The organism is Streptomyces sp. NPDC008001, assembly GCF_042958085.1.
GTDB lineage: Bacteria > Actinomycetota > Actinomycetes > Streptomycetales > Streptomycetaceae > Streptomyces.
Map to the genome: position 1 here is coordinate 1 of NZ_JBIBIZ010000013.1, position 110,409 is coordinate 110,409.

At 72.5% G+C, this 110,409-nt stretch carries 101 protein-coding genes and 1 pseudogene; 70 read left to right on the top strand and 32 right to left on the bottom strand.

Annotated elements, in window-relative coordinates; all coding sequences use genetic code 11:
- Positions 1–439: pseudogene (locus tag ACFZCD_RS30905) on the top strand (4-hydroxy-3-methylbut-2-enyl diphosphate reductase); the annotation flags it as partial.
- A 97-nt stretch (positions 440–536) separates the two neighbouring features.
- The gene (ppgK, locus tag ACFZCD_RS30910) at positions 537–1,307 is read left to right on the top strand and encodes a polyphosphate--glucose phosphotransferase (protein WP_391836363.1); all 771 of its coding nucleotides are present in this window, start codon (positions 537–539) and stop codon (positions 1,305–1,307) included.
- Here ppgK and ACFZCD_RS30915 read toward each other — a convergent pair.
- Complete coding sequence (locus ACFZCD_RS30915) at positions 1,198–1,818, bottom strand: DUF6542 domain-containing protein (protein WP_391836364.1); 621 nt, start codon at positions 1,816–1,818, stop codon at positions 1,198–1,200. The genes ppgK and ACFZCD_RS30915 overlap by 110 nt on opposite strands.
- A 201-nt stretch (positions 1,819–2,019) precedes the next feature.
- Here ACFZCD_RS30915 and ychF point away from each other — a divergent pair, with 201 nt between their 5' ends.
- The 10 genes from ychF to ACFZCD_RS30965 all read left to right on the top strand — a co-directional run bounded on the left by ychF (position 2,020) and on the right by ACFZCD_RS30965 (position 11,991).
- Positions 2,020–3,108 (top strand): redox-regulated ATPase YchF, encoded by a 1,089-nt coding sequence (ychF, locus tag ACFZCD_RS30920; protein ID WP_391836365.1) that lies wholly within the window; start codon positions 2,020–2,022, stop codon positions 3,106–3,108.
- Between the two features lie 291 nt (positions 3,109–3,399).
- Positions 3,400–4,152: a GntR family transcriptional regulator gene (locus tag ACFZCD_RS30925; RefSeq protein ID WP_391836366.1), complete on the top strand. Its 753-nt coding sequence runs from the start codon at positions 3,400–3,402 to the stop codon at positions 4,150–4,152.
- A gap of 271 nt (positions 4,153–4,423) precedes the next feature.
- On the top strand, positions 4,424–6,091 hold the full coding sequence (locus ACFZCD_RS30930) for an APC family permease (protein WP_391836367.1): 1,668 nt from the start codon (positions 4,424–4,426) through the stop codon (positions 6,089–6,091).
- A gap of 234 nt (positions 6,092–6,325) precedes the next feature.
- On the top strand, positions 6,326–6,508 hold the full coding sequence (locus tag ACFZCD_RS30935; RefSeq protein ID WP_391836368.1) for an SPOR domain-containing protein: 183 nt from the start codon (positions 6,326–6,328) through the stop codon (positions 6,506–6,508).
- Between the two features lie 161 nt (positions 6,509–6,669).
- Complete coding sequence (locus tag ACFZCD_RS30940; RefSeq protein WP_391836369.1) at positions 6,670–7,077, top strand: (deoxy)nucleoside triphosphate pyrophosphohydrolase; 408 nt, start codon at positions 6,670–6,672, stop codon at positions 7,075–7,077.
- Positions 7,078–7,323: 246 nt separating this feature from the next.
- The gene (locus tag ACFZCD_RS30945; protein WP_391836370.1) at positions 7,324–7,746 is read left to right on the top strand and encodes an ATP-binding protein; all 423 of its coding nucleotides are present in this window, start codon (positions 7,324–7,326) and stop codon (positions 7,744–7,746) included.
- Positions 7,747–7,934: 188 nt separating this feature from the next.
- Entirely contained in the window at positions 7,935–10,571 is a 2,637-nt protein-coding gene (locus ACFZCD_RS30950) for a SpoIIE family protein phosphatase (RefSeq protein WP_391836450.1), read from the top strand.
- A 90-nt stretch (positions 10,572–10,661) separates the two neighbouring features.
- Positions 10,662–11,087, top strand: coding sequence for an ester cyclase (locus ACFZCD_RS30955; RefSeq protein WP_391836371.1), 426 nt, complete (start codon positions 10,662–10,664; stop codon positions 11,085–11,087).
- A gap of 70 nt (positions 11,088–11,157) precedes the next feature.
- Positions 11,158–11,532 carry a helix-turn-helix domain-containing protein gene (locus tag ACFZCD_RS30960; protein WP_391836451.1) on the top strand — a complete coding sequence of 125 codons (375 nt, stop codon included), beginning with the start codon at positions 11,158–11,160 and terminating at the stop codon, positions 11,530–11,532.
- 48 nt (positions 11,533–11,580) lie between these two features.
- Entirely contained in the window at positions 11,581–11,991 is a 411-nt protein-coding gene (locus ACFZCD_RS30965) for a VOC family protein (protein ID WP_391836372.1), read from the top strand.
- 982 nt (positions 11,992–12,973) lie between these two features.
- Here the strand turns inward: ACFZCD_RS30965 and ACFZCD_RS30970 are convergent.
- Both ACFZCD_RS30970 and ACFZCD_RS30975 read right to left on the bottom strand, forming a co-directional pair.
- The gene (locus tag ACFZCD_RS30970) at positions 12,974–13,387 is read right to left on the bottom strand and encodes a cytidine deaminase (protein WP_391836373.1); all 414 of its coding nucleotides are present in this window, start codon (positions 13,385–13,387) and stop codon (positions 12,974–12,976) included.
- A gap of 121 nt (positions 13,388–13,508) precedes the next feature.
- Entirely contained in the window at positions 13,509–15,527 is a 2,019-nt protein-coding gene (locus ACFZCD_RS30975) for an ABC transporter substrate-binding protein (protein WP_391836374.1), read from the bottom strand.
- A 335-nt stretch (positions 15,528–15,862) separates the two neighbouring features.
- Between ACFZCD_RS30975 and ACFZCD_RS30980 the strand changes: the two genes are divergently transcribed.
- From ACFZCD_RS30980 to ACFZCD_RS31055, 16 genes are all read left to right on the top strand, one after another.
- Complete coding sequence (locus ACFZCD_RS30980) at positions 15,863–16,147, top strand: hypothetical protein (protein ID WP_391836375.1); 285 nt, start codon at positions 15,863–15,865, stop codon at positions 16,145–16,147.
- Positions 16,148–16,301: 154 nt separating this feature from the next.
- Positions 16,302–17,144 (top strand): hypothetical protein, encoded by an 843-nt coding sequence (locus ACFZCD_RS30985; RefSeq protein ID WP_391836376.1) that lies wholly within the window; start codon positions 16,302–16,304, stop codon positions 17,142–17,144.
- Positions 17,145–17,198: 54 nt separating this feature from the next.
- Complete coding sequence (locus ACFZCD_RS30990; protein ID WP_391836377.1) at positions 17,199–19,163, top strand: fumarate reductase/succinate dehydrogenase flavoprotein subunit; 1,965 nt, start codon at positions 17,199–17,201, stop codon at positions 19,161–19,163.
- Complete coding sequence (locus tag ACFZCD_RS30995) at positions 19,160–19,924, top strand: succinate dehydrogenase/fumarate reductase iron-sulfur subunit (RefSeq protein WP_391836378.1); 765 nt, start codon at positions 19,160–19,162, stop codon at positions 19,922–19,924. Before ACFZCD_RS30990 ends, ACFZCD_RS30995 begins: the two co-directional genes overlap by 4 nt.
- Positions 19,925–20,032: 108 nt before the next feature.
- Positions 20,033–22,000, top strand: a complete 1,968-nt coding sequence (locus ACFZCD_RS31000) for a TPM domain-containing protein (RefSeq protein ID WP_391836379.1) — start codon at positions 20,033–20,035, stop codon at positions 21,998–22,000.
- A 589-nt stretch (positions 22,001–22,589) separates the two neighbouring features.
- The gene (gene typA, locus ACFZCD_RS31005) at positions 22,590–24,494 is read left to right on the top strand and encodes a translational GTPase TypA (protein WP_391836380.1); all 1,905 of its coding nucleotides are present in this window, start codon (positions 22,590–22,592) and stop codon (positions 24,492–24,494) included.
- A gap of 439 nt (positions 24,495–24,933) precedes the next feature.
- Positions 24,934–26,577 (top strand): ABC transporter substrate-binding protein, encoded by a 1,644-nt coding sequence (locus ACFZCD_RS31010; RefSeq protein WP_391836381.1) that lies wholly within the window; start codon positions 24,934–24,936, stop codon positions 26,575–26,577.
- A 176-nt stretch (positions 26,578–26,753) separates the two neighbouring features.
- Positions 26,754–27,677 carry an ABC transporter permease gene (locus ACFZCD_RS31015; protein WP_391836382.1) on the top strand — a complete coding sequence of 308 codons (924 nt, stop codon included), beginning with the start codon at positions 26,754–26,756 and terminating at the stop codon, positions 27,675–27,677.
- Positions 27,678–27,710: 33 nt separating this feature from the next.
- Positions 27,711–28,634 (top strand): ABC transporter permease, encoded by a 924-nt coding sequence (locus tag ACFZCD_RS31020; protein ID WP_391836383.1) that lies wholly within the window; start codon positions 27,711–27,713, stop codon positions 28,632–28,634.
- 13 nt (positions 28,635–28,647) lie between these two features.
- On the top strand, positions 28,648–29,709 hold the full coding sequence (locus ACFZCD_RS31025; protein WP_391836384.1) for an ABC transporter ATP-binding protein: 1,062 nt from the start codon (positions 28,648–28,650) through the stop codon (positions 29,707–29,709).
- The gene (locus tag ACFZCD_RS31030) at positions 29,702–30,769 is read left to right on the top strand and encodes an ABC transporter ATP-binding protein (RefSeq protein WP_391836385.1); all 1,068 of its coding nucleotides are present in this window, start codon (positions 29,702–29,704) and stop codon (positions 30,767–30,769) included. Before ACFZCD_RS31025 ends, ACFZCD_RS31030 begins: the two co-directional genes overlap by 8 nt.
- A 147-nt stretch (positions 30,770–30,916) precedes the next feature.
- The gene (locus tag ACFZCD_RS31035) at positions 30,917–32,539 is read left to right on the top strand and encodes an ABC transporter substrate-binding protein (protein ID WP_391836386.1); all 1,623 of its coding nucleotides are present in this window, start codon (positions 30,917–30,919) and stop codon (positions 32,537–32,539) included.
- Between the two features lie 7 nt (positions 32,540–32,546).
- Positions 32,547–33,470 (top strand): ABC transporter permease, encoded by a 924-nt coding sequence (locus ACFZCD_RS31040; protein ID WP_391836387.1) that lies wholly within the window; start codon positions 32,547–32,549, stop codon positions 33,468–33,470.
- A complete protein-coding gene (locus ACFZCD_RS31045) occupies positions 33,463–34,437 on the top strand; it encodes an ABC transporter permease (protein WP_391836388.1) in 975 nt (324 codons plus the stop codon). Before ACFZCD_RS31040 ends, ACFZCD_RS31045 begins: the two co-directional genes overlap by 8 nt.
- Before the next feature lie 11 nt (positions 34,438–34,448).
- Complete coding sequence (locus ACFZCD_RS31050; protein ID WP_391836389.1) at positions 34,449–35,465, top strand: ABC transporter ATP-binding protein; 1,017 nt, start codon at positions 34,449–34,451, stop codon at positions 35,463–35,465.
- Positions 35,455–36,486 carry an ABC transporter ATP-binding protein gene (locus tag ACFZCD_RS31055; protein WP_391836390.1) on the top strand — a complete coding sequence of 344 codons (1,032 nt, stop codon included), beginning with the start codon at positions 35,455–35,457 and terminating at the stop codon, positions 36,484–36,486. Before ACFZCD_RS31050 ends, ACFZCD_RS31055 begins: the two co-directional genes overlap by 11 nt.
- A gap of 175 nt (positions 36,487–36,661) precedes the next feature.
- On the opposite strand, the gene ACFZCD_RS31060 is transcribed toward ACFZCD_RS31055, so the two are convergent.
- The 6 genes from ACFZCD_RS31060 to ACFZCD_RS31085 all read right to left on the bottom strand — a co-directional run bounded on the left by ACFZCD_RS31060 (position 36,662) and on the right by ACFZCD_RS31085 (position 44,997).
- Entirely contained in the window at positions 36,662–37,705 is a 1,044-nt protein-coding gene (locus ACFZCD_RS31060) for an ABC transporter ATP-binding protein (RefSeq protein WP_391836391.1), read from the bottom strand.
- 11 nt (positions 37,706–37,716) lie between these two features.
- On the bottom strand, positions 37,717–38,733 hold the full coding sequence (locus ACFZCD_RS31065) for an ABC transporter ATP-binding protein (RefSeq protein WP_391836392.1): 1,017 nt from the start codon (positions 38,731–38,733) through the stop codon (positions 37,717–37,719).
- Between the two features lie 10 nt (positions 38,734–38,743).
- Positions 38,744–39,721: an ABC transporter permease gene (locus tag ACFZCD_RS31070; RefSeq protein ID WP_391836393.1), complete on the bottom strand. Its 978-nt coding sequence runs from the start codon at positions 39,719–39,721 to the stop codon at positions 38,744–38,746.
- A gap of 6 nt (positions 39,722–39,727) precedes the next feature.
- Positions 39,728–41,545: an ABC transporter substrate-binding protein gene (locus ACFZCD_RS31075; protein WP_391836394.1), complete on the bottom strand. Its 1,818-nt coding sequence runs from the start codon at positions 41,543–41,545 to the stop codon at positions 39,728–39,730.
- 51 nt (positions 41,546–41,596) lie between these two features.
- Positions 41,597–42,574 carry an ABC transporter permease gene (locus tag ACFZCD_RS31080; RefSeq protein ID WP_391836395.1) on the bottom strand — a complete coding sequence of 326 codons (978 nt, stop codon included), beginning with the start codon at positions 42,572–42,574 and terminating at the stop codon, positions 41,597–41,599.
- Positions 42,575–42,849: 275 nt separating this feature from the next.
- Positions 42,850–44,997, bottom strand: a complete 2,148-nt coding sequence (locus ACFZCD_RS31085) for a prolyl oligopeptidase family serine peptidase (RefSeq protein ID WP_391836396.1) — start codon at positions 44,995–44,997, stop codon at positions 42,850–42,852.
- A gap of 174 nt (positions 44,998–45,171) precedes the next feature.
- On the opposite strand from ACFZCD_RS31085, the gene ACFZCD_RS31090 reads away from it, so the two are divergent.
- The 8 genes from ACFZCD_RS31090 to ACFZCD_RS31125 all read left to right on the top strand — a co-directional run bounded on the left by ACFZCD_RS31090 (position 45,172) and on the right by ACFZCD_RS31125 (position 53,408).
- A complete protein-coding gene (locus ACFZCD_RS31090; protein ID WP_030366139.1) occupies positions 45,172–45,366 on the top strand; it encodes a hypothetical protein in 195 nt (64 codons plus the stop codon).
- Between the two features lie 63 nt (positions 45,367–45,429).
- Positions 45,430–46,323 (top strand): N-acetyl-1-D-myo-inositol-2-amino-2-deoxy-alpha-D-glucopyranoside deacetylase, encoded by an 894-nt coding sequence (gene mshB / locus ACFZCD_RS31095; protein WP_391836397.1) that lies wholly within the window; start codon positions 45,430–45,432, stop codon positions 46,321–46,323.
- On the top strand, positions 46,320–46,709 hold the full coding sequence (locus ACFZCD_RS31100; protein WP_391836398.1) for a DUF6113 family protein: 390 nt from the start codon (positions 46,320–46,322) through the stop codon (positions 46,707–46,709). Before mshB ends, ACFZCD_RS31100 begins: the two co-directional genes overlap by 4 nt.
- A 231-nt stretch (positions 46,710–46,940) precedes the next feature.
- Entirely contained in the window at positions 46,941–49,538 is a 2,598-nt protein-coding gene (locus ACFZCD_RS31105; protein WP_391836399.1) for a hypothetical protein, read from the top strand.
- A 238-nt stretch (positions 49,539–49,776) separates the two neighbouring features.
- Positions 49,777–50,727, top strand: a complete 951-nt coding sequence (locus tag ACFZCD_RS31110) for an ABC transporter ATP-binding protein (RefSeq protein WP_391836400.1) — start codon at positions 49,777–49,779, stop codon at positions 50,725–50,727.
- Complete coding sequence (locus tag ACFZCD_RS31115; RefSeq protein ID WP_391836401.1) at positions 50,724–51,467, top strand: ABC transporter permease; 744 nt, start codon at positions 50,724–50,726, stop codon at positions 51,465–51,467. Before ACFZCD_RS31110 ends, ACFZCD_RS31115 begins: the two co-directional genes overlap by 4 nt.
- Before the next feature lie 112 nt (positions 51,468–51,579).
- Positions 51,580–52,764 (top strand): sensor histidine kinase, encoded by a 1,185-nt coding sequence (locus ACFZCD_RS31120; RefSeq protein ID WP_391836452.1) that lies wholly within the window; start codon positions 51,580–51,582, stop codon positions 52,762–52,764.
- The gene (locus ACFZCD_RS31125) at positions 52,761–53,408 is read left to right on the top strand and encodes a response regulator transcription factor (protein WP_391836402.1); all 648 of its coding nucleotides are present in this window, start codon (positions 52,761–52,763) and stop codon (positions 53,406–53,408) included. Before ACFZCD_RS31120 ends, ACFZCD_RS31125 begins: the two co-directional genes overlap by 4 nt.
- Positions 53,409–53,439: 31 nt before the next feature.
- Here ACFZCD_RS31125 and ACFZCD_RS31130 read toward each other — a convergent pair whose 3' ends face one another.
- Both ACFZCD_RS31130 and ACFZCD_RS31135 read right to left on the bottom strand, forming a co-directional pair.
- A complete protein-coding gene (locus ACFZCD_RS31130) occupies positions 53,440–54,276 on the bottom strand; it encodes a tetratricopeptide repeat protein (RefSeq protein WP_391836403.1) in 837 nt (278 codons plus the stop codon).
- A gap of 69 nt (positions 54,277–54,345) precedes the next feature.
- Positions 54,346–55,365: a GNAT family N-acetyltransferase gene (locus ACFZCD_RS31135; protein ID WP_391836404.1), complete on the bottom strand. Its 1,020-nt coding sequence runs from the start codon at positions 55,363–55,365 to the stop codon at positions 54,346–54,348.
- A gap of 114 nt (positions 55,366–55,479) precedes the next feature.
- Between ACFZCD_RS31135 and fdxA the strand changes: the two genes are divergently transcribed.
- Both fdxA and dapC read left to right on the top strand, forming a co-directional pair.
- Positions 55,480–55,809, top strand: coding sequence for a ferredoxin (gene fdxA, locus ACFZCD_RS31140; protein WP_030366150.1), 330 nt, complete (start codon positions 55,480–55,482; stop codon positions 55,807–55,809).
- Between the two features lie 89 nt (positions 55,810–55,898).
- Positions 55,899–57,002 carry a succinyldiaminopimelate transaminase gene (gene dapC / locus ACFZCD_RS31145; RefSeq protein WP_391836405.1) on the top strand — a complete coding sequence of 368 codons (1,104 nt, stop codon included), beginning with the start codon at positions 55,899–55,901 and terminating at the stop codon, positions 57,000–57,002.
- Between the two features lie 102 nt (positions 57,003–57,104).
- Here the strand turns inward: dapC and ACFZCD_RS31150 are convergent, their stop codons facing one another.
- Both ACFZCD_RS31150 and ACFZCD_RS31155 read right to left on the bottom strand, forming a co-directional pair.
- Positions 57,105–57,518, bottom strand: coding sequence for an ATP-binding protein (locus ACFZCD_RS31150; RefSeq protein WP_391836406.1), 414 nt, complete (start codon positions 57,516–57,518; stop codon positions 57,105–57,107).
- A 300-nt stretch (positions 57,519–57,818) separates the two neighbouring features.
- The gene (locus tag ACFZCD_RS31155; RefSeq protein ID WP_391836407.1) at positions 57,819–58,805 is read right to left on the bottom strand and encodes a hypothetical protein; all 987 of its coding nucleotides are present in this window, start codon (positions 58,803–58,805) and stop codon (positions 57,819–57,821) included.
- 90 nt (positions 58,806–58,895) lie between these two features.
- Between ACFZCD_RS31155 and dapE the strand changes: the two genes are divergently transcribed.
- Together dapE and ACFZCD_RS31165 are read left to right on the top strand one after the other, a co-directional pair.
- Positions 58,896–59,975 (top strand): succinyl-diaminopimelate desuccinylase, encoded by a 1,080-nt coding sequence (gene dapE / locus ACFZCD_RS31160; protein WP_391836408.1) that lies wholly within the window; start codon positions 58,896–58,898, stop codon positions 59,973–59,975.
- Positions 59,976–60,042: 67 nt separating this feature from the next.
- Positions 60,043–60,792: a TIGR00730 family Rossman fold protein gene (locus tag ACFZCD_RS31165; protein ID WP_391836409.1), complete on the top strand. Its 750-nt coding sequence runs from the start codon at positions 60,043–60,045 to the stop codon at positions 60,790–60,792.
- Positions 60,793–60,865: 73 nt separating this feature from the next.
- On the opposite strand, the gene folP is transcribed toward ACFZCD_RS31165, so the two are convergent.
- Complete coding sequence (folP, locus tag ACFZCD_RS31170) at positions 60,866–61,726, bottom strand: dihydropteroate synthase (protein ID WP_391836410.1); 861 nt, start codon at positions 61,724–61,726, stop codon at positions 60,866–60,868.
- Positions 61,727–61,824: 98 nt separating this feature from the next.
- Between folP and ACFZCD_RS31175 the strand changes: the two genes are divergently transcribed.
- Positions 61,825–62,211 carry a DivIVA domain-containing protein gene (locus ACFZCD_RS31175; protein WP_391836453.1) on the top strand — a complete coding sequence of 129 codons (387 nt, stop codon included), beginning with the start codon at positions 61,825–61,827 and terminating at the stop codon, positions 62,209–62,211.
- Positions 62,208–62,792 (top strand): DNA-3-methyladenine glycosylase I, encoded by a 585-nt coding sequence (locus ACFZCD_RS31180; protein WP_391836411.1) that lies wholly within the window; start codon positions 62,208–62,210, stop codon positions 62,790–62,792. The genes ACFZCD_RS31175 and ACFZCD_RS31180 overlap by 4 nt, the downstream gene beginning before the upstream one ends.
- Before the next feature lie 37 nt (positions 62,793–62,829).
- Here the strand turns inward: ACFZCD_RS31180 and ACFZCD_RS31185 are convergent, their stop codons facing one another.
- Positions 62,830–63,630: an enoyl-CoA hydratase/isomerase family protein gene (locus ACFZCD_RS31185; protein WP_391836412.1), complete on the bottom strand. Its 801-nt coding sequence runs from the start codon at positions 63,628–63,630 to the stop codon at positions 62,830–62,832.
- Positions 63,631–63,951: 321 nt separating this feature from the next.
- On the opposite strand from ACFZCD_RS31185, the gene ACFZCD_RS31190 reads away from it, so the two are divergent.
- Positions 63,952–64,119: a DUF3117 domain-containing protein gene (locus tag ACFZCD_RS31190; RefSeq protein ID WP_009997451.1), complete on the top strand. Its 168-nt coding sequence runs from the start codon at positions 63,952–63,954 to the stop codon at positions 64,117–64,119.
- A 152-nt stretch (positions 64,120–64,271) separates the two neighbouring features.
- Here the strand turns inward: ACFZCD_RS31190 and ACFZCD_RS31195 are convergent, their stop codons facing one another.
- Positions 64,272–64,937 carry an O-methyltransferase gene (locus ACFZCD_RS31195; RefSeq protein WP_391836413.1) on the bottom strand — a complete coding sequence of 222 codons (666 nt, stop codon included), beginning with the start codon at positions 64,935–64,937 and terminating at the stop codon, positions 64,272–64,274.
- A gap of 175 nt (positions 64,938–65,112) precedes the next feature.
- Here ACFZCD_RS31195 and sigE point away from each other — a divergent pair, with 175 nt between their 5' ends.
- The 6 genes from sigE to ACFZCD_RS31225 all read left to right on the top strand — a co-directional run bounded on the left by sigE (position 65,113) and on the right by ACFZCD_RS31225 (position 70,550).
- Positions 65,113–65,886: an RNA polymerase sigma factor SigE gene (gene sigE, locus ACFZCD_RS31200; protein ID WP_391836414.1), complete on the top strand. Its 774-nt coding sequence runs from the start codon at positions 65,113–65,115 to the stop codon at positions 65,884–65,886.
- Complete coding sequence (locus ACFZCD_RS31205; protein WP_391836415.1) at positions 65,883–66,704, top strand: anti-sigma factor family protein; 822 nt, start codon at positions 65,883–65,885, stop codon at positions 66,702–66,704. The genes sigE and ACFZCD_RS31205 overlap by 4 nt, the downstream gene beginning before the upstream one ends.
- Before the next feature lie 107 nt (positions 66,705–66,811).
- The gene (locus ACFZCD_RS31210; protein WP_391836416.1) at positions 66,812–68,716 is read left to right on the top strand and encodes a trypsin-like peptidase domain-containing protein; all 1,905 of its coding nucleotides are present in this window, start codon (positions 66,812–66,814) and stop codon (positions 68,714–68,716) included.
- Between the two features lie 171 nt (positions 68,717–68,887).
- Positions 68,888–69,343 carry a sec-independent translocase gene (locus ACFZCD_RS31215; RefSeq protein WP_391836417.1) on the top strand — a complete coding sequence of 152 codons (456 nt, stop codon included), beginning with the start codon at positions 68,888–68,890 and terminating at the stop codon, positions 69,341–69,343.
- Between the two features lie 118 nt (positions 69,344–69,461).
- Positions 69,462–70,238 carry a hypothetical protein gene (locus ACFZCD_RS31220; RefSeq protein ID WP_391836418.1) on the top strand — a complete coding sequence of 259 codons (777 nt, stop codon included), beginning with the start codon at positions 69,462–69,464 and terminating at the stop codon, positions 70,236–70,238.
- A gap of 120 nt (positions 70,239–70,358) precedes the next feature.
- The gene (locus tag ACFZCD_RS31225; RefSeq protein ID WP_391836419.1) at positions 70,359–70,550 is read left to right on the top strand and encodes a YegP family protein; all 192 of its coding nucleotides are present in this window, start codon (positions 70,359–70,361) and stop codon (positions 70,548–70,550) included.
- Positions 70,551–70,594: 44 nt separating this feature from the next.
- Here the strand turns inward: ACFZCD_RS31225 and ACFZCD_RS31230 are convergent, their stop codons facing one another.
- From ACFZCD_RS31230 to ACFZCD_RS31240, 3 genes are read right to left on the bottom strand one after another with little or no spacing between them, the layout of a single operon-like run.
- On the bottom strand, positions 70,595–71,752 hold the full coding sequence (locus ACFZCD_RS31230) for an Mrp/NBP35 family ATP-binding protein (protein ID WP_391836420.1): 1,158 nt from the start codon (positions 71,750–71,752) through the stop codon (positions 70,595–70,597).
- Positions 71,753–71,795: 43 nt separating this feature from the next.
- Positions 71,796–72,401 (bottom strand): DUF1003 domain-containing protein, encoded by a 606-nt coding sequence (locus ACFZCD_RS31235; RefSeq protein WP_391836421.1) that lies wholly within the window; start codon positions 72,399–72,401, stop codon positions 71,796–71,798.
- On the bottom strand, positions 72,388–73,686 hold the full coding sequence (locus ACFZCD_RS31240) for a magnesium transporter MgtE N-terminal domain-containing protein (RefSeq protein ID WP_391836422.1): 1,299 nt from the start codon (positions 73,684–73,686) through the stop codon (positions 72,388–72,390). Before ACFZCD_RS31240 ends, ACFZCD_RS31235 begins: the two co-directional genes overlap by 14 nt.
- 174 nt (positions 73,687–73,860) lie before the next feature.
- Here ACFZCD_RS31240 and ACFZCD_RS31245 point away from each other — a divergent pair, with 174 nt between their 5' ends.
- Positions 73,861–74,616 carry a hypothetical protein gene (locus ACFZCD_RS31245; RefSeq protein WP_391836423.1) on the top strand — a complete coding sequence of 252 codons (756 nt, stop codon included), beginning with the start codon at positions 73,861–73,863 and terminating at the stop codon, positions 74,614–74,616.
- A gap of 74 nt (positions 74,617–74,690) precedes the next feature.
- Here ACFZCD_RS31245 and ACFZCD_RS31250 read toward each other — a convergent pair whose 3' ends face one another.
- Positions 74,691–75,215 carry a hypothetical protein gene (locus ACFZCD_RS31250; protein WP_391836424.1) on the bottom strand — a complete coding sequence of 175 codons (525 nt, stop codon included), beginning with the start codon at positions 75,213–75,215 and terminating at the stop codon, positions 74,691–74,693.
- 82 nt (positions 75,216–75,297) lie between these two features.
- Here ACFZCD_RS31250 and ACFZCD_RS31255 point away from each other — a divergent pair, with 82 nt between their 5' ends.
- A complete protein-coding gene (locus ACFZCD_RS31255; RefSeq protein ID WP_391836454.1) occupies positions 75,298–76,209 on the top strand; it encodes a DMT family transporter in 912 nt (303 codons plus the stop codon).
- A gap of 22 nt (positions 76,210–76,231) precedes the next feature.
- Here ACFZCD_RS31255 and ACFZCD_RS31260 read toward each other — a convergent pair whose 3' ends face one another.
- The gene (locus tag ACFZCD_RS31260) at positions 76,232–77,338 is read right to left on the bottom strand and encodes a magnesium and cobalt transport protein CorA (RefSeq protein WP_391836425.1); all 1,107 of its coding nucleotides are present in this window, start codon (positions 77,336–77,338) and stop codon (positions 76,232–76,234) included.
- Positions 77,339–77,846: 508 nt separating this feature from the next.
- Here ACFZCD_RS31260 and ACFZCD_RS31265 point away from each other — a divergent pair.
- The 4 genes from ACFZCD_RS31265 to ACFZCD_RS31280 all read left to right on the top strand — a co-directional run bounded on the left by ACFZCD_RS31265 (position 77,847) and on the right by ACFZCD_RS31280 (position 81,017).
- Positions 77,847–78,485 (top strand): suppressor of fused domain protein, encoded by a 639-nt coding sequence (locus ACFZCD_RS31265; RefSeq protein ID WP_391836426.1) that lies wholly within the window; start codon positions 77,847–77,849, stop codon positions 78,483–78,485.
- Positions 78,486–78,559: 74 nt separating this feature from the next.
- Positions 78,560–79,210, top strand: a complete 651-nt coding sequence (locus ACFZCD_RS31270; RefSeq protein ID WP_391836427.1) for a DUF6758 family protein — start codon at positions 78,560–78,562, stop codon at positions 79,208–79,210.
- Positions 79,211–79,378: 168 nt separating this feature from the next.
- The gene (locus ACFZCD_RS31275; RefSeq protein ID WP_391836428.1) at positions 79,379–80,242 is read left to right on the top strand and encodes a PHP domain-containing protein; all 864 of its coding nucleotides are present in this window, start codon (positions 79,379–79,381) and stop codon (positions 80,240–80,242) included.
- Positions 80,243–80,411: 169 nt separating this feature from the next.
- Positions 80,412–81,017: a MarC family protein gene (locus ACFZCD_RS31280; protein WP_391836429.1), complete on the top strand. Its 606-nt coding sequence runs from the start codon at positions 80,412–80,414 to the stop codon at positions 81,015–81,017.
- A gap of 110 nt (positions 81,018–81,127) precedes the next feature.
- Here ACFZCD_RS31280 and ACFZCD_RS31285 read toward each other — a convergent pair whose 3' ends face one another.
- Positions 81,128–81,280 carry a hypothetical protein gene (locus ACFZCD_RS31285; RefSeq protein WP_169748814.1) on the bottom strand — a complete coding sequence of 51 codons (153 nt, stop codon included), beginning with the start codon at positions 81,278–81,280 and terminating at the stop codon, positions 81,128–81,130.
- Positions 81,281–81,493: 213 nt separating this feature from the next.
- On the opposite strand from ACFZCD_RS31285, the gene ACFZCD_RS31290 reads away from it, so the two are divergent.
- Both ACFZCD_RS31290 and ACFZCD_RS31295 read left to right on the top strand, forming a co-directional pair.
- Positions 81,494–82,441 carry an NYN domain-containing protein gene (locus ACFZCD_RS31290; RefSeq protein ID WP_391836430.1) on the top strand — a complete coding sequence of 316 codons (948 nt, stop codon included), beginning with the start codon at positions 81,494–81,496 and terminating at the stop codon, positions 82,439–82,441.
- A gap of 179 nt (positions 82,442–82,620) precedes the next feature.
- Entirely contained in the window at positions 82,621–83,403 is a 783-nt protein-coding gene (locus ACFZCD_RS31295) for a VOC family protein (protein ID WP_391836431.1), read from the top strand.
- A gap of 3 nt (positions 83,404–83,406) precedes the next feature.
- Here ACFZCD_RS31295 and ACFZCD_RS31300 read toward each other — a convergent pair whose 3' ends face one another.
- Positions 83,407–84,267: an alpha/beta fold hydrolase gene (locus ACFZCD_RS31300; protein WP_391836432.1), complete on the bottom strand. Its 861-nt coding sequence runs from the start codon at positions 84,265–84,267 to the stop codon at positions 83,407–83,409.
- Between the two features lie 276 nt (positions 84,268–84,543).
- Complete coding sequence (locus tag ACFZCD_RS31305; protein ID WP_391836455.1) at positions 84,544–87,036, bottom strand: DEAD/DEAH box helicase; 2,493 nt, start codon at positions 87,034–87,036, stop codon at positions 84,544–84,546.
- Positions 87,037–87,592: 556 nt separating this feature from the next.
- Here ACFZCD_RS31305 and ACFZCD_RS31310 point away from each other — a divergent pair.
- On the top strand, positions 87,593–88,339 hold the full coding sequence (locus ACFZCD_RS31310; RefSeq protein WP_391836433.1) for a ferritin-like fold-containing protein: 747 nt from the start codon (positions 87,593–87,595) through the stop codon (positions 88,337–88,339).
- 30 nt (positions 88,340–88,369) lie between these two features.
- Here the strand turns inward: ACFZCD_RS31310 and ACFZCD_RS31315 are convergent, their stop codons facing one another.
- From ACFZCD_RS31315 to ACFZCD_RS31330, 4 genes are all read right to left on the bottom strand, one after another.
- Positions 88,370–88,651 carry a hypothetical protein gene (locus ACFZCD_RS31315; protein WP_391836434.1) on the bottom strand — a complete coding sequence of 94 codons (282 nt, stop codon included), beginning with the start codon at positions 88,649–88,651 and terminating at the stop codon, positions 88,370–88,372.
- A gap of 190 nt (positions 88,652–88,841) precedes the next feature.
- Positions 88,842–89,069 carry a DUF3107 domain-containing protein gene (locus tag ACFZCD_RS31320; RefSeq protein WP_391836435.1) on the bottom strand — a complete coding sequence of 76 codons (228 nt, stop codon included), beginning with the start codon at positions 89,067–89,069 and terminating at the stop codon, positions 88,842–88,844.
- Between the two features lie 131 nt (positions 89,070–89,200).
- Positions 89,201–89,839 carry a TetR/AcrR family transcriptional regulator gene (locus tag ACFZCD_RS31325; RefSeq protein ID WP_030366183.1) on the bottom strand — a complete coding sequence of 213 codons (639 nt, stop codon included), beginning with the start codon at positions 89,837–89,839 and terminating at the stop codon, positions 89,201–89,203.
- A 173-nt stretch (positions 89,840–90,012) separates the two neighbouring features.
- Entirely contained in the window at positions 90,013–90,243 is a 231-nt protein-coding gene (locus ACFZCD_RS31330) for a hypothetical protein (protein WP_391836436.1), read from the bottom strand.
- 139 nt (positions 90,244–90,382) lie between these two features.
- Between ACFZCD_RS31330 and ACFZCD_RS31335 the strand changes: the two genes are divergently transcribed.
- From ACFZCD_RS31335 to moeZ, 12 genes are all read left to right on the top strand, one after another.
- Positions 90,383–91,366 carry an alpha/beta fold hydrolase gene (locus tag ACFZCD_RS31335; protein ID WP_391836437.1) on the top strand — a complete coding sequence of 328 codons (984 nt, stop codon included), beginning with the start codon at positions 90,383–90,385 and terminating at the stop codon, positions 91,364–91,366.
- Positions 91,359–92,996: a DUF3152 domain-containing protein gene (locus ACFZCD_RS31340; RefSeq protein ID WP_391836438.1), complete on the top strand. Its 1,638-nt coding sequence runs from the start codon at positions 91,359–91,361 to the stop codon at positions 92,994–92,996. Before ACFZCD_RS31335 ends, ACFZCD_RS31340 begins: the two co-directional genes overlap by 8 nt.
- 85 nt (positions 92,997–93,081) lie before the next feature.
- A complete protein-coding gene (locus ACFZCD_RS31345; protein WP_324197103.1) occupies positions 93,082–93,174 on the top strand; it encodes an Ms4533A family Cys-rich leader peptide in 93 nt (30 codons plus the stop codon).
- A 193-nt stretch (positions 93,175–93,367) separates the two neighbouring features.
- On the top strand, positions 93,368–95,089 hold the full coding sequence (locus tag ACFZCD_RS31350) for an ABC transporter substrate-binding protein (RefSeq protein ID WP_391836439.1): 1,722 nt from the start codon (positions 93,368–93,370) through the stop codon (positions 95,087–95,089).
- Positions 95,086–96,090, top strand: a complete 1,005-nt coding sequence (locus ACFZCD_RS31355) for an ABC transporter permease (protein ID WP_391836440.1) — start codon at positions 95,086–95,088, stop codon at positions 96,088–96,090. Before ACFZCD_RS31350 ends, ACFZCD_RS31355 begins: the two co-directional genes overlap by 4 nt.
- A complete protein-coding gene (locus ACFZCD_RS31360; protein ID WP_391836441.1) occupies positions 96,087–97,076 on the top strand; it encodes an ABC transporter permease in 990 nt (329 codons plus the stop codon). Before ACFZCD_RS31355 ends, ACFZCD_RS31360 begins: the two co-directional genes overlap by 4 nt.
- A complete protein-coding gene (locus ACFZCD_RS31365) occupies positions 97,073–98,737 on the top strand; it encodes a dipeptide ABC transporter ATP-binding protein (RefSeq protein ID WP_391836442.1) in 1,665 nt (554 codons plus the stop codon). The genes ACFZCD_RS31360 and ACFZCD_RS31365 overlap by 4 nt, the downstream gene beginning before the upstream one ends.
- A 177-nt stretch (positions 98,738–98,914) precedes the next feature.
- The gene (locus ACFZCD_RS31370) at positions 98,915–100,480 is read left to right on the top strand and encodes a DUF3492 domain-containing protein (RefSeq protein ID WP_391836443.1); all 1,566 of its coding nucleotides are present in this window, start codon (positions 98,915–98,917) and stop codon (positions 100,478–100,480) included.
- On the top strand, positions 100,477–101,556 hold the full coding sequence (locus ACFZCD_RS31375; RefSeq protein WP_391836444.1) for a hypothetical protein: 1,080 nt from the start codon (positions 100,477–100,479) through the stop codon (positions 101,554–101,556). The genes ACFZCD_RS31370 and ACFZCD_RS31375 overlap by 4 nt, the downstream gene beginning before the upstream one ends.
- A gap of 94 nt (positions 101,557–101,650) precedes the next feature.
- Entirely contained in the window at positions 101,651–102,565 is a 915-nt protein-coding gene (locus ACFZCD_RS31380; RefSeq protein ID WP_391836445.1) for an NAD-dependent epimerase/dehydratase family protein, read from the top strand.
- Complete coding sequence (locus tag ACFZCD_RS31385; RefSeq protein WP_391836456.1) at positions 102,562–103,335, top strand: spherulation-specific family 4 protein; 774 nt, start codon at positions 102,562–102,564, stop codon at positions 103,333–103,335. The genes ACFZCD_RS31380 and ACFZCD_RS31385 overlap by 4 nt, the downstream gene beginning before the upstream one ends.
- An 89-nt stretch (positions 103,336–103,424) precedes the next feature.
- The gene (moeZ, locus tag ACFZCD_RS31390) at positions 103,425–104,603 is read left to right on the top strand and encodes an adenylyltransferase/sulfurtransferase MoeZ (RefSeq protein ID WP_391836446.1); all 1,179 of its coding nucleotides are present in this window, start codon (positions 103,425–103,427) and stop codon (positions 104,601–104,603) included.
- A 62-nt stretch (positions 104,604–104,665) separates the two neighbouring features.
- On the opposite strand, the gene ACFZCD_RS31395 is transcribed toward moeZ, so the two are convergent.
- The 4 genes from ACFZCD_RS31395 to ACFZCD_RS31410 all read right to left on the bottom strand — a co-directional run.
- Positions 104,666–106,231: an alpha/beta hydrolase gene (locus ACFZCD_RS31395; protein WP_391836447.1), complete on the bottom strand. Its 1,566-nt coding sequence runs from the start codon at positions 106,229–106,231 to the stop codon at positions 104,666–104,668.
- A 52-nt stretch (positions 106,232–106,283) separates the two neighbouring features.
- Entirely contained in the window at positions 106,284–107,477 is a 1,194-nt protein-coding gene (locus ACFZCD_RS31400) for a hypothetical protein (protein ID WP_391836448.1), read from the bottom strand.
- Between the two features lie 134 nt (positions 107,478–107,611).
- Complete coding sequence (locus ACFZCD_RS31405; RefSeq protein WP_391836457.1) at positions 107,612–109,168, bottom strand: alpha/beta fold hydrolase; 1,557 nt, start codon at positions 109,166–109,168, stop codon at positions 107,612–107,614.
- A 109-nt stretch (positions 109,169–109,277) separates the two neighbouring features.
- On the bottom strand, positions 109,278–110,409 hold a 1,132-nt coding region (locus ACFZCD_RS31410; protein ID WP_391836449.1), incomplete at its 5' end, for an ABC transporter ATP-binding protein.

Consider the following 110,409-nt stretch of genomic DNA (forward strand, 5'->3'; position numbering starts at 1 on the left):
CAAGGGCCGCTTCCCCAACCTCCTCTCCCCGCCGAGCGACGACATCTGCTACGCCACGCAGAACCGGCAGACCGCGGTCAAGCAGATGGGCGCCGCCGCCGACCTGGTGATCGTCGTCGGCTCCAAGAACTCCTCGAACTCCGTCCGCCTGGTCGAGGTCGCCCTCGGCGCCGGCGCGAAGGACGCCCACCTGGTGGACTACGCCGACGAGATCGACGAGGCGTGGCTGGAAGGCGTCTCCACGGTCGGCGTGACCTCGGGCGCCTCGGTCCCCGAGATCCTCGTCGAGGGCGTCCTGGACTGGCTCGCCGAGCGCGGCTACGCCGACGTCGAGACGGTCACCGCCGCCCAGGAGAGCATCACGTTCTCGCTGCCGAAGGAGCTGCGCCGCGACCTGCGCGCGGAGGCGGCGGAGCTGACCGGCGGCGAGTCCGCGTAGCGCCTGACGCCCGCAGGGGCTTGATGCCCGCAGGGGTTTGAAGTGCGCAGGGGTTTGACGCCTGCGCCCATGGCCACCACGCCGTAGCGTGGTGGCCATGAACGTATTCGGCGTGGACATCGGCGGATCGGGCATCAAGGGCGCGCCGGTCGACCTGGCCGGGGGCGGCCTCACCGAGGAGCGCTTCAAGGTGCTCACCCCGCGCCCGGCCACCCCGGACGCGGTCGCGGAGTGCGTCCGGCAGGTCGTGGCGCACTTCGGCGCGCCGGCCGGGCCCGTCGGGGTGACGTTCCCCGGCGTGGTCGTCGGCGGCACCACCCGGACGGCCGCCAATGTCGACAAGGGCTGGGTCGGCCGGGACGCCGCCTCGCTGCTCGGCGAGCGGCTCGGCACCCCGGTCACGGTGATCAACGACGCGGACGCGGCCGGGCTGGCGGAGATGACCCATGGCGCGGGACGGGGCCGCAAGGGCACCGTGATCGTGCTGACCTTCGGCACCGGCATCGGCAGCGCCGTCTTCTCCGGCGGCAAGCTCGTGCCCAACACCGAGCTGGGCCATCTGGAGCTGCAGGGCCACGACGCGGAGACCCGCGCCTCGACCCGGGCGAAGGAGGAGGAGGGCCTGAAGTGGCACCACTGGGCCCGCCGCGTGGAGCGCTACCTCGCCCACGTGGAGATGCTGTTCTCGCCCGAGCTGTTCATCGTCGGGGGCGGAGTGAGCCGCAAGGCGGCCAAGTTCCTGCCGCTGATCGAGGGCGTCAGCGCCGAGATCGTCCCTGCCGAGCTGGAGAACGACGCGGGGATCGTGGGGGCCTCGATGGCCGCTGCCGCTGCAGCCGGCGCACCCGTGCCCGTCTCCGTCGCCTGACCAGGACGATCCGGCGGGTGAGCGCGACGAGCGCGGTCAGCAGCGTGCCCGCGTAGAGCCAGCCCGCGTTCAGCGACAGCAGGGTGACCAGGCCCATGATCCTGCTGCCCGCCCCGTCCCCGCCCGCGCCGGCGGCCAGCGGCACCGCGCCCACCGCGAAGGCGATGGGCGCGCTGACCGGCGCGGTGGCCAGGTCGGACGGGCGCACCCACAGGGCGCACACGGTGCCCGCCAGCAGGAAGAGGGTCCCGTAGAAGGCGGAGGAGGCGCCCGTCACGGAGTCCAGCCAGCCGGCGCCGAGCATCCACAGGGTGGTCAGCAGGCCGCTGCCGAGCCCGGTGAGCCGCGGAGCCGGAAGTCGCCCCATGCCCCGCAGGCGCGGGCCGGACGGCTCTCCGCCGGGCCGGTGGGGGGAGCCGGCCTGCCCCCGGCCCACCGGGGCCGCGGGCCGCGGCACGGGAGGGACGCGGCGGGCCTTGCCCTGGGGCGTGCGCGTGCTGGGTTGCTCCACCCGACCAAATTAGGTCGGCGGGCGGGAGGAATCAGGCGCGGGACACGCGGTTTGAGCCACCTTGGCCGTGCGTTCGACTGATAGTCCGCACGGGGCCGCCCGCCGGGGTGGACCCGTAGACTGGATGACCGGCCCGGCAGTGGGCCATGGCCGGCCCGCCTCCGGGCCGCGGACCCTTTGGAACCTACGGGAAGTCGCCACGTGTCGCTCACGATCGGAATCGTCGGTCTGCCCAATGTCGGCAAGTCGACCCTGTTCAACGCCCTGACCAAGAACGACGTGCTGGCGGCCAACTACCCGTTCGCCACCATCGAGCCCAACGTGGGTGTCGTCGGCGTTCCCGACGCCCGGCTGCAGAAGCTGGCGGAGATCTTCGGCTCGCAGAAGATCCTGCCCGCCACGGTCGACTTCGTCGACATCGCGGGCATCGTCCGCGGCGCCTCCGAGGGCGAGGGCCTGGGCAACAAGTTCCTCGCGAACATCCGTGAGTCCGACGCGATCTGCCAGGTCATTCGCGCCTTCAAGGACGAGAACGTCGTCCACGTCGACGGCAAGGTCTCGCCCAAGGACGACATCGAGACGATCAACACCGAGCTGATCCTCGCCGACCTCCAGACCATCGAGAAGGTCCTGCCGCGGCTGCAGAAGGAGTCGCGGATCAAGAAGGACGTGGCGCCGAAGGTCGCCGCGGTCGAGGCCGCCAAGGCCCTCCTGGAGGAGGGCACGACCCTCTTCTCCGCCGGCATCGTCCAGGGCTCGGAGAAGGCGGAGCTCCTGCACGACCTCCACCTGCTCACCACCAAGCCCTTCCTCTACGTCTTCAACGTCGACGAGGACGAGCTGACCGACGAGGGCTTCAAGGACGAGCAGCGCGCCCTGGTCGCCCCGGCCGAGGCCATCTTCCTCAACGCCAAGCTGGAGGCCGACCTGGCCGAGCTGGACGAGGAGGACGCCATGGAGCTCCTGCAGTCCGTCGGCGCCGAGGAGCCGGGCCTGGCCACCCTCGCCCGCGTCGGCTTCGACACCCTGGGCCTGCAGACCTACCTGACGGCCGGCCCCAAGGAGACCCGCGCCTGGACGATCAAGAAGGGCGCCACGGCCCCCGAGGCGGCCGGCGTCATCCACACCGACTTCCAGAAGGGCTTCATCAAGGCCGAGGTCATCTCCTTCGACGACCTGGTGGAGACGGGCTCCGTGGCCGAGGCCCGCGCGGCCGGCAAGGCCCGCATGGAGGGCAAGGAGTACGTGATGGCGGACGGCGACGTCGTCGAGTTCAGGTTCAATGTCTGATCTGTCCTGATTCACCGCTTTCCCGAAGAGGGTCGACCTGAAGGTCGGCCCTTTTTCGTCGGGATCTTTGGTCACGGAGCGTGTTTGCGGCGCGGGGTCTGGGTATGCATCGCCCGGTGCATATTTGCGGATGTGCCCGGGGGTCGTGCTCGGCGCATGTGCGGGTGTGACCATCAACTAAGCGTCCCTGAGCTGCAATTCACTACATCTAGTGAATGCATGGCCTTGAGTTGCGGATCGCAACAATGGGTTGCCAAGCTGTTGCGGACTGTCAACCTGTTGGGAGTGGCCGTGGCCTTCGGTGACCAGCCCGCGTACCTTCGAGTGGCCGGCGATCTGCGTCAGAAGATCGTCGCCGGCGAGTTGCCTCCGCATACCCGGCTGCCCTCTCAGGCGCGCATCCGCGAGCAGTACGGCGTCTCGGACACCGTGGCCCTGGAGGCCCGCAAGGTGCTGATGGCGGAGGGCCTGGTGGAGGGCCGGTCCGGTTCCGGCACGTATGTGCGCGAGCAGCCCGTGCCGCGCACCCTCGTCCGCACGGGGTACCGCCCGGCCGGCGAGTCGACGCCCTTCCGTCAGGAGCAGGCGGACAGCCGCGTCAAGGGCACCTGGGAGTCGCGCAGCGAGCAGGTCCCGGCGGATGCCGCCGTGGCCCGCCGCCTGCGCATCGCCACCGGCGACCGCACGATGCGCACCGACTACGTCTTCCGGGCGCAGGGGGAGCCCGTCATGCTCTCCACCTCCTGGGAGCCCCTGTCCGTCACCGGGCGCACGCCGGTGATGCTCCCCGAGGAGGGCCCGCTGGCCGGCCGCGGCGTGGTCGAGCGCATGGCCGCCATCGACCTCATCGTGGACAACGTCGCCGAGGAGGTCAGCGCCAGACCCGGGCTCGCCGAAGAGGTCCTCGCCCTGGGCGGGGTCCCCGGCCACTGCGTCGTCGTCGTCACGCGCACCTTCTTCGCGGGCGGCTGCCCCGTCGAGACGGCCGAGATCGTCGTCCTGGCCGACCGCTACCGCGTCGCGTACCACCTGCCGGTGAAGTAGCCGTGACGTACGGACGGCGCCGGCGTGAACTCCCCGCTGCGGCGCCGTCCTCCGGCTCTCCGGCCCGCCCCCGCCCTCTCTTTACTCGCGGGTAAGAACTGTATGGTATGTCCCCCTTTAACCCGGTTACTCCGGGTCAATTTTTCTGTTGCAAAACTCACATACGCCCAGGTCAGGGGCTTATCGCGGAATCCGGCCCGGCAAATCGCTCGTACGATGGCGCGGTTTGTGTCCTGCCGTGGGGGAGTAGAGAGAAAAGGAGATCCGGGGCTTGAGTACCGAACAGGGTTCCCACTCGAATTACCGCCGGACCCTGGGCACGACGGCCCTGACGGCCGTCGGTCTCGGGTCGATCATCGGCTCCGGCTGGCTTTTCGGCGCCGAGCGCGCCGCCGTACTGGCCGGGCCGGCTGCCATCTTCGCCTGGGTCATCGGCGCCGTCGTGGCGCTGACCATCGCCCTCACCTACACCGAGCTCGGCTCGATGTTCCCGAAGGCCGGCGGCATGGTGCGCTACGGCCAGTACTCGCACGGCTCGCTGGCCGGCTACATGGCGGCCTGGGCCAACTGGATCGCGATCGTCTCCGTGATCCCCGGTGAGGCGACCGCCTCGATCCAGTACATGAGCTCCTGGAAGTTCGACTGGGCGGGCAAGCTCTTCGACGGCAAGGAGCTCACGGGCACCGGCATCGCCGCCGCCAGCGTCCTGGTCGTCTTCTACTTCTTCCTGAACTGGTTCGCGATCACTCTGTTCGCCAAGACGAACAACGCGATCACCGTGTTCAAGGTCGTGGTGCCGGCGCTGACCGCGGGTGCGCTGATCTTCGCGCACTTCGACACCAGCAACATCGGCTCCGCCCACGGCGGCTTCGCCCCCAACGGCTGGAGCGCCGTCTTCAGCGCCGTCGCCGTCGCGGGCATCGTCTGGGCCTTCAACGGCTTCCAGTCGCCGCTGAACATGGCCGCCGAGGCCCGTAACCCCGGCAAGTCGCTGCCGAAGGCAGTCGTCGGCTCCATCCTCATCGCGCTGGTCATCTACATCGCGCTGCAGGTCGCCTTCCTGATGGCCGTCCCGACCGCGGACCTCTCCGGCGGCTGGAACGCCCTGGCCTACAAGTCGCCGCTGGCCGACCTCTCCATCACCTGGGGCCTGAACTGGCTCGCGCTGCTGCTCTACGCGGACGCCTTCATCTCCCCGTCCGGCACCGGCATGATCTACGCGGCCACCACCTCGCGCATGATCAACGGCGTCCAGGAGAACGGCCACCTGCCGAAGGTCTTCGGCAAGGTCGACCCCAAGACCGGCGTGCCGAAGCCGGCCCTGCTGCTCAACCTGGTGATCTCCTTCGTCTTCCTGGCCGTCTTCCGCGGCTGGGGCTCGATCGCCGAGATCGTCGGTGTCGCCACGGTCATCTCGTACATCACCGGCCCCGTCGCCGTGATGTCGCTGCGCCGCATCGCCCCCGACATGAAGCGTCCGGTCAAGCTCAAGGCCATGCCGGTCATCGCCCCCATCGCGATGATCTTCGGCTCCCTGGTCATGTACTGGGCCCGCTGGCCGCTGACGGGCAAGGTCATCTTCATCATGGCCATCGGCCTGCCGATCTGGGCCTGGTACGAGCTGCGCAAGCCGTGGGCCGAGCTCAAGCCGCACCTGAAGGCCGGCGCCTGGATGGTCACCTACCTGCTCGTCATGGCCTTCGTCTCGTGGGCCGGCGGCTCCGAGTTCGGCGGCAAGGGCTACCTGGCCCAGGGCTGGGACATCGTGGTCGTCATCATGATCGCGCTCGTCTTCTACGCCTGGGGCGTGCGCAGCGCCTGGCGCAACCCGACCCTCGTGGCGACCGAGAAGGAGCTGGCCGCCGCGGAGGCCGCCGAGGCCGCCGCCGGCTCCGGCGACACGGACGGGCGCTCCGAGCCCTCGATGGCCAAGTCGTAGAACGTCAGACCTCACATGCCGCGCAGGGGCGGCCGAGGGCCCGCAAGGGCTCCCGGCCGCCCCTGCGCGCATCTGCGCCCCGGGGGAGCGGTGGCCGAATGCGTGCCTCTTCGTAAAAAACCGTATCCGCTGCGTAAAGGTCGGGCGTACGCTCGGGCATATGCGTACTGCGGTTTCTCCGGGTAAAGCCAAGGGGTGTGCGCCGGCGCTCATGGCGGCGGAAGGGCAGGGGCGATGACAGACAGCGGACCGGTCCTGCCGTGGCTGGTGATCCGCCAGGACGAGAACGGCAACCGCTACCGCGTGGGGCGCTACGCCACCAGGACCGAGGCCGAGAAGGTCGTCGGCCGGCTGGACGGCGGCGGCGACCGCCGCCGGCTCTACATAGTCGAACGCATGGGGCGCGCCGTCTCCTGAGACGGCCGGGCCCGGCGGGATCCGCAATCCCGGGACGGACGGCGGGGTCCGCATCCCGGGACGGACGGCGGGGTCCGGCGGGATCCGCAGAGACAGCCGAGCCCGGCGGAATCCGCACGCGCCCGGCCCCGTCCGCCGGGAGCGCCGTACGCTGGGCGCCCATGACGACCGAACGACGCGTGGTGGTGGGAGCGGCCCTGCTCCACGAGGGCAGACTGCTCGCCGCGAGGCGGAGCGCCCCGCCCGAGCTCGCCGGCCGCTGGGAGCTGCCCGGCGGCAAGCTGGAGCCCGGAGAGAGCGCCGAGGAGGCCCTCGTCCGGGAGCTGCGCGAGGAGCTCGGCGTGGAGGCCGAGCCGCTGGAGCGCATCGAGGGCGAGTGGCCGCTGCGCCCGCCCTACGTGCTGCACGTGTGGACGGCCCGGCTGCTCGCGGGCGAGGCGCGCCCCCTCCAGGACCACGACGAGCTGCGCTGGCTCGCCCCCGGTCAGCTGGACGACGTGGACTGGCTCGATCAGGACCGTCCCGCGGTGGCGCTCGCGGCGGGGCTGCTGCAGCGCCCGCGAGCGTGAGCGGGTACGGGTACGGGCGCGCGCGGAGGCATGAGCGGGACGGGCGCACGGAGGCGTGAGCGGGGTGGATCCGTACGGGCCCCGCTCACTTTTCTACGCCATCTGCCGCACGAGTGACGACCTCGGACCACCGAAGAAGGCCGTGAAGAAGGTAGTCGCTACCGCATACCGGGTATGTGCTGATTATTCACCCTGAACCGGGTAAACCCGGCGGGTCCGCAGCGGTCTCGGAAAGCGTTCTGGGAAGTGGTCGGTGTGAACGACAGCGCAGGGACCTTGGCGTCGACGCCCGGCTTCGCCGAATGGAGCTTCCCTGCCGAGCCCGGAGCCGTGCGGACGGCCCGCACCCTCGTCCGCGACACCCTGCACGACTGGGGCATGGACGGCGTCACCGACGTGACGGTCCTGCTGGTCAGCGAGCTCGTCACCAACTCCCTGCGGTACGCGAGCGGACCGATCGGAGTACGGATGTACTCCCACGCGGGCCCCACCCTTCTGGTGGAGGTCTCCGACCCGCTCCCCGACCCGCCCCGCGAGCGCGCGGCCGAGCCCGACGACGAGGGCGGACGCGGATTGCAACTCGTGGCATGCGCCTCCCGCCGCTGGGGAACCCGACGGGGCAACACAGGGAAGACCGTGTGGTTCGAGCTGAGCTTGCCCGGCCCTTGACGCGGGGATGACTCAGAGCGGGATGAGACCGTGCTGTGATCGTGAAGTCCGTGTTCCGAAGGGCCCCTGTGCTGGATACTCGGGCTTCTGATGCCGGTGCGAGCACATGAGCCGGAGGGGACGGGCACGTGAGCGAAAAGCCAGCGAGTGCGGCGGGTGGTGCGGCGCAGGGATCGCGCGCCACGCAGATGTGGCAGAACAACCCGCCCGGATCCCTCTACGACTACATCCGCGTCGCCTCCTTCTCCCTCGGACCCGACGGGCGGATCGAGCAGTGGAGCGAGCGCGCGGCCGAGCTCTTCGGGATAACGGCCCGGCACGCCGTCGGCAAGGACCCGCTCGAAGTGCTGGCCCCGGCCGGCGCGCACGGAGGCTCCGTACCGGCCGCCCCTTTCCTCGGCGAAGGCGGCCTCGACGGGCGCGAATGGACGGGCCTGATCCCGTATCAGCGGGGCGGCGGGCACGGTGGCCGTGACGGTGGATCAGGCCGCGGGGCGGTGGAAGGCCGGCCCGGGCGGCCCGGCCGGGGCGGCGCACCCGGGGAGTCCGGTCAGTGCGAGCGGTCCGAGCAGCCCGATCCGTACGAGCAGACCGGGCTCGCCGAGATCTACGTGATGCCCACGCAGAACGAGCGCGGGGAGCGCGCCGCGCTCTGCGTCGCCGTCGACGTCCGGGCGCTGCGCGGCATAGAGACCGACATCGCGGCCTCCGAAGCCGTTTTCGGCCAATCTCCGCTGGGATTCTTCTTCTTCGGGACCGACCTCACGCTGCTGCGCGTCAACGAGAGCTTCGCGCAGACCTTCGGCCGCCCCGCCGACTGGCACCGCGGCCGCACCCCGCACGACTTCCTGCCCCGCAGCGAGGCCGACCGCCTCACCGCCGCCCTGCGCCAAGTCCTCGACAGCGGAAAGCCGGTGTCGGACATCCAGCTCGTCGGCCCCGTCCCCGGGCACAGCGAGCGCCGCCGCTGGTCGGTCTCGCTCTACCGGCTGCACAGCGGCAGCGGGCGGCCCATCGGCGTCGCCGCGCTCGCCACCGACGTCACCGGCCGGCGCCGCGCCGAGCGCGAGGCCGCCGGCGTCCGCCGCAACCTGGCCCTGCTCAACGAGGCCGGCGCGCGCATCGGCAACTCCCTGGACCTGGAGACCACCGCCCGCGAGCTGCTGGACGTCGCCGTCCCCCAGTTCTGCGACCTCGCCTCCGTCGACCTCTACCAGGGCCTCCTCGCCGGCGACGAGGCCCCGCCCGGGCTCGCCGACGGCAGCGCCGAGCTGCGGCGCGTCGCGTACGCCAGCGCGGTCTCCGGTGCGCCCGTGGGCGCCGGCGAGAAGCCCATCCAGGTCGGCGAGGTCCACCGCTATCCCTTCCACTCGCCGTGCGCCGCGGCGCTGCGCACCGCGCACGTGCAGGTCATCCCGCGGCAGGACGGCGAGGACGGGCCGGAGCTCGGCGCCGTCGTGCAGTCCACGCTCGCCGTGCCGATGGTCGCCCGCGACACGGTGGTGGGGCTCGCCCAGTTCTCGCGCACGAAGGGCAGCGAGCCGTTCGGCGAGCGGGACACCGCCCTCGCCGTCGAGCTGGCCGCCCGCGCGGCCGTCTGCATCGACAACGCCCGGCTCTACCGGCGCGAGCACGAGCGCGCCGTCATCCTCCAGCGCAGCCTGCTGCCCCCCGGCGACCCCGAGGCCGCCGGGCTGGAGATCGCCTGCCGCTATCTGCCCGCCAACGCCGCCACCGAGGTCGGCGGCGACTGGTTCGACGTCATCGAACTGCCCGGGCACCGCACGGCCCTCGTCGTCGGCGACGTCATGGGCCGCGGCCTGCGCGCGGCGGTCGCCATGGGCGAGCTCCGCACCGCCGTCCGCACCCTCGCCATGCTCGACCTCGAACCCGCCGAGGTCCTCTCGGCCCTCGACGAGATCGCCCACGGCCTCGGCCGCCCCGGCGGCAAGCAGTCCTCGACGCGCGGCGTACGGGGCGGGGTGCGGGCCGCCGACCTCTCCGAGGTCTACCTCGCCACCTGCGTCTACGCCGTCTACGACCCGGTCACCCGGCGCTGCACCATCGCCAACGCCGGCCACCTGCCGCCCGTCCTCGTCGAGGCCGGCCGCCCCGCCGAGCTGCTCGACGTCCAGCCCGGCATGCCGCTCGGCGTGGGCGGGGAGCTCTTCGAGGAGACGGTCATCGACCTCCCGGACGGTGCCCTCCTGGCCCTCTATACGGACGGCCTGGTCGAATCCCGCGACCACGCCCTGGACGAGGGCCTGGAGGCCTTCCGTGAGGCCCTCACGGGCCCCTTCCGCCCCCTGGAGGAGGTCTGCGAGCACGTCCTCGGTGCGCTCGACACCCACCACGGCGAGGACGACATCGCCCTCCTGATGGCCCGCCTGCGCGGCCTGCCCGCCGAGCACGTGGGCGACTGGACGCTGCCCGCCGAGCCCCGCTCGGTCGCCCGCGCCCGCGAACTGGCCCGGGAACAGCTCCCGCAGTGGGGCCTGGAGAGCCTCGTCGACACCACCGAGCTCCTGGTCAGCGAGCTGGTCACCAACGCCCTCCGCTACGGCGAGGGCGAGATCCGGCTGCGGCTGCTCCTGGACCGGACCCTGGTCTGCGAGGTCTGGGACGGCGGCCTCGTCCAGCCGCGCCGCCGCCGCGCCCGCGACACCGACGAGGGCGGCCGCGGCCTGCAGCTCGTGGGCCTGCTGAGCGCGGCCTGGGGCAGCCGCCGGACGCCTCACGGCAAGACGGTGTGGTTCGAGCTGGCCCTGCCGGACGGGGACTTCCCGGCACCGGATGCGGTGGAGGCGTTGCTGAGCCTGTACTGACGTGAGCTTGTACTGACGTGAGCCTGTACGGGGAGCTCGCGTATAGGATCCGCGCTGGCTGACAAATGATCAGATGGGGGAACGGCCGCCGTGGTGGACGAGAACAAGAAGACGATCCTGGGCTTCTTCGAGGCGGTCAGTGACCGCCGGCTGGAGGACCTTCCGCGGTTCATGGCGCACGACGTCGTGGACCACAACAAGATCATCCATGGTGAGGCCGACGAGCCGGGGTCCGCGTTCGAGGGCCTGCGCATGCAGGTGGCGGCGTTCGACCCGCTCACCGTGCGCGTGGACGAGCTGATCGGCGAGGGTGACAGGGTGGTCGCCCGGGTGACCCAGCAGGGCGTCCACGGCGGCTCGCATCCCCGCATGCCCGAGCCGACCGGCCGGAGCTTCGAGAACGAGGCGATCTGGGTCTTCACTCTGGCCGAGGGCAAGATCTCCGAGATCAGGGCGGTCAGCGACCGCCTGGGCCTGTTCCTCCAGCTCGGCTGGGACTGGCCGCAGGCCGGCTAGCCCCGGCCGTACGTGGTGTGATGGCGCCGTGAGCCGCCCCCGTACCGCCGCCGAAGACAGCAACCGCCGCATGCTGCGGGCCCGGGACGCGATGGACCGCGCGTACGCGCAGCCGCTGGACGTCCCGGCCCTGGCCCGGATCGCCCACGTCTCGGAGGCGCACTTCACCCGCACCTTCCGGGCCGTGTTCGGCGAGACGCCGCACCGCTACCTGCAGCGCCGCCGCGTCGAACGTGCGATGGCCCTGCTGCGGGAGACCGGCCGCAGCGTCACGGACATCTGCTTCGAGGTCGGCTTCGGCAGCCCGGGAACCTTCAGCCGTACGTTCCGGGACATCGTCGGGCAGTCGCCCCGGGAGTACCGCAAGCAGGCCATGGCCCAGCCCGTGCCCACGTGCTTCGCCATGGCCTGGACACGGCCCGGGGCCGGGGCCGGCAGGAGCTGAGCAGTTTTGGATAAGTTTTCCTGACGGCGGCCGAATACGGTTGTGCACATGTTCAACGCCATCACGCACTCGCAGATATACGTCCTCGACCAGGACGAGGCCCTCGACTTCTACGTCGGCAAGCTCGGCCTTGAGGTCGCCGCCGACATTCCCTTGGGCTTCATGCGCTGGCTGACAGTCAGTGTCCCCGGCGAGCAGGGCCGCCAGATCCTGCTGGAGGAGCCGGGCGGCCCGATGATGTCCGAGGAGACGGCCGGGCAGGTCCGCGACCTGGTCACCAAGGGCGCGATGGCCGGCTGGCTCATCTTCACCACGGCGGACTGCCACAAGACCTACGAGGAACTGCTCGCCAAGGGCGTCGAGTTCACCGAACCCCCGACCGAGCGCCCGTACGGAATCGACTGCGGCCTGCGCGACCCCTTCGGCAACCGCATCCGCTTCACCCAGCCGCGGGTGTAGAAACGCTGCGCCGGTGAACCGTTGCGCCGTGAGTACGGCCCGCCCGCCCCGGGATTCCCAGGGCGGGCCGTTTTGCGGTATCCGGCTAGCGGGTCGGAGGCGGGGAAGGCGGATCACTTGCTTTGAGCGTGGCCGACTGGCGGTGGGGTGGTGGGTGCAGGTCACGACAGGCTGGCAGCAGGGGGAGGGGTGGGGGGCTCGGGTCCGGTTTGGGATTGCCTGGGGTGGGTGGGTGGTTGGCCGCCGTACTCCTGCCGTCGCGGATGCGGGTGCGTGAGGAGATCGCGCCCATAGGTTGTGGCTGAGGGGGAGCTGGCTGCTGCCGCGATGGGGTGCCTGCCGTCGTGGGCGCTTCGCTCAGTTCCTCGCCATTGTGGCTGAGCGGGCGGCTGTCCGTGGGTGGGGGCTGGTGGGGTGGGGCGGAGCTGGTGGGCCTGTTGAGGTGCGCGGCGGGCAGTTAAGCCCCGTTTTCCACCTGCATGAGGGCCAGGCCGGTTGATAGTGGTGCTGAGAAGGGCGAACAAGCGGCCAGAGGGCAGTTGGGGCCCCGATATCCACCCCTACGACGCTCAGGCCGGTTGATTACCGTGCCGAGAAGGGCGAGCAGGCCACCAGAGGTAGTTGAGGCCCCGCTATCCACCCCCAGGACCCTCCGGCCGGTGGATTTCCGTGCCCAGAACGGCCCACCAGCCGCCAGCCCCTTCCCATCCGCACCCGCCCGCTCAGCCACAGTGGCGGGTTACTGAGCGAAGCGCCCACGACGGGCCCCGCCACATCGCGGCAGCAGCCAGCTCCCCCTCAGCCACAACCCCCGCGCAAGGTCTCCTCACGCTTCCGCATCCGTGACGGCGCGAGTACGGCGGCCAACACCCCACCCACCCCAGACAAAAGCAACCGAACCCGCACCCCCCACCCCTCCCCCTGCTGCCAGCCTGTTCTGACCCGCGCCCGGCCCACGGATCCGCACCCAAACCCAGGCAGTTCACTCGGCGTCGAGTTGGTGATCTGCCCAGACGTAGCTTTCGGGGAGCAAGTCCGTGATGGGGAGCGTTCGTGCGCGGTCGTTCTTGCCGACGATGACTTTGAGGGTGGGGAAGTAGTCCAGGAGGACCTGGCGGCAGCGGCCGCAGGGCGGGATGACGCCTCGTTCGCGGTCGCCCACGGCGACGATCGTGTCCAGTTCGTAGGCGCCCTGGGCGGCTGCCGTGCCGAGGAGGACCAGCTCGGCGCAGGGGCCGCCGGTGAAGTGGTACGCGTTCACCGCGGTGACGATCCGGCCGTCCCGGGCCCGGGCTGCGGCTGCCACCGTGTGGTTGTCGCCCCGGCAGCGCGTGCGCGCGACATGCGCTGCTGCCTGGATGAGCTCGTGGTCGACCTGGTGGGCCTGCGTGGTCATCTTCTCCGCCTTCGCTTTCGTCCGGGTGCGAGGCGACGTTGGCCCGCATGACGAAGACGCGCAAGCGAATATCGGCGGCGCGCACACTCACCCCACCCCCCCCCCGGGCCCCCGCCCCCGCTCACCCCCGTACGAACCCGATGTCCTGGTAGCGCGGCGTGGCCAGGCCGAAGGCGCCGGCGTTGGCGACTGTTTTGCGGACGGCCACGAGCTGGGGGCGCTGGTAGAGGGGGATCGAGCCGGCCAGGGACCAGATGCGGGCGTCCGCGCGGCTCGCCAGGTCGCGGGAGGCCTCCGCATCGAGTTCAGTGGAGGCCTGGTCGAAGAGCTGGTCGATGCGGTCGGTGCCGACCCGGGTGTAGTTCTGCTCCACCACCAGGGAGCCGTCCGCGGCCGGCTGGGGCTTGGCGTAGAGGGGGCGGGCGTCGGTGGCGGGGTAGGCGGTGGCGGGCCACGAGTAGAGGGCGAGGTCGTAGCTGCCGGCGGCGACGTGGTCCTTGAAGAAGCCGGCGTCGCCGACCTTCGTCACCTCGGTGCCGATGCCGACCGCGTCGAGGCGGCGGGCGATGCGGTCGGCCACGGACCGCAGGGAGTCGGTGCCGGAGCTCACCGGCACCACGAAGCGGAGGGTGAGCTTCTTGCCGTTCTTGATGCGGACCGGGGCGGCGGCCGCCCGGTTGCCGTCGTCGGCGGGCTTGCCGTCGGGGCCGGTGACCCCGTCCCGGCCGTCGTCGGTGGCCTCTTCCATCCCTTCCGCCTCGTCCCCGGCGGTCTCGCCCGAGGGGTCCGGGCCCGCCTCGGGGCCCGGCCGCAGGCCCAGGGCCCGGCCGCGCACGCCGGTCCGCCCGTCCGCGTCCCCCGCGCCGGCCGCCGTCTTCCGGCTGCCGCCGCCCTGGCCCTGTTCCCAGCCGGCCTCGGCGAGGAGGGCCTGGGCGGCCTTGGGGTCGGGGCCGCCGATGGCGTCGCTGTTGTCCTCGTAGCCGTCCTGGCCGGCGAGGAACAGGTGGCTGCCGAGCGGCTCCGTGGGCAGGCCCAGCGGGCCGAGGACGGACTTGGCGATGGCGCGGCGGTCGATGGCCCGGGCGACGGCCCGGCGCACGCGTTCGTCGGCGAGCGGGCCGCTCGCGCCGTTCAGGGCGAGCTGGGTGTACGCGGGCTCCAGGGACTTGCGGACGACGATGCCGCGCAGCGCGGGCGCGGGAGCCGCCGCGGCCGGCGGCTTGTCGCCCTTGTCCTGCTTCGCTGCCTTGTCCACGGCCTTGTTCGCGGCCTTGATGCGGCCGGCGTCGGCGGCCCCCACGTCGGCGACGTCGAGCTTGCCGGCCGCCAGGGCGCCGGCCCGCTCGGCGCGCGGCAGCGCCCGGAGCACGAGGCGGTCCAGCTTCGCTCGGTCGCCCCACCACTTGGGGTCGCGGGCGAGGGTCAGGGTGCCCTGCTCGGTGTCGCGGGAGGCGACGCGGAAGGGGCCCGCGGAGAGCTTGAGCTCGTTGCGGGCCCCGTCGTTGAAGCCGTCGGCGCTGCCCATGACGGCCTTCGGGTAGAGCGGGGTGAAGAGCGCGGGCCAGTCGGCGGAGCTGCGGGCGAAGGTGACCTTGACCTCGTGCTCGTCCGCGCCGCGCTCGACCCGGTCGATCCGGTCGTAGCCGGCGTTGTGGGCCGGCCAGTAGGCGCTGTCCTTGCCGCGCAGGGCCTTCCACTGGGCCTCGAAGTCGGCGGCGGACAGCGCCTTGCCGTTGCTCCAGACGGCCTTCGGGTTGAGCTTGTAGACCACGACCTGGTGCGGCTCGCGCTGGACGACCTCGGCGGAGCGCAGGTAGTCGGCGTTGCGCTGCGGGCGGCCGCGCCCGTCCGTGGTGAACAGGGCGGGCAGGACGGCCCCGGCGACCCGCTGCGTGGCGGCGTCCGCGTCCGTCTGGAAGGTGTTGAGGGTGCTGGGCAGGGTGTCGACGGCCCAGGTGAGGGTGCCGCCGTCGGTGACCTTGGTGCGCGGGGCGGCCCCGATGTCCTGCGGCGTCACGGTGCCGCCGTCGTCGTGGTCGGCGCCGCACCCGCCGAGGAGGGGCAGTGGGAGCAGGAGCCCGGCGGCCAGCAGGGCGGCACGGCGGCGCGTACGGGACCGCGTGGGAGTGAGAGGGGCCATGGGTGCTACCTCCGCCGGACTCTTTCGGCGTAATGCGCCGCTGATCGCATCTACTGACCACCACTGAATGCGACAGTCGGTCCGGCCGCGCGCCGACACGGCGCCGCCCGGGTGTACGCCACCCGCGTGGACGAACGATTCCGCGGCCCCCTAGGCGGGTGGACAAGCCCGCCGCCCCTCGTGCACGAACGTTTCTGCAACTCTCCGGCGCGCGCCGCGCCCGTTCCGGCTAAGGCGCGATCGCTATCTTCCCCCGGAGGGGTGTGACGCGCGACACTGTCGCATCACCGTCGCCACCCGCAACCGCCGACAGCGGAAGTGAGGGTCAGACAGACATGTCCCTGCAAGACGAAGTGACCGCGGTCCAGCGCTGCCTGGACGACCTCGGCCGGGCGCTCGCGCGGCTGGAGAAGCACCTGGGCAGCCAGGACCTCGAACTGCGCCGGGTGCGGACGGACGCCGCCCACCTGCGCGAGAGCGTCACCCTCCTGCGCGACGTCCACCCCGCGGAGCGGCCCCGCCCCGAGTTCGTGCCGGTCCCCGAGGCCCCGTACGACGCGGCCCTGTGGAGGGACGCGGACGAGGAGGGGCTCGGCGCCCGGGACCGGCACGCGCCCTGACCGGCAGAGGCCCCTGACCGGTAGAGACCCCGGACCGGCAAGCTCCTGGACCCCTCTCCGCCCGGTCGGCAGAGGCCCCCGGCCGGCAGAGACCCCCGGCCGGCAGACGCCCCGAAGCCCCCTCCGCCCCTCCCGCTCCTCCCCGGAGTCCCTCTTGGCCACTGGTACCGACCCCCGATCCGCGACCACCGCCGGGGTGCCCGCCCAAGGCGGGGTCCACCACCCCTCGCGCGCCACCATCCCCGCCCGCCACCTGCGCGCCGACCGCTGGTGGCTCTCGCCCGCGGCCACCGCCGCCGGCCTGTTCGCCTTCGTCGTCTACTCCACCTGGCGGGCCTTCGCCAACGACGACTACTACGCGGCGCCCTACGTCTCCCCGTTCTACTCGCCCTGCATCGCGGAGAACTGCGTCCCGATGAAGGGCGGCGCGGACTGGCACGTCTTCGGCGCCTGGTGGGGGCTCTCGCCGGCCCTGCTGATCCTGATCTTCCCGCTGGGCTTCCGCCTGACCTGCTACTACTACCGCAAGGCGTACTACCGCGGCTTCTGGGCCTCGCCCCCGGCCTGCGCCGTCGCCGAGCCGCACAAGAAGTACACCGGGGAGACGCGCTTCCCGCTGATCCTGCAGAACGTCCACCGCTACTTCTTCTACTTCGCGGTGATCGTCGCCGGCATCCTCACGTACGACACCGCGCTCGGTTTCCGCAACGCGCAGGGCGAGTGGGGCCACATGGGCCTGGGCACCCTGGTGCTCCTCGCGAACATCGCCCTGATCTGGGCGTACACCCTCTCCTGCCACTCCTGCCGGCACATCGTCGGCGGCCGGATCCGCACCTTCTCCAAGCACCCCGTGCGCTACCGCATGTGGGGCTGGGTCAGCGCGCTCAACGCCCGGCACATGCTGCTCGCCTGGGCCTCGCTGGTCAGCGTGGCGGTCGCCGACTTCTACGTCTACCTGGTGGCCAGTGGCGTCTTCGACGACCCGCGCTTCTTCTAGCCGGCCCGTCCCGCCCCCCACACCCTTCACGGTCAAAAGGAGAGGTGCTTTCTGATGTCGCGTACGGCCCGAGAAGCCTGGGACGTGGTCGTGGTCGGCGCCGGCGGCGCCGGGCTGCGTGCCGCCATCGAGGCCCGCGAGCGGGGCATGCGCTGTGCCGTGATCTGCAAGTCGCTCTTCGGCAAGGCCCACACCGTGATGGCGGAGGGCGGCATCGCCGCCAGCATGGGCAACGTCAACGAGGGCGACAACTGGCAGGTCCACTTCCGCGACACCATGCGCGGCGGCAAGTTCCTCAACCACTGGCGGATGGCCGAGCTGCACGCCCGTGAGGCCCCGGACCGCGTCTGGGAGCTGGAGACCTGGGGCGCCGTCTTCGACCGCACCCGGGACGGGAAGATCTCGCAGCGCAACTTCGGCGGCCACGAGTACCCGCGGCTGGCGCACGTCGGCGACCGCACGGGCCTGGAGCTGATCCGCACCCTCCAGCAGAAGATCGTCGCGCTGCAGCAGGAAGACCACAAGGAGACGGGCGACTACGAGTCCCGGCTCAAGGTCTTCCAGGAGTGCACGGTCACCCGGCTGCTGAAGGCTCGTACCGATGGCGGCTCCGCCGCGGGCGAGCGCATCGCGGGCGTCTTCGGCTACGCGCGCGAGTCCGGCCGCTTCTTCGCCATCGAGGCGCCCGCGGTGGTGCTGGCGACCGGCGGGATCGGCAAGTCCTTCAAGGTGACGTCGAACTCGTGGGAGTACACCGGCGACGGGCACGCCCTCGCGCTGCTCGCCGGGGCCTCCCTGATCAACATGGAGTTCGTGCAGTTCCACCCGACGGGCATGGTCTGGCCGCCGTCCGTCAAGGGCATCCTGGTCACCGAGTCCGTCCGCGGCGACGGCGGCGTGCTGCGCAACAGCGAGGGCAAGCGGTTCATGTTCGACTACGTCCCGGACGTCTTCAAGGAGAAGTACGCCGAGTCCGAGGCCGAGGGCGACCGCTGGTACCAGGACCCGGACAACAACCGCCGCCCGCCCGAGCTGCTGCCGCGCGACGAGGTGGCGCGCGCCATCAACTCCGAGGTCAAGGCGGGCCGCGGCTCCCCGCACGGCGGGGTGTTCCTCGACGTCTCGACCCGCCTACCCGCCGAGGACATCAAGCGCAAACTGCCGTCGATGCACCACCAGTTCAAGGAGCTGGCCGACGTCGACATCACGGCCGAGCCGATGGAGGTCGGCCCCACCTGCCATTACGTGATGGGCGGCGTCGACGTCGACCCGGACACGGCCGCGGCGGTGGGCGTGCCCGGGCTGTTCGCCGCGGGCGAGGTCGCCGGCGGGATGCACGGCTCCAACCGGCTGGGCGGCAACTCCCTCTCCGACCTGCTGGTGTTCGGCCGGCGGGCCGGGCTGTACGCGGCCGAGCACGCCGCCTCCTTCCCCGGCGCGGGCCGGCCCGTCGTCTCCGAGGCCGACCTGGAGGCGGCGGAGGCGGAGGCCTTGCGCCCGTTCGGCGCGGAGGGCGGCGACCCGGCCGTCTCCCAGGGCCCGGCGGAGAACCCGTACGCCCTGCACCAGGAGCTCCAGCAGGCCATGAACGACCTGGTCGGCATCATCCGCAAGGGCCCGGAGATGGAGGAGGCGCTGCGCCGCCTGACCGCGCTGCGGACGCGCTCCCGGCGGGCCGGCGTGGAGGGCCACCGGCAGTTCAACCCCGGCTGGCACCTGGCGCTCGACCTGCGGAACATGCTGCTGGTCAGCGAGTGCGTGGCGCGGGCGGCGCTGGAGCGCACCGAGAGCCGCGGCGGGCACACCCGCGACGACCACCCGGCGATGGACCGGCGGTGGCGCCGGCTGAACCTCGTGTGCCGCCTGAACGGGGACAGCACCGAGCCGGGAGCGGACCCGATGCTGGGCCGGGTGCGGCTGGAGCGGCGCACGATGCCGCCGATCCGTGACGACCTGCTGGCGCTCTTCGACAAGGAGGAGCTGGTGAAGTACCTGACGGACGAGGAGCTGACCTCTTGAGCTACGAGGCCCACTTCAAGGTGTGGCGGGGCGATGCGGACGGCGGTTCCCTCGTCGACTACACCGTGACCGTCAACGAGGGCGAGGTCGTCCTCGACATCATCCACCGGCTCCAGGCCACCGAGGCCGCCGATCTCGCCGTGCGCTGGAACTGCAAGGCGGGCAAGTGCGGTTCGTGCAGCGCGGAGATCAACGGCCGGCCGCGGCTGATGTGCATGACGCGGATGTCGCTGCTGGACCCGGACGAGCCCGTGGTGGTCACCCCGATGCGGGCGTTCCCCGTGGTGCGGGACCTGGTGACGGACGTGTCCTTCAACTACGAGAAGGCGCGTGAGGTGCCCTCCTTCGTGCCCCCGGCCGGCGTCGGACCGGGGGAGTACCGGATGCAGCAGGAGGACGTGGGGCGCTCCCAGGAGTTCCGCAAGTGCATCGAGTGCTTCCTGTGCCAGAACACGTGCCACGTGGTGCGGGACCACGAGGAGAACAAGCCGGTCTTCGCCGGGCCCCGCTTCCTGATGCGCGTCGCCGAGCTGGACATGCACCCGCTGGACGGGGCCGCCGAGGCCGGCCTCGACCGCAAGCGGGCGGCGCAGGACGAGCACGGGCTGGGCTACTGCAACATCACCAAGTGCTGCACGGAGGTCTGCCCGGAGCACATCAAGATCACCGACAATGCGCTGATCCCGCTGAAGGAACGGGCCGCGGACCGGAAATACGATCCGCTGGTCTGGCTCGGGAGCAGAATCCGCCGCCGGGCGTGAGCCGGGCGACCGGCGCGTGCCGGGCGCACGCTGGAGCGTGCGCACGCTCTGTGTTCAGCGCCTTGCTCCCAGTAGCGGAACGGGCATTACCGCCATACGCTCACAAGTGTGACGCGGCATTCGAGGCGGTACGGGACGGGGGCGCCGGGCTGGGCCATCGCCGGCGCCCTCCTCGCGCTGTGCGCCCTGCTGCTCCCCGCGCCCCCCTCGCGCGCCGACACCCCCCTCGACCTGGACGCCGGCGGGCGCATCACCGACACCGTCGGCGCGCTCGGCCAGCGCCGCGCCCAGGTCACCACGGCGATCGAGCGCCTCCGCACCACCCACCGCGTCCAGCTCTACGTCACCTACGTACGGGACTTCTCCGGCCGCTCCGGGCGCGCCTGGGCGGACGCCACCGCCGACCGCAACGGCCTCGGCGAGCGCGACATCCTGCTCGCCGTCGCCACCCACGGCCGGCAGTACGCCGTCTCCGCCGACAAGCAGTCCGGCTTCCGCGGCGACCAGCTCAAGGCCGTCGCCACCACCGCCATCGCGCCCGCCGTCGCCCAGCACGACTGGGCCGGCGCCGCCATCGGCGCCGCCGACGGCTACCGCGCCGTGCTCCAGGGCGAGCCGGTGCGGCCGCCCGCCATCTCGCCCGGCAGCCCCGACCCCGGCGGCGAGGGCCTCGTCCCCGGGCACCGCCGGGTGTGGCTGCCGGTCGCCATGGGGGCAGGGCTCTGCCTCCTCGGGCTCCACCTGTGCGCGCGGCGCGCCTCCCGCAGACGGCGCGCGGAACAGGCGCGGGAAGAGGGCTACGCGCCCGTGCCGCCCGTGCCACCCGTGCCGTCCGGGCTCGCCCGCATGGCCCGGCCCCTGACCCCGCTCCCCGAGCTCGACGCGGAGGCCGCCCGGGCCCTGGTCGCGACGGACGACGCGGTCCGCACCAGCGCCGAGGAACTCCATTTCGCCGCCGCCCAGTTGGGTGACGAGGCCACCCGGCCGTTCGCCGAGGCCGTCGCCTACGCCCAGGAGGAGCTCGCCGACGCCTTCCGGCTGCGCCAGGCCCTCGACGACGCGCCACACGAGGACGAGGACATCCGCCGCCGCACGCTCGACGAGATCTGCTCGCACTGCACCAGCGCCAACCGGCGCCTGGACGCCGAATCCGCCTCCTTCGACCTGCTGCGCGGCCTCAAGGCCAACGCGGCCGGCATCCTGGCCCGCGCCGAGGCCGCCGCGCAGGATCTCGCGCCGCGCGTCACCACCGCCGAGTCCGCGCTCCGCGTCCTCGCCGGGCACTGCACCGCGGCCGCCCTCGCCGCCGTCGCCCGCCACCCCGGCGAGGCCCGCGACCGGCTGTCCTTCGCCACGGCCGCCCTCGCCGAGGCCCGGCGCGCGCTCGCGGCCGACGACACCGACGCCGCCGCGATCTCGCTGCGCGCGGGCGAGGCCGCGCTCTCCCAGGCCCGCGTCCTGACGCTCGCCGCCCTGCGCCGCGCCCACGAGCTCACCGGCGCCACGACGCGGCTGCCGGCCGCCCTCGCGGACGCCGAGGCGCGCGCCCCGCGCGGCAGCCCGCAGGCCCGCGCGCTCGCCTGCGCCCGTCGCGAGGCCGAGAGCGGGCGGTACGACCCGCGGGCCCTGCTGCGGCACGTGGAGGAGACGGACGCCGCCCTCGACGGCGACGACGCCTACACGGGGGAGCGGGCCCGGGCGCGGGCCGGGCGGGCCCTGCGCCGGGTGCGGGGCGAAGTGGCCGCCGCGCGGGACTTCATCACCACCCACCGGGGAGCGGTCGGCTGCCGGGCCCGCACCCGCCTCGCCGAGGCCGAGCGGCACCTGGCCCTCGCCCGGGCCGCCACCGAGCTCCGCACGGTGTTCTCCGAGACCGGCCACGCGGACTCCCTGGCCCGCCAGGCCCGCGCCCTGGCCGAGCACGACGTGGGCACGTACGGCACCCGCTACGACCCCGGCACCCCGCCCCCCACCCGCGCCCTGGGCGGCGCGCTCCTCGGCGGCATCATCCTGGCCGGCCTGCTGCCGGCGACGTTCGGCGGCGGAGCGACGCGGGGCCGCCTGGCGGCGGGCTGACCGGGCCACCCCCGTACGGGTCCCCGCCCGGGGGATTCCGCCGGACCCTCGCCGCGGGGGGTTTCCCGCCGTGACGGCGGGCTTTTCGAGGAGCCGGCTCCCTCGGCGGCCCTCTTCCGGCGGGCGCCGCCCCCCTTCTCCGCCGCAGCGGCGATCCGCCCCCGCGGCGGAATCCGGCGGTGCCGGACCGGGCAGAAGGCTGTTCGGCGCCGCCGGATCCTCCGGTGGGGGTTCCTCGCCGCGGCGGCGGGTTTCTCTTCGGCGGGCGCCGCCGCCCTTCTCCGCCGCAGCGGCGATCCGCCACCGCGGCGGAATCCGGCGGTGCCGGGCCGGCGGAAGGCCGTTCGGCACCGACGGGTGCCCTGGTGGGATTTCTCGCCGTCGTGGCGGGATCTGCTTGCCCCAGGGCAGTTCCCTGCTCCGTGAAGAAGGAGGAAACGCCAGGTCAGAGCCCCTGCCGCAGGCCTGAGGAAGCCGAACGCGGCTCGGGCCCGTACCATGGAAGTGGCCGCGGCGTGATCTGCCCGGCGGGCGCGCGTGCCGGACCGTACGCGCCGCCATCCACGATTCCGGGAGAAGCGCCGCAAGTATGCCCACCCGCCACGACATTCGTAACGTCGCCATCGTCGCCCACGTCGACCACGGCAAGACGACCATCGTCGACGCCATGCTCAAGCAGGCCGGCGCCTTCGCCGCGCACCAGCTCGAGTCCGTCGACGACCGCGTCATGGACTCGAACGACCTGGAGCGTGAGAAGGGCATCACGATCCTCGCCAAGAACACGGCGGTGAAGTACCACCCCAAGGACGGCGGCGAGCCGATCACCATCAACATCATCGACACCCCCGGCCACGCCGACTTCGGTGGCGAGGTCGAGCGCGGCCTGTCGATGGTGGACGCGGTCGTGCTGCTGGTCGACGCCTCCGAGGGCCCGCTGCCGCAGACCCGCTTCGTGCTCCGCAAGGCGCTCCAGCAGCGGAAGCCGGTCATCCTCTGCATCAACAAGACGGACCGCCCGGACTCCCGCATCGACGAGGTCGTCAACGAGACGTACGACCTCTTCCTGGACCTGGACGCCGACGAGGACCAGATCGAGTTCCCGATCGTCTACGCCTGCGGCCGTGACGGCATCGCGTCGCTGACCAAGCCGGAGGACGGCACCGTCCCCGCGGACAGCACCAACCTGGAGCCGTTCTTCTCCACGATCCTGGAGCACGTCCCGGCCCCGACGTACGAGGAGGACGCGCCGCTCCAGGCCCACGTCACCAACCTCGACGCCGACAACTTCCTCGGCCGCATCGCGCTGCTCCGCGTCGAGCAGGGCGAGCTGCGCAAGGGCCAGACGGTCGCGTGGATCAAGCGTGACGGCACGATCTCCAACGTCCGCATCACCGAGCTGATGATGACCGAGGCGCTCACCCGCAAGCCCGCCGAGGTGGCCGGCCCGGGTGACATCTGCGCGGTCGCCGGCATCCCGGACATCATGATCGGCGAGACCCTGGCCGACCCGGAGAACCCGGTCGCCCTCCCGCTGATCACGGTCGACGAGCCCGCGATCTCCATGACCATCGGCACCAACACCTCGCCGCTGGTCGGCCGCGGCGGCACGGGCAAGGGCGCGGACGCCAAGTCCGCGGTCAAGGACCGCAAGGTCACCGCCCGCCAGGTCAAGGACCGCCTGGACCGCGAGCTGGTCGGTAACGTCTCGCTGCGCGTCCTGGACACCGAGCGCCCCGACGCCTGGGAGGTGCAGGGCCGTGGTGAGCTGGCGCTGGCCATCCTGGTCGAGCAGATGCGCCGCGAGGGCTTCGAGATGACCATCGGCAAGCCCCAGGTCGTCACCAAGGAGGTCGACGGCAAGATCCACGAGCCCGTCGAGCGCCTCACGGTCGACGTGCCCGAGGAGCACATGGGCGCGGTCACCCAGCTCATGGGCACCCGCAAGGGCCGCATGGACAACATGTCCAACCACGGCTCCGGCTGGGTCCGCATGGAGTTCGTCGTCCCGTCCCGCGGCCTCATCGGCTTCCGCACGGAGTTCCTGACGAACACCCGCGGCACCGGCATCGCCCACTCGATCCACGAGGGCCACGAGCCGTGGTTCGGCGAGCTGAAGACCCGTAACAACGGCTCCCTGGTCGCCGACCGCGCCGGTGCCGTCACCGCCTTCGCGATGACGAACCTGCAGGAGCGCGGCGTGCTCTTCACCGACCCGGGCACCGAGGTGTACGAGGGCATGATCGTCGGCGAGAACTCGCGCGCCGACGACATGGACGTCAACATCACCAAGGAGAAGAAGCTCACCAACATGCGCTCCTCCTCCGCCGACTCCTTCGAGGCGATCGTCCCGCCGCGCAAGCTGTCGCTGGAGCAGTCCCTGGAGTTCTGCCGCGACGACGAGTGCGTCGAGGTGACCCCGGAGGCGGTCCGCATCCGCAAGGTCGTCCTGGACCAGAAGGAGCGCGGCCGCACCGCCTCCCGCGCCAAGCGCTGACGTCCGGAGCGTCTCCGAAGAGGCCCGGTTCCGCCGCAGTTCACTGCGGCGGAACCGGGCCTCCGGCATGTCCGGGCGCCCGGAACAAGACAGTCCGGATAGCTGTACGGATGCAAAGGTTGTCCGAATAGCGGCGGACCGACCCCGGAAGTTGTGTTAACAGTCCGTTTCGCGCTGTCTGTCTGTGCTTGCTTTGTCCGCTTTTCGAACGTCTGTGAACGCTCGATGTGACCAAAGCGAGACCCTTTAAGTGTGGTTTACAAGGCGGACGTACTTAATAGTTGGGTTCATTGAGCTCGGGTCAATGGGTCACGCGCTGTGGGGAGCGCCGACTCACGAGCACACTCGAGGTGCCGGTTCCGTCTCCGCTGTCAGGGGTGTCAGCGTGGGGCCGGCGCCTCTCTCGTAGTGAAAAGTGGACTCTTGAGGAGGCATACCCATGCGCGGTGCCAAGAGCGCCAAGTGGGTCGTCGGCGCGATAGTCGTGGCCATGGCCGCTACTGCCTGTGGTGGCAGTGACAAGGACAGTGGTGGCAAGGGAGGTGGGGGAGCGGTCTTCCGGCTCGGCATCACCGAACCGACCGCCATCGACCCCTACAACTCCCAGGAGTCCGAGGGCACTCTGGTGACCCGTCAGCTCTTCACGGGTCTGTACTCCGTGAACGACGACGGCACCCTCAAGCCCCAGCTCGCCACGTCGGCCAAGCCCAACGACAAGGGTGACGAGTGGACGTTCACCATCAAGTCGGGCACGAAGTTCACCAATGGCGAGCCCGTGAACGCCGAGGCGTTCATCCGCGGCTGGACCCGTAGCTCGCTCAAGGCCTCCGCCTCCGACGTGGCCTACCACCTCAACGGCGTCGAGGGCTTCGACGACGTCCAGAAGGGCAAGGCCGACAAGCTCACCGGCCTGTCCGCCCCGGACGAGAACACCATCAAGGTGAAGCTCTCCAAGCCGGACTTCGAGTTCGACAAGCGCACCGTGCACCCGGTCTTCATGCCGGTGCCCAAGGTCGCGGGCGCGGGCAACAACAAGGACTTCAACGACGCCCCCATCGGCAACGGCCCGTTCAAGATGGACGGCAAGTGGGAGCACAACAAGAAGATCACGCTCGTCCGCAACGACGACTACGGCCTGACCAAGGCCAAGCTCGACCGCGTCGAGTTCTCGATCCTCAACCCGGGCAACGGCGCGGAGCTGGAGTACAAGGGCTTCCAGTCGGGCCAGTTCGACTGGGCCCGGATGCCCACCCCGCAGCTGCCGGTGGCCAAGGCCAAGTACGAGCCGCAGGGTGAGTGGACGAAGCTGGACAGCGCCGGCATCAACTACATCCTCATCTTCAACACCGAGGCCCCGCTGAACAACGCGGACGCCCGCAAGGCCGTTTCGTACGCGATCAACCGCGACGAGATCGCCAAGGGTGTCTTCCAGGGCATGCAGGAGCCCGCGACCTCCCTGCTGCCGCCCTCCTTCAAGGAGGTCTACAAGCCCGACCAGTGCTCCTCCTGCGTCAAGCAGGACAAGGCCAAGGCCAAGGAGTACGCCGAGAAGGGCGGCCTGAAGCCGGGCGACACCATCAACTTCGGCTACAACACGGGCGCGGGCCACGAGGAGTGGGTGCAGGCCGTCGCCAAGCAGGTCGAGGACGTCCTCGGCGTCAAGGTCAAGCTGAACGGCCTGCCGTTCAAGGAGGCCCTGACCACGCAGCAGGCCAAGGGCACCTCCGGCCTGTGGCGTCAGGCGTGGAGCGCCGACTACCCGACCGCCGGCAACTTCCTCGCCCCGCTGCTGGCCACGGACGGCATCAACCCGGACGACAACGGCAAGGCCCTGGGCGACAACCGCGGCCGCTACAGCAACAAGCAGTTCGACGAGATGCTGGAGAAGGCCCGCAACACGAAGGACGCGGGCGAGCGCGCCAAGATCTACCAGGAGGCCGAGAAGCTGGCCATCGACACGGACCAGGCTCTCATCCCCTTCATGAAGCGCACGCAGTTCCGGCTCATCAACTCCAAGAAGTTCACCAACGTGAAGATGGACTTCTTCGAGGACCCGAACCTCGCCGAGATCGGCACCAAGTAACCGTCACCCTCTAGCCAGAGACCCGTGCAGGTCGTGGTACCCCGAGCTCCGGCCCGGCGGTACCACGGCCTTCGCCTGGCGTGCGCGTGCCCACGAGGCCGCGCCGCCGGGTCGCCTCCCCCTTCCCCGGAGGCGGCGGGCAGCGCCCCACGGCGGCAGCAAGTCAAGGAGGCAACGTGGGCAAATATGTGATCCGGCGGATCGGGCAGATGGTGATCGTGCTCTTCGGTGCGACGCTCATCCTGTTCGCGTGTCTGTTCGTTCTCCCGGGAGACCCGGTCGGCTCGCTCGGTGGCGACAAGGCGCGTGACCCCGCCGTCGTCCAGGAACTGCGCGAGCGCTACGGGCTGGACAAGCCGCTCGCCGTGCAGTACGGCAACTACGTCAAGAACCTCGTCACGGGCGACCTCGGCGAGGACTACACCCAGCGCCGAGAGGTCACCGAGGTCCTCGGCCCGAAGCTGGAGAACACCGCCAAGCTGGCGGTGGCAGCGATCGTCATCGACGTGGTGCTCGGCGTGCTCGCCGGCCTCATCGCGGCGCTGTTCCGGTACTCCTTCTGGGACGTGCTGGTCACCCTCCTGACCACCTTCGCCATCGGGTTCCCAAGTTTCGTCATCGGCGCCATCCTGCAGAGCACCTTCGCCGTCCGGCTGGGGTGGTTCCCGCTGATCGCCGACGACTCCCTCAACTCGATGGTCATGCCGGCGTTCACGCTGGCCATCATCGACGCGGCCCTCGTGGCGCGGCTGATGCGCGGCACCATGCTCGAGGTGCTGCGCGCCGACTACGTCAAGACGGCCATCGCCAAGGGCCTGCCGCGCCGCACGGTCCTGCTCAAGCACGTCATGCGCAACTCGATCATCCCCGTGGTGACCTACATCGGTATCTCCTTCGGCGGTCTGCTCGGTGGCGCCCTCATCACCGAGTCCATCTTCAACTGGGACGGCATCGGCTACGCGCTCGTCACCGCGATCCAGCAGCAGAACAACCCGATCATCGTCGGCGTAGTCACCTACGGCGTCGCCGTGTTCGCCCTGCTCAACCTGCTGGTCGATCTGCTGTACGCGGTGCTCGACCCGCGGATCCGCCTCAACTGACCGCCAGGTCAACCCCGTTCTAGGAGTCACCCAATGACTGAGCTCACCAAGAGCGACCAGGGGCCGGACGCCGTGACCGCACAGCCGGCGGGCGGCACCGCCGAGCCCGCGCCGGCACACATCACCCAGTGGGCCGAGATCCGCCACCGCTTCGCCGCCAACCGGCTGGCGGTGGTCGGCCTCGTCCTCGTCGTCCTGCTCTTCGCCGTCGCGGCCCTCGCGCCGCTGATCGCACCGCACGACCCGTACGCACAAGACCTCGGCAATTCCCTGCAGGACCCCAGCGGAGACCACTGGTTCGGCACCGACGCCCTCGGGCGCGACCAGTTCTCCCGGGTCCTCTACGGCAGCCGGATCGCCGTCGTCGTCGGTCTCGCCTCGATCTTCCTGGCCTGTCTGATCGGCTGCGTCCTCGGCGCGCTGGCGGGCTACTTCGGCAAGTTCGTGGACTCGGTGATCATGCGCATCGCCGACATCTTCTTCGCCTTCCCGCTGCTCATCGGCGCCATCGTGATCATCATCGTGACGGGTCGCGGCGTCATGCCGGTCATCGTCTCGCTGGCGGTCTTCAGCTGGGCGACGGTCGCACGACTGCTGCGCTCCAGCATCCTGTCCGTCCGAGAGATGGACTACGTGACGGCCGCCAAGGCGCTCGGCGCGAGCACGACGCGCATCCTCCTGCGCCACATCGTGCCCAACTCCATCGCCGCGGTGATGTCCTACGTGGCCTTCAGCGTCGGTACGGCAGTGGTGGCCGAGGCCTCCCTGTCCTACCTCGGCGTCGGTGTGAGCCCCGAGGTCCCGGAGTGGGGCAACATGATCTTCGCGGCCAAGGACTTCATGGGAATCAAGGACTTCCTGTGGGTCTACCCCAGCGTCGCGATCGTGCTGACCACGCTCGGATTTGTGTTTGTCGGTGACGGGCTGCGCGACGCCCTCGACCCGAAGCTGCGTTGAGGAGAACGTCCCGATGACCACGACCGAAAAGACCGAAGGGGCGCCCGGAGCGGCCCCGCAGGGCGCCGCGAAGACCGGGCCCCTGCTCGAAGTGCGCGACCTGCACGTCGAGTTCAAGACCCGCGACGGCATCGCCAAGGCCGTCAACGGCGTCAGCTACAGCGTCGACGCCGGCGAGACCCTCGCCGTCCTCGGCGAGTCGGGCTCCGGCAAGTCCGTCACCGCCCAGGCCATCATGGGCATCCTGGACTCGCCCCCCGGCCGGGTGGCCGGCGGTGAGATCCTCTTCCACGGCCAGGACATCCTGAAGCTGCCGGAGAGCGAGCGGCGCAAGCTGCGCGGCCCGAAGATGGCGATGATCTTCCAGGACGCGCTGTCCGCCCTCAACCCCGTCTTCTCCGTCGGCAACCAGCTCGGCGAGATGTTCCGGGTGCACCAGGGCATGTCGAAGAAGGACGCCAAGGCCAAGGCGATCGAGCTGATGGACCGGGTGCGCATCCCGGCCGCCAGGCAGCGCGTGAACGACTACCCGCACCAGTTCTCGGGCGGCATGCGCCAGCGCATCATGATCGCGATGGCGATGGCCCTGGAGCCGGACCTGATCATCGCCGACGAGCCGACCACGGCCCTCGACGTGACCGTCCAGGCCCAGGTCATGGACCTGCTCGCGGAGCTGCAGCGCGAGTACAACATGGGCCTGATCCTGATCACCCACGACCTGGGCGTGGTCGCGGATGTCGCCGACAAGATCGCGGTGATGTACGCGGGCCGGATCGTGGAGACCGCGCCCGTGCACGAGCTCTACAAGCGCCCCGCCCACCCGTACACCCGCGGCCTGCTGGAATCGATCCCGCGCCTGGACCACAAGGGCCAGGAGCTCTACGCGATCAAGGGCCTGCCGCCCAACCTCCTGCGGATCCCCTCCGGCTGCGCCTTCAACCCGCGCTGCCCCAAGGCCCAGGACGTCTGCCGCGCGGACGTCCCGGCCCTGCACCCGGTGACGGAGCAGGACGGCACCGAGCTCGACGGCCGCGGCAGCGCGTGCCACTTCTGGAAGGAGACGATCCATGGCTGACACGAAGGCTGAGAAGTCCGGGCAGTCCGGTCAGCGGGAGCCGATCCTCCAGGTCCGCAACCTCGTCAAGCACTTCCCGCTGACGCAGGGCATCCTGTTCAAGAAGCAGATCGGCGCCGTCAAGGCCGTCGACGGGATCTCGTTCGACCTCTACCAGGGCGAGACGCTGGGGATCGTCGGCGAGTCCGGCTGCGGCAAGTCCACGGTCGCCAAGCTGCTGATGACCCTGGAGACGGCCACCTCCGGCGAGGTCTTCTACAAGGGCCAGGACATCACCAAGCTGTCCGGGCGCGCGCTGAAGACCGTCCGGCGCAACATCCAGATGGTGTTCCAGGACCCGTACACCTCGCTCAACCCGCGGATGACGGTCGGCGACATCATCGGCGAGCCCTTCGAGATCCACCCCGAGGTGGCGCCCAAGGGCGACCGGCGCAAGCGCGTCCAGGAGCTGCTGGACGTCGTCGGCCTGAACCCGGAGTACCTCAACCGCTACCCGCACCAGTTCTCCGGCGGTCAGCGCCAGCGCATCGGCATCGCCCGCGGCCTGGCGCTCAACCCCGAGATCATCATCTGCGACGAGCCCGTCTCGGCGCTGGACGTCTCGGTGCAGGCGCAGGTCATCAACCTGATGGAGCGGCTGCAGGACGAGTTCAACCTGTCCTACGTCTTCATCGCGCACGACCTGTCCATCGTGCGGCACATCTCCGACCGGGTCGGCGTGATGTACCTGGGCAAGATGGCCGAGATCGGCACCGACACCCAGATCTACGAGCACCCGACGCACCCCTACACGCAGGCGCTGCTGTCGGCCGTGCCCGTGCCGGACCCCGCTGCGCGTGAGGGCCGGGAGCGCATCATCCTCACCGGTGACGTGCCCTCCCCGGCCAACCCGCCGTCCGGCTGCCGCTTCCGCACCCGCTGCTGGAAGGCGGAGGACAAGTGCGCCGAGGAGGTGCCGCTGCTCGCCGTGCCCAAGCTCTACGAGGGCAAGGAGACCCCGGCGGCGCACGAGTCGGCGTGCCACTTCGCCGAGGTGAAGCAGGTGGTGAGCGCGGCCTAGTGCCTCGCGCCCGAAGGGCTCCCCCGGTAATCCGGGGGAGCCCTTTCGTGTGGTTCGGCCGGGGACGCCGCCGCGGAGGCACCGCACACCACCGAATGGGGTGTTATCTGGGCCTAAGTCACACTTGGGACCTAGAGGAGGCACTCGATGCGTGGAGCCACGCGCGCCAGGTGGGCCGTCTGTGCGCTGTCGGCGGTGCTGGCCGCGGCCGCCGCCGGGTGCGGCGGGGGCGGCAGCAGCGGGTCCGGCGTCGTACGGGCCTCCTGGGGCGACCCGCAGAACCAGCTCGAGCCCGCCAACACCAACGAGGTCCAGGGCGGCAAGGTGCTCGCGATGATCTTCCGCGGGCTCAAGCGCTACGACCCCCGCAGCGGCGCCGCCGAGAACATGCTGGCCGACCGGATCGAGACCTCCGACCAGCAGAACTTCACCATCACCCTCAAGGACGGCTGGACCTTCTCCAACGGCGAGAAGGTCACCTCCAAGTCCTTCGTGGACGCCTGGAACTACGCGGCCCTCGTCGACAACAAGCAGAAGAACGCCTCCTTCTTCGAGTACGTCGACGGCTACGACAAGGTCCACCCCCGGAGCGGGCACGCGACCGCCAAGACCCTCTCCGGGCTCGTCGTCAAGGACGACAAGACCTTCACGGTGAAGCTGCGCACCAAGTTCTCCACGTGGCCCGACACCCTCGGCTACAGCGCCTACTCCCCGCTGCCCCGCGCCTTCTTCGACGACCACGCGGCCTGGCTGAAGAAGCCCGTCGGCAACGGCCCGTACACCGTCGACTCGTACACCAAGGGCTCGTCGATGAAGCTCACCCGCTGGGACGGCTACCCCGGCGACGACAAGGCCCGCAACAGCGGCGTCGAGCTGCGGGTCTACACCGACAACAACACCGCCTACACCGACCTGCAGGCCGGCAACCTCGACCTGGTCGACGACATCCCGAGCGCCCAGCTCAAGAACGTCAAGAACGACCTCGGCGACCGCTACATCAACCAGCCCGCCGGCATCATCCAGACCCTGGTCTTCCCCATGTACGACCCCAACTGGTCGAAGAGCGGCACGGAGAAGGTCCGCCGCGGCCTGTCCATGGCGATCAACCGCGAGCAGATCACCGACCAGATCTACCAGAAGACCCGCACCCCGGCCACGGACTGGACCTCCCCGGCGCTCGGCGACAAGGGCGGCTACAAGGCCGGCCTGTGCGGGGACGCGTGCACCTTCGACGCCGCCGCGGCGAAGAAGCTCATCCAGGACGGCGGCGGCCTGCCCGGCGGCCGCATCACCCTCACCTCGAACGTCGACACCGGCTCGCACCGGGTGTGGATGGACGCCGTCTGCAACAGCATCAACAGCGCCCTCGGCAACGACAAGGCCTGCATCGTCAACCCCGTCGGCACCTTCGCGGACTTCCGCAACCAGATCACCGAGCAGCGCCTGAGCAACCCCTTCCGGTCCGGCTGGCAGATGGACTACCCGCTGATCCAGAACTTCCTCCAGCCGCTCTACTACACCGGCGCCTCCTCCAACTACGGCAAGTTCAGCGACCCGCAGTTCGACAAGCTCGTGGACGACGCCAACGCCGAGGGCTCCCAGGGCGCGGCCAACGCCAAGTTCCACGACGCGGAGCGGATCCTCGCCCGGATGATGCCCGCCATCCCGCTCTGGTACCAGAACGGCAGCGCCGGCTACTCCGACCGGATCTCCGACGTCACGCTCAATCCGTTCAGCGTGCCCGTCTACGAGCAGATCAAGGTCGGCTGACGCGTCCATGGGACGGTACGTGATCCGCCGGCTGCTCCAGATGGTGCCGGTCTTCATCGGCAGCACGTTCCTGATCTTCTTCATGGTCTACGCCCTGGGCGACCCCGTGGCCGCCCTCTTCGGCGACAAGGCGCCCGACCCCGCCACCGCCGCCCGCATCCGCCAGGAGCTCTACCTCGACGAGCCCCTGTGGAAGCAGTACGCGCACTACATGGGGCAGATCCTCTCGGGCAACTTCGGCACCGCCTTCAACGGCCAGAAGGTCACCGAGCTGATGGCCGACGCCTTCCCCGTCACCCTGCGGCTCACGCTGGTGGCGATCCTCTTCGAGATCGTCATCGGCATCACCCTCGGCGTCCTCAGCGGCCTGCGCCGCGGCCGCTCGGCCGACACCACCGTGCTCCTGCTGACCCTGATCGTCGTCTCCGTCCCGACCTTCGTCAGCGGCTACGTCCTGCAGTACCTCTTCGGCGTCAAATGGGGGATCGTCTCGCCGTCCGTCTCACCCGAGGCGCCCTTCGACGAACTGCTGCTGCCCGGCATCGTCCTCGCCCTCACCTCCCTCGCCTACGTCACCCGCCTCTCGCGCACCTCCATCGCCGAGAACTCCCGCGCCGACTACGTCCGCACGGCCGTCGCCAAGGGCCTGCCGCGCCGCCGGGTCGTCACCCGGCACCTGCTGCGCAACTCCCTCATCCCGGTCGTCACGTTCATCGGCACCGACATCGGCGCGCTCATGGGCGGCGCCATCGTCACCGAGCGGATCTTCAACATCCACGGCGTCGGCTTCCAGCTCTACCAGGGCATCCTGCGGCAGAACTCGCCCACCGTCGTCGGCTTCGTGACCATCCTCGTCATCGTCTTCCTGGTGGCGAACCTGCTCGTCGACCTCCTCTACGCCGTCCTCGACCCGCGGATCCGCTATGCCTGAGCTCGACCCCTCCGACCCCGACGCGGCCGTCACCCCCGCCGGCGGCGGGGCGTCCTCCCTGGCCACCAGCGACGCCCAGACCCTCGAAGGCGGGCCGCTGCCCGGCGTGCCCACGAGCGGCAAGGCCCGCAGCCTGTGGTCCGACGCCTGGCACGACCTGCGCCGCAACCCCGTCTTCGTGGTCTCCGCGCTGATCATCGTCTTCCTGGTCCTGATCGCCCTGTGGCCCGGCCTGATCGCGAGCGGAAACCCCCTGCAGTGCGACCTCGCCAAGGCCCAGGAGGGCTCCCAGCCCGGCCACCCCTTCGGCTACGACGCCCAGGGCTGCGACGTCTACACCCGCACCGTCTACGGCGCCCGCGCCTCCATCACCGTCGGCATCTGCGCCACCGCCGGGGCCGCGCTGCTGGGCAGCCTGCTCGGCGGGCTGGCCGGCTTCTTCGGCAGCTGGTGGGACGCCCTGCTCTCGCGGATCGCCGACGTCTTCTTCGGCATCCCCATCATCCTGGGCGGCCTCGTCTTCCTCTCCGTGGTCTCCGGGGGCTCCCTGTGGCCCGTCGTCGGCTTCATCGTGCTGCTCGGCTGGCCGCAGATCTCCCGCATCGCCCGCGGCTCCGTCGTCACCGCCAAACAGCACGACTACGTGCAGGCCGCGCGGGCCCTCGGCGCCGGCAACACCCGGCTGCTACTGCGGCACATCGCGCCCAACGCCGTCGCCCCCGTCATCGTCGTCGCGACCATCGCCCTCGGCACGTACATCGCCCTGGAGGCCACCCTGTCCTTCCTGGGGGTGGGCCTCAAACCGCCCACCGTGTCCTGGGGCATCGACATCTCCAACGCCTCCACCCAGATCCGCAACGCCCCCCACATGCTGCTGTGGCCCGCGGGCGCCCTGAGCATCACGGTGCTGGCGTTCATCATGCTCGGCGACGCGGTCCGCGACGCCCTCGACCCCAAACTGCGCTGAGGAGCGGGCGGATGCACGAGGCAGAAGGGGCGACGGCCGCCCCCGCACCCCTGCTGGACGTACGCGACCTGCACGTGGAGTTCCGCACCCGGGACGGGGTGGCCAAGGCCGTCAACGGCGTCAGCTACAGCGTCCGCGCCGGGGAGACGCTCGCCGTGCTCGGCGAGTCCGGCTCGGGCAAGTCGGTGACCGCCCAGGCCGTCATGGGCATCCTCGACTCCCCGCCGGGCTTCGTCACCGGCGGCCAGGTGCTCTTCCGCGGGCAGGACCTGCTGACCATGGGCGGCGAGGCCCGCCGCCGGATCCGCGGCGCCAAACTCTCGATGATCTTCCAGGACGCGCTGTCCGCCCTCAACCCCGTGATGAGCGTCGGCGCCCAGCTCGGCGAGATGTTCTCCGTCCACGACGGCATGACCCGCAAGGACTCCCGGGAGAAGGCCGTCCGGATGATGGAACGCGTCCGCATCCCCGCGGCCGCGGAGCGGGCCGGCGACTACCCGCACCAGTTCTCCGGCGGCATGCGCCAGCGCATCATGATCGCCATGGCGCTGGCCCTGGAACCCGCCCTCGTCATCGCCGACGAGCCCACCACCGCCCTCGACGTCACCGTCCAGGCCCAGGTCATGGACCTGCTCGCCGACCTGCAGCGCGAGTACAACACCGGCCTCGTCCTCATCACCCACGACCTCGGCGTCGTCGCCGACGTCGCCGACCGGATCGCCGTCATGTACGCCGGGCGGATCGTCGAGACCGCCCCCGTCCACGACCTGTACGCCGCGCCCGCCCACCCGTACACCGCCGGGCTCCTCGGCTCCATCCCGCGCCTGGACCACAAGGGCAAGGAGCTCTACGCCATCAAGGGACTCCCGCCCAGCCTCACCGACATCCCCGCCGGCTGCCCCTTCAACCCGCGCTGCCCGCGCGCCCGGGACGTCTGCCGCACCGACCGGCCGCCGCTCTTCGACGTCGCCCCCGGCCGCGCCAGCGCCTGCCACTTCTGGAAGGAGACCCTCGACGATGCCGGGTAACGGCGAGGCCGTGCTGGAGGTGCGGGACCTGGTCAAGCACTACCCGCTCACCCAGGGCGTCCTCTTCAGGAAGCAGATCGGCGCCGTGCACGCCGTCGACGGCGTCTCCTTCGACCTGCGGCGCGGCGAGACGCTCGGCATCGTCGGGGAGTCCGGCTGCGGCAAGTCCACGGTGGCGAAGCTGCTCGTGAACCTCGAACGGCCGACCTCCGGCCGGATCCTCTACAAGGGCGAGGACATCGCCCGGCTGTCCGGGCGCGCGCTGAAGGCCGTCCGCCGCAACATCCAGATGGTCTTCCAGGACCCCTACACCTCGCTCAACCCGCGGATGACCGTCGGCGACATCATCGGCGAGCCCTACGACATCCACCCCGAGGTCGCGCCCAAGGGCGACCGGCGCGCCAAGGTCCGCGAGCTGCTGGACGTCGTCGGCCTCAACCCCGAATACATCAACCGCTACCCGCACCAGTTCTCCGGCGGGCAGCGGCAGCGCATCGGCATCGCGCGGGGACTGGCGCTGCGGCCCGAGATCATCGTCGCCGACGAGCCGGTGTCCGCGCTGGACGTCTCCGTCCAGGCCCAGGTCGTCAACCTGCTGGAGCGGCTCCAGGACGAGTTCGACCTGGCGTACGTCTTCATCGCCCACGACCTGTCCGTCGTCCGGCACATCTCCGACCGGGTGGCGGTGATGTACCTGGGGCGGTTCGCCGAAGTGGGCACGGACGCGCAGATCTACGACCACGCCACGCATCCGTACACGCAGGCGCTGCTGTCCGCCGTGCCGGTGCCGGACCCGCGGGCGCGGGAGGGCCGCGACCGGATCATCCTCACCGGCGACGTGCCGTCGCCCGCCCACCCGCCGTCGGGGTGCCGCTTCCGCACGCGCTGCTGGAAGGCGACGGAGAAGTGCGCTCGCGTCGTACCGCCGCTGGAGATCCCCGACTGGTTCCTGGAGGGCGCCGGCCCGGAAGCGCACGCGTCGGCGTGCCACTACGCGGAGGAACGGCCGTCAGCGGAGTGACGGCCCTGCCGTCTCCCTCCGCCGCGGCGGTGATCAGCCCCCGCCGGGGTGTCCGGCGGTGCCGTACGGTCTTGGGCCGGTTCGGCACCGCCGGATTCCGCCGCTGTGGCTGATCGCCGCCGCGGCGGGATTGCCTTGCCTGCGGCAAGGGGGGAGGAGGGTGCCCCGCGCCCCGTCAGGTGCCGGCCCGTGCCGTCGTCGTCGGCGGTTCCGGGAAGTGGCACGCCGACAGGTGGCCTTCGGCCGAGCCCTCCGCCCGCACGAGCGGCGGTGCCTCCACCGCGCAGCGATCCCGCGCCTTCCAGCAGCGCGTGCGGAAGCGGCACCCCGACGGCGGTTCGATCGGCGAGGGGACGTCACCGGCGAGCCGGATCCTCTCGCGAGGGGGCCCACCGCCCCCGAGCACCGGTTCCGGCACCGCCGACAGCAGCGCGTGCGTGTACGGATGGCGTGGCCGCCCGTAGATGTCGTCCCGCGACCCCGTCTCCACGATCCTGCCGAGGTACATCACGGCCACGCGCTGCGAGACGTGCCGCACCACCGCCAGGTCGTGCGCGATGAACAGGAACGCGATCCCCAGCTCCCGCTGCAGTCGCTGCAGGAGGTTGACGACCTGCGCCTGGATGGAGACGTCCAGCGCCGAGACGGGCTCGTCGGCGACGACGACCTTCGGTTCGAGGGCGAGGGCGCGGGCCACCCCGATCCGCTGCCGCTGCCCGCCCGAGAACTCGTGCGGGAAGCGGTTGTAGTGCTCCGGGTTGAGCCCCACGGTCTCCAGCAGCTCGCGGACGCGCGCCTCGCGCCCGCCCGGCGGGTCGATGCCGTTGATCTCCATGGGGCCGGAGACGATCCGGCCGACCGTCTGCCGCGGGTTCAGCGACGAGTACGGATCCTGGAAGATCATCTGGATTTCGGGCCGGACCGGCGCGAGCCGCTTGCGCCCGGCGTGGGTGATGTCCTCGCCCCGGTAGAGGATCCGCCCGGCCGACGGCTCCAGCAGCCGGGTGAGCAGCCGCCCCGTCGTGGACTTGCCGCAGCCGGACTCGCCGACCAGGCCGAAGCTCTCCCCGGCCCGTACGGTCAGGTCGATGCCGTCGACGGCCCGCACGGCGCCGACCGTCCGCTTGACGGGGAAGCCGCCGCGCACGGGGAAGTGCTTGGTGAGCTGTTCCGCGACGAGCAGCGGCTCGCCGCCCCGGGGAAGGCTCTTGTCGTCCATGGCGTCTCTCCTCAGCCCAGCCGGGGGCGGACCCGCTCCGCGAACACGCTGCGCTGCCGCTCCTCCGGGAGGTGGCAGGCGGCGCCCCGCCCGGGCGGCAGCCCGGGCCGCTCCGTGCGGCACCGGTCCCCTCCCACGTCGGAGACGTACTCGCACCGCGGATGGAAGGGGCACCCCGGCGGCGGGTCGAGCAGGCTCGGCGGCGTGCCCGGGATGGGCGTGAGCGGCTCGTCGACGGGGGCGGAGAGCCGGGGCACGGAGCCCAGCAGCCCCCAGGTGTACGGGTGCCGGGGCGCGCGCAGCACCTCCCGCACGGGGCCGCGTTCGACGGCCCGGCCCGCGTACATCACCAGCAGGTCGTCGACGTTGCCGGCGACGACGCCCAGGTCGTGGGTGATGAGGATGATGGCCGCGCCGGTCTCCTGCTGCAGCTCCTTGAGCAGGTCGAGGATCTGCGCCTGGACGGTGACGTCGAGCGCGGTCGTCGGCTCGTCGGCGATGAGCAGCTCGGGGTCGCAGACCAGCGCCATCGCGATCATTGCCCGCTGCCGCATCCCGCCGGAGAACTGGTGCGGGTAGTCGTCCACGCGCAGCCCCGGCTGGGGTATGCCGACCCGGCGCAGCATCTCCACGGCCCGCAGCCGGGCCTCCCGGCGGGACGCGCCGGTGTGCTTGCGGTACGGCTCGGCGATCTGCCGGCCGACCGTGTAGTACGGGGAGAGGGCCGTGAGCGAGTCCTGGAAGACCATCGCCGCCTTGTTCCCGCGCAGCTTCTCCAGGACGGACTCGGGCGCGCCGGTCAGCTCCTGCCCGTCCAGCAGGATCTCGCCCCGGATCTCGGTGGTGCGCGGGTCGTGCAGGCCGAGGACGGCGAGGTTGGTGACGGACTTCCCCGAGCCGGACTCGCCGACGATGCCGAGTGTGCGGCCGCGGTCCAGGGCGAACGACAGACCGTCGACGGCCCGCACGGTGCCGTCCTCGGTGGCGAAGCGTACGGACAGGTCCCGTACGGAGAGAAAGGCGGTCACACGAGTCTCCCTAGGCGAGCCGCACGCGCGGGTCGATGACGGCGTACGCGGCGTCCACCACGATGTTGGCGACGACGATCGCCGTGCAGCCGACGAGCATCACGGCCATGAGCGTGGGCAGGTCGGTCTCGCTCACCGAGGACACCGCGAGCCGCCCCAGCCCGTGCAGGCTGAAGGTGAACTCGGTGATGATCGCGCCGCCGAAGAGCGACCCGAGGTCGATGCCGAAGATGGTGACGATGGGCGCGAGCGCGCCCCGCCAGGCGTAGCGGAAGAAGACCGTCGCCCGTCCCATCCCCTTGGCGCGGGCCGTGCGCACGTGGTCCTCGCCGAGCTGCTCGATCATCTGGGAGCGCGTCATCCGGCTGTAGTTGGCGATGAAGATGATGGACAGCACCAGCCAGGGGATGAGCATGCCGGTGAACCACTTGACGGGGTCCTCGGTGATCGGGTGGTAGGCCGGGTTGTCCATCCAGTGCAGCCCGCTGACGAGCACGGCGAGGGCGATCACGCCGACGAAGTAGATCTGCAGGGCGTTGCCGACGAGCGACAGGGAGCTGAAGAACTTGTCGATCCAGGTGCCCCGGAAGGCCGCGGCGAGCATGCCGATGCCGACGCCGACGACGAGGAAGACGACGGCCCCGCCGAGCGTGATGGACAGGGTCGTCGGGAAGCGGTCCACGATGGTGCCCCAGACCGGCTGCTGGTTGGAGAAGGAGTAGCCGAAGCAGGGGGCCGGGCAGTGGCCGACGGTGAAGTCGCGGCCGGTGAAGATGCCCGCCATGTAGTGCCAGTACTGCACGGGGACCGGCTCGTCCAGCCCCAGGTTCTTGTTGATCAGGGCGAGGGCGTCCGGGGTGCAGTTCTTGCCGCAGGACATCAGCGCCGGCTGGGACGGCAGCGCGAAGAAGAGGGCGAAGGTGATCGCGCTGATGAGCACGATGATGACGAGCGCGCCGAGCACGCGGCGGGCGAGGAAGCGCAGCACGGCCGGCTACTTCACGTAGACGCCGGTCGGGTCGACCGTCCCGTAGACCGGCTGGTAGCGGACACCGCCCAGGTTCGAGCCCCACAGGGAGAACTGGGTGTTGTAGAAGGTCGGCACGCCCGGCACGTCCTCGGTGAGGATCTTGTCGGCGAGCTTCTGCCACTCGGGCGCGGCCTGTTTCACGTCCGGGAGGGCGTTGATGCGGTCGATCTCCTTGTTGACCGCGGGGTCGTTGAGGTGGCCGTAGTTCTGGGAGCCGTCGGCGATCTGCCGGCCGTCGAACAGGGGCGGCACGACGGTCGAGGAGACCGGCCAGTCCGCGCCCCACGAGCTGCGGTAGATGTCGAACTTGTTCTTGACCTCGGCGATCGCGGTCCGCCAGGTGTTGGAGTCGACCTCCTTCTTCTGCACCTTGAAGCCCGCCCGCTCCAGGGCCTGCGCGACGACCACGGAGACCTTCTGCTGGATGTCGGTGTTGGGATAGGCGTAGACGATCTCCTGGCCCTCCTTGCCGGCCTGCTTGAGCAGCTCGCGGGCCTTGTCCGGGTCGCCGGCCGGCTTGGCCTTCTTCCCGAAGGGGTCGGTGGGCTTGTAGCCGTCCATCGCGGGGGAGAGGAAGTTGGTGGCGAGCACGCCCGCGGTCGTGCCGCCCACCTGCTGGAGGATCTGGCCGTTGGGCATGGCGTACGCGAGCGCCTTGCGGACGTTCACGTCCTTGAGCCGGTCCGTGTTGAAGCTGATGTAGTCCACGTACGGCTGGATCTCCACGAACCGGCGCGCCTTGGTGTCGGACTGGCCGAGGACCTTCTCGGTCATCTCGGGGGCGACGGCGTTGGAGAACGACAGGGTGTTCTTGTCGGCGCCCTGGTCGGCGAGGAAGCGCCGGGTGGAGTCCGCGTACTGGTGGCCGAAGCTGATCTCGAACCGGTCGGCGTACTGGTGCCGGACGGGGTCGGTCTTCGGGTCCCAGTTCTCGTTGCGGACGAGAGTGAGGGATTTTCCGACCTTGTAGTCGGCGACCTTGTAGGGGCCGGAGGAGAAGGGGGCGTTGTCGTACTTGCGCTGCGTGTCCTTCTCGGCCTTGACCGGGCCGATGTTCGGCATGGCGGTCGCGAAGGGGGTGTCCGCGTGCGGCGCACGGAAGTGGAAGACGATCGTCTTGTCATCCGGGGTGTCCAGCACCGAGGCGGGCAGGTGGGCGCCCTTGTACGGGCCGTCGGGCAGCGCCTTGCGGAACTCGGTGCCGTCGCCGGAGAGCCACTGCGGGACGTACAGCGGGCCGTCCGTCTCGAAGGACGCGTAGAGCCGCTCGATGCCCCAGCGCACGTCCTTGGCCGTGATCGGCGAGCCGTCCTCGAACTTCAGCCCGTCCTTGAGGGTGAACTTCCACGTCTTCCCGCCGTCGGAGGAGGTGCCGGCGTCGGTCGCCAGGTCGCCGACGACCTTCACCCGGCCCTTGTCGTCCACCTTGTACGAGGTGAGCGTGCGGTTGTAGAGCATCTGGTTCGCGAGCATGTCGCTGTAGTAGATCTGCCCGGGGTCCAGGTGCAGGAAGGCGTCGCGCTGGAGGACGCCGATGGTGCCGCCCTTCTTCGCGCCCGGCATCTCGGGGGCGGGGCCGGCCGAGTCCTCCTTGGTGCCGATCGAGTAGTTGGCGGAGGCGTTCTTGTCCGTGCCGGGGCCCTCGCTCTTGTCCCCGCCGCCGCCCCCGCCGCCTCCGCTGCTGCACGCGGAGAGCACCAGGGCGCCGGTCGCGAGGGCGGCCGCGGCGGCCGCGAGCCCGGGCCGCCCGGAGCGCCGCGTCGTGCGTGTGGTGTGCGTCATGGGTCGTTGCACCTGCCTGTCCGTCGTCGGCGGGTTCCTGTGTGCACGTCCTCAGCGGCCGGTCCGCGGGTCGAAGGCGTCCCGGACCGAGTCCCCGAGCAGGTTGAAGGCGACCACGAAAACGATCATCGCGAGGCCGGGGAAGAAGATGTAGGTGATGTCGCTCTCGTAGTAGTGGGCACCGTTGGCGAACATCCGGCCCCAGTCGGGCGTGGGCTCCACGATGCCGACGCCGATGAAGGACAGCCCCGCCTCGATGGTCACGAAACTCGGGAGCATCAGCGTGGACTGCACCAGGATCGGCGTCCAGAGGTTGGGCAGCAGCTCCTTGCTGATGATCCGCCAGGGCGACGCGCCGGTGACCTTCGCCGCCTCCACGAACTCCCGCTCGCGCAGGCTCAGCACCTGACCGCGCAGCAGCCGCGCGAGCCCCATCCAGCCCAGCACCCACAGCACCAGGATCAGCGTCAGCACGCGCAGATAAGTGGGCGTCTCCTTCTCCGGGCTGACGAAGAGGGAGTAGACGACCGGAGTGAAGGCGATGAACGACAGCTGGCTCGGGAAGGCCAGCAGCAGATCGATGAAGCGGCCGAGCAGATAATCGGCCCGGCCGCCCAGATAGCCGGCCGTCACCCCGATGAGCACACCGGTCAGTACGCACAGGACCGTTGCCGCCGCGGCGATGAGCAGTGACGTACGGATTCCGTAGACGAGCTGCGTCAGGACGTCCCGGCCGAGGGTGGGTTCGAGACCGAACCAGAAGCTCCCGGACATCCCCCCGTTGGGCTTGACCGGGTAGCCGTATTCGTTGAGCAGGCCCGGCTGGTTCAGCCCGTAGGTCTCCGTCGGATTCCTGCCGTAGAGCTTCGAGATGAGCGGTGCCGCCACCGCGACGAGGAAGAAGAACGTCACCACGTAGGCCGAGACGACACCCGGACGGTCGCGTTTGAAGCGCCGCCACATCAGCTGTCCGGGTGATCTGCCGGTCGGCCCCGGCGGTGCCGCCGGGGCCGCGGAAGGACTCGTCATCGCGTTCCATCCCCCGCACTGTCGTCGTGTCGGTCCCTCGCGGATGCCGTTCCCGCGCGGAGGGTTGAGCGGACTTTGGCAACGGATTCGCGGTCCGGTCAAGAGGGCTGCGCAACAGGGACCGGGCGGACGGCCCTTCTTGAAGAAAGGGTGAGCGGATCGACGACGCGGCGTGCTTGACAGGGAGCCGGGCACGCCGCGCGGGGGCCGGGCCGTACGGGCGTCACTTCATGCGGGTGTCACCACATGACTGTGCGACTTCATGACTTCACGACTCATGACTTCATGCCGAGGGACCGCTTCAGGAAGTCGACCTGGAGCAGCAGGAGGTTCTCCGCCACCTGCTCCTGCGGGGTCATGTGCGTCACGCCGGACAGCGGCAGCACCTCGTGCGGGCGGCCCGCCGCAAGGAGCGCCGAGGACAGCCGCAGGGTGTGCGCCGCGACCACGTTGTCGTCGGCCAGGCCGTGCACGACCATCAGCGGGCGGACGGGGGCGGCGGCCTCCGCCAGACCCTCCCGGGTGATCAGCGAGTTGCGGTCGTAGACCTCCGGCCGCTCGTCCGGGTGACCCAGATAGCGCTCGGTGTAGTGCGTGTCGTACAGCCGCCAGTCGGTCACCGGGGCGCCCGCGACGGCCGCGTGGAAGACGTCCGGGCGGCGCAGCACGGCCAGCGCCGCGAGGTAGCCGCCGTAGGACCAGCCGCGGATGCCGACCCGGCCCAGGTCCAGCGGGAACTCCCCGGCCAGCGCCTGCAGGGCCGCCACCTGGTCGTCCAGGGTGACGCCGGCGAAGTCGTGGTGGACCGCCTTCTCCCAGGCGGGGGAGCGGTGCGGGGTGCCGCGGCCGTCGGCGACCACCACGGCGAAGCCCTGGTCGGCGAACCACTGCGAGGTCAGGTGGGCGTTGTGCCCGGCGACCACGCGCGGGCCGTGCGGGCCGCCGTAGGGGTCCATGAGCACCGGAAGCGGGCCGTCCCCCTCCTGGTAGTCCGCCGGCAGCAGAACGGCGCACGGGATCCGGCGCGCGCCCGCCTCGGTGAGCCGTGCGCGCGAGGTGAGCACCGGCGTCTCGGCGTACGAGGTCACGCCCGTCACCTCCGCGCCGTCGCGCAGGACCCGGACGGTGGCCCCGGCACGCTCCGGTACCGCCGACACCAGCACCGAGACCGCCCCCGAGCGCACGGCCGAGTGCCAGCCGGGCTCCTGCGAGACGCGCTCGGCGCCCTGCTCGCCCACCCGGTAGACGTGCGTCTCCCCGGTCTCCGGCGCGGCCGCGTCCGGCCCGGCGGACGCGGAGACCAGCACGTCGCCGTCGCCCACGTCGAGCACGGCGCGCACGTGGAGCCGGCCGTCGGTCAGCCGCCGGCCGCCCACCACGAGCACCCGGGCGCCGTCCTCGTCGGCGATGCGCACCAGGCGCCCGTCCGGCGTCCACGCGGGAACACCGGGGAACAGTTCAAGCCACTTTGCGTCGTCCTCTTCATGGACCACGCTCGTGGCACCGGTCTCCGTGTCCACGGAGAGATACGCCTGGTGGCGCTGGTCGCGGGTCTGCACCAGCAGCAGCGGGGGGCCGCCGGCCGACCAGTGCACCTGTGCGAGGTAGGGGTAGCGCGCGCGGTCCCACCGGACGTCCGTACGGGACCCGTCCAGCCCCAGGAGCACCAGCGTCACCTCGGCGTTCGGGGTGCCCGCCGCCGGGTAGGCCACCTCGGCCGGCTGCCGGTCCGGGTTGGCGGGATCGGCGATCCACCAGCGCCGCACCGGGGCGTCGTCCGCCCGCGCGGCCAGCAGCGACTGCCCGTCCGGCGCCCACCAGAAGCCGCGGTGGCGGTGCATCTCCTCGGCCGCCACGAACTCCGCAAGTCCCCAGGTCACGGTGGGGGAGTCGGGCTCGGCCAGGGCCCGGTCGGCGACCTCGCCGGACGCGCCGCCGGGCGCCGGCTCCACGTCGGCGACGCGCAGCGCGCCGCCCGCGACATAGGCCACCCGGCGGCCGTCGGGGGAGGGGCGCGGGTCGACCACCGGGCCGGGAACGACCAGTTCACGGGCGGTGCCGCCGCGCAGCTCGGCCACGAAGAGCCGCCCCGAGAGCGCGAACGCCGCCAACTCCACCGCGTTGTCCACGGCGTACGCAACGACGCCCGCCGACCCCTCGCGCAGCCGCTCGCGGCGGGCCCGCTCCTCGGCCGACAGCTCCTCGGCGGCCCCGGCCAGCAGGACCGCCGGATCGGCCGCCGGGAACTCCCGTCCCGTGCCGGGGTCGAGGACCCACAGAATGCCCGTGCGATCGGTCCCGGAACGCGAGCGGAGGAAGGCGATACGGGTTCCGTCAGGTGACACCGCGAAGGCTCGCGGCGCGCCGAGCGAGAACCGTTGCGTGCGGGCGTACTGTCGCGGGAACGAGACTTCTCTGGTCATGCCGCCGAGCCTACGGCCGAACGGCGAGATTCCGCCGTGCGCCCCGTAATTGCCTCCATGCACCCAGTGCTGGGTCACGCTCCGGAAAGTTATGATCACGGACGCATAGCCGTTAAGTCTCCCGAGCTCTTCCGTCCGTTCCAACCGTGCGTACGTATCTGGAGGTGAACCGCCGTGGCACTCTCGATTTCGGCGGTGGTGCTGCTGGCGATCGTCGTCTTCATGCTGTGCCGGAAGTCCGGGCTGAAGGCCGGCCACGCCGCCGTCTGCGTCTTGCTGGGCTTCTATCTGGCGAGCTCGTCCCTAGGGCCGACGATCCACCAGGTGACCAAGAGCGCCACCGATGTGATCAGCAACATCAAGTTCTGAGGCGCGCGCCCCGGGTCCGCGGGCGGGGCTCCGCCGGGCCCGCGGGACTCGTAGGCTGGTCCCATGACCGACAGCTCCCTCCTGCCGGGCCGCCGGCTCCTCCTGGTGCACGCGCACCCGGACGACGAATCCATCAACAACGGCGCGACCATGGCCAAGTACGCGGCCGAAGGGGCTCACGTCACCCTCGTGACCTGCACGCTCGGCGAAGAGGGCGAGGTGATCCCCCCGGAGCTGGCCCACCTCGCCGCCGACCGGGACGACCGCCTGGGCCCCTACCGCGCGGGCGAGCTCGCCGCCGCCATGAAGGAGCTCGGCGTCACCGACCACCGCTTCCTCGGCGGGCCCGGCCGCTACCGCGACTCCGGGATGATGGGCGCCCCGCAGAACGACCACCCCGGCTGCTTCTGGCGCGCCGACGTCGACGAGGCCGCCGCGTCCCTCGTTGAGGTGATTCGCGAGGTGCGCCCGCAGGTGCTCGTCACCTACGACCCGGACGGCGGCTACGGCCACCCCGACCACATCCAGACGCACCGCGTCGCCATGCGCGCCGTGGAGCTCGCCGGCGAGCCGGCCTTCCGCCGCGACCTCGGCGACGCCCACGACGTCGCGAAGGTCTACTGGAACTGCGTGCCCCTGTCCGTCGTGGAGGAGGGCTTCGCCCGGCTGCGCGCCGCGGGCCGCGAAATCCCCTTCCCCGGCATCGCCTCGGCCGCCGACGTCCCGGGGGTCGTCCCCGACGAAGAGGTCACGGCCGCGATCCCGACCGCCGGCCACGCGCAGGCCAAGGCCGCGGCGATGCGTGCCCATGCGACGCAGATCGCCGTGGACGGCCCGTTCTTCGCGCTCTCCAACGACCTGGGGCAGCCGATCCTGGCCGACGAGTACTACAAGCTGGTCCGCGGCACCGCCGCCGGCCCGCGCGAGGACGACCTGTTCGCCGGGGTGACCGCATGACCGGCATGGCCACGCCCGTCACCGCCCGGCGCATCGCCGCGTACCTCGGCCTCTTCGTCCTCGGCGCCGCCACCGGCTTCGCCGGATCGCTCACCCAGGGCGGCTGGTTCCCCGGCGGCCTGTCGCTCGCCCTGCTCGCCGTCGCGGGCCTCAGCTACGGCGCGGTGACGGCCACGGGCACCCGCGCCGGCGGCGCGGCGGCCGGCGGCGGCTGGCTCGTCGCGGTCCTGCTGATGACCTCCAGCCGGCCCGAGGGCGACTTCTTCTTCGGCGCCGGAATCGGCTCCTACGTCTTCCTGCTGGGCGGGATGGCCCTGGGTGTGATGTGCGCCACTGTCCCGAAACTGCCGCAACCGGGCGGACCTTCGGTCCGACTTGGCAAGTGACGTGACGATTTCTGCCTGAGTGTCATCGGGCCGCCGACCGGGCCATCCGGCATCTGCCGGACTTGTTCCGTGACGGGCCGACGGCGCGCGGGCACGCAGCGCGCTCCCGCCCGCCGGGGTGAACCGGCGGTCGTCAAGTGCGTGTGCGCGGTGCCCAGTATGGTGGTGCGCGCCGCCGAGCCGCCCGAGCGAGGTCATGACGGGCGGCGGAGCTAACCGGGAGAACCTGCTTTGAGCCGTGAATCTGACAGTTCGTCCTCCGGGCCCCAGGGCCGCGGTGGCGCCGCCTACCCGTCCGGGACCCCTCCGTACGGCGCCGGTGAGGAGCAGGCCCGCGCGGCCGCGGCCTCAAGGCCCGAGGAGCCCAGGACCGAGACCACGCTGACGACGCGGATCCGTATCAACATCCCGGGCTCGCGGCCCATCCCGCCCGTCATCATGCGTACGCCCGTCGACGGCGAGGCCGCTCCCGCGAGCGCGCCGGCGCCGGCGCCCGCGCCCAGCAAGCAGGCCCCGTCCGGCGGCGGTGCGGCCAAGGGCGGCGGTGCGCCGTCCGGCGAGCGCAAGGCCCAGCTGCCGCGCCGCCCCGCCCCGTCGACGCCTCCCGGCCGCAAGCCGCAGGACCGCTCCGGCGCGGCGCGCGACGGCGACCAGGGCGGCAAGGGCGAGAAGGCCAGCGACTGGTTCGCGCCCCGCAAGTCCGGCGGCTCTCCGGGGCCCTCGGCGGGCGCGGCCGCCCGCCGCCCCGCGGCCCCGGCGGGCACGCCCGGCACGGGCGCCCCGCAGCACTCCGGCCCGCGCGACGCCGCTCCGGCCCCGTCCGGTGCTGCTCCGGCCATGGGCGGTACGCCGTGGCCGGGTGACGCCCCGGCGACCGGTCCGGTGTCGCAGCCGGGCAACGGCTGGCAGCGCGACACCTCGCACGGCGGTGCGCCCCGGGCCGGCAGTGCCCAGGCGGGTGGCCCCCAGGCGGGCGGCCCGGCGCCGCGGCGCGGTGCGGAGGACGACTGGCCCGGCGGCTCGTCGACCACGGGCGCGACGCCGTGGGACGCGGGCATGGAGCCGGGGACGGCCCCGGGGATGAACCCGGGAATGAACGACATTCCGGGCGCGGGTGTGCCCGGCGGCGTGCCCGGTTCCGGTGCCCCCGCCGGCGGCATGGCGCAGCGGCGCGGTGCGCAGGACGACTGGCCGGGCGGCTCGCAGGCCTCCGCTTCGGGTGCGCCCGTGGACGACTGGCCCGGCGGCCCCTCCACCACGGCCTCGATGCCGCAGCCGCCCGCCCCGGGCGGCGGCGCGCCCTGGCCCGACGACCCCATGAGCACGGGGTCCATGGGCATCATGCAGGCCCCGGGCGCGCCCGCGGCCGGCGGAGCGCAGTGGAACGGGCCCGAGAGCACGCAGCAGTTCCCCGCGCCCGCCATGGGCCAGGCCGCCGCGGCTCCGTACGCCCCCGCCGGCAGCGGGATCGGCCCCACCGACACCCCGCACGAAGGCGTGCCCCGCGTGCCCGCGCCGCCCGCCGGCGCGCAGTCCGCGGCCGCCGCTCCTGCGGCGGCGCCCGGCAAGGCCCCCCAGCAGCCCAAGGGCGGCAAGGGTGCCAAGGGTGGCGCCAAGGGCGGTAAGAAGGGCGGGCCGAAGGCCCCCGTGACCGGTGGTCAGGCCGGCGGCGAGTCGCTCGTCAGCGGTGGCGTGCCCGTCGTGCCGCCGCCCGGCCCGGGCGGTGCCGCACAGCCGGGCAAGGCCGTGGACAGCGGTGCGCCGCGCGTGGCCGTGCCCAAGCCCAAGGTCCCGGGGCCGGGGCCCGCTGCCGCGCCCGCGGCTCCGGCCAAGGGCGCCCCGAAGCCCGCCGCGAAGAGCGCGCCCGCGAAGGCCAAGCCCAAGAAGAAGGGCCGCTCCAAGGTCGTGCTGCTGGGCGGTGCGGTGGTCGGCCTCGTCGGCGCCGCGTACGTGGCCGGCCTGGTGCTCGACCACGCGGACGTGCCGAACGGCACCACCGTCCTGGGCGTCAACATCGGCGGCTCCTCCAAGGAGCAGGCCGTCCAGAAGCTCGACTCCGCGCTCGGCGACCGGGCCACAAAGCCGCTTAAGGTCTCCATCGGCGGCAAGGAGGCGGAGCTCAAGCCGTCCGTGGCGGGCCTGTCCATCGACACGCAGGCCACGGTGCGCTCGGTGTCCGGCCGGGACTACAACCCGCTGACCGTCATCCCCTCGCTCATCGGCGGCACCCGCAAGGCCGATCCCGTGATCGTCGCCGACGAGGAGAAGATCGCGGACGCCCTGAAGACCCTGGCGGGCGAGTCGGGCGCGGCCAAGGACGGCACGATCAAGTTCGAGCCGGGCAAGGCCGTGCCGGTCTACGGCAAGCCGTACCAGGGCATCGACGGCGACAAGGGCGTCGCCGCCGTCGCCAAGGCGTACAAGGACCGCGCCGCCACCGGCCAGGAGACCCCGGTCGAGCTGCCGAGCGCGAGCCAGCAGCCGAAGGTGACCAACGCCGAGGTCGACCGGATGATGAAGGAGTTCGCGCAGCCCGCGATGTCCGGTCTGGTCACGGTGCAGACCGACCCGCTCCACAAGATCCAGTTCGGTCCGGAGCGCTCGCTGCCGAAGATCCTCGGCGTCAAGGAGATCAACGGCAAGCTGGTCGAGAACTACGACCTGGAGGCGCTCAAGGAGCTGTACGGCACGGCCTTCAAGGGCGTGCTCATCCAGCGCGGCAACGGCACCAAGACGGAGGTCACCCCGCAGGACGTGGTGGGTGCCCTGCGCAAGGCGCTGCTGGGCAAGACGCCCGCCGAGCGCGTCGGGACCATCCCGCTCGGCTGACGGCCCGGCCGTCTCCTGGCCGTAGCCCGGCCCGTCGTGAGAGCCCCCGTGCCCCAGTGGCCCGGGGGCTCTCGCACACCCGTTCGGGGCGCGGCGCCGCCGGTGAGGCCCGTCCGCCGGCCATGACACCGGTCGGGCCGGCCATGACATCCGTCCCGCCGGCCATGACATCTGTCATGGTCAGGACCGTACGGCTGACACTGCCGCGGACCCCCGCCGACCGGCGAACATGGTGGACATGACCACCACAGGAACGTACACGGGGGAAGGGCGCCGCACCGGCGCCCCCGTGGTCAGCTTCGAGAACGTGAGCAAGAGCTACGGCGCGGTGCGTGCCGTAGCGGATCTGGACCTGCAGCTGTATCCGGGCGAGACCGTCGCCCTGCTCGGTCCCAACGGCGCGGGCAAGTCGTCCACCCTCGACCTGCTGCTGGGTCTGCGGAACCCCGACGCGGGCCGGGTCGAGCTGTTCGGCACCAGCCCGCAGCAGGCCATCGCCCAGGGCAAGGTCGGCGCGATGCTGCAGTCCGGCGGCCTGATGGAGGACGTCTCCGTCCGTGAGCTCGTGAAGCTCGGCTGCGACCTGCACCCGCGCCGCTTCCCCGTCGACCAGGTGCTCGCCGCCGCCGATCTGACGGAGATAGCCGACCGCAAGGTCAACAAGCTCTCCGGCGGTCAGGAGCAGCGCGTGCGCTTCGCACTCGCGACGGCCGGCGCCAACGAGCTCATCGTGCTGGACGAGCCGACGACCGGCATGGACGTCTCGGCCCGCCAGGCCTTCTGGGGCGTGATGCGCGAGCAGGCGCAGAACGGCCGCGCGATCCTCTTCGCCACGCACTACCTCGAAGAGGCCGACGCCATCGCCGACCGGGTGATCGTGCTGCACCGCGGGCGGGTGCTCGCGGACGGCTCGGCCGCCGAGATCAAGGCGAAGGCCGGCGCCCGGCGCATCGTCTTCGACCTGGAGGGCCACATCGGCGAGGCCGCCCTGCGCGAGCTGCCGTTCCTGTCCTCCCTGGAGATATCCGGCCGCACCGTGCGCATCCAGTCGCACGACGCCGACGCGACCGTCCACGCCCTCTACGGGCTCGGTGTCTACCCGCGCAACCTGGAGGTCGCGGGCCTCGGCCTGGAGCAGGCCTTCATCGCCATCACCGACGCTGCCACCGCCGAGGAGGCGGCCAAGTGAACACGCTGATCAAGCTTGAGATCGCGCGCACCCTGCGCAACAAGAAGTTCATGTTCTTCTCGGTGCTCTACCCCGCCGGCCTGTATCTGATGATCGCGGGCGGCGCGAGCACCACCGAGATCGTCGGGGACACCGGGCTGACCCTGCCGCTGCTGATGATGGTCTCCATGGCCTCCTTCGGCGCGATCACCGCCGTCCTCGTCGGCAACAGCGAGCGGATCGCCAAGGAGCGCGAGAAGGGCTGGGTGCGCCAGCTGCGCCTCACCGCGCTGCCGGGCCGCGGCTACGTGACGGCCAAGGTCGCCTCCGCCGCCGTCGTCTCGCTCCCCTCGATCCTGGTGGTCTTCGCGATAGCCGCCGCCGTCAAGGGTGTCCGCATGGACGCCGCCTGGCAGTGGCTCGCGCTGGTCGGCGCCATCTGGGCGGGCAGCATCGTCTTCGCCGCGCTCGGCGTGGCCGTCGGTTACCTCGCCACGGGCGACGCCGTCCGTCCCATCACGATGATCATCTACTTCGGTCTGTCGATGCTCGGCGGTCTGTGGATGCCGACCACGACCTTCCCGTCGTGGCTGCAGAAGGTCGCCGAGTGGACGCCCACCTACGCCTACGCCGGCCTGGGCCGCTCCATCGAGCAGGCGCACGCCCCCGAGCTGAAGCACGTCGTGCTCCTCGTGGCCTACCTGGCCGTGTTCGCCGGCATGGCAGCCTGGCTGTACCGCAAGGACACCCGCAAGGCCTGACGGGAGCGGGGGACCGGAGCAGGGCCGGAAGCCAGGACAGCAGGACCGGAAGACAGGACGGGGCGAGGACATGGCCGGAGGACTGCTGCGCCGCAACCCATGGCGAGCCGCCATGGAGGCCGAGGACGACCCGTCGTACACCATCGGCATCGGCACGGAGCCCGAGAACCGCCGGCAGGTGATCGTCAAGCTCATCTGGATCTCCATCTGGTTCGCCTACATGGCCGCACCCCTGGAGGACGTCCTCGGCGACCACCACACCCTGACCGGTGACGTCCTCGGCGGCGCGGGCCTCGCGGCCTTCGTCGCCGGCTACCTCGCCCTGGTCTTCCGGCACACCTCCCGGCCCCTGGAGCGGGCCCGCGTGCTCGCGGCGCTCGCCTTCCTGATGGCCCTCGCGGCCGTGCTCACCCTCGCACTCGGGGGCGCCTGGCTCGTCCTCTTCGTCTACGTCTGCGTCGCTTCCGGCGCGGTGCTGCCGGCGAAGCTGTCCCGCGTCGTGATTCCGCTGGTCACGGGGGTACTGGCGGGCCTCGGCGCGATGACACCGGGCGCCCCCGCCTACCTCGCCGCCCTCGTCATCCCGGCGCTGCTCGGCGGCTTCGCGATGAACGGGGTGCGGCAGATGGCCCTGACGGCCCGTGCGCTGCGCGAGGCCCGCGCCACCGTCGCCCACCTCGCCGCCAACGAGGAGCGGCTGCGCCTCGCCCGCGACCTGCACGACCTCCTCGGGCACTCCCTGTCGCTCATCACGCTCAAGAGCGAGCTGGCCGGGCGGATGCTCCCGGAGAAGCCCGAGCAGGCGGCCCAGCAGGTCGCCGACATCGAACGCGTCAGCCGCCAGGCCCTGGTGGACGTGCGGGAGGCGGTGAGCGGCTTCCGGCGCCCCACGCTGGAGGCCGAGCTGGCCGGCGCCCGGACGGCCCTCGCCGCGGCCGGCATCGCCGCCGACCTCTCCCGCGCCGCCACCGGCCACCCGGACCTGGCGCCCGACGAGGAGGGCGCGCTGGCCTGGGCGCTGCGGGAGGCCGTCACCAACGTGGTGCGGCACAGCGGCGCGCAGCGCTGCGAGGTCGCACTGACGGAGGAGGGCGACGAGCTCTGCCTGACCGTCAGCGACAACGGCCGCGGCCCCCAGGGCAGTCACGGCAACGGCCTGACGGGCCTCTCCGAGCGGCTCGTGCTGGCCGACGGCCGCCTGGAGACCGGCCCCGGTGCGCGCTGCGGGTTCCGCTTGCGTGCGTTCGTCCCGCTCTCGCGCAGCCACGCCCCGGAGCGGCCTACCCTGTCGTTGTGACAGACGAGCACCACCCGGCCGACGCCGCCGGCCGACGCACCATCAGGGTCCTTCTCGCGGAGGACCAGTCCATGGTCCGGGAGGCGCTGGCGGCGCTGCTCGGGCTGGAGGGCGACATCGAGGTCGTCGCCCAGGTCTCCCGGGGCGACGAGGTGCTCGCCGCCGCCCGCGCCCACGAGCTGGACGTGGTGCTCCTCGACATCGAGATGCCCGGGATGACCGGGCTCGACGCGGCCGTCCTCGTCCGCCGCGAGCTGCCCGCCCTCAAGGTCGTGATCCTCACGACCTTCGGACGCCCGGGCTACCTGCGCCGGGCGATGGAGTCCGGCGCGGACGCCTTCCTGGTCAAGGACGCGCCCGCGGCCCAGCTCGCGGACGCCCTGCGCCGGGTGCTGCGCGGCGAGCGCGTCATCGACCCGACCCTCGCGGCGGCCGCCCTCGCCGACGGCGCGAATCCGCTGACCGACCGGGAGCGGGTGGTGCTGCGCGCCTCCGCCGACGGCTCGACCAACGCCGAGCTGGCGCGAGCGCTGCACCTGTCGAACGGCACCGTGCGCAACTACCTGTCGACGGCCATCCAGAAGACGGGCGCGCGCAACCGCGCCGAGGCCGTGCGGATCGCCATGGACAAGGGCTGGCTCTGACGGACGGCGCCCCGCGGGCCGGGGCGCCGGCTCAGTTGAGCATCGCCCGCGCCGCCCGCGCCTGCCGCCGCACCGTCTCCGCGACCGACGGCTCCAGCGCGTCGATGACCTCCGCGTACTCCTCCATCTCGTGCGCGCCGCCCACGAAGTCGCCCCGCTCCACGAGCAGCTCGGCGCGCTCGTAGCGGAGCCTGGCCGGGTGGGTGGGCAGCAGCAGGGACAGCTCGACGGCCCACAGCTGGACGTCGCTGCGCTCGGGCCGGGCCGCCGCCCAGGCGCGGATGTTGTTCAGCACCCGCAGCACGATCTCCACGGGCTCCGCGGGGGAGAACATCGAGGGGGCGAGCGGGGCGCCGGTGGCGCCCGCGACCAGCAGGCCCGCCTCCTCCTCGGACAGGATCCGGCCGCCGTCGAAGGGGTCGGCCAGCACGTGCCGCCCGTACGGCTCGCCGAAGCCGACGACGAAGTGGCCCGGCAGCGCCACCCCGTACACCGGCGCGCCCGCCCGCCGCGCGACCTCCATCCACACCACGGACAGCATGATCGGCAGGCCGCGGCGGCGCTGGAGCACCTCGGTCAGCAGCGAGGACTCCAGGCGCCGGTAGTCGGCGGGGGAGCCGTGGAAGCCGCAGCGCTCGCCGAGGAGCTCCGCGAGCGCCTCCGCCCAGCGGCGCGGGGCCGCCTGCCGGCCCAGGGCGGGAAGCAGCCCGGCGAGCCGGTCCAGCTCTATCTGGGCGGTGTCGACCGCCGTCTCGCCCGCACCGGGGTCGGCCTCCCCGGCGATCAGCAGGCAGAGCAGGGCGAGGTCGGGCCGGTCCTCGCGCGCCGCCTCCGCGAACCGCTGCCGCCGTCCGGTGATGTCGTCCATGTCGCCTCCGCCTCCTGCTTTCCATGGTGCGCGCCGCTCGCCCCGGCCGGGCGTTCACTGCAAACGGTGCTACGGGCGTGCCTCACGGCGGTAGTGATACGCGTGGTGCGTCGTGAAGCCCATGCCGTCGTAGAGGGCTCCGGCCGGCCCGTTGTCCGTCTCCACCTGCAGGTACGCCGCCGAGGCGCCCTCGCTGAGCGCCTGCTCGGCGAGGCGCGCCATGACCTGGCCGGCCAGCCCCTGCCGGCGGTGGTCCGGGCCGACGGCGAGCGCCGCGAAGCCCGCCCACCGGCCGTCGACGACGCACCGCGCTATCGCCGCCGGTTCACCGCCGGAGTCGCCCGGCACGGTCGCGAACCACACCGAAGGCCCGCCGTTCAGCACGGCGAGCGCGTCCTCCTCCGCCGCCCCGCCGGCCCGCCCGTACGCGCGCAGCCACGCCTCGTCGGCGGTGCGGGAGAGCCGGACGTGGTCCGTGGGCGCCGAGGTGTCGGCGATGGGCGCGAGGGCGGCCGTCCGCACCACGGCGCGCCGCTCCACGGTCCAGCCGCGTCCGGCCAGCTCGGCGTCCAGCAGCGCGTCCTGCTCCGGGTCACCGGTCGTGACCTGGACCGTCGCGGGGAGGGAGCGCTCGGCGTACCAGGCGGTCACCCGGTCCACGGCCTCCGGCAGCGGCAGCCCGGGAGCGCCGAGGGGCAGGACCGAGTTGGCGCGGGAGGTGAAGCCGCCCGCCGCGCGCAGGGTCCACGCACCGAGCCGCTCCGTCTCGCGGGCCGGCCAGCCGCGCGCCGCCGTCTCCTGGAGCTCGCGCACCGTGGCCGCGGGGCCGCGCCGCCGGGGCGGAGCGCCCGGCACCACCTTGCCGGCGACGAGGGAGGACTCGGCGAACGTGACAATCTCTCCGGTCCGCCGTGTGATCCGCAGCACGCCGCCCTCCCAGGAGGTGAGGACGCCGACGGTGTCCGTGAACCGCTCCGCCGATCCCGCGGAAGACCCCACGGAAGGGTTCAGACGGCGTACGGATACCCTTTTTCCCACATCAGCGGTACTGATCCTGATTTCCAGCCGTCCGCCCGTGGTGAATTCCACAGCTCTCCTCGCCCCTCTTGTTCGTCAAGTGCCCGGGAACGGAGATACTAGGTGTGGGCATCGACGACGCCGCGCTCCCGCGCGAGATGAGCCCTACCGAGGAGGAACGACAGCGTGACCTACGTCATCGCGCAGCCTTGTGTCGACGTGAAGGACAAGGCGTGCATCGAGGAGTGCCCCGTCGACTGCATCTACGAGGGTTCCCGGTCCTTGTACATCCACCCGGACGAATGTGTCGACTGTGGTGCCTGTGAGCCGGTCTGCCCCGTCGAGGCGATCTTCTACGAGGATGACACTCCCGAGGAGTGGAAGGACTACTACAAGGCGAACGTCGAGTTCTTCGACGAGCTCGGCTCGCCCGGCGGCGCCTCGAAGCTCGGTCTGATCGAGCGCGACCACCCCTTCATCGCCGCGCTGCCCGCGGACATCAACCCGGAGCACTGACCCCGCGGCCACCACGGCCCCGTACGGCCGCCCGCCGTGCGGGGCCGCGGCGTTTCGCGGGTCACCCCCAGAGCAAGAGAGCGAACACCGTGAGCGCAGTCTCCTCCCGCCTCCCCGTCTTCCCCTGGGACCGGCTCGCCCCGTACAAGGCGAAAGCCGCCGCCCACGCCGACGGCATTGTGGACCTCTCGGTCGGCACGCCCGTCGACCCCGTCCCCGGGCTCATCCGGCGGGCGCTCACCGAGGCGGCCGACAGCCCCGGCTATCCCACGGTGTGGGGCACGCCCGCGCTGCGCGACGCGCTGACCGGCTGGGCGGAGCGCCGGCTGGGCGCCCGCGACCTGGCGCACACGAACGTGCTGCCGATCGTCGGCTCCAAGGAACTGGTGGCCTGGCTGCCGACGCAGCTCGGCCTGGGCCCGGGCGACAAGGTCGCCTACCCGCGGCTGGCCTACCCGACCTACGAGGTCGGCGCGCGCCTCGCGGGCGCCGAGGCCGTCGTCTACGACGAGCCCACGGAGCTCGACCCCACGGGCCTCAAGCTGCTCTGGCTCAACTCCCCCTCCAACCCCACCGGCCGCGTGCTCACCGCCGGCGAGATGCGCCGCACGGTGGAGTGGGCCCGGGAGCACGGGGTGCTGCTCTTCAGCGACGAGTGCTACGTGGAGCTGGGCTGGGAGGCCGACCCGGTCTCCGTCCTGCACCCGGACGTCTGCGGCGGCTCGTACGAGGGCGTCGTCGCGGTCCACTCGCTCTCCAAGCGGTCGAACCTGGCGGGCTACCGCGCGGCCTTCCTCGCCGGCGACCCCGCCGTCCTGGGCGAGCTGCTGCAGGTCCGCAAGCACAGCGGAATGATGGTCTCCGCCCCGGTCCAGGCCGCCACGGTCGCGGCCCTGGCGGACACGGCGCACGTGACCGAGCAGCGGGCGCGCTACGCCCGCCGGCGCGAGGCGCTGCGGGCCGCCTTCGAGGCCGCGGGCTTCCGCATCGAGCACAGCGAGGCGTCGCTGTACTTGTGGGCCACGCGTGACGAGCCCTGCTGGGACACCGTCGCGGCCATGGCCGAGCTGGGCATCCTGGTGGCGCCGGGCGTCTTCTACGGGGAGGCCGGGGAGCGGTTCGTCCGGATCGCGTTCACCGCGACCGACGAGCGGGTGGAGGCGGCGGTCCGCCGCCTGACGAAGACCGCCTGACGAAGCCTTACGAAGACCGCCCGGCGAAGGCGTCCGGAGGCACGGCGAAGGGCCCGGGAGAAGATCTCCCGGGCCCTCTCACGTGCCGGTGCGTGCGCCGGGTCAGCCGCCGATCGGGAGCTGACCGCCGCCGAGGGGCAGGCCCTTGGCGTTGAGGCCGCCCGCGGTCTTGGTGGCCTCGCCCGCGAGCCCTCCGGTGGTGCCCGCGGCCTCGCCGGCGACCTTCTGGACGGCGGGGGCGGCGGTCTTGGCGGCCTTGCCGGTGGCGTCGGCGGCACCCGGGACGGTGGTCTTGATGGCGCTCGTGCCGACGCCCGTCACCGTGTCCCCGGCCTTGTGGGCGGCCGCGTCGACGTTGCTGCCGAGGTTCGCGCCGTCCACTGCGGTCAGACCGCTCGTCAGGTCAGGGGCCTGCGGGGCGGCGCTCGCCGCTCCGGCCGCACCGATGACGGGTGCCGCACCGGCGGCTACCAGCAGGGCGGCCCGGGCGATCCGACGCGTCAGGGGGAGGGACATGATGCTCCTTTTGCGGAGTTGAGGACGTTGGCTGTCCGGCGAGCGGACGCAGTGACTACCGCGTGAATCCGCGGAAGGTTGCGGCACGCCACGGTAAAGAGTTGGTAATGCGTCGCATTATCTGTCCCCCTAAAAGCGGGGCAAAACGGGCGCGCAGTATGCCCGTCGGGAAGGCTGACAAGCCTTTAGTCACAAGGGAATTCCAGGAAAGCCCGACGCCTGGGGCGGGCGGTGCCCATCAATCGCGCGGGGCTGTTGTGCATACCCCCGGCGGGGGGTCTCCTCGTACGGCTGAGCGGTCTACTGCGCGGTGGTGATCCGTACCTCCGGCGAGGAGCTTCCCGCCGAATTACCCGCGCCCGCGGCGCTGTTGGCGCTTTTGTCCCGGAGCCAGCCGTCCCGGGAATCCGCGGCCGTCCACACCCGTCCGCCGAACGCCACCCGTTCGATCCGCAGCTCGCTCGCGTGGGCCACCGCCCACGAGGCCAGCTGCCAGCCGCGCCGCTCCCGGGCGCCCGCGACCGGCTCGCCCGGGGCGGCCGCCTTCTCGGGCACGGGCACCGTCAGCGTCCGCGCCGCGGCACCGCCGGCCGCGCCCGCCCCGCTGCCGGCCGCACCGGCCGAGCCCGCCAGTGTCTGCGCCGCCGGGACCGCCGCCGCACCGAACTCGCGGCGCATCTTGGCCCGCACCGCCGCGGCGTCGCCCTTCTTGCCGTCGCTCGGGCTCGTCGTGCAGCTGAACGCCGCCGCCTCCCGGCCCGTCAGCGCGGACGACAGCAGCGACGCGTCCGGCTCGTGCTTGGCGTACGCCTGCGGGAAGCCGCTGCGCTGCACCTTCTGCGCGGCCACCGTCAGCGGCAGCCGGGAGTACCCCGGCACCTGCACCAGGTGGTCGTAGAACTTCCCCGCCGAGTAGACCGGGTCGGTGATCTGCTGCGCGGTGCCCCAGCCCTGCGTCGGCCGCTGCTGGAAGAGGCCCAGCGAGTCCCGGTCGCCGTGGTGGATGTTGCGCAGCCCCGACTCCTGCATGGCCGTGGCAAGGGCGATCGTCACCGCCCGCTCCGGCAGCCCGCGCTCGGCCCCCACGGCCGAGATCGTCGCCGCGTTCACCGCCTGCTCGGGCGAGAGGCTGTACGACGCGCCGTCGGCCCGCACCGTGCAGCGCGGCGCCCCGGGGCCGCCCGTCACCAGCTGGGCGATCCCGTAGCCGATCAGTGCGAGCAGCACGGCGCAGGCGGCCGCGATGCGCAACACACGGCCACGCCGGGTGACGAAGATCCGGGACATGCGGCCCACGTTACTGGAGAGTGCGGGAAGCGCCCGGGCCCCACCCTCCGGCCCGGCCGCGCCCGCACCGGCCGGGCTAGAGTCGCACGCATGGATGACGCCGCACTCGACCTGTCCCTCGACGCCGCAGCCCTCACCGCCCGGCTCGTCGACTTCCCGTCCGTCAGCGGCAGCGAGAAGCCGCTGGCCGACGCCGTCGAAGACGCCCTGCGCGCCCTGCCGCACCTCACGGTCGACCGCTACGGCAACAATGTCGTGGCCCGGACGAACCTGGGCCGCTCCGAGCGCGTCGTGCTCGCCGGTCACATCGACACCGTCCCCATCGCCGGCAACGTCCCCTCCCGGCTGGACGAGGACGGCTTCCTGTGGGGCTGCGGCACCAGCGACATGAAGTCCGGCGTCGCCGTCCAGCTGCGCATCGCCGCGACCGTGCCGGACCCCAACCGCGACCTGACCCTCGTCTTCTACGACAACGAGGAGGTCGCCTCGCACCTCAACGGCCTCGGCCGCATCGCGGACGCCCACCCCGACTGGCTCGCGGCCGACTTCGCCGTCCTCCTGGAGCCCTCCGACGCCCAGGTCGAGGGCGGCTGCCAGGGCACCCTCCGGGTGCACCTGCACACCGCGGGCGAGCGCGCCCACTCCGCCCGCGGCTGGATGGGCAGCAACGCCATCCACGCCGCCGCGCCCATCCTGGCCCGGCTCGCGGCCTACGAACCGCGGCGCCCGGTCATCGACGGCCTGGAGTACCGCGAGGGCCTCAACGCCGTGCGCATCGAGGGCGGCGTCGCCGGCAACGTCATCCCCGACGCCTGCACCGTCACCGTCAACTTCCGCTACGCGCCCGACCGCACCCCCGCGGAGGCCCTGGCGCACGTCCGCGAGGTCTTCGCGGACTGCGGCGTCGCCGAGCTCGTCGTGGACGACGAGTCGCCGGGCGCGCTGCCCGGGCTGTCCCACCCCGCCGCCGCCGCGTTCATCGAGGCCGTCGGGGGCACGCCCAAGCCCAAGTTCGGGTGGACCGACGTCTCCCGCTTCAGCGCGCTCGGCGTCCCGGCCGTCAACTACGGCCCCGGCGACCCGAGCCTCGCGCACAAGCGGGACGAGCGCGTCCGGGCCTCGCTGATCAACGACTGCGAGGAGCGGCTGCGCGCCTGGCTGGCCGGCTGACCTTCCGGGCTGCCGCGTCCGTGGGCCTACGCTGAACAGCAACGATCTGCAGCGGAGGGAGCACGGCATGGCACATCCCGAAGGATCGCGCGCGCAGCGGGAGCAGCGCCGGGGGCCGGTGGTACGCCGGTACGGCCAGATGCAGGCGGGCACCACGGACCAGCACCTGCTGGACACGAGAGGGGCCGCGGACTGGGTCCACGAGGACCCCTTCCGCGTGCTGCGCATCCAGTCCGAGTTCGTCGAGGGCTTCGGGGCCCTCGCCGAACTGCCGCCCGCCATCAGCGTCTTCGGCTCCGCCCGGACGCCGCGGACCTCGCCGGAGTACGAGGCGGGGGTCGCCATCGGGCGCGGCCTCGTCGAGTCGGGCTTCGCGGTCATCACGGGCGGCGGGCCCGGCGCGATGGAGGCCGCCAACAAGGGGGCGACGGAGGCCGGCGGCGTCTCCGTCGGCCTCGGCATCGAACTGCCCTTCGAGCAGGGGCTCAACCCGTACGTCAACCTGGGCGTCGACTTCCGCTACTTCTTCGTGCGGAAGACGATGTTCGTGAAGTACGCGAGCGGATTCGTCGTGCTGCCGGGCGGACTCGGCACCCTGGACGAGCTGTTCGAGGCCCTCACCCTCGTCCAGACCAAGAAGGTCACGCGCTTCCCGATCGTGCTCTTCGGCTCCGCCTACTGGCGCGGCCTGGTCGACTGGTTCCGGGACACGCTCATCGCCGAGGGCAAGGCCGGCCCGCACGACCTGCATCTCTTCCACGTCACGGACGACGTGGAGGAAGCGGTGCGGCTGGTGACGAAGGAAGCAGGGGCGTAAGGAGCGCCGCACGCCCCGCCGGGGGCGGACCCTCGCCGGGCCACCGCGGGAACGCGGTGGCCCGCGACGCGCCTCAGGCCAGTCCCCGCCGGGCCACCGCAGGTGCCCGGTGGCCCGCGATGGACGCCACCATGTCCAGCACCTGCTTCGTCTCCGCCACCTCGTGCACGCGGTACACCTGCGCGCCCAGCCACGCCGAGACGGCCGTCGTCGCGAGCGTGCCCAGCACGCGCTCCTTCACCGGCTTGTCCAGCGTCTCGCCGACGAAGTCCTTGTTCGACAGCGACACGAGCACCGGCCAGCCCGTCTCCGTCATCTCGCCGAGCCGCCGGGTCGCCTCCAGCGAGTGCCGGGTGTTCTTCCCGAAGTCGTGCCCCGGGTCGATCATGACGGCGTCGCGCCGGACGCCCAGCGCCACCGCGCGCTCGGCCAGCCCCAGCGTGACCCGCAGGACGTCCGCCATCACGTCCTCGTACTCCACCCGGTGCGGGCGCGTGCGCGGCTCCACGCCGCCCGCGTGCGTGCACACGAGGCCCACGCCGTAACGGGCCGCAACCTCGGCCAGCTTGGGGTCCACACCGCCCCACGCGTCGTTGAGCACGTCGGCGCCGGCCTCGCACACGGCCTCGCCCACGTCGTGCCGCCAGGTGTCGACGCTGATCACCACGTCGGGGTGGCGCCTGCGGACCTCGGCCACGAAGCCGACCGTGCGCCGCGCCTCCTCCTCGGCGGTCACCTCCTCGCCCGGACCGGCCTTCACCCCGCCGATGTCGACGATGGCGGCGCCCTCCGCGACGGCCTGTTCCACCCTGGCCAGGGCCGGCTCGTCGGCGAACGTCGCCCCCTGGTCGTAGAAGGAGTCCGGCGTCCGGTTGACGATCGCCATGATCACCGGCTCGTGCGCATCGAACTCGCGTCGTCCCAGCCGCAGCATGTCCCTACTCCCTCTCGGTGCTCCGCCAGCGACCTTAACCGTCAGTGCGGCATGGCACGATCGGGGTGGACGGAATCGCAGTCCGTGTTCCCGGGGAGATGCTCGTGTTCTGGTTCCTGCTCATCGCGCTGGTCGTGGTGGTCGCCGCGGTCGCGCTCTTCGTCGCGGGCGGCGGCAGCGGCGCCGCGCTGCCCGAGGCCGCCGCCGACCGGACCGTCTGGCCCCTCCCCGCGGACCGCCCCATGGCCCGCGCGGACGTCGACACGCTGCGCCTGCCGGTCGCCCTGCGCGGCTACCGCATGGACGAGACGGACGAGGCCCTGGACCGCCTCGGCGCCGAGCTCGCCGAGCGCGACGCCCGCATCGCCGAGCTGGAGGCGGCGCTCGCCGGGGCACAGGCCGCGGCCATGAGCGGCGGCGGCACACCGGCCGCGGGCAGGACGGGGAAGGGCGACGGCGACGAAGAGGGGGAGAAGAAGGCATGAGCGGCACGGTGATCAGCGAGTGGGACGGCCTGCGGCGCTGCCCGTGGGGCGGCCTGGAAGCCGCGTCCGCGGCGGACTACCGCGTCTACCACGACACGGAGTGGGGCCGCCCCGTGCACGGCGACGACGCCCTCTACGAACGGATGTGCCTGGAGGCGTTCCAGTCCGGGCTGTCCTGGCTGACGATCCTGCGCCGCCGCGAGGGCTTCCGGGCCGCCTTCGACGGCTTCTCCATCGCCAAGGTGGCCGCCTTCACCGACTCCGACGTCGAGCGGCTGCTCGCCGACCCCGGCATCATCCGCAACCGCGCGAAGATCACGGCCGCGATCGCCAACGCGCGGGTGGCGGCCGAGTGGGCGCCCGGCGAGCTGGACGCCCTCATCTGGTCCTACGCCCCTGAGCGGGCCGCAGCCGCGCCGCGCACGGCTGCGGACGTCCCGGCGACGACACCGGAGTCGGTGGCCCTGGCCAAGGACCTCAAGAAGCGCGGATTCCGCTTCATCGGGCCGACTACGGCGTACGCGCTGATACAGGCGTGCGGGCTGGTCAACGACCACCTGGCGGACTGTCACGCGCGCTGACCGCGCCCTTGCCTGTACCGGCTGGGGGGCAGGAGCCTCAGCGGCCGACGAACCCCGGCTTCTCCTTCTTCAGGAACGCGTCCACGGCGATCCCGTGGTCCTCGGAGGCCCCCGCCCGGCACTGCAGCTCGTCCTCCTTGGCCAGGGCATCGGCGAGGGGCCGCCCCGCGCCGTAGGCGAGGGACTCCTTGATCGCCGCGTAGGCCGCGGTCGGCCCTTCCGCGAGCCGCCGGGCGACGGCCGAGGCCTCCGCGGCCAGCTCCGCCGCCGGGACGACCCGGTTGGCGATGCCCAGCTCGTACGCCTCCTGGGCCGGCACGTTGCGCGGGAAGAGCAGCAGGTCCGAGGCGCGGCTGTGGCCGACGAGACGCGGCAGCGTCCAGGAGACGCCGGAGTCGGCGGTCAGGGCGACGCCCGCGAAAGAAGTGTTGAAGGCGGCGGTGTCGGCCACCACCCGGTAGTCCGCCGCGAAGGCGAACCCCGCGCCGGCGCCGGCCGCGACCCCGTTCACCCCCGCCACGACCGGTTTCGGCATGCCGGCGATGGCCGTGACGATGGGGTTGTAGTGCTCCTTGACCGTCGTCATCGTGCGCGCCGTGCCGTTCTCGCGGTCGGCCGCGAGCGATTCGACGTGTTCCTTGAGGTCCTGTCCGACGCAGAAGGCGCGCCCGGTGCCGGTGAGCAGCACGGCCCGGACGGCCGTGTCGGCGCCGGCCCGCTGCAGGGCGTCGCGCAGGGCGACCTTGGTGTCGGTGTTCAGCGCGTTCATCGCATCGGGACGGTTCAGCGTGATCGTCGCGAGTCCGTCCGTCACCTCGTACAGCACGGAGTCGGCCATGGGTGCGTTCCCTCCCTCGTCGCAAGCCCCGCGGGCAGCGTTCCGGGGCCAGCATGCCGGAGATCACCGGCCGCCGATATGTGACCTGCGTCAAAGAATCCGGCCATGGAATCGCGGCCGGGGTGGCGCAGTATCGCAGTCCGATCGCCGAATTGAGTGGTTTTGCGTGATCGCGTTGCCGAAGGGATACGGACCGATGTTGTTCATTGGGTCACGCGATGCGAGATAATGGCCTGGAAGCAATGTGTTCGATGCCGGTGACGCGGGCCTGTCGTGGGGCCGTCGGCTGACGATGAGCTGGTTTCAGGAAGGGGAACGAGCATGGCGGCCATGAAGCCGCGGACGGGCGATGGCCCGCTCGAGGTGACCAAGGAGGGGCGGGGCATCGTCATGCGGGTTCCGCTCGAAGGCGGCGGTCGGCTCGTCGTCGAGCTGACCCCGGATGAGGCCGAGGCCCTCGGAGACGCCCTGAAGAAGGTTGTCGGCTGACACACACGCCGAACCACCATTCTTACGCTGCCCCGGCAGCCGGTGAGAACCGGCTGCCGGGGCAGTGGTGTGTCCGGGGTGCGGTGTCTCCGGGGCGGGTGGTGCGTCCGGCGGCGGCGCGTCCGGGAGCGCGGCCGCCCCGCCCTGCGGGCTCAGCCGCGGCGCGCCGCGCACAGCAGACCGTCGCCCACCGGCAGCAGCGACGGCACCAGCACCTGGGACTCCCGCACGGCGCGCAGCAGCTCGCGCAGCCGCTGCACCTCGGCGGGCTGGGCGGCGGAGTCCACCGTCCGGCCGTCGGCGAAGACGCCCTCGAAGCAGACGAGGCCGCCCGGGCGCAGCAGGCGCAACGATTCGGCTAGGTAGTCCAGGCACTCCAGCCGGTCGCCGTCGCAGAACACCAGGTCGTATCCGCCGTCGGCGAGGCGCGGCAGCACCTCCAGGGCGCGGCCGGGGATGAAGCGCGCGCGGTTGCCCGCGAAGCCCGCGGCGCGGAACGCCTGCCGGGCGAACTGCTGGCACTCGGGGTCGGCGTCCACCGTGGTGAGCACGCCGTCGGGCCGCATGCCGTGCAGGAGGTGGATGCCGGAGACGCCGGTGCCCGTGCCGATCTCGGCCACCGCCTTGGCGTCCACCGCCGCGGCGAGCAGGCGCAGCGCCGCGCCGGTGCCGGACGACACCGAGCGCAGGCCTGCCTCCACGGCCCGGTCCCGGGCCCAGCGCAGCGCCTCGTCCTCGGCGACGAACGCATCGGCGAACGCCCAGCTCGTCTGCCGGTTGCCGGTAATGGCCCTCTCCTGTCCCCGTAGTCGACGCAACCGTGACTGTATCCGCTGACCACGGGAACCCGCAGATGGGACCGGGCGTTGACGGGGAGGAGGCCGTTCGGGAAGGCGGCCGGCGGGCGGTCGGAGGGGATGCCGGGAAGGGCGGGGGGACCAAGACCAAATGCAGGTCAAAATTCCTTATCCGGAGCTAACGGGCGGGATGGATATGGTAGGGGCTCTACTGGACACCACCAGAGCCGACAGGGGAGGTGCGGCTGCGGCCGACGACCGTCGGGGAGTGCTGAGGCGCTTTCGCAGGTCCGCCGGCGAGCCGAAATCCGTGACCAAGACTGCTGACCGTTCTCGCACCGGCTCCGCACAGACCGCGACCTTCGCCACCGATGCGGACTCGCAGGCGTGGACGCCTCCCACCTGGGAGGAGATCGTCAGCACGCACAGTGCCCGGGTCTACCGCCTGGCCTACCGCCTCACCGGCAACCAGCACGACGCCGAGGACCTCACCCAGGAGGTCTTCGTCCGGGTCTTCCGGTCGCTGTCCACGTACACCCCCGGCACGTTCGAGGGGTGGCTGCACCGCATCACCACCAACCTCTTCCTGGACATGGTCCGCCGACGCCAGCGCATCCGCTTCGACGCGCTCGGCGAGGACGCCGCGGAGCGGCTCCCCAGCCGCGAGCCCTCCCCCCAGCAGCACTTCAACGACACGCACTTCGACGCGGACGTCCAGCAGGCGCTGGACACGCTCGCCCCGGAGTTCCGCGCCGCGGTCGTGCTGTGCGACATCGAAGGCCTCTCGTACGAGGAGATCGCCGCGACGCTCGGCGTGAAGCTCGGCACGGTCCGCAGCCGTATCCACCGCGGCCGCTCCCACCTGCGCAAGGCGCTCCAGCACCGCTCGCCCGCCGCCCGGGCCGAGCAGCGTGCCGTGGCGGGCGTGGCCCCCGGCGTTCCCATCAGTGGGGAGGTCGGGATCGCGTGACCGGTTCAGGCGGTCAGTCCCCCGCCGAGCAGCATCTCGGCGACCGCCTCGCGGCCCTGGTCGACGGGGAGTTGGGACACGATTCTCGGGAGCGGGTGCTCGCGCACCTGGCCACCTGTTGGAAGTGCAAAGCGGAAGCCGACGCTCAGCGCCGGCTCAAGAGCGTGTTCGCGGAGGCGGAGCTCCCCCCGCTCTCCGAAGACTTCCTGGCCCGGCTTCAGGGCCTGGCCGGCGGTGATCCCCACGGCCCCCTCGGGGCCGGCGGCGACGACCGGGCCGACCGGGAGCGCCCGGAGGGCCGCGAGGGCCGTGAGGGCCACCGCGGGCAGGGGAAAGCCACCCTCGGGGCCGGGGCCGACGCCCTGGCGCCCCTCGGGCTGCTGCCGGGCGGCGTCCGGTCCGGCGCCCGCCCGCGCGAGAGCGGCTTCCGGATCCACGAGATGCCCGAGCCGCCCCGCAGCGGCATACGGGGGCGGCGGATCGCCTTCGCGGCCGCCGGAGCCGTCTCGCTCGCCGCGTTCGCCCTCGGCGGCGCGTCGCCGCTGGCCTCGGTCGTGGCCCCCCAGGGCCCGAGCGCCGAGAACCCGCGCACGGCGAGCACCCCGCTGACGTCCTCGCCGGGCGCCGTCCGTGACGAGCGCCGGCGCCTCGCCCGGTCCGCCTCCCAGGGCGGCTCGGGGGGCAGCGGCACCTCGGCCGCCGTGCCCGTGCGGGACGTTTCCCTGCTGCGCCCGTCCGCCGCGCCCCTGCTGCCCCCGCTGATACGCACGGGCCACCCGGCACCGGGCGCGCCGCCGGTGGACACCGCCCGGCGCTGACCCCCGCCGGGCCCCCTGCGCAGGCCCGCGGAGACCTGGTTGAATTCCAGTGGGCCGCGCATCCTTTCGGCGATGCCGTGCGCCCTCAGGCGAACGGTGGGGAGAAGATGGACGACGGGAAGACGCGGACCTCCGCGTCCGCGCCGCAGTGGTGGAGCCGCCCGCGCCCTCCGGCTGCCGCGGAGGAGCACGAGGGCCCGCAGTTCCTGGACGCGGGCCCGTCCTCGCCCGCCCCGGACACACCGGAGCCCGGCCGGCCGGCAGAGGCGGAGACGCGTCCGCTGCCGGCGTACGGGCAGGAATCCGCCGCGCAGGCGCCCGTACGGGCCGAGTCCGCTCCCGCAGAGGCTGCAGCGCGTCCGCTGCCCGGGCAGGAGCCTGACGTGCAGGCGCCCGCGCCTGTTGACTCCGTCCCCGCGGAGGCCGAGACGCGCTCGCTGCCCGCGTACGGGTACGAGTCCGTGGCGCAGGCGCCCGTACCGGCCGAGTCCGCCCCCGCAGCGGTCGAAGCGCCCGGGCAGGAGTCCTCCCCGCAGGCGCCCGGATCCGCCGCCGCGCCGCTGCATGCCCCCGACCCCTACGGCACGCCGCCGTACGGGCAGCCCGGGCCGTGGGCGCCCGCGCCGCCGGTGCAGCGGCCGGTCACGCCGCCGCAGGGCACGGTGCTGCCGCCCGCGGCCCCCGCCCAGGGCGCTCCCTACCCGGCCCCGGGCATGACGCCGCCGCACGGCACCCCCGCCCCTCCCGTAACCCCGCCCCACGGCACCCCCGTGCCCCCCGCGGCCATGACGCCCCCGCCGTACCCGCACGGCGCGCACCCCGCGCCGGCCCCCGCCGGGCCCTGGCGGTACGACCCCTGGGGTGCGCCCCGGGCGGCCGGGCCCGGGGAGGCCGGCCAGGAGCCGGCGCGCCGCGGGCGGCTGGTCGCCGGGGCCCTGCTCGTGGCGCTCGTCGCCGGCGGCATCGGCGGCGGAGTCGGCGCGTACCTGGAGCGGGACGGCGTCATCGGGCGCCATGTGGAGCTGCCCCAGGCCGGGGCCGACCGCTCGGCCCGCGCGCCGGGCAGCATCGCCGGCATCGCGGCCCGCACCCTGCCCGGCGTGGTGACGATCCACGTCCGCGGCGGCAGCGACCAGGGCACCGGCACCGGCTTCGTCCTCGACAAGGAGGGCCGGATCCTCACCAACAACCACGTCGTGGAGCCCGCCGGGTCCGCGGGCGACATATCGGTGACGTTCAGCAGCGGCCAGACCGCGAAGGCCACCGTCGTCGGCCGGGACAGCAGCTACGACCTCGCAGTGATCAAGGTGTCGGGCGTGTCCGGGCTGACCCCGCTCGCCCTCGGCAACTCCGACTCCGTGCGCGTCGGTGACTCGGTGATCGCCATCGGCGCCCCCTACGACCTCGCGGGCACGGTCACCACGGGGATCATCAGCGCCAAGGAGCGCCCGATCACCGCCGGCGGCCAGAAGGGTGACGGCAGCGACGTCAGCTACGTCGACGCCCTGCAGACCGACGCCCCGATCAACCCGGGCAACTCGGGCGGCCCGCTGGTGGACTCGGAGGCCCGGGTCATCGGCATCAACAGCGCGATCCGCTCCGCGGGCGACAGCAGCGAGCTCGGCGGCGGCCAGGGCGGCAGCATCGGCCTGGGCTTCGCCATACCGATCAACCAGGCCAAGCGCGTCGCCGAGGAGCTGATCAACACCGGAAAGGCCACCCACCCCGTCATCGGCGTCACCCTGGACATGGAGTACTCGGGTGACGGCGCCCGCGTGAACACGAAGAGCGGCGACAACCCGGCCGTCACCCCCGGCGGCCCGGGCGACAAGGCCGGCCTCCAGCCGCGCGACGTGATCAAAAAGGTCGACGGAGTGGCCGTGCACAGCGGCCAGGAGCTCATCGTCAAGATCCGCAGTCACCGGCCGGGCGACCGGCTCACCCTCACCGTGGAGCGCGACGGCTCGGAGCGGTCGGTCGGACTGACCCTCGGTTCCGCGAGCGCACGCTGATCCCGGCCCCGCCGGCCGTGGCGGGATCCGGCCCCGCCCGGGCCCCGGCACCTGCGCCGGCATCTCCTTTGGCCTGATGTTGTCCCGGGCGTATCCCTCAGGCCTCTTCGGGCCAGGTACCGTGATAGGTGGCCTGGACCGTCGGCCATTGACGCATCAAGGAGCTTCAACGTGCTCGACATAGGACCCCTCGAGCTGGTCGCGCTCGTGGTGCTCGCTGTGCTCATCTTCGGACCGGACAAGCTGCCGAAGATGATCCAGGACGTGTCGCGCACGCTGCGCAAGATCCGGCAGTTCTCCGAGAGCGCCAAGGAGGACATCCGTTCCGAGCTGGGCCCCGAGTTCAAGGACTTCGAGTTCGAGGACCTCAACCCGAAGACCTTCGTCCGCAAGCACGTGCTGGACAAGGACGAGCTCGGCCTGAAGGAGATCCGGAACGGCTTCGACCTCAAGACGGAGATGAACGACGTCGCCGACGCCGTTCACGGCCGTACGGGCGACACGGCCGCCTCCGGCCCCGCCGCCGCCCCGGCGGACGGCGGCTCGCCCGCCCGTCCGGACCTGCTCAAGAAGCGAGACGAGCCCGGCCCCGGAGAGCGTCCTCCGTTCGACTCCGACGCCACCTGAGTTCCGCGCATCCCGTGCGCCATTGACGGGGGTGGCTATCCTCCCTGTGTTTGGGGTGAAGTCGTCCGAGGGGGGCGGGCTCGCCCAGGACATCGGGCAACAAGGAGGCGCCGCGCAGATGGAGACGACGAGTCGGGTTGGGGCTCAAGGGGCCGGAACGGCCGACGCGTCCGCCCCGGACGCCGCCGCGCAGGACGCACAAGGCGCACAGGACGCGCAGGGCGCGGCCGGCGCACAGGGCACGCCCGCCGGCCGCCGGCCGGTCGACGGCTATCTGCTGGCCGCGTTCCCCTGGTACGGCCTGGACGAGGCCTACACCGGGCCGCGCTGGCTGATGCAGGTCGGCTCCGCCGCCGACGGGACCGTGGAGCACGGCTCGACGGGGCACGGCGAGGAGCCCACGCTGCGCATCGAGCGGGCCGACCCCCACGCCGCCAAGCAGCGCTTCGCGGTCGTGGTGACGGTGGCGAGCCGCCCCGGCCGCCGCAGCGCCGACGGCACGGGCGTCCTGGAGGCCACCTCGGTCTCCTCGGCGGCCTGGCTGGCCGGCTCCGGGCTGCTGTCGTGCACGTGGCCCGCGCAGATGGAGCGCGCGCTGCGGCAGGACTGGCTCGACCAGCAGACGGCCCTCGCCTGGGAGCTCGCCGACCACCTGGAGGACTCCGCGTGGTCGACGCTGTCGCTGCCGGTGGACGGCGTGCCGACGGACTTCCGCTACCGCGAGTCGGAGTACGGCTGGGTGCTCGCGGGCTCCGCAGGGGACGAGCGCGGCGACAGCCGCTCCGGTGGAGCCGGTGCTTGCACCGGGGTCCACATCGGGGCGTACGGGCGGGGCATGAGCGCGTACGGCATGGGCTTCTCGGTGATCAAGGACATCACGGACTACCGGGGCTGACCAGGGCCGGATCACGCCGGGGCGCCGCCGGGTCACCCGACGGGCCCACCCGGGCTGCGCGCGCCGCCCCGCCGGGCTTGAATTTCCGGCAGGGGGCAGCACTCGGAGAGGTGACGCGTCATGGCGGGCAAGTTCGAGATGTACGAGGACAAGAGCGGCCACTACCGCTACCGGCTGAAGTCCGGTAACGGCGAGGTCATCGCGGTCGGCGAGGCGTACAACAGCAGATCGGCCTGCGAGAAGGGCATCGAGTCCGTGAAGCAGAACGCGGCCGGGGCGCCGGTGAAGGACCTGGGACACCAGGAGAAGTAGCCGGCGTGCTGCCGGCGGGCCCGTGAGCGGACCCGCCGGCACCGTCAGAACTTGTTGCGCGGGGTGATGCCCAGCGACATGCCGGACAGGCCGCGCTGCCGGCCGCCGAGCTTGCCGGCGATGGCGCGCAGGGCCGCACCCGCCGGGGACTCGGGGTCCGTCAGGACCACCGGCTTGCCCTCGTCGCCGCCCTCGCGCAGGCGGACGTCGATGGGGATCGAGCCCAGCACCGGCACGTTCGTGCCCGTCGTGCGGGTCAGGCCTTCGGCGACCAGCTGTCCGCCGCCCGTGCCGAACACGTCGACCATCTCGTCGCAGTGCGGGCAGGGCAGCCCGGACATGTTCTCCACGACACCGACGATCTTCTGGTGCGTCTGCACGGCGATCGAGCCGGCGCGCTCGGCGACCTCGGCGGCCGCCTGCTGAGGCGTCGTCACGACGAGGATCTCGGCGTTCGGCACGAGCTGCGCGACCGAGATCGCGATGTCACCGGTGCCCGGCGGCAGGTCGAGCAGGAGGACGTCCAGGTCGCCCCAGTAGACGTCCGCGAGGAACTGCTGGAGTGCGCGGTGCAGCATCGGGCCGCGCCAGACCACCGGGGTGTTGCCCGGGGTGAACATGCCGATCGAGATGACCTTCACGCCGTTCGCCGACGGCGGCATGATCATGTTCTCGACCTGGGTGGGGCGGCCGTCCGCGCCGAGCATGCGCGGGACGGAGTGGCCGTAGATGTCCGCGTCGACGACGCCGACCTTCAGGCCGTCGGCCGCCATCGCCGCCGCCAGGTTGACCGTGACCGACGACTTGCCGACGCCGCCCTTGCCGGACGCCACCGCGTACACCCGGGTGAGCGAGCCCGGCTTGGCGAAGGGCACCTCGCGCTCGGCCGTGCCGCCGCGCAGGGAGGCGGCGAGCTCGCGGCGCTGCTCGTCGCTCATCACGTCGAGCTCGACCGTCACGTCCGTGACGCCCTCGACGCGCGCGACGGCGTCCGTCACACGGGTGATGATCGTCTCCCGCATGGGGCAGCCGGAGACCGTCAGGTAGATCGCTACCGCAACCGAACCACCGGCCGCGATCTCCACCGATTTGACCATCCCCAGCTCGGTGATGGGTCGCTGGATCTCGGGGTCGTTCACCGTCGCGAGCGCGCCGCGGATCGCGTCCTCGCTCGGAGACGTTCCGTTCGTATCGGTAGCCATACGGAGATGGTACGGCGCGCGAGGGGGCCTCCGGAAAGGGCCGTCAGCGGTCGCGTTCCTCACTCTCCGCGGGGAATATCCGCCGCTGTTCCAGTTCCTTGACCAGCTCCTGGAACTCGGAGCGGATCCAGTCGCGGGTGGCGACCTCGCCGAGGCCCATCCGCAGCGAGGCGATCTCCCGGGTCAGGTACTCCGTGTCCGCGATCGACCGCTCGTTCTGCTTGCGGTCCTGCTCCAGGTTGACCCGGTCCCGGTCGTCCTGCCGGTTCTGCGCGAGGAGGATCAGCGGCGCCGCGTAGGAGGCCTGCAGGGACAGCATCAGGGTCAGGAAGATGAAGGGGTAGTTGTCGAACCGCAGGTGCCCGGGGACCGTGGTGTTCCACACCACCCACAGCACGATGACGACCGTCATCCAGACGATGAACCGCCCCGTCCCCAGGAAGCGCGCGATCCGCTCCGACGTCCGCCCGAACGCCTCCGGGTCGTACTCCGGCAGCCAGCCGCGCCGCCTGACCCGCGGCAGGTCCAGCCGGACGCGCGGGCGCGGGTGGGGGTGCGGGTGCACGGCCTCCGACTGCGCCCGGACGCGCTCGGTCCGGTCGCCGCGCGAACCGGGCGCGTGCTCGCGCCCGCGGTCACCGCCGGCCATCGGCGGCCTCCGGGAGTCCGGTCATGCCCGGTGCGCCGTGGTGCAGCTCGGTCTCGCGCCAGTCGTCGGGCAGCAGGTGGTCCAGGACGTCGTCGACGGTGACCGCGCCCAGCAGGGAGCCGCTCTCGTCGACCACGGGCGCGGCGACCATGTTGTACGTCGCGAGGTAGCTCGTGACGGCCGGCAGCGGGGTGTCCGGCGGGAGGGGCCGCAGGTCGGTGTCCACGATCGAGCCGACGAGGGTGAAGGGCGGGTCGCGCAGCAGCCGCTGGAAGTGGACCGTGCCCAAGTACTTGCCGGTGGGGGTCTCGTCCGGCGGCCGGCACACGTACACCTGTGCGGCCAGTGCGGGGGAGAGGTCGCGGTTGCGCACACGGGCGAGGGCGTCGGCGACGGTCGCGTCCGGGCGCAGCACGATCGGCTCGGTGGTCATCAGGCCGCCCGCCGTCCGCTCCTCGTAGGCCAGGAGGCGGCGCACGTCCGCGGCCTCTCCCGGCTGCATGAGGGTCAGCAGGCGCTCCTTGTCGTCCTCCGGGAGCTCGGAGAGCAGGTCGGCGGCGTCGTCCGGGTCCATGGCCTCCAGGACGTCCGCGGCGCGCTCCTCCTTGAGCTTGCCGAGGATCTCGATCTGGTCGTCCTCCGGGAGCTCCTCCAGAACGTCCGCGAGCCGGTCGTCGTCCAGCGCGGCCGCGACCTCGCCGCGGCGCTTGGGGGAGAGGTGGTGCAGCACGTTGGCCAGGTCGGCGGGGCGCAGCCGCTCGAAGGTGGCCAGGAGGCTGGCCGCGCCCTGGCCGTGCTCCTCCAGGGAGAAGCCCGTGACCGCCGACCACTCCACGGTGAGGGCCTCGCCCTTGCGGCGCAGCGCCCCGCCCTTGCCGCGGCGCACGAAGACCTTGTCGATCTCCCACTCGCGGCGGGCCGGCAGCTGGATGATCGCCACGTCCAGCACGGCCACCTCCTCGCCCCCGTCGACCAGACGCACGCGCCGGTCCAGGAGCTCGCCGAGGACGAGGGTCTCGGTGGGGCGCTGTTCGAAGCGGCGCATGTTGATCACACCGGTGGTGATCACCTGGCCGGACTCGACGCCCGTCACCCGGGTCATGGGCAGGAAGATCCGGCGGCGGCTGACGACCTCCACGACGAGGCCGAGGACGCGGGGCGGGCGGCCGCCGACGCGGAGCATCGCGACGACGTCCTGGACGCGGCCGACCTGGTCGCCGTTGGGATCGAAGACCGCCACGCCCGAGAGGTGCGAGACGAAGACCCGGTGGGCGCCTGCCGCCATGCTGTGCACCTCCTCCGTGGTCCGGTGTCCGGTTCAGGCTAACGTGACCGGCTTCTCCCCGGCGCGGGAGAGACGGCCGTCCGGACTGCCGGCTTCCGCCTGGGGGCGGCCCGGGTACGCTGCCCCCTACTTCCCCCGGCTTACTTCCCCGGCTGAACAGGAGGCGGGAGCGACGTGCGTACCCGGAAGGCTGCTCTCGCGGGAGTGCTGTGCGCCGGCCTGTCCCTGGCGCTCACCGCGTGCGGCGGCACGGCGGAGGACCCCGACGCCGGGACCAACGGCGTCGGCAAGCTCGAAGCCGCGAAGATCCAGGACAAGGCGCGGGGCGCGGCGCGGGACGCCTCCTCCGTCCACCTGTCCGGCAGCGTCGTCAGCCAGGGGCGCACGTACAAGCTCGACATGCGGCTCAAGCGGGACGGCGGGACGGGGCGGGTCGCCTCCGACGCCAGCACGTTCGAGCTGCTGCGGGTCGGCGACGAGCTCTACCTGAAGGCGCCCGCGGCGTTCTGGTCGCGCGGCGACAAGGGGGACGGGGCCGCGGCCGCGGGCAAGCTGGAGAAGAAGTACGTCAAGGTGCCGACCGCGGACCCGGCCTACCAGCAGCTCAAGGGCTTCACCGACAAGGACGTGCTGCTCGACGGCCTGATCGCCCTGCACGGCAAGCTCGCCCGGGGCGAGCACGGCACGGTCGGGGGCGACCGGACCATCCGGGTCAACGGCGCGGGCGGCTCGGGCGGGACGCTCGACGTCTCGCTGACGGGGACGCCGTACCCCTTGCGCGTCCAGCGCGCGGGCGGCGCGGGGCAGCTGGAACTGTCGGAGTGGGGCAAGGACTTCGCGCTGACGGCTCCGGCGAAGCCGGACGTCGTCGACTACGGCAAGCGGATCCCCTCCGGGGAGGGCGCGTCGCTGCCGGGGCCGTCGAAGTAGGCGCGCGGGTCCGGTGGGCCGGGCGTGATTCCGGCTGACGCTGCCGCAAAGGGGCCGTGACGTCCCGTCGCCGGCTAGCGCGTGCCTCGGCGGCCCCGGCGCAGGAGCTTCGGGAGGGCCGCCGGCATGGGGCGGCGGGTCGTGGCCGGGGACGGGAGCGGGCGCGCGGTCAGGGCCGTGTCCGGCAGCGGCGCCGTCGCGCCCGAGGGCTCCAGCCGCAGGACGCGGCAGTCCTTCGCCCAGCGCTCGGCGATCCGCTCCGCGTCGGGCGCGTTCAGCCGCTTGGCCTTGAGCTCGGCGACCGCCGCCTCCCAGGCCTCGCCCCCCGCGGGCAGCTCCGCGACGCGTGCGGCCCAGGACACCAGCCGCCCGCCCTTGTCCTTGCTGCGGACGGTCACGGTCGCACTGCCGCCGTCGGCGAGCCCCAGCCCGTCCAGCGGCTGCTCGCCGGGCCCGCCCACGACGTGGACCGCACCCTCGTGCCACACGTGCCACAGCGCACGGGCGGGCCCCTCCGGGCCCTGTACCCAGATGAGGCCGGACTTCTTCGTGGCCTCCTCGATGAGCGCCTGGCCGAGCAGCGCCTGCGTCTGTGTCATGCCGCCTACCTTAAGCGCCGGGCCCGGTGACCAGGAGATCTACTCTGGACGGGTGACCACCGCACGTACGCGCCATGAAGCCCTGCCCAAGCCCGGCGAGGCCGTCCCCCGCCCCCGCTCCACCGTCCGTGCGGACCTCCTGCTGCTGGCGATCGCCATCTCCGGCATCTCCCTGTCGGCACCGCTGATCGCGGCGACGACCGCCCCGGCCCTGGCCATCGCCTTCTGGCGCAACGCCATGGCCGTGGGCGCCCTCACCCCCCTCGCCCTCACCCGGCACCGCGCCGAGCTCTTCACCCTCGGCCGCCGCAACCTGCTGCTGGCCGTCGCCGCGGGCGCGCTGCTGGCGGTGCACTTCGGGGTGTGGCTGCCGAGCCTGCACATGACGTCGGTCGCGTCGTCCACCGCCCTGGTCACCACGACGCCGATCTGGACGACGCTCCTGATGCGGCTGCGTGGCCACCGCCCGCCCGCGCTGGTGTGGGCGGGCACCGCCCTCGCGTTCCTGGGCGTGGTGATCCTGACCGGCGTCGACCTCTCCCTGTCGTCCCGGGCCCTCGCCGGTGACGCGCTCGCCCTCGCGGGCGGCATGGCGGCCGCCGGCTACGTCCTGCTGGGCGCGGAGGTGCGCCGCACGACGGGCACGGTCACGTACAGCTATGTCTGCTACGGCACGACGGCCGTCCTGCTGCTGGCCGTGTGCCTGCTCTCCGGCGCGCCCCTCGCGGGCTACAGCGGCGGCACGTGGCTGAAGCTGGCCCTGCTGACGGTGACCGCGCAGCTCCTCGGGCACTCGCTGATCAACCGCGTGGTCAAGGGCCTCGGCCCGTCCGTCACCTCGACGGCGATCCTCCTGGAGACCCCGGGCGCCGCGCTGATCGCGGCCCTGTGGCTGGGGCAGACCCCGCCGGTCGCCTCCTACCCGGCGCTGGCGGTGATCGTGGCCGGCCTGGGCCTCGTCATCATGGCCGACCGTCTCGGGAAGAAGAGCTGAAGAGAGGCCGGCAGGGGAAGGGCTAGAGCCAGCCGTTCCGCTTGAAGCCGCGGTGGATGGCGACACAGATCACGACCGTCACCACCATCACCGTGGGGTAGCCGTACTTCCACCCCAGCTCCGGCATGTACTTGAAGTTCATGCCGTAGATCCCGGCGATCATCGTCGGCACGGCGAAGATCGCCGCCCACGAGGTGATCTTCCGCATGTCCTCGTTCTGTGCGACGGACGCCTGCGCGAGGTTGGCCTGGAGGATCGAGTTGAGCAGGTCGTCGAAGGACAGGACCTGCTCGTGGACGCGGGCGAGGTGGTCGGCCACGTCCCGGAAGTACTTCTGGATGTCCGGGTCGACCAGCCGCATCGGCCGCTCGCTGAGCTGCTGCATCGGCCGCAGCAGCGGGGCGACGGCCCGCTTGAACTCCAGCACCTCGCGCTTGAGCTGGTAGATCCGGCCCGCGTCGCCGCCGCGCGAGGCGCCCTTGCCGGCGGGCGAGAAGACGTCGATCTCCACCTCGTCGATGTCGTCCTGGACGGCGTCGGCGACGGCGATGTAGCCGTCGACGACCTGGTCGGCGATGGCGTGCAGCACCGCGGACGGGCCCTTGGACAGCAGCTCCGGGTCGTCCTGGAGGCGGTGGCGCAGCGCGCGCAGCGAGCCCTGGCCGCCGTGCCGCACGGTGATGATGAAGTCCGGCCCGGTGAAGCACATCACCTCGCCGGTCTCGACGACCTCGCTGGTGGCGGTGAGCTCGGTGTGCTCGACGTAGTGGATGGTCTTGAAGACGGTGAAGAGGGTGTCGTCGTACCGTTCCAGCTTGGGGCGCTGGTGGGCGTGGACGGCGTCCTCGACGGCGAGCGGGTGCAGCCCGAACTCGGCGGCGATGCCCGAGAACTCACGCTCCGTCGGCTCGTGCAGCCCGATCCACGCGAAGCCGCCGCCGGCCCGCACCCGGCGCATCGCCTCGGCGGGGCTGACGTGATCGCTGAGCCGCTTGCCGTCGCGGTAGACGGCGCAGTCGACGACCGCGCTGCTCACCGAGGGGTCCCGGGTGGTTTCGTAGTTGTACGGGGTGGCGTCCCGGCGCAGGGCGGGGCGTACGGCGGCGCGCAGGTCACGGATCATCGACATGGCGGGGCTCCTTCACGGGCCGGCCGCCAGCCCGGGGCGGAGTGCGCGCGCAACGCGGTCCGGAACGTGGGCGTGTGTCCATGAGAGGGGACACGTCCGCAAATCGGACGGCGCTTCGTGCAGTGCGGAGGCTGACGGCAGTTCGCGGAGAACTTCGCAGAGAAGCTGAGGACTTCGAAGCAGAGAACTTCGCGGAGAACACGGAACAAAGCGGGACGAAGGCGCTCTTCCGTCGGGCACTGCGGGCGCGAAGATCTTCCGGAAAGCGTCGGCGGGACTGCCGGAGCGGAAGATCTCAGATCACAGGGTGTGCGTGTGCGTCCGGAGCGAGGGGACGGGAGAACTGTCGGTACTGCACGGTCGACTAGGATCCACCGCAGCCCCACCTCCTCCGGCCGGTCCCCGCTGAGGGACGAACGTAACTCCCTGACCAGAGGTCAAGGCTAGCAGCCACTTGACGCGTCAATACCCTCCTTTGCCCGTTCGATACTCGTTCTATGCTCACTGCATGTCAGACGTTCTCGCACTGGTCGAGGCCCGCCTCCGGACAGCCCTGGGCGAACCGGACGCGCGCGCAGCGGTGACCTTCCTCGGCACGGACCGGATCGAGGTCCTCCGATTCCATGACGGGGACGTCGTCCGCTACGCCACCCTCGGCATGTCCGCCCAGCCCATGACCGACCCGGCCGGCCCCTCGCCCGACCACCACCCCTCAACGAGCCGCTTCGCGGCGCCCCTGTCAATCGTCGTAGCGGACCCCCTCCGCGGCCCCCGCGCCGAGCTGGTCCTCTCCGTCCGCGCCGGCCGCGCCGACACGGACAAGGTGCTGCGCCCGCTCGCCGTCCTCGCCGCCTCCCCCCAGGTGGAGGGCCTCGTCGTGGCCCCCGGCGCCTCGCTCGACACCGGCGAACCGCTGTGGCCCGGGGCCCCCTTCACGTCCGTCCTCGTCGCCGAGCCCGGCGGGCTGGTCGAGGACCTGGAGCTGGACGAGCCCATGGACCCCGTCCGTTTCCTCCCCCTGCTGCCGATGACGCCCAACGAGGCGGCCTGGAAGCGGGTCCAGGGAGCGGAGGCGCTGCAGGAGCGCTGGCTGCGGAACGGCACCGACCTGCGTGACCCGGCGCGCTCCGGGGTACCCCTGGGGTGACCCGCCGGTGCCGCGCCGTCCGGACGGGTGATCGTCCTTGACGCGGCGGCGGCCTGGGAGGACCGTTGGAGTCTATGAGGGGCGAACCCAGTTGCCCGAAGTGCGGTGGCCGGGTGCGAGCGCCCGGTCTCTTCGCCGACTCCTGGCAGTGCGACGTCCACGGCACGGTCCACCCTCTGCAGCCGGTCGTCCCGCCGAGCGTGGAGGCCCTGGCCGTCGTCGTCGGCCGTGCCCACGTGCCGGTCTGGATGCCCTGGCCGCTGCCCGTCGGCTGGCTGTTCACGGGCGTGGTCTGCGCGGGGGACGACCGCAGCGGCGGGCGGGCCACCGCCGTCGCCTGCTCGGGCCCGAGCCCGCTCGGCGGCCCCGGCGAGCTGCTGCTGGTGGCCGAGGAGCTCGGCGTCGGCCTCGGCGCGCGCTACGCCGGTATCGACGGCCCCGACCCCGGCCCCTACATCCGCGTCGACCGCGCCCCGCACGCCAAGGTGCACGCCGCCGGCCGCCCCACCCCCCTCTGGCACGTCGAGGGCGCGCCCGAGGACCGCGCCGTCTTCGCGGGCGAGGCGCGCGGGCTGTGGCTGTGGGCCGTGGTCTGGCCGGAGCAGTCGGGCCTCCTGATGTACGACGAGCTGGTGCTCACGGACCTGCGCGACGCGGGCGCGGAGGTGGACCTCCTGCCGTGCGGGGCGCTGTCGCCGCGCCTGCTGCCGCCCGCCGGGCGCTAGGCCTCCGGCGGCGCCGCCCCCTCCGCCGCGACGGCGTGCGGACGAGAAGCCCGGGGAGGGCAGCCGGCCGTGGGCGCGCCCCGTGACGTCCCACACGCCCGGTGCGCGGCTCCGGGCCGGTTATCCTGAACCGGTCCCCGTCCGCCAGTCACCGTGAGGAGCCGTGTCGTGCGCATCGACCTGCACACCCACTCCACGGCCTCCGACGGCACGGACACCCCCGCCGAGCTGGTCCGCAACGCGGCCGCCGCCGGGCTGGACGTCGTGGCGCTCACCGACCACGACGGCGTCGGCGGCCACGCCGAGGCCATCGCCGCCCTCCCCGCCGGCCTGACCCTGGTCACCGGCGCCGAGCTGTCCTGCAGGCTCGGCGGCCCGGACGGCTTCAGCGTCCACATGCTGGCCTACCTCTTCGACCCGCTGGAGCCCGAGCTGGCCCGCGAGCGGGACCTCGTCCGCGACGACCGCGTCCCCCGCGCCCGCGCCATGGTCGCCAAGCTCAACGAGCTCGGCGTGCCCGTCACGTGGGAGCGCGTCGCGCAGATCGCGGGCGACGGCGCCGTCGGGCGTCCGCACGTCGCCTCCGCCATGGTCGAGCTCGGCGTGGTGCGCAGCGTCTCCGACGCCTTCACCTCCGAGTGGCTCGCCGGCGACGGCCGCGCCTTCGTCGAGAAGCACGAGCTGGATCCGTTCGACGCGATCCGCCTGGTCAAGGCGGCCGGCGGCGTCACCGTCCTCGCGCACCCGTTCGCGCTGAAGCGCGGCAACTGCGCCTCCGAGAGCGCGATAGCCGAGCTGGCCTCGGCCGGGCTCGACGGCATCGAGGTCGACCACATGGACCACGACGCCCCCACCCGGGCCCGGCTGCGCGGCCTCGCCGCCGACCTCTCCCTGCTGACCACCGGCTCCAGCGACTACCACGGCAGCCGCAAGTCCTGTTCGCTCGGCGAGTTCACGACCGACCCGGAAATCTACGGCGAGATCACGCGCCGGGCCACGGGCGCGTTCCCCGTCCCGGGCGCCGGCGGCTGACCGCACCCCTTTCCCGGGTCCGGTCGCGTACGCACATCCCTTCACCCCCTTGTGATGCCGTGCGCGGGCGACCGCGCCCGTACGCCTCCGCCCGCGCCGCCCGTACGCCCGTACGCGCCTGCGGGCGCTCCGCACCTGCTCGCACCACCCACTCCTGCAAGGCTCACCTGTGTTCGACTTCGCCGTCTTCGGATCCCTCTTCCTCACCCTTTTTGTGATCATGGACCCGCCCGGGATCACGCCGATCTTCCTCGCCCTCACCTCGGGCCGCCCGGCCAAGGTCCAGCGCCGGATGGCCTGGCAGGCGGCTGCGGTCGCCTTCGGCGTGATCACCGTCTTCGGCATCTGCGGCCAGCAGATCCTGGACTACCTGCACATCACCACTCCGGCGCTGATGATCGCGGGCGGGCTGCTCCTGCTGCTGATCGCGCTGGACCTGCTCACGGGCAAGTCGGAGGAGCCGACGCAGACCAAGGACGTCAACGTGGCGCTCGTGCCGCTCGGCATGCCGCTGCTGGCCGGCCCGGGGGCGATCGTCTCGGTGATCCTCGCCGTGCAGCACGCGGACTCGGTCGGCGCGCAGGTCTCGGTGTGGTCGGCGATCGCCGCCATGCACGTCGTGCTGTGGCTGGTGATGCGCTACTCGCTGCTGATCATCCGGGTGATCAAGGACGGCGGCGTGGTGCTGGTGACGCGGCTCGCGGGCATGATGCTCTCGGCCCTGGCCGTCCAGCAGATCATCAACGGCATCACGCAGGTGATCTCGGCCCGGTAGGCCCGGCCCGGTGATCCCGGCCCCGCGGCCGGATCCGGCCGCGAATGCGACGACACCCCCGTACGGACCGTCCGTACGGGGGTGTCGCTGTTCGCGAGGGAGCGTCGGCGCTACTGTGCCGCGGAGGCGGCCGGGCGGATGTAGATGCGCTGGCCCGTCGAGGCGGCCTGCTGCACGATCCGGTTGACGGAGGCGGCGTCCACGACGGTGCTGTCCACGGCCGTGCCGTTGACGTCGTCCAGGCGCATGATTTCGAAGCGCAAGGGCTTCTCCCTTCGTCTGATCCTCCTGAGGAGAACTGCATGGCTGACGGAGCACGCCGCGTCGGCGGGGCGCGTTCCGTGGGGTACAACGAGGTTACCCCTGCAAACATTCCCTACGCTAAGGAAATTTTTAACATGACTAAGAATTGTTAAATCCTTGCAACGGAACGTGTCCTTTGTGTAACCGAACGAAATGACGATCGAGACCCGCCCATGGCTGATACCCCCGCCGATCCCGCCGCTTCCGCCGGCCTCCCCGAGCACCTGCAGGCCATCGCCACCGCCGTCCGGCGCACCAACGACCTCCTCACGCGCGTCCTCGCCGAGGTCGCCACGACCCCGTCCACCCACGCGATCTTCGTCGACGCCGGCTACGTCTACGCGGCGGCCGGCCGCCTCGTCGCCGGCACCGAGGACCGGCGCTCCTTCGACCTCGACGCCGAAGGCCTGATCGAGGCCTTCATCGACAAGGCCCGCACGATCTTCCCCGACAGCCGGCTGCTGCGCGTCTACTGGTACGACGGCGCCCGCCGCCGGATCCACACCACCGAGCAGCAGCGCATCGCCGAGCTCCCCGACGTCAAGGTCCGCCTCGGCAACCTCAACGCCAACAACCAGCAGAAGGGCGTCGACTCCCTCATCCGCACCGACCTGGAGTCGCTCGCCCGCCACCGGGCCATCAGCGACGCCGCGCTCATCGGCGGCGACGAGGACCTCGTCTCGGCCGTCGAAGCCGCCCAGGGCTACGGCGCCCGCGTCCACCTGTGGGGCATCGAGGCGGCCGGCGGGCGCAACCAGGCCGAGCCGCTGCTGTGGGAGGTCGACAGCCAGCGCACCTTCGACCTCGACTTCTGCAAGCCCTACGTCACCCGGCGCACCGCCCACGAGTCCTTCGCGGACGCCGCCTTCGCCGGCCGGCCCGCGCCCGGCCGCGACGACGTGCGGTTCGTCGGCGCCCAGGTCGCCGCGCAGTGGCTGGCCTCGCGCGGCCGTGACACCGTCGCCGAGCTGCTGCCCGGGCACCCCATCCTGCCCGGTGCCGTCGACCAGGAGCTGCTCGTCGAGGCCGAGGCGCTGCTCGGGCTGTCCCTGCGCGGGCACGCGGACCTGCGCCGGGCGCTGCGGGACGGCTTCTGGGACCACTTGCACACCCAGTTCTGATCCGCAGCCGTTCCGGCCCGGCTTCCCTCGGATGGGACCAAGTACGAGGGGAACGCGCGTGCCGGAATGCATACGGGGAAGCCGAGTGGAACCCTGGCAGGGGGCCCGGCCCACCGGCCCGGCCACCCCTGACGGGGATTCCTGACTCGCAATCCGGAACAGAAACGAGGCGATCGGCCATGTCGGTCACTGACCGTGCCGTGCCCGGGGCGCCGTGCTGGGTGAGCCTGCTGACCGGCGACCTCGCCGGGGCGCAGGCCTTCTACGGCGCCGTCATGGGCTGGACCTTCCGCCGCGGCAGCCTCGGAGAGGACTTCTCCGTGGCGCTCGCCGACGGCAGGCCCGTCGCCGGCATCGGCAACATCGCCCGCCGCATGGGCGTCCCCGTCTCCTGGACCTCCTACTTCGCCGTCGAGGACGCCGACGTGACCGCCTCGCGCATCCGCGAGCGCAGCGCCACCGTCGCCGTCGGGCCCCTCGCCGTCGGAAGCGGCCGCGCCGCCCTCGCCGCCGACCCCGCCGGAGCCGTCTTCGGCTTCTGGGAGGGCAAGATCCTGCGCGAGTGGCAGATCGGCCAGAAGGGCGCCCCCGCCTGGCTGGAGCTGCGCACGCGGGACGCGTTCGCCTCCGCCATCTTCTACGGCGAGGTCTTCGAGTGGGCCACGGGGCGGCCCGACCGCTGCGAGGTCCGCTACGAGGACGACGTCGTCATGGTGCGGTCCGGTGGCCACACCGTGGCCTCCCTGCGCGGGGGAGCCATCGAGGCCGCCCCCGACCCGCAGATCAGGCCGCGCTGGCACGTCTACTTCTGCGTCGACAACGTGGAGAAGGCCGTCGAATCCGCGCTCGCGGCCGGCGGCACGGTGGCGGCGGAGCCGGGGGAGTCCCAGGTGGGGCACGAGGCGACGCTCCGCGACCCGGACGGCGGGCTCTTCACGGTCACCACCGCCACGCGCGGCTGACGCTCAGCCCCGGCCGGACGCCTCCCAGAAGCGGATCAGCGCCTCCGCCGTGGGTCCCGGCCGCTCGGCGTTCGGCGAGTGCTCGGCGCCCTCGACGACCGTACGGACCGCCGCCAGCTCCTTCGCCATCGCGTCGATGGACGGCACCGGCCACGCGTAGTCCACGGCCCCCGAGACGACGTGCTTCGGCAGCGGCACCGCGGCCAGCTCCGCCGTGCGGTCCGGCTCGGAGACCAACTGCCTGCCCGTCGCCATCAGTTGCTCGGGCACCGTCTCCATCCAGCGCCGGCGCAGGAACGCGTCCAGCTCCGGCGGGACGGGCGCGGCCGGGGCGCTCTCCCCGTCCGCCCTGCGCATCTCCAGCCAGACCGCACCCATGTCGTACGCGCCGAGCGCCGCGATCAGGCGCCGCGTGCGCTCCTGCTGCGGGGCGCAGATGGCGGCCGGGCCGCAGCTCATGAGGGTCAGCGAACGGAACGGGGCCGCGTCCGCCAGCACCGCGGCGCGGGAGATCAGCCCGCCGAGCGAGTGCCCCAGCAGGTGCACGCCGCCGCCGAGCGCCTCCGCCTGCGCGAGCACGTCCCGGGCCAACTCGGCCTGGGCGTAGGCCGCCTCGTCCCGCGGCCCTTCCGTCTCGTGCTGCCCGCGCCCGTCCACGGCCACGGCCCGGTAGCCGGCCGCCGCGAGCGGCTCCAGCAGCGCGATGAAGTCCTCCTTGCTGCCGGTGAACCCCGGTACGAGCAGGACGGTGCCGCGCGGGGGAGCCGCGGGACGGGCGTCGTGCACGGCGAACTCCCCGCGGGGGGTGGACAGCCGGTGCGCGCGGGCGCACGGAGGCAAGGTGAGGATCGGCGGCCTGCTCATGGCACGAGGCTAACGCGGGGCGGTGCGGGTGCGGCGGGCACGGCCCGGTTCGGCCGGGTCCGGCCGGTTCGGCGCCGCCGGGCGCCTCGGTGGGGGTTGCTCCCCCAGCTACCGCTGGGAGGTACCCCCAGCCGCGGTGACGGAGTGGAATGCCCCGGCCCCGCCCTTTCACCGTTTCCCGGGCTGTGCCCGGCCCCCTCCTCCCGCCGGGACGGCGAAGGCCGGTCACCCCACGCTCGTGGGGTGACCGGCCTTCATCGGTCAGCGGACCAGGCGTCAGGCCTCGGTCGTGGCCTTCGCCTTGGGCGCGGCGGCCTTACGGGTGCGCTTCGGCTTCTCCGCGACCTCGGCGGTCTCGGCAACCTTCTTGGCGGCCGTCTTGCGCGTGCGCTTCGGCTTGACCTCGGCCTCGGCGGCAGCCTCGACGGCTTCCGCCTTGGGGGCGGCGGCCTTACGGGTGCGCTTGGGCTTGGCCTCCGCGGTCTCCGCAGCCTCGGCCGTCTCGACCGCCACGGCGGCCTTCTTGGCGGCCGTCTTGCGGGTGCGCTTCGGCTTCTCCTCGGCGGCGGGCTCGGCGACCGGCTCCACGACGGCGGCCGCAGCCTTCTTCGTGGTGCGGGTGCGCTTCGGCTTCGCCACCTCGGCCTCGGCGGCCTCTGCGGTGTCGACCGCCTCGGCGGCCTTCTTGGCCGCGGTCTTGCGGGTGCGCTTGGGCTTCTCCGCGACCTCGGTCTCCACCGCGGCGACGGCCTCCGCCTTGGGAGCGGCAGCCTTACGGGTCCGCTTCGGCTTCTCCGCCACCTCGGTCTCGACCGCCGGCTCCGCCACGGCCACAGCCTTCTTGGCAGCCGTCTTGCGGGTGCGCTTCGGCTTGACCTCGGCCTCGGCCACCACGGCCTCGGCGGTCTCCGCGGCGTCCGCCTTGGGGGCGGCAGCCTTACGAGTGCGCTTCGGCTTCGCCTCCACGGCCTCGGCCGTCTCGGCAACGGCCTCGGCGGGCGCGGCCGCAGCCTTCTTGGCGCGGGTGCGGCGGGCCGGCTTGGCCGGAGCCTCGGCCTCGGCCGGCTCCTGGGCCGGAACCACCGGCGCGGCCTCGACGACCGGAGCCGTCTCGACGACCGGCACCGTCTCGGCGGCCACGACCGCGGCAGCGGCCTCCGGCTTCGCGGCACGCGTGCGACGGCGGCGCGGCTGGGCCGGAACCTCGGCGGCGGGCGCCGGGGCGGCCGGAGCAGCGGTCTCCGGAGCAGCGGTCTCGGTGCTCACCACGGCCTCGGTGGCGACGGCCGCCACCGCGGCCGAGCCCGCTCCACCGCGCGTACGACGCCGGCGGCGCGGCTTCGCGGGGGTGGCAGGAGCGCCCTCCGCCACGGGAGCAGCAGCCGTGGCCGCAACTGCGGGCGCAGCCGCAGCGGCCTGCTCCGCGCCCAGCGAGGACCCGCCACGGGTGCGGCGGCGCTGACGCGGCGTGCGCGTACGGGCCGGACGCTCCTCGGTCTCCTGGCGCGCGCCGCGCCCCCGGTCGCGGTCGCGGTCACGATCGCGGTCACGGCCGCCACGGGAGCCGCCGCGGCCGCCGGTCTCCCCGAGATCCTCGATCTCCTCGGCGGCGAGGCCGGCGAGCGTCCGCTCGGAGCGCGGCAGCACGCCCTTCGTACCGGCGGGGATGCCGAGCGCCTCGTACAGGTGCGGGGACGTGGAGTACGTCTCCTCGGGCTCGTCGAAGGGCAGTTCGAGCGCCTTGTTGATGAGCTTCCAGCGCGGGATGTCGTCCCAGTCCACCAGGGTGACGGCCGTGCCCGACTTGCCCGCGCGGCCGGTGCGGCCGATGCGGTGCAGGTAGGTCTTCTCGTCCTCGGGGGTCTGGTAGTTGATGACGTGGGTGACGTCGTCGACGTCGATGCCGCGGGCGGCGACGTCGGTGCAGACCAGGACGTCGACCTTGCCGTTGCGGAAGGCGCGCAGCGCCTGCTCGCGGGCGCCCTGGCCGAGGTCGCCGTGGACCGCGCCGGCGGCGAAGCCGCGGCGGGTGAGCTGGTCGGAGATGTCGGCGGCGGTCCGCTTGGTGCGGCAGAAGATCATCGCGCGGTTGCGGCCGTTGGCCTGCAGGATGCGGGCGACCATCTCCGGCTTGTCCATGTTGTGGGCGCGGAAGATGTGCTGCGCGATGTTGGCGTGGGTCTGGCCCTCGTCGTCCGGCGAGGTCGCGCGGATGTGCGTGGGCTGGGACATGTAGCGCCGCGCGAGGGAGATGACCGCGCCCGGCATGGTGGCCGAGAAGAGCATGGTCTGGCGCTTGGCCGGGAGCATCGTGATGATGCGCTCGACGTCGGGCAGGAAGCCGAGGTCGAGCATCTCGTCGGCCTCGTCCAGGACGAGGGCCTTGACGTGCGCGAGGCTGAGCTTCTTCTGGCCGGCGAGGTCGAGCAGGCGGCCGGGGGTGCCGACGATGACGTCGACGCCCTTCTTGAGGGCCTCGACCTGCGGCTCGTACGCACGGCCGCCGTAGATGGCCAGGACGCGGACGTTGCGCACCTTGCCGGCGGTCAGGAGGTCGTTGGTGACCTGCTGGCACAGCTCACGGGTGGGAACGACGACGAGCGCCTGCGGGGCGTCGGTCAGCTGCTCGGGCTTCGCCCGGCCCGCCTCGACGTCCGCGGGGACGACGACGCGCTCCAGGAGGGGGAGGCCGAAGCCCAGCGTCTTGCCGGTGCCGGTCTTGGCCTGGCCGATGACGTCGGAGCCGGAGAGGGCGACCGGGAGCGTCATCTCCTGGATCGGGAACGGGTGGACGATGCCGACGGCTTCGAGCGCTTCGGCGATCTCGGGGAGGATGCCCAGGTCACGGAAGGTCATGGGCGTCGAAGAATTCGAGGGAGTGGACAGGATCTTGCCTCTTCTGTGAGACGCGGCGCTGGGCGGCGAAGGGGGTCGTACAGTTCGTACGGACCGCGCCGGGATGCTCTCCGGCCTGGGGACGCCGGACGGCGCGGGACCACTGCCTTCGCTCGAGCACACGTGCCGCGAGCGGATCCCTCCTGGTGCGTACGTCTCGTACGCGCCGCGCGGAGGGCGGTCGGTTTTGGAAGCCGATCGGGCCACCGACCGGGCATCCGCTGGGGGTCCAGGGGCTGGGGCGAGAAGATGCCCCCGGAGGACACAGCATGGGACTGCCTGCCGACACACTCGGCAGGCGCATTACCACTGTACCCCGGAAAGGCGCATGTGTGTCCGGACAATCCTCCGGACAATCCTTCGGACAGATCCGGATGAAGTAGCTGACCTGGGCCTTCGACGGGTTGCGAAGCGGGCTATTGTGCGCTCCATGGAGACGTCCGACAACGCTGAGAACGCCAACGAGCCCACCGAGGCACTCACCGGGATCGCCGCCCAGGACTGGGACCGGGCATCCGCCGACCCGCAGTACCGCGCGGCGGTCGTGGACCTGCTGGGCGCGCTCGCCTATGGCGAGCTGGCCGCCTTCGAGCGGCTCGCCGAGGACGCCAAACTGGCGCCGACGCTGGACGACAAGGCCGAGCTGGCGAAGATGGCCGCGGCGGAGTTCGGCCACTTCCAGCGGCTGCGCGACCGGCTGGCCGCGATCGACGTGGAGCCGACCGGCGCCATGGAGCCCTTCGCGGCCGCCCTGGACGAGTTCCACCGCCAGACGGCGCCCTCGGACTGGCTGGAGGGCCTGGTCAAGGCCTACGTGGGCGACTCGATCGCCAGCGACTTCTACCGCGAGGTGGCGGCCCGCCTGGACTCGGACACCCGTGCCCTGGTGCTGAACGTGCTCGACGACACCGGTCATGCGACCTTCGCCGTCGAGAAGGTGCGCGCCGCGATCGAGGCCGAGCCGCGCGTGGGCGGCCGGCTCGCGCTGTGGGCGCGCCGGCTGATGGGCGAGGCGCTCTCGCAGGCGCAGCGCGTCGTCGCCGACCGTGACGCCCTCTCCACGATGCTGGTGGGCGGCGTGGCCGACGGCTTCGACCTCGCGGAGGTCGGGAAGATGTTCTCCCGGATCACTGAGGCGCACACCAAGCGCATGGCCGCGCTGGGCCTGGCGGCCTGACGGCACCGGCCCCCGGCGGCACGGCCCTCTTCAGGCCGTGGCTGATCGGCGGGCCGGGCTTTCGCCCTGGCGCAGCAGCAGGGACAGCAGTGCGACGGCCACTCCGAGCGACACCGCAAGGGTGGCCGGCGTCTGTCCCGGGCCGAGGACCGAGTGGGCGAGCAGGGCGCCGAAGAGCGCCGCGACGGGACCGGTGGCCAGCGTCAGGAGCCGTGAGCGGAACTGGCCGTACCGCTCGGGCAGCCAGCGCAGGGCGCCGTAGGACACGGCGAGGCCGATGAGGACCGCTCCGAGCGCTTCCCACAGGATCATCGTCACTTCCCTCCCGTAACTGGGCGAGCAGCGGGTGCAAACCGGTCGAAGCCGTACTACCCCCCGGCGGTGCCCGGCAACCCTCGGCGCGGCCTGCCCGGTCCGCCCGGTCTGCCCCGGGTCGTACACCCGTAACGACAACGGCGGGGCCCCGGTGATTCCTCACCGGGGCCCCGCCGTCAGAAAGCGCTCAGAGTGCGCCGAAGCCGACCTTGCGGGCCGTCGGCTCGCCGATCTCCACGTAGGCCAGGCGCTCGGACGGGACCAGGACCTTGCGGCCGCGGCTGTCCTCCAGGCTGAGCAGGGGTGCCTTGCCGGCCAGCGCGTCGGAGATCACCCGCTCGACCTCCTCGGCACTCTGCGCGCTCTCGATGACGATCTCGCGCGGCGCGTGCTGCACGCCGATCTTGACCTCCACGGCTTATGTCCCTCCGAAGGTGTGGGTTTTCGTCCACACATTAGCCCGGGACGGCCCCGTGCCGGGCCGGGCCCCGCACGCTGGCAGCGAACACGCCCCGCCGCCGCGCCGGGCGCCGGCCCGGCGCCGGCTCAGTGCTGCTCGGGGGCGTTCTTCGGGAAGCCCGCGATGCCGCGCCAGGCGAGCGAGGTCAGCAGCTGGACGGCGGTGGCGCGGGGCACCGTGCTCTCGCTGGAGAGCCAGTAGCGCGCGACCACCTGGGAGACGCCGCCGAGGCCCACGGCCAGCAGCATCGCCTCGTCCTTCGACAGGCCCGTGTCCTCGGCGATGACGTCGCTGATCGCCTCGGCGCACTGCAGCGAGACCTTGTCCACGCGCTCGCGCACGGCCGGCTCGTTGGTCAGGTCGGACTCGAAGACCAGGCGGAAGGCGCCGCCCTCGTCCTCCACGTACGCGAAGTAGGCGTCCATGGTGGCCGCCACGCGCTGCTTGTTGTCGGAGGTCGACGCCAGGGCGGTGCGCACCGCGTGCAGCAGGTTCTCGCAGTGCTGGTCCAGCAGGGCCAGGTAGAGGTCCAGCTTGCCCGGGAAGTGCTGGTAGAGCACCGGCTTGCTGACGCCGGCCCGCTCGGCGATGTCGTCCATCGCCGCGGCGTGGTACCCCTGGGCGACGAAGACCTCCTGGGCCGCCCCCAGCAGCTGGTTGCGTCGGGCCCGGCGCGGCAGGCGCGTGCCTCGCGGCCGCGCCTCGGTCTGCTCGATGGCTGTCACGCCGCCTCCCAAGTCTGTTCACTGCACGGTATGCACCGCGCCCGCCATCGTACTTTTGGGTAACCCGGGCGTGCGTGGTCGGAGCGGAGAATTTCACGGACCGGACGCTGTGGGAAGTCGACAAAATCCTGACAATTGACGCAGGTCGGCCCAGCCCCCCGCGCGATGCGTGATCAGCGGTAGTCGTCTTCGTCCAGATCCACCACGCGCGCCTGCTCGGCGAGGTCCGCCACATTGGCCGCACCCGGGTCCAGGGCGGTGAGCGGGTCGTCGTGCTGGGGCGCGAGGTCGGCGTGCTGCTCGGCGGCGTCGGCTTCCGGGGCCTCGGTGTCGAATTCCGTCACGTCGGCGTCCTCCTCGTCGAAGTCTTCGAACGTATCGGGGTCGGTCGGGTCGACAGGCATGCGGAACCTCTTTCCGGCATCCGGGGTGCGCCCTCGTACTCCTTGCGGTCGAGCCTAGGAGACAAGACCCCGTACCGCCAGGTGATCTGTGACCCCCGCCACAACCGGCCCGGCGTGATCGTCTCGTAACATTGCCCGCATGTCTTCGACCGAGTCACCGGATGCCCGCACCGTGCCCGTGGTGCCTCCCGGTCGGCCCTCGCGCGTCAGCGCGGGCGAGGAGGTCCGCACGGTGACCCTGCCCGGGGTCACGCTGGCCGTGCGCTCCCGCCCGCCCCGGGCGGAGGGGCTGCCGCCCGCCCTCTGCGTCCACGGCCTCGGCGGCTCCTCGCAGAACTGGTCCGCGCTCATGGAGCTGCTCGCCGGCGACGTCGCCTGCGAGGCGCTCGACCTGCCCGGCTTCGGCGACTCCCCGCCCCCGGACGACGGCGACTACTCGATCACCGGCTTCGCCCGCGTGGTCATCCGCTACCTCGACGCGAGCGGCCGCGGCCCCGTCCACCTCATCGGCAATTCCATGGGCGGCGCCATAGCGACCCGGGTGGCCGCCGTCCGCCCGGACCTGGTCCGCACGCTCACCCTCATCTCGCCCGCACTGCCCGAGCTGCGCCCGCAGCGCACGGCGGTGCCCACGGCCCTCCTCGCACTGCCCGGCGTGGCCGGCCTCTTCGCCCGGCTGACGAAGGAGTGGACCCCCGAACGCCGTACGCGTGACGTTCTCACCCTCTGTTACGGAGACCCCGGACGGGTGACATCCGAGGGCTTCGCCCTGGCCACCGCCGAGTACGAGCGCCGGCTGGAGCTCCCCTACTTCTGGGACGTCATGGCCCGCTCCGCACGCGGAGTGGTCGACGCTTACACCCTTGGGGGCCAGCATTCGCTGTGGCGGCAGGCGGAACGCGTCCTTGCCCCTACTCTTCTGGTCTACGGAATGCGCGACCAGCTCGTCTCCATCCGGATGGCCCGCCGCGCCCGCAGGACTTTCCGCGACTCGCGGCTGCTGACGCTGGTGGAATCGGGACATGTCGCCATGATGGAGGACCCGGACGCGGTGGCTCGTGCCTTCCGCGACCTCCTAGCGGACCCTGCCACTGCCGATCGGAGCGCCTCGCCTCGTGGGTAAGCACAGCGCACGCGCCCCCCGTGCCGTCTCCCGGCCCGCCACGCCCGCCGCCTCCGGCGCGGGCAGCGGACCGGGTGCGGCCGGTCATGACGCCACTGCCGCCCCGCAGGGCGAAAGCGAGGGCGAGCCACTCGTCGACCCGTTCGGACCGGTGACGGCGCCGGAGCCGGGCTCCGACGGGTTTCCGGGGCAGCGCCAGGAGGTCGGCGTCGGCTGGGGCGTCATCGGCGTGCAGCGCGTCCACGGAGCGGACGCCGGGGCCTACGGGCCCGGGAGCGTCCCTGGGGGTGTCCCCGGCGGCGACGCGCGGCTGGCCGGATACCTCGGCGGCTACGGGGCCGGGCAGGAGGCCGGGACCGCGTACGACACGGAGCACGAGACGGCCGTTGGTGCTCCCTATGAAACCGTTGGCGGCTCCTACGACACCGTTGGTGCTCCCTATGACACGGCCGGCGGCACCTATGACACGCACGATGCCCGCTATGGCGCGCCCGACGCTCCCTATGACACGTACGACACGACTGACACGTACGACACGAAGCGGCCCGGTCAGCAAGAGACCTGCGGGGATCCGCAGCGCTCTCCGTACTGGCTGGGAGGTGCTCCGGTGACGTCCCCGGAGGCGTCTGCCGCTGCTGCCTCCTACGCCGCCTCGGTCTTCCCTCCTCCCGCTCCTCCCTCTCAGCGCGGGCCGGCGAGCGGACCGGCGAGCGGGCCCGCCGCCGACGGGTCCGCCGCGGCTCCCGGCCGGGTGCCCGCGCCCCGCCCCGGCAGCGCCCGCCCCCGTCCCGGCGGATCCCGCGGCGCCCCCCGGGACACCGCTTCCCCGAAGTCCGGCGGCGGCATGGCCCGCACGGCCACCGGCGTGGCCGCGGCCGTCGTGACGGCCGTGCTCGCCGTGGTCGTCGCCGGGCAGGTCGAGGACGGCGCGGACCCCCAGGCGCAGGCGCGCGCCGCCGACGTCGAGCGGAGCAGACCGGACGAGGCCTCCCGCTCCGACAGCCGCCCCACGCCGAACGGCGGCGCCGCCGAGCAGCTCACGTACGACCAGAAGATGGCCCGCAAGTACCCCCTGGACGAGAAGGCGAAGGGCAGCGGCTCCTTCGAGACCGTCGGCGGGCACGACGCGGCCCCGGGCCGGGGCGACGTGCTGCGCTACCGCGTCGACGTCGAGAAGGGGCTGCCGCTCGACGGCGACCTCTTCGCCACCGCCGTGCACCGCACGCTGAACGACGAGCGCAGCTGGGGCCACGGCGGCACCCGCACGTTCGAACGGGTCTCCTCCGGGCACGCCGACTTCGTCGTCACCCTGGCCAGCCCGGGCACCACGGCCGTGTGGTGCGCCAAGTCGGGGCTGGACACCACGGAGGACAACGTCTCCTGCGACTCCGCCGCGACCGACCGCGTCATGATCAACGGCTACCGGTGGGCGCAGGGCGCCCGCACGTACGGCGACAACATGCTCGAGTACCGGCAGATGCTCATCAACCACGAGGTCGGTCACCGGCTCGGGCACGACCACGAGACGTGCGGCAAGGAAGGCGCGCTCGCTCCCGTGATGATGCAGCAGACGAAGTTCCTGACGACGGACGGGCTCACCTGCCGGCCGAACCCCTGGCCCTACCCGTGATCCAATGTCTCGCATCCCGGGATGTTTCATCTCTGGATGTGAGACACCTTGGACAGCGTCCGAAAATTCGTTCAGTCTTCTGCGCATGTCGTACCGCCACGCCTCCGAGAACGCCGCCTTCGTGCTGGCGCTGATCGGCGTGGCCGCGCACAGCGTCGCCGACATCCACTGTCGCTGAGACCGCCCTTCCCCCGGCTTCTCCAGCCTTCCCCTCGCCGTCCCGCGCTGCCCGGCAGCGTCGCGTCCGCCGGGGGCGGTCCGGCGCTCGCGCCTCGTTCCACCACCGCCTTCCGCGGGTGCCTCCGGCTCCCCTCCTCCGGTTCCGGTCCTCCGGTTCACCGTCGCATTCCCCGCGAAAGGCTCTACCTGTCATGCGTCAGATGTCCGTCATATCCCGTCGGGTGGCTGCGGCCGCCGTCAGTGTGGTCCTGGCCGGCGGCGCAGCGGCGTGCGGCCCGAAGCAGGGCGGCGACGCCCGGGGCGGCGGCGCCGACGGCGCGCCCGGGAAGGGCGGCACGCTCACCGTCCTCAACAGGGCGCCGCAGAAGCAGTTCGACCCGGCCCGCCTCTACACCTCCGGCGGCGGCAACATCCCCTCGCTCGTCTACCGCACCCTCACCACCCGCCACCGCGCCAACGGCGCCGAGGGCACCAAGGTCGTCCCCGACCTCGCCACGGACACCGGCACGCCCAGCGACGACGCCAAGACGTGGACGTACAAGCTGAAGGACGGCCTCAAGTACGAGGACGGCTCGCCCATCACCGCCGCCGACATCAAGTACGGCGTCGAGCGCTCCTTCGCCGCCGAACTCTCCGGCGGCGCCCCCTACTTGCGCGACTGGCTGATCGGCGGCGACAAGTACGAGGGCCCGTACAAGGAGAAGAAGGGCCTCGACTCCATCGAGACGCCCGACGAGAAGACCATCGTCTTCAAGCTGAAGAAGTCCGAGGGCGACTTCCCCTACTTCGCGACCTCCACCCAGTTCGCCCCCGTGCCCAAGGCCAAGGACACCGGCGCCAAGTACGCCGAGCACCCGGTCTCCTCCGGCCCGTACAAGGTGATCAAGAACGCGGGTGACGGCGAGCAGATGACGCTGGAGCGCAACCCCCACTGGTCCGAGGAGACGGACAAGGAGCGGCACGCCTACCCCGACCGGATCGAGGTCAAGTCGGGCCTGTCTTCCGCCGTCATCAACCAGCGGCTGTCGAGCGGCACCGGCCCCGACGCGGCCGCGGTGACCACCGACACCAACCTCGGCCCGGCCGAGCTCGCCCAGGTCACCGGCGACCGGAAGCTCGCCGACCGGGTCGGCACCGGCCACTTCGGCCAGACCAGCTACCTGGCGTTCAACCCGGCGGTCAAGCCCTTCGACAACCCGAAGGTCCGCCAGGCGATCTCGTACGCGATCAACCGCACGAGCGTCGTCAACGCCGCCGGCGGCTCCTCGCTCGCCGAGCCCGCGACGACCTTCCTGCCCGACCAGAAGCCCCTGGGCTACACGCCGTACGACCACTTCCCGGCGGGCGCCAAGGGCGACCCCGGCAAGGCCAAGGAGCTGCTGAAGGAGGCCGGTTACGACAACGGCCTGGAGATCACCCTCACCCACTCCACCGCCCAGAACTTCGAGACCAGCCCCGAGATCGCGACCGCCGTCCAGGCCGCGCTCAAGGAGGCCGGCATCACGGTCAAGCTGGAGGGCCTGGAGGACAACGACTACGACGAGAAGATCCACAGCTTCGAGAAGCAGCCGGCCCTCTTCATCGCCCACTGGGGCGCCGACTGGCCCTCCGGCGGCCCGTTCCTCGCCCCCATCTTCGACGGCCGGCAGATCGTCAAGGACGGCGCCAACTTCAACACCGGCCGCCTCGACGACCCCAAGGTCAACGACGAGATCGACGAGATCAACAAGATCACCGATCACGACGCGGCCGCCGCGCGCTGGGGCGCCCTCGACAAGAAGATCGGCGAGCAGGCCCTGACCGTCCCGCTCTTCCACCCGGTCTACAAGCGCCTCTTCGGCAAGGACGTCAAGAACGTCGTCATCAGCAACTGGACCGGCGTCCTCGACATCTCGCAGGTCGCGGTCAAGTGACGACGGACCTGATCACCACCGCGGAACCGGAGGCGGGAACCGCTCCCGCCCCCGGCCCCCGGCAGTTCCGGCAGCGGCTGAGGACGAACAAGGCCGCGCTCGCGGCCGCCGCCGTGCTGGGCCTGCTCGTCCTCCTCGCCGTCGCCGCGCCCCTGCTGGCCGCGCTCGAAGGCCAGGACCCGAACACGTACCACGACACCCTGGTCGACTCCGCGCGCGGCGGCGTGCCGTTCGGCGACTTCGGGGGCGTCAGCGCCGAGCACTGGCTGGGCGTCGAACCGGGCACCGGCCGCGACCTGTTCGTGCGCCTGGTCTACGGGGCCCGCGTCTCGCTGCTCGTCGCCCTCGGCGCGACCGCCGTCCAGATCCTCATCGGCGTCGGCACCGGCCTGGCGGCCGCGCTCGGCAACCGCTTCGTGGAGAGTGTGCTCACCCACGTCACCGACGTGATGGTGGCGATGCCCCTGCTCGTCTTCGCCATCGCCCTGATGGCCGTCGTCCCCGCGGACTTCCCGCGCCCCGTGCTGCTCGCCATCGCCATCGGCCTGCTGCAGTGGGGCGGGATGGCCCGCCTCGTGCGCGCCCAGACCCTGAGCCTCAAGAAGCTCGACTACGTCTCGGCCGCCCGGCTGACCGGGGCCTCGTCCTGGCGCGTCGCCCGGCGCGAGCTGCTGCCCTCGCTGGCCGCCCCCGTCATCACCTACGCGGCCGTCCTGCTGCCCACCAACATCGTGCTCGAAGCGAGCATGTCCTTCCTCGGAGTCGGCGTGAAGCCCCCGACCCCTTCCTGGGGCCACATGCTCTCGACGGCCACGACGTGGTTCCGCGCGGACCCCGTGTACGTGCTGCTGCCGGCGCTCATGCTGTTCGTCACCACGCTCGCCTTCACCGTCCTCGGCGACGGGGTGCGCACGGCGCTCGACCCGCGCGGGGCGTCCCGGCTCGGCGTCGGCCGCAACCGGCGCAAGGCGCGCACGAGCGGCGCGGGAGGCACGGCATGACCGGATACCTCCTGCGGCGCGCCCTGGGCGCGCTCGCCGTCCTCCTCGTGCTCTCCGCCGTCGTCTACGCGACCTTCTACATCGCCCCCGGCGACCCCGCCCGCCTGGCCTGCGGCCCGCGCTGCAACCCCGAGCAGATCGCCCAGGTCCGCGAGCAGCTCTCCCTCGGCGACCCGGTGTACGTCCAGTACTGGCACTTCCTGCAGGGCATCTTCGCCGGGCACGACTACTCCACCGGCACCGCCGTGCTGCACTGCGACGCACCGTGCTTCGGATTGTCGTACCAGAACAACCAGCAGGTCACCGACATGCTCGTCGAGCGGCTGCCCGCCACCGCCTCGCTCGCGGTCGGCGCCATGGCCGTCTGGCTGCTGCTCGGCACCGCCACCGGCCTGCTGTCCGCGCTGCGCCGCGGCGGGATCACCGAACGCGTGCTGACCTGGCTCACCCTCGCCGGGACCGCCACCCCCGTCTTCATCAGCGGCCTCGGCCTGCTGATGCTGTTCTGCGCCTACCTGGCCTGGCTGCCCTTCCCGTCCTACGTGCCGCTGACCGACGACCCCGAGCAGTGGGCCTGGAACATGCTGCTGCCCTGGGCCGCGCTCGGGCTGCTCGAATCGGCGAAGTACGCACGGCTTACCCGCAGTTCCGTGCTGGAGACGCTGGCGGAGGACCACATCCGCACCTTCCGCGCCTACGGGGTCGCCGAGCGCAAGCTCGTCACCCGGCACGCCCTGCGCGGCGCCGTCGCCCCCGTCGTGGCCCTGTCGGCCGCCGACTTCGGGTCGATGTTCGGCAACGCGGTCCTCACCGAGATGATGTTCGGCCTGCCCGGGATCGGGGCGCTGCTGGTGCACGCCACCACGACCCTCGACCTGCCCGTGGTCGTCGCCGTCGTCATGGTCACCGGCACCGCCGTCGTCATCGCCAACATCGTGGCGGACGTGCTCTACGCCGTCGCGGACCGAAGGGTGGCCCTGCGATGAGCACCGAACCCCTGGTGGCCGTCTCCGGCCTCTCCGTCGCGTTCCCGGCCGGGCCCGGCACCCGGGCCGGCGGCGGCCCGGGCGGCCTCGTGCGGGCCGTCGACGGCCTGTCCTTCACCCTCCCCCCGGGCGGGTCCCTCGGCATCGTCGGCGAATCCGGTTCGGGCAAGTCCACCGCCGCCTACGCGCTGCTGGGGCTGCACCGGGACACCGGTGCCGAGGTCACCGGCACGGTGACCGTCGCCGGTCACGACGTGCAGGCGGCCGGCGACGCGGGCCTGCGGCGCCTCCGCGGCGGCGTCGCCGCCATGGTCTTCCAGGACCCGCTGTCCTCCCTCGACCCGTACCAGGCCGTCGGCGACCAGATCGCCGAGGTCTACCGCGTCCACCACCGCGACGCCTCCCGCCGGGCCGCCCGGGCCCGCGCGGCCGAGGTGCTCGACCGCGTGGGCATCCCGGACGCGGCCCGCCGCGCCCGGTCCCGTCCACACGAGTTCAGCGGCGGCATGCGCCAGCGCGCCCTGATCGCCATGGCCCTCGCCTGCAGGCCGCAGCTCCTCGTCGCCGACGAGCCCACCACCGCCCTCGACGTCACTGTCCAGGCCCAGATCCTCGACCTCCTGCGCGACCTCCGCGCCGAGACCGGCATGGGCCTCATCCTCGTCACCCACGACCTGGGCGTCGCGGCCGGCAGCGTCGACGAACTGCTCGTCATGAAGGACGGCAAGAAGGTCGAGCACGGCTCCGTGGCGACCGTTCTCGGCGCACCGGACGAGCCGTACACCCGCGACCTGCTAGCGGCCGTCCCGCGCATCAACGTCCGCCGTGCGGAGGCGAGTGAACGACTTCTCCCCAAGGAGGAGGCGGCGACGGTGGACGCCCCGCTGCTCGAAGCCACCGGCCTCACCCGGCGGTTCGGCCGCGGCAAGCACGCCGTCACCGCCGTCGACGGCGTGTCGCTGACCGTACGGCCGGGCGAGACCATCGGCGTGGTGGGGGAGTCCGGCAGCGGCAAGACGACCCTCGGCCGCATGCTCGTCCGCCTCCTGGAGCCCACCGGCGGCGAACTCCGCTACCGGGGCCGCGACATCGGCGGCCTCAAGGAGCGCGAACTGCGCGCCTTCCGCAGCGAGCTGCAGATGGTCTTCCAGGACCCCGTCTCCTCGCTCAACCCCCGGCGCAGCATCGGCGAGTCGATCGCCGACCCGCTGCGCGCCGCCGGGAAGCTCGACGACGCCGCGATCGTCGCGCGCGTACGGGAGCTGCTGGAGCGCGTGGGGCTCGACCCCGCGTCCTACCACCGCTACCCGCACGAGTTCAGCGGCGGCCAGCGGCAGCGCGTCGGCATCGCACGGGCCCTCGCGCCCGAACCGAAGCTGATCGTCTGCGACGAGCCCGTCTCCGCCCTGGACGTCACCACGCAGGCACAGGTCGTCCGGCTGCTCGGCGAGTTGCAGCGCGACCTGGGGCTCGCGCTCGTCTTCATCGCCCACGACCTCGCCGTCGTACGGCAGGTCAGCGACCGGCTCGTCGTCATGCGCGGCGGCACGGTCGTCGAGGAGGGCCCGGCGGACGAGGTCTACGAGCAGCCCGCGCACGCCTACACCCGGGGCTTGCTCGCGGCGGTCCCGCGGCTCGAAGCGGCCGAAGCCCCCGCATAGCGCGAGGCAACGCCTCATCTCCTGGAAAGTCACCTCTGTTCACCCCTTCCGGTGGCGCGACGGACAACCGTCCGTCGCGCCACGGGCGAGCGCGCATAGCGTGCTTCCGCTGCCGTTGGGCGGCCGCAGGCCACAAGAGGGCGACCACAAGGGACAGACGGGGGTGCGTGCGTGCGCGTGGGACTCCTTACGGAAGGTGGGTATCCGTACGCCTCGGGTGAGGGCGGCCAGTGGTGCGACCGGCTCGTGCGGGGCCTCCCCGGGCACGACTTCGAGATCTGCGCCCTGAGCCGCCGCGCCCGGCAGGACGCGGGCGGCTGGTGCGACCTTCCGGAGCACGTGCGGCGGGTGCGGACGGCCCCCCTGTGGGGCGATCCGGCCGGAGCCGTGGGGCGCGCGCACCGCGCGTACGGGCGCCGGGAGCGGCGCCGCTTCGGCGCGTTCTTCGCGGGCCTCGCCGAGGCCCTCACCGCCACCGTCGAGCCCGGCCCCGAGGACCGCAGAGCCCAGGCGTACCGTTTCGCCGACGCCCTGCACGGCCTCGCCGACCTCGCCCGCGACGCCGGCGGCCTCGGCTCCGCCCTCCGCTCCGAGCAGGCCCTGAGCATCCTGGAGAGCGCCTGCCGCGCCCCCGGCTCCCACCCCGCCGCCTACGGCATCCGCGTCGCCGACCTCCTCGCCGTCACCGCCCTCCTGGAGCGCTCCCTGCGCCCCCTCTCCCTCGACTGGTACGGCACCGCCACCGACCGCGGCCTCGCCGGCGTCGACCTGTGCCACGCCACCTCCGCCGGCCCCGCCGCCCTCCCGGGACTGCTGGCCAAACGCTTCTTCGGCATCCCCTTCCTCGTCACCGAGTACGAGGTCCGCCTGCGCGCCTACTACCTCAACAGCGCCGCCAGCGCCGCCGGCCTCTCCCTGCCCGTACGGACCCTGCTCTCCGCCTTCCACCGGCAGCTCACCGCCGAGATCTACGCCGGCGCCGACATCATCACCCCCGGCGACGCCCAGGTGCGGCGCTGGCAGGAGCGCTGCGGCGCGGACCCCGGCCGGCTGCGCACCGTCCACCCCGGCACCGACCCCGGCCCGTACGAAGCGGTGGGGGAGCGGGCCGAGAGCGGTGAGGGCCCGGACGACGGCCTCACCCTCCTCTGGGCCGGAGGCAAGGTGGAGCCCTATCTGTGGGAGGCCTTCGCCGCCGTCCGCCAGGCCGAGCCCGAGGCGCGGCTGCGCATCGTCGGCGACCCGCTGCCCGGCGTCCAGCCCGCCTTCGGCGTCTCCTACGACGCCGCGGCCGCCCCCGCCACCTACGCCGCGGGCAGCGTCGTCGTCCTCGCCGGCAGCGCCGAGACCTTCCCGATGCCGCTCGTCGAGGCCATGCTCTGCGGCCGCGCCACCGTCTCCCCGGACTCCGCCGCCGTCCGCGAAGTCATCGGCGGCACGGGCCTCGTCGTCCCCCCGCGCGACGGCGGCGCCCTCGCCGAGGCGTGCCTGGAGCTGCTGCACGACGCCGGCCGAAGAGCCAGGCTGGGCGCGGCGGCCCGGGCCCGCGCCCTCGAACTCTTCACCGCCGACCGGCAAGTGACGGACTTCCACGGCCTCTACCTCGAACTCATCTCCCGCGCCCCCGCCGGGCGCGACGCCGCCCCCGACCCGGCGGTCCCCTTCTCGCGCGCCGCGGAATCCCGTGCCCCCATCGGCCTGACGCCCCGCCAGACCTCCCCGACCTGGGCAGGCCGCCCATGACCACACCGCTCAGGGACGGCAGTGCGCCCACCGCCGCCGGCATAGCCGCCTCCGGTACCGGCGGCGGCCCCGCGAGGACCGACCCCGTCAAGGCGCTCCTCCACCGCCACCACGGGCTGTGCGCCCGCGCCGTGGACCCCCTGGAGATCGCCGCCGTCCTGGAGGACGGTGGCCTCACCGACCACGCGGCCGCGGAGTGCCGCCACCGCGACGTGTTCTCCCTCGCCGACGAGCTGTACGCCCGCACCGAGCACGAGGAGCCCGCCCGCCCCGCCCCCGGCGCGCCGGGCGACCCGGCGGCGCTCGGGCAGGCGGTGCGCGCTCCGTGGCGGCTCGCCGGCCTGTTCGCCGGCGCCTGGCTCGTCGCGTACGCCCTCCTCGGCGGGCCCGTCCTCACCGCGCTGCTCTCCGGCCGCGCCGGGAGCCCCCTCGTGCCGGAGCTCCTGAAGACCGCCGTCCCGGCCGCCGCCGCCCTCACGTGCGGTCTCGCCCCCGCCCTGTGGTGCGCGCGCTGGTTCGCGGGCCGGGTGCGGCACGCCCTCGTCGTCAGCCGCTCGCGGGCGGAGTTCCGGGCCCGCGCCCGGCCCGTACTCCTCACGGCCGTAGGGCTGTTCGCCGCCGCGCTGGCCGTCCTCCTGTGGTCCGCCCGGGCGGCCCTGGGACCGCCCGCCGCCCCGCCCGGCGAGCTCGCCGCCGTCACCGCGCTCGGCGGGCTGCTCTTCCCGGCCCGGCTGCTCACCGCGCGCGGCTTCGGGCGGGCCGCCGCCGTCGCCGCCCTGACCGCGTGCGGCGTGGAAGCGGCCGCGCTCGGAGCGGCCGCACTGGGGGAGCGGGTGCTGGGGGCAGCGGCCCCGGGGGCGGTCCCGCCCGCCGTGCCGCCGTTCGCCGCGCCCGCCGTCGCCTGGGCGGCCGGCGCGTACGGCCCCGCAGCGATACCCCTCGTGGCCTGCGCGCTCCCCGCGCTCGCCCTCCTCGTCCACGCCCTCACCGCACTCTCCCGGGCCTCCGCCCACCGCCACGGGGCGCACGCCCCCGTCCCCGCCGATCCCGGAGAAGCGCCGGCCCGGGCCCGGTGACCGCACCCGTTCCAGTTGCACACCCCTTCAGAGGAGCAAGGAAGATGACCGTTCACCCCATCCGCACCGCCGGGCGAGAGCGAGGGCGCGACCGATGAGGGTTCTTCTGCTCGGTGCCAACGGCTACCTCGGCCGCTACGTGGCCGACCGCCTGCTCGCCGACCCCGCCGTCCAGCTCACCGCCCTCGGCCGCGGCGACGACGCGGACGTCCGCTTCGACCTCGCCACCGGCAGCCCCGGCGCGCTCACCCGCTTCCTCAACGCCGTCCACCCCGGCGTCGTGATCAACTGTGCCGGTGCCACCCGCGGCGGCGCCCGCGACCTCGCCCGCCACAACACCGTCGCCGTCGCCACCGTCTGCGAGTCGCTGCGCCGCAGCGGCTGCGGCGCCCGCCTCGTCCAGCTCGGCTGCTCCTCGGAGTACGGCCCCTCCCAGCCCGGTTCGTCCACCGCCGAGGACGCCGTGCCGCGCCCCGGCGGCCCGTACGGGGTGAGCAAGCTCGCCGCCACCGAGCTCGTCCTCGGCTCCGGCCTCGACGCGATCGTCCTGCGCGTCTTCTCGCCCGTCGGCCCCGGCACCCCGGCCGGCTCGCCCCTGGGCCGGCTCGCCGACGCCCTGCGGCGCGCCATGCAGAACGGCGACAGCGAGCTGAAGCTCAGCGGCCTCGGCGTCCAGCGCGACTTCGTGGACGTCCGCGACGTCGCGCGCGCCGTGCACGCCGCCTCCCTCTCCGCCGCCCAGGGCGCCGTCAACATCGGCACCGGCCGCGCGGTCCGGCTGCGCGAGGCCGCGGCCACGCTCGCCCGCGTCGCCGGCTACGGCGGCTCCCTCCACGAGCTCGACGACCCCCACCTGGGCACCCCGCCGGCCTACCCCTACCCCGACGGCTGCGGCAGCTGGCAGCAGGCCGACGTCCGCACCGCCCGCGACCGGCTCGGCTGGCGCCCCCGCATCGGCCTGGAGGAGTCCCTGGCCGACATCTGGATGGAGGCCGCGTGTCGCATCTGAGCCCGCCCGGGCAGCGGCGGGCCCGCGCCGTGCGCGAGGCCCCCCTGCGCTTCGGGGTCCCGGGCTTCGCGCACCCCCTGCTCGCCCCCGCCGAGTGGGGTGAACTCCTGCGCGCCGACGTCCCCGTGGAGTGGGTCGTGCTCGGCAGCGGCGCCATGGCCGTCCCGGGGGGCACCGCCTCCGGCGGCCCCGGCGACCGCCCGGACCCGTATCGCGTGGCCGCCGCCGCCCGGCTGCGCGAGGCGGGCATCCGGGTCCTCGGCCACCTGGACCTGCGGTTCGGCGAGCGCCCCCTCGGTGAGGTCCTCTCCGAGGCCCAGCGCTACCTGAACTGGTACAAGGCCGACGGATTCGCCCTCGACGCCACCCCCGCCGACCCGGCCGCCCTCCCCGGCACCCGGCGCACGGTCGCCGCCCTGCGCACCGTGCTCGACCGGGCCTACGTCGTGCTCGTCCACGGCACCCACCCCTCGCCCGGCTACGCCGACCTCGCCGACCAGCTCGTCACCTTCTACGGCCCCTGGGCGGCGTACCGCTGGTCGCAGGTCGCCGAGTGGACCGCCGACTTCCCGCCCGCCCGCTTCTGCCACCTCGTGCACGGCGTCCCGCGCGCCCACCTGGACGAGGCGCTGCGCCTCGCCCGCTGGCAGGGCGCCGGCACGATCTACTTCACCGACCGGACGGACCGGGACGAAGCGGACCCCTGGGAGGTGATGCCCGGCTACTGGGACGAGATCGTCTCGCGCATCGGACCGGGTCTCTCGGAATGAGACGGGGCGTGGCAGGGTTGCAGGGGAAGAACAGAACGCTGCTTCCACGCTCCCCGCACCCGTGGGGACGACCCTCGCCTGGAGACCCCGTGTCGCTGCCACCCCTGGTCGAGCCGGCTGCCGAGCTCACCGTCGACGAGGTCCGTCGGTACTCCCGCCACCTGATCATCCCGGACGTCGGGATGGACGGGCAGAAGCGCCTGAAGAACGCCAAGGTGCTCTGTGTGGGGGCCGGCGGACTCGGTTCCCCCGCGCTGATGTACCTGGCCGCGGCGGGCGTGGGCACGCTGGGCATCGTGGAGTTCGACGAGGTCGACGAGTCGAACCTGCAGCGCCAGATCATCCACAGCCAGGCGGACATCGGCCGGCCGAAGGCCGAGTCCGCGCGCGACAGCGTCCAGGGCATCAACCCGTACGTGAACGTCGTCCTGCACGAGGGCCGGCTCGAGGCCGACAACGTGATGGAGATCTTCTCCCAGTACGACCTGATCGTCGACGGCACGGACAACTTCGCCACGCGCTACCTGGTCAACGACGCGTGCGTGCTGCTGAACAAGCCCTACGTGTGGGGATCGATCTACCGCTTCGACGGCCAGGCGTCCGTCTTCTGGAGCGAGCACGGCCCCTGCTACCGCTGCCTGTACCCCGAGCCCCCGCCGCCGGGCATGGTGCCCTCCTGCGCCGAGGGCGGCGTGCTGGGCGTGCTGTGCGCCTCGATCGGCTCGATCCAGGTCAACGAGGCGATCAAGCTGCTGGCGGGCATCGGCGAGCCGCTGGTCGGCCGCCTGATGATCTACGACGCCCTGGAGATGACCTACCGCCAGGTCAAGGTCCGCAAGGACCCCGGCTGCGCCGTCTGCGGCCCGAACCCCACCGTCACGGAGCTCATCGACTACGAGGCGTTCTGCGGCGTGGTCTCGGAGGAGGCCCAGGAGGCCGCCGCCGGGTCCACGATCACTCCCAAGCAGCTCAAGGAGTGGCTGGACGACGGCGAGAACATCGACGTCATCGACGTCCGCGAGCCGAACGAGTACGAGATCGTCTCCATCCCCGGCGCGCGGCTGATCCCCAAGAACGAGTTCCTGATGGGCACGGCCCTGCAGGACCTGCCGCAGGACAAGCGGATCGTCCTGCACTGCAAGACGGGCGTCCGCTCGGCCGAGGTGCTGGCGGTGCTGAAGGCCGCCGGGTTCGCCGACGCGGTGCACGTGGGCGGCGGCGTGATCGGCTGGGTCCACCAGGTGGAGCCGGACAAGCCGGTGTACTGAGCCGTTTGCTCAGTAAGGGGTGGCCCTCCATGGGGGCCACCCCTTACTGCTGCTTGCTTCTTTTACGAGCAGGTCGTACCGGCCGCCGGGACCTTGCTGTCCAGCAGGTACGCGTCGACGGTGCGGACCAGGCACGCGTTGCCGCTGTTGTACGCCCCGTGCCCCTCGCCCTTGTAGGTCACCTCCACGCCGACCTTCTTGCCGAGGCCCTCCGCCATCCGGTGCGCCCCCGCGTACGGCGTCGCCGGATCGCCCGTGTTGCCGACGACCACGACCGGCGCCGCACCCTCCGCACTGACGTCGATCGTCTTCCACTTGCCCTCGACCGGCCAGCCGGTGCAGCTGAGGAGCGACCAGGCGGCGGCCTCCCCGAAGACCGGGGACGCGGCCCGGAACTCGGGCAGCCGGCTCTTCACGTCGCCGGCCGTGTACCGCTGCTGCGAGTCGGCGCAGGAAATCGCCCGGTTGGCCGGCTGGAGGTTGCTGTAGCGGCCGTCGGGGGCGCGGCCGCTCAGGAGGTCGTAGAGCACCAGCAGGGTGTCTCCGGTGCCCCTGCCCATGGCCTCCTGCAGGCCCTGCGTCAGGTACTTCCAGGTGTCCTTGGAGTACAGCGCGGACGCGATGCCGTTGACGGCCTCGTCCTGCGTCAGCTTGCGGCCCCGGCGGGTCGGCAGCGGCTGCTCGTCCAGCTTCTTGACCAGGGAGACGATCTGCTCCTGGGTGGGGCAGGAGGCGGCCCGGGCCGAGGAGGCGCAGTCCTTCAGGTAGTCGGTGAGGGCGAGCTGGAAGCCCTTGGTCTGGCCGAGGTTGCCCTGCACGGGGTCCTGGGTCGGGTCGACCACGGCGTCGAGCACCGCGCGGCCCACGTTCGCGGGGAAGAGGTGGGCGTAGACGGCGCCCAGCTCGGTGCCGTAGGAGATGCCGAAGTAGTTGAGCTTCGCGTCGCCCAGGGCGGCCCGCAGCCGGTCCATGTCGCGGGCCGCGCTCAGGGTGTCGACGTGGGGCAGAATCTTCGCGGAGTTCTTGGCGCAGGCGTCCACGTACGCCTTGTTGGCCGCGAGGGCGGCCCGCTCCTCGTCCGCGTCGTCCGGGGTGGCGTCGATCTCGTTGGCGGCGTCGGTCTCCTTGTCGCCCAGGCAGCGCACGCCCGCGCTGTCGCCCACGCCCCGCGGGTCGAAGCTGACCAGGTCGTAGCGGTCGCGCAGCTTGTCGTAGCCGGCGGCCAGGCCCGGGAGGGTGGCCACGCCCGAGCCGCCGGGGCCGCCGAAGTTGAAGACGAGCGAGCCGAGGCGCTTGTCCTTGTCGCGCGCCCGCGTGCGGATCAGGGCGAGCTCGATCGTCTCGCCGCCGGGCTTCGCGTAGTCGAGGGGCACGGGGAGCTTCGCGCACTCCCAGTCCTTGCCGGGCGCCTTGCCGTCGGGGGAGATGCCCTGGGCGGCGCTGGGCGCGGGGCAGGAGGCCCAGCGCAGGGGGGCGCTCGGGGCGGTCCGGCCGTCCTTGCCCGTGCTCTTGGCGTCCCCCGGGGCCGGGGGGCCGGACATGCCGCAGCCGGAGGCGGTGAGGGCCGTCGCGAGCACGATGCCGGCGCCGAGGAGGGCGGTGGTGGTCCGAGGCCGAGGGGAGCTCATTCCCCCGACTGTACGGAGGTGAAGGCGGCGGAGTCGCCGCCGCGCGGAGGCGTCACCCGGCGCGCAGGGGCGCACAACCCATATGCCCCGTCACAGCGTCCACGTAGAGGGGGAAGACCTGGCGCGGGTCGTCCAGCCGGGTGTGGGTGCGGCCGGGGCCGCTGCGCATGGTGAAGACGGTGGGCCTGCCGCCGCAGTCCGCCCTGACGAGGGCGCCGGACGCGTCGATGGTGCCGTGCGCCCGCCAGCCGGGGGCGGGGGGACGGTCGCCGGTGAGGCCGTCGAAGAGGGCGACCAGGCGGGGCCTTCCGGTGGTGATGAAGCGGGCGGCCCAGGAGGTGGGGCCGGGGCCGGGGCCGGAGCTCGCGCCGTGCTCCTGGGCGCCCGCTATGGCGCAGCTGTGGAAGTCGGTGCTGTCAGGGCTGCTGCCGCTGCCGGTGCTGCTTGTGCTGTCGGGGTTGCCGGTGGGGTAACCGGTGCCGGCGTCCGCGCCGGGGGCCGTCCTCTTGCCGAGGCCCGCGATGCCGCAGTGGTGCTCATCGGGGCCGGGGCTCGCCCGCACCGGAGTCGTCGGCGCCGACGGCTCCCGCCGCAGGCGGAGCGGGGGCAGCGTGGTGCAACTGGTGGCGCGCGTGGCTTTGTTGGCGGCGCGCACCAGCAACTCGCCGGCCGTGGCGGGGGTCAGGCCCGTGGAGAAGCCGGGATGGGTGGCGGAGGTGGCCGTGTCGCTGAAGAAGCTCTTCAGCGTCACGACGGACGGGCGGCCGTCCACGTCGCAGCTCTCCGGCAGGACCAGGGCACCCGTGCCGGAGGCGGCGGCGGTGAAGCCCGGTAAGCCGTCGGGGAGCGGGACGTCGCCGCCGCCGAATAACTCGCCCAGCCACGAACGGCGTTCACCCGCCTCCCGCGGACCCGTGCCCAGGCGGAGGTCGACCCGCTGCTCGTACGCGCCGGGGCCCTGGCCGCCGCGCCAGCGGAGCGAGCAGTGGCCGGTGGGGCGCCCGGGCGAGGGCACGCGCTCGTCGGCGGTGCGGTCGTGGTCGCCGCGGCGGAACGGGGCCTCGCCCTCGGGCCAGGCGCCCCAGCAGTAGGCGTGTCCGCCGAGCGGGGTGGACTGCGTCTGCCAGAGCGCGACGAGGGCGGCCACCAGGGCGGCGATGGCCAGGGCGCCGGTGAGCGCGCGGGCCCTGCGGCCGGACTGGTCACCGGCGGTGCGCGGCGCCTCGTACGGCGTGGTGTGCGGCACGTTCGTCCCCCCGAACTTGGTTCGTCGTCCGCGGAACTGCTGTGCGGGCGATCGTAGTGCGAGCCACTGACATTCGATCCGGGTTTCCGGGCCGGTCACTTCGGGCTCGCCACCGGTGATATGTGCTATGTGTGCTATGAGCAGATCTTGTCTGGTTCCGGCACCGTACCGTCCAGCAGGTAGGCGTCGACTGCCCCCTTGACACACGCATTGCCGCTGTCGTAAGCACCGTGGCCCTCGCCCCGGTACGTCAGCTCTGCGGCGACGCCCGGCCCCAGCTCCTGCGCCATGTGCTTCGCTCCCCCGTAAGGGGTCGCGGGGTCACCGGTGTTGCCGACGACGAGCACCGGCGCCGAGCCCTTCGCGCTCACGTCGGGCGTCTGCCACGCGCCCTTCACGGGCCAGCCGGTGCACTGGGTGAGGCTCCAGGCCATGAAGTCACCGAAGACGGGGGACGCCTTGCGGAACTCCGGCACGCGCTGCTCGATCTCGGCGGCGGTATAGCGCTGGGAGAAGTCCGCGCAGGTGATGGCGTTGAGGGACGACTGGAGGGTGCTGTAGCGGCCGTCCTGGCCCCGGCCGTTCATGGCGTCCCCGAGGGAGAGCAGGAGCCGGCCGTCGCCGTTCTCGGCGTCCTCCAGGCCCTCGGTGAGGTAGTCCCAGAAGTCCTTCGAGTACAGCGACTGGGCGATGCCGCTGGTCGCGAGGGAGCGGGTCAGGTCGCGGCCCCCCGCCCCGGGGATCGGCTTCCGGCCGAGGCGGTCGAGCAGGGCGCGGATCCCGGCTTCCGTCGGGCAGTTGTCCGACGTCTTGGTGCAGGCGTCCATGTAGTTGGTGAGGGCCAGCTGGAAGCCCTGGGCCTGGGCCAGGGCGCTCTGCACCGGGTCGGCGGTGGGGTCGACGACCCCGTCGAGGAGCGCGCGGCCCACTTTGTCCGGGAACAAGTGGGCATAGACGCCGCCGAGTTCCGTGCCGTACGACACGCCGAAGTAGTGCAGCTTGGCGTCGCCCAGGACCTGCCGCATCAGGTCCATGTCGCGGGCGGCGTTCTCCGTGCCCACGTGCGGGAGGACCTTGCCGGAGTTGCGCTCGCAGCCGGCGGCGTAGGACGTCACCCGTTCCACCAGGGCCTTTTCGCCGGCCTCGGTGGCGGGGGCCGCGTCGGCGGCGTAGTACGCGTCGAGTTCCCTGTCGGTCAAGCACGTGACGCCGCTGCTGCGGCCGACGCCCCGCGGGTCGAAGCTCACCAGGTCGTAACGGGAGCGCAGGTTCCGGTAGTCGTCGGCGAAGGCCGGGAGCGTGGTGATGCCCGAGCCGCCGGGGCCGCCGAAGTTGAAGACGAGCGAGCCGATGCGGCGGGCCTTGTCGGTGGCCTTGGCCCGGATCAGGGCGATGCCGATGGTGTTGCCGTTGCTGCGGGGCTTGGCGTAGTCCAGGGGCGCCTGGAGGGTCGCGCACTCCCAGTCGGGGCCGGGCGTGCGGCCGGACGAGCCGCCTTCCGCGCTGGTGGGGGGCGGGCAGGCCTTCCAGTCGAGCTTCTGGCCGGCCGGATCGTCGGCGGAGCGCGGGGCTTCGGCCGCCCTGGTCGCGGCCCCTGTGCGGGTGCTGCTGCCGCCGTTGTTTCCCGTGCAGCCCGCCGTGGTGACCGCCACCACCGTGGTGACCGCCGTCAGGAGCGCTGCGGCGAGCATGCCCCCTGCCCGTACGGATCTGGTCACTCGTTCATCGTCCGGGCGGGTGGGCGGCCGTGCGCGCGGGATGGGGCGTATGGGTTACGCGGGTGGGTTGGCTACAAACCCTCTACAGGGGGACGAATGTGATCTCTGTGGCCTTGACGCTCACCCACACCGGTGTCCCTTCCCCGAGCTTCAGCTCGGCCGCGGTGGTGGGGGTGAGCTCGGCGACGACGTCCCGTTCGCCGTCCGGTTCGCCGGACACGGCCACGCGCAGGCGTCCGCCGTGGGCCGTGATGTCGCGGACCGTGCCCTGCCAGACGGTGGGGAGGGTCTCGGGGACCGTCTCCCGGGGGGTGGCCTCCGGGGCGGGCGGCGGCACCTTGTGCAGGGTGACCGCCTCGGGGCCGACCACGGCCAGCCCTTCCGTCGTCGGCCAGGCGTTGCGGCCCAGCATGCGGGCCACCCAGGGGGAGCGGGGGCGGCGGGTCAGCTCGGCCGGCGGCGCGTACTGGACGGTCTCGCCGTCCTCCAGGACGAGGACGTGATCGGCCAGGGAGACCGCTTCCACCGGGTCGTGGGTGACGATCAGGCAGACGCCCGGGAAGTCCGCGAGGTGCGTGCGGAGGGTGTGCCGGACCGCGGAGCGGGTGGACTGGTCGAGGGCCGCGAGGGGCTCGTCCAGGAGGAGCAGACGGGGGCGGGCCGCCAGGGCCCTGGCCAGGGCCACGCGCTGGGCCTGGCCGCCGCTGAGGCTCGCGGGTTTGCGGCGGGCCAGGTCGCCCGCGTCCAGGCGGGTCAGCCAGTGGTGGGCCTCGCGGACGGCTTCCCTCCTGGGGACGCCCTGGGCGCGGAGGCCGTAGGCGGTGTTGGCGAGGGCGGTGAGGTGCGGGAAGAGGGCGGTGTCCTGGGGGACCCAGGAGATGTGGCGGAGGTGGGGAGGTTCCCCGGCCACGTTCTTGTCGCCCAGGTGCAGGGGGCTTGCCGTGGCGCGGTCCGTGAGGCCCAGGAGGGCGCGGAGGAGGGTCGTCTTGCCCGCGCCGTTGGGGCCCACTACGGCGATCGTGGTGCCGGGGGGCGCGGAGAGGGTGGTGTTCGTCGCGCCGGTGACGGTGGTGCGCAGGGGGTGCGGGGTGGTGCGCAGGGGGTGCGGGGTGGGGGCGGGGGGGGGGGGGGGGGGGGGGGGGGGGGGGGGGGGGGGGGGGGGGGGCCCCCCCCCGCCCCCCCCCGGCCCGCGGGCCCCCCCCCCCCCCCCCCCC

Bases quoted from the DNA above. Each gene is read 5' to 3' on its own strand.
- ppgK (WP_391836363.1), top strand. From the start codon at position 537: ATGAACGTATTCGGCGTGGACATCGGCGGATCGGGCATCAAGGGCGCG.
- ACFZCD_RS30935 (WP_391836368.1), top strand. From the start codon at position 6,326: ATGACAGACAGCGGACCGGTCCTGCCGTGGCTGGTGATCCGCCAGGAC.
- ACFZCD_RS30940 (WP_391836369.1), top strand. From the start codon at position 6,670: ATGACGACCGAACGACGCGTGGTGGTGGGAGCGGCCCTGCTCCACGAG.
- ACFZCD_RS30950 (WP_391836450.1), top strand. From the start codon at position 7,935: ATGTGGCAGAACAACCCGCCCGGATCCCTCTACGACTACATCCGCGTC.
- ACFZCD_RS30960 (WP_391836451.1), top strand. From the start codon at position 11,158: ATGCTGCGGGCCCGGGACGCGATGGACCGCGCGTACGCGCAGCCGCTG.
- ACFZCD_RS30965 (WP_391836372.1), top strand. From the start codon at position 11,581: ATGTTCAACGCCATCACGCACTCGCAGATATACGTCCTCGACCAGGAC.
- ACFZCD_RS30970 (WP_391836373.1), bottom strand. From the start codon at position 13,387: ATGACCACGCAGGCCCACCAGGTCGACCACGAGCTCATCCAGGCAGCA.
- ACFZCD_RS30975 (WP_391836374.1), bottom strand. From the start codon at position 15,527: ATGGCCCCTCTCACTCCCACGCGGTCCCGTACGCGCCGCCGTGCCGCC.
- ACFZCD_RS30980 (WP_391836375.1), top strand. From the start codon at position 15,863: ATGTCCCTGCAAGACGAAGTGACCGCGGTCCAGCGCTGCCTGGACGAC.
- ACFZCD_RS30990 (WP_391836377.1), top strand. From the start codon at position 17,199: ATGTCGCGTACGGCCCGAGAAGCCTGGGACGTGGTCGTGGTCGGCGCC.
- typA (WP_391836380.1), top strand. From the start codon at position 22,590: ATGCCCACCCGCCACGACATTCGTAACGTCGCCATCGTCGCCCACGTC.
- ACFZCD_RS31010 (WP_391836381.1), top strand. From the start codon at position 24,934: ATGCGCGGTGCCAAGAGCGCCAAGTGGGTCGTCGGCGCGATAGTCGTG.
- ACFZCD_RS31020 (WP_391836383.1), top strand. From the start codon at position 27,711: ATGACTGAGCTCACCAAGAGCGACCAGGGGCCGGACGCCGTGACCGCA.
- ACFZCD_RS31025 (WP_391836384.1), top strand. From the start codon at position 28,648: ATGACCACGACCGAAAAGACCGAAGGGGCGCCCGGAGCGGCCCCGCAG.
- ACFZCD_RS31030 (WP_391836385.1), top strand. From the start codon at position 29,702: ATGGCTGACACGAAGGCTGAGAAGTCCGGGCAGTCCGGTCAGCGGGAG.
- ACFZCD_RS31035 (WP_391836386.1), top strand. From the start codon at position 30,917: ATGCGTGGAGCCACGCGCGCCAGGTGGGCCGTCTGTGCGCTGTCGGCG.
- ACFZCD_RS31040 (WP_391836387.1), top strand. From the start codon at position 32,547: ATGGGACGGTACGTGATCCGCCGGCTGCTCCAGATGGTGCCGGTCTTC.
- ACFZCD_RS31045 (WP_391836388.1), top strand. From the start codon at position 33,463: ATGCCTGAGCTCGACCCCTCCGACCCCGACGCGGCCGTCACCCCCGCC.
- ACFZCD_RS31050 (WP_391836389.1), top strand. From the start codon at position 34,449: ATGCACGAGGCAGAAGGGGCGACGGCCGCCCCCGCACCCCTGCTGGAC.
- ACFZCD_RS31055 (WP_391836390.1), top strand. From the start codon at position 35,455: ATGCCGGGTAACGGCGAGGCCGTGCTGGAGGTGCGGGACCTGGTCAAG.
- ACFZCD_RS31060 (WP_391836391.1), bottom strand. From the start codon at position 37,705: ATGGACGACAAGAGCCTTCCCCGGGGCGGCGAGCCGCTGCTCGTCGCG.
- ACFZCD_RS31075 (WP_391836394.1), bottom strand. From the start codon at position 41,545: ATGACGCACACCACACGCACGACGCGGCGCTCCGGGCGGCCCGGGCTC.
- ACFZCD_RS31080 (WP_391836395.1), bottom strand. From the start codon at position 42,574: ATGACGAGTCCTTCCGCGGCCCCGGCGGCACCGCCGGGGCCGACCGGC.
- ACFZCD_RS31085 (WP_391836396.1), bottom strand. From the start codon at position 44,997: ATGACCAGAGAAGTCTCGTTCCCGCGACAGTACGCCCGCACGCAACGG.
- mshB (WP_391836397.1), top strand. From the start codon at position 45,430: ATGACCGACAGCTCCCTCCTGCCGGGCCGCCGGCTCCTCCTGGTGCAC.
- ACFZCD_RS31100 (WP_391836398.1), top strand. From the start codon at position 46,320: ATGACCGGCATGGCCACGCCCGTCACCGCCCGGCGCATCGCCGCGTAC.
- ACFZCD_RS31110 (WP_391836400.1), top strand. From the start codon at position 49,777: ATGACCACCACAGGAACGTACACGGGGGAAGGGCGCCGCACCGGCGCC.
- ACFZCD_RS31120 (WP_391836452.1), top strand. From the start codon at position 51,580: ATGGAGGCCGAGGACGACCCGTCGTACACCATCGGCATCGGCACGGAG.
- ACFZCD_RS31130 (WP_391836403.1), bottom strand. From the start codon at position 54,276: ATGGACGACATCACCGGACGGCGGCAGCGGTTCGCGGAGGCGGCGCGC.
- ACFZCD_RS31150 (WP_391836406.1), bottom strand. From the start codon at position 57,518: ATGTCCCTCCCCCTGACGCGTCGGATCGCCCGGGCCGCCCTGCTGGTA.
- ACFZCD_RS31155 (WP_391836407.1), bottom strand. From the start codon at position 58,805: ATGTCCCGGATCTTCGTCACCCGGCGTGGCCGTGTGTTGCGCATCGCG.
- dapE (WP_391836408.1), top strand. From the start codon at position 58,896: ATGGATGACGCCGCACTCGACCTGTCCCTCGACGCCGCAGCCCTCACC.
- ACFZCD_RS31165 (WP_391836409.1), top strand. From the start codon at position 60,043: ATGGCACATCCCGAAGGATCGCGCGCGCAGCGGGAGCAGCGCCGGGGG.
- folP (WP_391836410.1), bottom strand. From the start codon at position 61,726: ATGCTGCGGCTGGGACGACGCGAGTTCGATGCGCACGAGCCGGTGATC.
- ACFZCD_RS31175 (WP_391836453.1), top strand. From the start codon at position 61,825: ATGCTCGTGTTCTGGTTCCTGCTCATCGCGCTGGTCGTGGTGGTCGCC.
- ACFZCD_RS31180 (WP_391836411.1), top strand. From the start codon at position 62,208: ATGAGCGGCACGGTGATCAGCGAGTGGGACGGCCTGCGGCGCTGCCCG.
- ACFZCD_RS31185 (WP_391836412.1), bottom strand. From the start codon at position 63,630: ATGGCCGACTCCGTGCTGTACGAGGTGACGGACGGACTCGCGACGATC.
- ACFZCD_RS31190 (WP_009997451.1), top strand. From the start codon at position 63,952: ATGGCGGCCATGAAGCCGCGGACGGGCGATGGCCCGCTCGAGGTGACC.
- sigE (WP_391836414.1), top strand. From the start codon at position 65,113: ATGGTAGGGGCTCTACTGGACACCACCAGAGCCGACAGGGGAGGTGCG.
- ACFZCD_RS31210 (WP_391836416.1), top strand. From the start codon at position 66,812: ATGGACGACGGGAAGACGCGGACCTCCGCGTCCGCGCCGCAGTGGTGG.
- ACFZCD_RS31220 (WP_391836418.1), top strand. From the start codon at position 69,462: ATGGAGACGACGAGTCGGGTTGGGGCTCAAGGGGCCGGAACGGCCGAC.
- ACFZCD_RS31225 (WP_391836419.1), top strand. From the start codon at position 70,359: ATGGCGGGCAAGTTCGAGATGTACGAGGACAAGAGCGGCCACTACCGC.
- ACFZCD_RS31230 (WP_391836420.1), bottom strand. From the start codon at position 71,752: ATGGCTACCGATACGAACGGAACGTCTCCGAGCGAGGACGCGATCCGC.
- ACFZCD_RS31235 (WP_391836421.1), bottom strand. From the start codon at position 72,401: ATGGCCGGCGGTGACCGCGGGCGCGAGCACGCGCCCGGTTCGCGCGGC.
- ACFZCD_RS31240 (WP_391836422.1), bottom strand. From the start codon at position 73,686: ATGGCGGCAGGCGCCCACCGGGTCTTCGTCTCGCACCTCTCGGGCGTG.
- ACFZCD_RS31250 (WP_391836424.1), bottom strand. From the start codon at position 75,215: ATGACACAGACGCAGGCGCTGCTCGGCCAGGCGCTCATCGAGGAGGCC.
- ACFZCD_RS31260 (WP_391836425.1), bottom strand. From the start codon at position 77,338: ATGTCGATGATCCGTGACCTGCGCGCCGCCGTACGCCCCGCCCTGCGC.
- ACFZCD_RS31265 (WP_391836426.1), top strand. From the start codon at position 77,847: ATGTCAGACGTTCTCGCACTGGTCGAGGCCCGCCTCCGGACAGCCCTG.
- ACFZCD_RS31270 (WP_391836427.1), top strand. From the start codon at position 78,560: ATGAGGGGCGAACCCAGTTGCCCGAAGTGCGGTGGCCGGGTGCGAGCG.
- ACFZCD_RS31290 (WP_391836430.1), top strand. From the start codon at position 81,494: ATGGCTGATACCCCCGCCGATCCCGCCGCTTCCGCCGGCCTCCCCGAG.
- ACFZCD_RS31295 (WP_391836431.1), top strand. From the start codon at position 82,621: ATGTCGGTCACTGACCGTGCCGTGCCCGGGGCGCCGTGCTGGGTGAGC.
- ACFZCD_RS31300 (WP_391836432.1), bottom strand. From the start codon at position 84,267: ATGAGCAGGCCGCCGATCCTCACCTTGCCTCCGTGCGCCCGCGCGCAC.
- ACFZCD_RS31305 (WP_391836455.1), bottom strand. From the start codon at position 87,036: ATGACGCTCCCGGTCGCCCTCTCCGGCTCCGACGTCATCGGCCAGGCC.
- ACFZCD_RS31310 (WP_391836433.1), top strand. From the start codon at position 87,593: ATGGAGACGTCCGACAACGCTGAGAACGCCAACGAGCCCACCGAGGCA.
- ACFZCD_RS31315 (WP_391836434.1), bottom strand. From the start codon at position 88,651: ATGATCCTGTGGGAAGCGCTCGGAGCGGTCCTCATCGGCCTCGCCGTG.
- ACFZCD_RS31330 (WP_391836436.1), bottom strand. From the start codon at position 90,243: ATGCCTGTCGACCCGACCGACCCCGATACGTTCGAAGACTTCGACGAG.
- ACFZCD_RS31335 (WP_391836437.1), top strand. From the start codon at position 90,383: ATGTCTTCGACCGAGTCACCGGATGCCCGCACCGTGCCCGTGGTGCCT.
- ACFZCD_RS31345 (WP_324197103.1), top strand. From the start codon at position 93,082: ATGTCGTACCGCCACGCCTCCGAGAACGCCGCCTTCGTGCTGGCGCTG.
- ACFZCD_RS31350 (WP_391836439.1), top strand. From the start codon at position 93,368: ATGCGTCAGATGTCCGTCATATCCCGTCGGGTGGCTGCGGCCGCCGTC.
- ACFZCD_RS31360 (WP_391836441.1), top strand. From the start codon at position 96,087: ATGACCGGATACCTCCTGCGGCGCGCCCTGGGCGCGCTCGCCGTCCTC.
- ACFZCD_RS31365 (WP_391836442.1), top strand. From the start codon at position 97,073: ATGAGCACCGAACCCCTGGTGGCCGTCTCCGGCCTCTCCGTCGCGTTC.
- ACFZCD_RS31375 (WP_391836444.1), top strand. From the start codon at position 100,477: ATGACCACACCGCTCAGGGACGGCAGTGCGCCCACCGCCGCCGGCATA.
- ACFZCD_RS31380 (WP_391836445.1), top strand. From the start codon at position 101,651: ATGAGGGTTCTTCTGCTCGGTGCCAACGGCTACCTCGGCCGCTACGTG.
- ACFZCD_RS31395 (WP_391836447.1), bottom strand. From the start codon at position 106,231: ATGAGCTCCCCTCGGCCTCGGACCACCACCGCCCTCCTCGGCGCCGGC.
- ACFZCD_RS31405 (WP_391836457.1), bottom strand. From the start codon at position 109,168: ATGCTCGCCGCAGCGCTCCTGACGGCGGTCACCACGGTGGTGGCGGTC.